The organism is Altererythrobacter xiamenensis, from assembly GCF_900177715.1.
GTDB classification, from domain to species: Bacteria; Pseudomonadota; Alphaproteobacteria; order Sphingomonadales; family Sphingomonadaceae; genus Erythrobacter; species Erythrobacter xiamenensis.
The window spans coordinates 616,450-730,414 of the sequence record NZ_FXWG01000001.1; the positions used below are offsets into that span (position 1 = coordinate 616,450).

Sequence of the window (113,965 nt, forward strand, 5' to 3'; positions counted from 1 at the left end):
TGGCGGCGCCTATGCGTGGCGCAGTATTGCGGCGGCCGGAGCAAGGCTCGCATTTGGTTCCGATGCTCCCGTAGAACCGCCAGATGCCTTCGCCGGGCTGGCTGCGGCAATCAGCAGGACCGATGCGAATGGCGAACCCTTTGGCGGCTGGCTCCCGCAGGAAAGCGTTTCTCGCGAAGCAGCAATCGCCGCTTACACCAGCGGCGCTGCTTATGCCGGATTTGCCGAAGGGCGGTTCGGTCGGCTCGTCGAAGGCGAACGCGCGGACTTCATTCTGGTCGACCGCGATCCGATGCTCGCCTCGCCGCAAGAATTGCGCATGACGAAGATTCTGGAAACCTGGGCGGGCGGAGAGAAGGTTTTCTCGGCTGCTGGGAACTGACCGGCCATTCGGACAGAAGTGTAACAGAATCTTAACCTTGCCTCTGCAATGCAGCATTCGAGGACTCAGGTCGTGGCAGATTAGGCACGGAGTAGCGCGACCTTTTTGTCACAGGTTAGGTTAAACCACGAAATTATTGGTGTTTTCACTGAAGTTCACGCCGGAATAGACGATTTGGGGGCTTGTATAGCTCGAGTGCCTCGTTTAGTTCTGACGCTGAATTGAAAGTTAAGATCTCAAACGAGGAGACGATTCAATGAAGTTCCGTACGCTTGCTGCTGCAACCGCAGTCGTATCCCTAGCCGCCTCTCCGGCCATCGCAGAAGCTGCTTTCAGCCGCACTGCTGCTCCGGTTGAGGGCGAGAGTGAACTCGAAGGCGGCAGCGGAATCATCATCGCTGTGCTGGCTGCTGCTGCAGTCATCGCCGGTATCGTGATCGCTGCTGACGGCGACGACGACGATCCGGTCAGCCCGTAATTCGGTTACCAATCGAATGAATGAGGGGTCCCTGCGTGGGGCCCCTTTTTTGTCTGCAGTAGATGCACGGTGCTGAAGATCTGCAATGACCAGCGGCGGGGCAGAGTGAGCTGTTCTCATCCCCTGGCGCACAAGTCCGCGCATTTCTTCAGATGACGGCTACCGCCCGGCGTTGCGTCAGCGCGCGTAGAGGCCCGTCGTTTGAGCGCGCAACCTATTCGGTCGAAGCATTGGTGGAGCCTTCGCCCTGCCTCTCGCTATTGTCGCTGTCCCGGTCATCGCGCCGCTCCTGAAAGCGCATCAGGACAAGCGAGCCCTCGAACAGAAGAAGCAGCGGGATGGCCAGAATCACCTGCGATCCCGGATCAGGGGGCGTAACGACCGCCGCAAGCGCGACCACGCCGACAATCACATAGCGCCGCGCCCCGGCTAGCTGAGCGCGCGTGACTATGCCTCCGCGATTGAGCAGCAGGAGAAGCACCGGCAGGAGAAAACTGATCCCGAAGGCCAGAATGAACTGCATGACCAGGCCGAGATAGTCGCCCGCACTCGGCAGGGCCTCGATTGACAGGCCGCCTGCTTCGCCCTCGAAGCCGAGGAACCATTTGAAGGCCGTCGGCATAACGACGAAATAGGCAAGCGCCGCGCCAGCGGTGAACAGCACCGGTGTCGCGATAAGAAACGGCAGGAACGCTTTCTTCTCGCGCGCATAGAGACCGGGCGCGACAAAGGCCCAGAGCTGGTTGGCGATGACCGGGAAGCTGACGAGGAAACCCGCGAACAGCGCCACCTTCAGTTCCACGAAAAAGACTTCGTAGAGCTTGGTGAAGATCAGCTGCCCCTCGCCCGCAGGAAATGCATTCTTCAGCGGCTGGACGAGGAAACCGAGAATTGGATCGGCGAAGTAAAAACAGACGCCGAATGCAATCGCGAGTGCCACGACGCTGCGCACCAGCCGCGTGCGCAATTCGACCAGATGATCGAGCAGCGGCGACTGCGTTTCGTCGATATCGCTGAGCTTGAGAGCCATGGCGCGTCAGTCCCCCGACTTCGATGAGCCGAGCGGCAATTCGGGTTCGCTGTCAGGATTGGACGTTGACGCCTCGCTCCTTGTCGGCGCTCGCGTGGACGATGCAGCAGGTGGCGGATCGTCCTGATCCGGGTCCGGCGCTTCCGGCTCTCGCAAACGCGATTCCGCACTCGCGCTGTCGGGTCGCTCGAGCGCGGGAGGGCCGGTCATCTCCGCTTCAACGCTCTCTCCGCCAGAAGCAGAACTCTTGGCCATGATCGCCTCGTTCTGCGCCTTCCACTTCTTCTCCATGTCCTCGAGCTCTGCCTCGCGGATCATGGCGTCGATCCCCGAGCGGAAATGGGAAGACACGCGGCGCACCTTGCCGATCCAGCGACCCGCCGTGCGCAGCGCCATCGGCATGTCCTTCGGGCCGATCACCAGGATCGCCACGATGACGATGACCAGCAATTCGCTGGCGCCGATGTCAAACATGGGAAGGGCCTCCTAGCCCCGGGTGTCGGGCGTATCCGACCGCGGAGCCGGCTGCGGGTCGGCAGCGGCCTGATCGGCCGGCTTCGCCTCGTGCTTGGGCGCTTCGATCTGGCCGGTCGGCTTGTCCGCCTCGCCGGTTTCTTCGCTCATGCCCTTCTTGAAGCTGCTGATACCCTTACCGAAATCGCCCATCATCTCCGAGATACGGCCACGCCCGAACAGGACGAGGACCACGAGGGCGATGATTGCAATTTGCCAGACGCTGAGACCCATTGGTTACTCTCTTGGTTGAAATGTCGGGACCAATATAGGGCTTCGACCGGCCCGACGCCAGTCAGGCAAGCGATTCAGCCGAAGCCGCCCCGCTATCGGGTTTGGGCTCGCCCTCATCCTCCGGCTCGAAACCGGCGTCCTCGACAAGCGTCTCGTCGTCGCTGTCGTCCACCGTTTGTTCGTCAGTCTCGTCGGGCGTATCGGGGTTCATGGCTTCTTCGAGCGCATCGTCGACCGGGTCGAGCAGGCCGGCAGCGCGCAATTCGTCGATCCCCGGCAGGTCGCGGCGACTCGACAGGCCGAAATGATCGAGGAACTCTGCGGTCGTCGCATAAATCACCGGGCGGCCCGGCACTTCGCGCCGTCCGGCGAGCTTGATCCAGCCCGCCTCCATCAGCACGTCGAGCGTTCCCTTGGCGGTCTGCACGCCGCGGATCGATTCGATTTCGGCGCGGCTGACCGGCTCGTGATAGGCAACGATCGCGAGCACTTCGGTGGCGGCGCGGCTCAGGCGGCGCACCTGCTCGCGTTCGCGCCGCAGGATATGCGCCAAGTCGGGCGCTGTCTCGAAATGCCAGCGCTTGCCGCGCTCGACCAGATTCACTCCGCGCTTGTCGTAGTGCTCCTGCAACTCGCGCAGGGCCTCGCGCACAACCGCATTCTCAAGCCTGCCAAGATGCCCAGCGAGCGCTTCCACCGTCATCGGTTCCTCGGATGCGAAAAGCGTCGCTTCGACAGCGCGCACGGTTTCGTCCGGTGCTTCGGCTGCGTCCGAGCTCACTGGACGATCCTCCGGATGCGAAGGTCGCCATAGGTCTCTTCCTGCTCGATCTCCGCCTTGCCCATCTTGGCAAGTTCGAGCGCGGCGACGAAGCTGGAGGCAAGCGCGGACTTGCGCAGACGCGGCTCTGCATGAGGCGGGAGGAAGTCGCGGATCTCCATCCACTCGAGCGTGACGCCGAGCATCGCCGACACCCGGTCGAGCGCGCTGTCGAGCGTCATCACCGGACGGTCCGACACGTGATAGATGCGCGGTGCCGTGCGCGCCTTGACCTGGCCATAGGCCTGGATCAGCGCATAGCTATCGCACTTCCATTGCGTCTTGCGGTCGATACGCAGACCCTCGGGCGCGCCGCGCAGGAAGATGTCGCGTCCGATCCGGTCGCGCCCCATCAGGCGTGCCGCCGCTTCCCGCATCGCGCCGAGCCTTTGCAGACGAAGCTGCAGGCGCAGGGCAAGCTCTTCGGGGCTCGGGTCCTCTTGCTCTTCCTTCGGCAGCAGCAGCGAGGATTTGAGGTACGCGAGCCATGCCGCCATCACGAGATAATCGGCGGCGAGCTCGAGCCGCAGCGCCTCGGCCCGCTCGATATAGGTCAGGTACTGGTCGACCAGAGCAAGGATCGAGATCTGCCTGAGGTCGACCTTCTGGCGGCGCGCGAGATCGAGCAGCAGGTCGAGCGGCCCCTCCCACCCGTCGAGTTCGAGGTAGAGAGCCTTGTCCTCGCCTGCATTGCTTGCGGGGCCTTCCCAGCTTTCTTCCGGATCGCTTACCGCATCGGCATCGAACATCAGGCCATCGTCGCTCATGCTCATGCGGGTTCACCCGTCAGCGCGAGCAGCGCGTCACGCTTGGCCAGAAGCGCGCTTTTCTCGTCGCTCTCTTCGCGGATCGCGGTTCCGGCAAGCGCGGCGTCGAGACGCGCGGCGGTCTTGGCGGACATTGCGGGAAGCACATCGGCGATCCCCTTCATGTCATCCATCTTCGCCCAGCAATTGAGGATGAGATCGCATCCTGCCGCATGAGCGCGCGCCGAGCGTTCGGGAATGGTGCCGTCGAGCGCTTCCATATCGATGTCATCGGTCAGCAGCAGCCCATCGAAGCCGATGCGCTCACGAATGATCGTTTCGATGATGAAGGGCGAAAGCGTCGCCGGATTCTCTTCGTCCCACGCCGTGAAAAGCAGGTGCCCGGTCATGCCGATCGGCGCATGGTTGAGCGTGCGGAACGGCGCGAGATCGGCCTCGAGTTCTTCTTCGCTGGCCGTGACGCGCGGCATTTCCTTGTGGCTGTCGCACTGGCTGCGGCCATGGCCGGGCATATGCTTGATGCAGCCGGTGACGCCGCCTTTGGCCAAGCCGTCGAGGATGGCGCGCCCGATCGCGGCGACCTGCATCGGATCGCTGCCCAGCGCGCGGTCGCCGATCACGTCATGCGCGCCCTCTCGCCGCACATCGAGCGGCGGGTGGTAATCGACGGTGATGCCCATTTCCGACAGCTCGAGCGCCATTGCATGGGCATTGACCCGCGCCGCTTCGATCGCGCTAGCCGGAGCAATCCGATAGAGATGGTCAAAGGCCTCGCCGCTCGGAAAATCGCTCCAGTGCGGTGGGCGCAGCCGGGCGACCCGCCCGCCCTCCTGGTCGATCGAGACAAGCAGTCGGTCGCGCCCGTGGAGAGCGCGCAATTCGTCGGTCAGGCGGCGCAGCTGCTCGCGATTGTCGCAATTGCGCGCGAACAGGATGTAGCCCGCAGGATCGGCATCGCTGAAGAAAGCGCGCTCCTCCGCGCTCAGCTCCAGTCCTGCAATCCCGAAAATGGCCGGTGTCATGGTTTGAAAAATCGCAGCAAAGACTCCTGGCGGCAAGCGGAGATCCCCCCCAAGTGGGGGAAAAGGCCGCGTTTTCGGGCCATTTTACCCTGTTTTCGCCTGATTTAGCCCGATTTGGGACTAGTTCTTCACCTGGCAGGCCACGCCGTCGTCCTTGAGGCGACTGCACAGCGAGCGCGCCCCCGCCAGATCGCCTGCCAGCGCCTGAAGGCGATAGACGGTGCCGATATCGGCCTGCCCCTTCACGATCCTGTGTCCCACGCCATTCAGGACATCGGTCTGACCGCGCAGGGTAGCCCAGCCGGTCTGCGCATCGGCGCGGCTGCTGTAGGCACCGACCTGGACCGCAACACCGGCGGTTTCGGTGATCTTCTCATTTGTCGTATCGCCGGAAGACTCGCCCGCACCCTCACTGGTCGAGCGCGTCGCGATCGAGGGCCTTGCGGTCTCGGTCATCTTCGAACCCGAGGCTTCCCCTGCCTTGAGCCGCCCTTCACGGGTCTTGCCCTCGCCCACACCGGGCGCGACATCGCCGGTCCCTGCGAACTCCTTGCCGCCAGGGTCGTCAGGGCGGGTCTTGTAGGGCGTTTCGGGCGCGGCAATCGTACTGCCGTCGGCCATGGGAGCATCGCCCGAGCCGCGGTTGTTCCACCACCACAGGCCGCCGACGACGACCAGCGCCGTGATCAGCAGGAGACCAAGCGCAAACGCCACGATCTGCGCCGTGTCGAAGCCGCCTTCCTCTTCCTGCTCGTCAGATTCGAGCCAGGGCAGGCTTTCGTCCTCGCTCAGCGCGAGTTCGCCATCGTCCTGCGTTGCTGCCATCGCTCAATCCTTCCAACCGCGCCGAATGGGCGCGCCTGCCATGCTACATGCTTTCCACGGCTTCCACGCCAAGAATGCGTAAGCCGTTGCGGATAACTTGCCCTAACTGCGCCGCGAGGAAAAGACGCGCAGCGCTCAAATCGCGGTTCTGTGCCACGATGAAGCGTTTTTCGGTCTCGCTCCGGCCCAGAGTGTAGAATGCGTGAAGTTCGCTCGCGAGATCATAGAGATAGAAGGCGATGCGGTGCGGTTCGCGCGCCTTTGCCGCTGCCTCGATCTCGCGCGGGAATTGCGCCGCGCGCCTGATCAGCGCCAGCTCTTCTTCCCCGAGCAGGTCGAGATGGTCGGCAGACGGCTGGATGCCCTCTTCCTCGGCCGCCTTTTTCAGCGTCGAGGCTATCCGCGCATGGGCATATTGCACGTAGAAGACGGGGTTGTCCTTCGACGCTTCGACCACCTTGGCGAAGTCGAATTCCATCTGCGCTTCGGGTTTGCGGGTCAGCATGGTGAAGCGCACCACGTCCTTGCCCACTTCGTTCACGACATCGGCGAGCGTGACGAAAGTGCCCGAACGCTTGGACATCTTTACCGGCTCGCCGCCGCGCATCAATTGTACCATCTGGACCAGCTTCACGTCGAAGGGGATGCCCTTGCCCTGCCCCTCGGATAGCGCCGCCACCGCAGCCTTGATCCGCTTGACCGTGCCGGCATGGTCGGCGCCCCAGATGTCGATCAGCTCGTCGGCATCGGCGGCCTTCTGCATGTGATAGGCGAGGTCGGCACCGAAATAGGTCCAGCTGCCGTTCGATTTCTTGATCGGGCGGTCCTGATCGTCACCGAACTTTGTGGAGCGGAACAGCGGCAGTTCGACCGGCTCCCAATCCTCGGGCGGCGCCTTGCCCTTCGGCGCCTCGAGCACGCCGTCATAGACGAGGTCATGCGCGCGCAGCCACGCCTCGGCCTCGTCAGGCTTGCCAGCAGCATGGAGCGCGGCTTCGGACGAAAAGAGATCGTGATGGATGCCGAGCAGGGCGAGATCGGCCTTGATCAGTTCCATCATCTGCTCGACCGCCTCGGCACGGAAAATCGGCAGCCATTCCTCTTCAGGCTCGTCCTTGAACCTGTCGCCCAGTCCCTTGGCCAGATATTCGCCGACCGGGATCAGGTAGTCGCCGGGATAAAGCCCCTCGGGGATTTCGCCGATGTCCTCGCCCAGCGCTTCGCGGTAGCGAAGGTGAGCCGAGCGCGCGAGCACGTCGACCTGACCGCCCGCATCGTTGATGTAATATTCGCGGGTGACTGAGTGGCCCGCCGCTTCAAGCAGGCTGGAAAGCGCATCGCCGACGACTGCACCGCGGCAGTGGCCCATGTGCATCGGACCGGTCGGATTGGCCGAGACATACTCGACATTGACCGTGCGCCCCGCCCCCATGTCCGAACGGCCATAGGCGTCCCCTGCCGAGGCAATTACCCCCAGCTCTTCCAGCCAGGCTGCAGGATCGAGCCGCAGGTTGATGAAGCCCGGCCCGGCGATTTCCGCACTGGCGATGCTCGGATCGGCTTCGAGTTTCTCGACGATCTTCCCGGCAAGCTCGCGCGGATTGGTCTTGGCCTGCTTCGCCAGCACCATCGCGGCATTGGTCGCCAGATCGCCGTGCGAGGCATCGCGCGGCGGCTCCACCGTTACGTTGGTGCGCGGCGCGTCGGGCGGCAACACGCCCTCCATTTCGAGAGCGGCCAGCGCAGCGTCGATCCGCTCCGCATAGATAGCGTAAAGCGTCTGTGTTTCGGACTTGGTTTCGGACATAGGCGCGCGCCTAGCCGAATCCGTCAAAATCGCAAGGTTTCACCGCCTGTATGGCGGTAATTCGCGCCAGCTCAGCGGGTGACGTTGTAGGCGAGCTGCTGCTCGGTCAGCTGGAAACCGACGAGAAGCTCGAAACTGGTGCGCTGGATGGCTGCACGAACCTGGGGATCGGATAGCGGATCGAGCGCCGCGTCAGGATCGCCCGGCTCACGCTTGCGCGTAATCCGTTCCTGGATATCCGCCGGAAGGGTCGCTTCCGAACGGGTAATGTAGGAGCTGGTTTGCGCGCTCGCCTGTGCCCGCTCGGCACCATCGGCAAAATTGATCGTGACCTGGCCGATACGCTTGGCCTGCACGGCCGTGCCTCCGCGCACGACGGTCGAGAAAAACGGCAGCGTGACCTGCCGTGCACCGCGGGTGTCGGTGCGGCGGGCGAGCACATCGAAACTCGCTGCGGTGTAGACCTTTTCTCCAGTCTCGTCACAGGTGTGACGCAGATTGGTCATCGAAGCGACAACGTCGATATTGTCCGCAGTCGGAGCGCCCGCGCTGCGGAACAGCGTCACATCGCCGGTGTAATCGGGAATGCCCACATCGGGGCAGGAAGAAAGGACTGCCGTAATGCCGACGCCCTGGTCGATGACCAATTCGCCTTCTCTCGAACACCCTGCGAGGGCTGCGGCGAGGGTGATCGCGGAAAAGATGCGGGTACGCGGGCTCATGCAGTGTCGATCCTTCGAATTCCTTGGCGCTCATCGAAAAGCGTGCGTCACGCCCTAGCGGCGCGCGCCGCAAAGCGCTAGAGGGCGGCGCATGAACGCACCCTTGCACACCGTCAAGACCAGCCCGGACGGCAGCGAAGCGACCGAACGTCCGGGCCTGACCCTGCTTATCGCCGCGCCGCGCGGTTTCTGCGCCGGCGTCGACCGCGCGATCGAGATCGTCGAGAGATCGCTCGAGCGATATGGCGCGCCGGTTTATGTGCGTCACGAGATCGTCCACAATAAATATGTCGTCGACGCATTGAAGGCGCAGGGTGCGATCTTCGTCGAGGAACTGGACGAGGTGCCCGACGACGCGCCGGTTGTCTTCAGCGCTCACGGCGTGCCGAAATCGGTTCCTGCCGAAGCAGAGCGGCGCAACATGATCTATGTCGATGCAACCTGCCCGCTGGTGAGCAAGGTCCACCGCCAGGCCGAACGCCAGATCGAGAAGGGTCAGCACATCATCTTCATCGGCCACGCCGGTCATCCGGAAGTGATCGGCACGATGGGGCAGGTAGACGAGGGTGACATAACCCTGGTCGAAACGGTCGAGGACGTCGCCACTCTTTCCTTTTCGCAGGAAGACGACCTGTCCTATCTCACCCAGACAACGCTCTCGGTCGACGATACCGCAGAGATCATTGCCGCGCTGGAAGAGCGCTATCCGCAGATCGTCGGCCCCAAGGCGGAAGACATCTGCTACGCGACTTCCAACCGCCAGGCCGCGGTCAAGATCATCGCGCCCGGCAGCGACCTGGTGCTGGTGATCGGTGCGCCCAATTCCTCCAATTCGCTGAGGCTTGTCGAAGTGGCCGAACGGCTCGGCACGAACGCCCGGCTGATTCAGCGCGCAGACGACATCGATCCGGCATGGCTCGAAGGTATCGGCACAATCGGGCTGACGGCTGGCGCCTCCGCACCGGAAAAGCTGGTTCGCGAAGTCGTCGAAAAGCTCGCCGAATGGCGCGAAGTGACCGAGCAGACGATCACCGCGGCCGAAGAGAAGATGGTTTTCAAGCTGCCTCGCCAGCTGACCGAATAAGCGAGGCGGCAGGCAGGCGTGGCGGTCTACACCCATCTCGGCGCAGAAGAGCTCACCGCGCTGATTGCGCAGTATGATGTCGGCGAGCTGGTCTCGGCCAAGGGGATTGCCGAGGGTGTTTCCAACTCCAACTGGCTGATCGAGACCACCGGCTCCGATAGCGCCAGTTCGGACGGCAGGGGCGCGCGCTTCATCCTGACCATGTACGAGCGGCGCATCGAGCTATCAGACCTGCCCTTCTTCCTCGGCCTGCTCGACCATCTTTCCGAACGCGATTGCCCCGTCCCGCGCACGATTCACGACCTGGAGGGCGCGGCCTATCGCCTGCTCGACGGCAAGGCGATCGCGCTGATCGAATATCTTCCCGGCGTATCGGTCGATCATCCGACTCCGGGGCAGGCCCGCGCGGTGGGCGAAGCGCTCGCGCAGATGCACGCCGCCTCGCAGGATTTCGGTCAGACTCGCGCAAATGGGCTCGACATAGAGGGATCGCGCCGGATGCTCGCAGAATGCGGCACCCCGGCTCTGGCTTCGATCGATCCCGCCCTGCCGAAATCTCTCGAGATCGCCGCGCGTCTGAGCGAGGACTGGCCGCAGGACCTGCCGCGCGCCATCTGCCACACCGACCTTTTCCCGGACAACGTCCTGATGCTCGGGGACCAGGTCACGGGCATGATCGATTTCTATTTCGCCTGCGAAGACGCCATGGCCTACGACCTCGCCGTCACCCACGCTGCCTGGTGTTTCGACCGGACCGGAGAGCAGTTCTCGCAAGACATCGGCGCGGCGCTGATCGAGGGCTATGAAAGCCTGCGCAAACTCGAACCGCGCGAACGCGAGTGCCTGCCGATCCTCGCGCAAGGTGCATGCATGCGCTTCATCGCGAGCCGCGCCGAAGACTGGATCGAAACGCCCGCCGACGCGCTCGTCACCCGCAAGGACCCGATGGATTTCGTCCGGCGGTTGTCCTTTTACGGGAAAGCGGGCTCATCCGCCTTTGCGCCAAGCCGATAGGCTGGCAAAGGCTGACGCGATGAAACAGGTCGAAATCTTCACCGACGGCGCCTGCAAGGGCAATCCCGGTCCCGGCGGCTGGGGCGCCATCCTGCGCATGGGCCGCCACGAGAAGGAACTGTCGGGCGGAGAGGCGGAGACGACCAACAACCGCATGGAAATGACCGCAGTGATCCGGGCGCTCGATGCCCTGATCGAACCGTGCCGGGTCGAGCTCTATTCGGACAGCAAATATGTGATCGACGGGATTACCAAGTGGGTCCACGGCTGGCGCAAGCGCGGCTGGGTCAATGCCAGCAAGAAGCCGGTCAAGAATGCCGATCTATGGCACGACCTGATCGAAGCGGTCGCGCGGCATGAAATCGACTGGCATTGGGTGAAGGGCCACAACGGGCACCCTGAAAACGAGCGGGTCGACCAGCTTGCGAGCGACGAGGCTGAGGCCTTCGCCCGCGGCGAAAGGGCCTGAACGCCAGCCCGCTTCCGCAAACGAAAAGGCCGGACCATCGCGGCCCGGCCTGTTATTCGTGTCCGATCGCAATCGATCAGTAGTTGTCGACGATCTCCGCGTTCGGGCCGTTTTTCAGCACCGAGTTGATCGCGTTCTTGGCGCTCGCCTTGGAACTGTAGCCCTCAGTCCACCAGATCGTTTCCGAATTGTAGATGAAGTACGAAACGAACTCGCCCTTCTTGTTCTTCCGGATTTCGAAGCGATGCGCCATAATTGATCCTCCATTTCGATTGCGTCCGTATCGCACCCTAAGCAGGCGAAACGAAAAATCTAGCTGAACCGTGTGGGAAAGTAGGATTCCGCGTCAATTTTACATGTCATCGTATCGCGCGGCAGGTCGAACAACAATTGCGAGGCAAGCCGAGCCGCGGCAGGCGCAGTCTGGATTCCGTAGCCCCCCTGGCCAGAGAACCAGAAGAATTCCTCTACCGCGGGATCATACCCGTACACCGGCAGACGATCGGGAGAAAAGCTCCTCAGTCCCGCCCATTTGCGTTCGACCGCCAGCACGTTCCAGTCGGTCACGTTCTGTAGCCGGTCAATCGCCAGCGCAACGTCGAGTTCTTCGGGCGCCGCATCGGTCGGCTCGCTCGGCGTCTCGTCATGCGGGCTGAGCCAGACCTTCCCGTTCTCCGGCTTGAAATAGAAGCCGCCTGAGATATCGAGACAGAGCGGCAAATCGTCGCTTGGTGCCGGATCGCAGCGTAATTGCACGACGGTCCGGCGGTAGGGCTGGATTCCGCACGGCTTCGCCCCCGCCATCGTGGCCAGACCGTCTGCCCATGCACCCGCCGCATTGACCAGCTTGCGAGCGCGAACCGTCCGGCCATCGGCAAGGTCGAGCCGCCATTCGGTTTCGCGTTCGATACTGACTACCTTTGCCCTGCACTGGATCTCCGTGCCGCTCGCCCGCGCGCGCGCCAGATAATGCGCATGAAGGCCAGCCACATCGATATCGGCGCAGCGCCCCTGCCAGATCGCGCGGTCCCACTCGGGTTTGAGGCCCGGAACCTTCACCAGCAACTCGGCCCGATCGATCCGCGAGAACCGAGCCCCGGTACCAGCAAATCGCGCAAAGAAGTCGTCGATCTTCGCTTCGTCTTCCTCGCGCGCGAGATAGAGCGAACCGCGCGGGGTCAGGAAACCATTTTCGCGCAGATAGTCGCCTGAAGCACTGGTCAGGGGCACGATCTCCGGCCCGCCATAACATTCTTCCCAGAACGCCGCCGAACGCCCGGTCGCATGATAGCCGGGCATGTCCTCCGCCTCGAGCACGATCACGCTTGCACGCTCGCCGATCTCGGCCGCGAGGCTGGCCCCGGCCATCCCGGCGCCGACAATGGCAACGTCGTATATATCGTTCACGCTGCAGCGCTCTCCGCTGGCGGCACGACGCGGTCTAGAAACTCGGCAATCGCATCCATCGCGCGGTCGCGCACGGGATCGACCTCGCGCAGGATCTCATGGCTGGCCTCGTTGCCGAAGGAAACCAGTTCTCCATTGGGGAGGCGGTTTGCAGCTTCTTCGATCGCCTCCATCGAAACCAGCTTGTCGTTCGACGTGCCGATCAGCAAAATCGGCGTCGTGATCGCCTCCAGCTTTCCAGGCGCGAAAAGGCTCCGCATCGAAGCATAGGCGCGTTCGATCCAGCCCCAGCTGCCCGGCCCCATGACGAGTTCGGGGCGGTGCTCCCGCCACCATAGTTCATCCTCGTAGCGGTCTTCGTCGTGGGTCAGCAGCGACTTGCGCGCCGCCGGAACTTCGCCCGGCTTTTCGCTCCACTTCCATGCCGGGCGGGCCGGATCGCCAAATCGCAGCATCAGGCGCGCTGCGGCATGGCCGATTGCGGCGGGGATACGTCCGACGAAGCCGAGCATGGGTGCCGATAGAAAGAGAGCGTCGGGATCGACGGCCCTTTCCATCAGCGCGCGCAACACCAGATGGCCACCCATCGAATGACCGGCAAGCACATGGGGACCGGGCGTATCTGCCTTCCAGGACTGCCAGAGATGCCCCAGATCGGAGACCCAATCGCCGAAATCCTCTATGTGGCCGGTAACCTTGTCCTTGCCGAGACGACCGGAACCGGCCTGCCCGCGCCAGTCGGCCGCAGTCACCCTCCAGCCGGCGCGATGCCACTGCTCGAGGCTTTCGAGATACTTCTCGTAATTGTCGCCCCGCCCGGGGAGAAACAGGATCGATCCGCGCGGGCGCGCACCCGTACCGGCAGCTCCCGGCCAGTCGATCCGCCTCAGCTCATGTCCGTCGCTCGCACGCCAGATCGTCTCGTTCGCATGCGGAGGAATTGCACGGCGGTCGATCGCTAGCGTCACGGTCTCGCTGGTATCACTAATGTCACGCCTCCGAGACTGGTTACTTTTTGGTAAGTGATAATCTGTAGCACCGGTTTTCAAGGGGATCCTTGGGGGCCAGATGCAAACCGAATATTTTCACTACGGACTGCTCGTCTGCTTGGCAATCGCGCTGCTTGTCGCAGCCTTTACCGACATTCGCCGCAGGCAGATCGACAACTGGCTCAATGCCGGAATCGCACTCGCTGCGCCGCTTTACTGGTGGGCCAGCGGGCTGTCGCTCTATCCCGGCGTCGCGCTGCAACTGGCCATCGCCGTGGGTGCTTTCGCGGTGCTGGCCGGGCTTTTCGCAATGAAGATGATGGGCGGCGGCGACGTCAAATTGCTCACTGCCCTTGCCCTGTGGGTTCCGCCCGTACCGTTTCTCCAGCTGCTCATCGTCATGGCGCTGGTCGGCGGGGTGCTGACGATCGTCATGGGTGCCTGGCACTTCATGAAGCGCCAGCGCGACCGGCTTGCCGTGCCTTACGGGGTCGCCATCGCCATCGGCGGTCTTTGGGTGCTCGGAACTCAATTGATGCCCGACGCTGCCAAGGCAGCCGGAGTGCAGTGAACCTGATTTTAACCAGTCCGGTCTTAAGGACTGAAACCATACTTGCCCGACTACCAACAGGGCCGACACGAGGGGGCTAGAATAGCCATGGATAGGAAGAAGCTGGTTTTGCTGCTGGGTGCGCTGGTCATCGCGATCGGCACCGCATTGGCAGCGCGTAGCATGTTTGCAGGCGCTTCGGCCCCGCAGGCTGAGGCGGCTCCGGTTCCGGAAGGACCCAAGGTACTGGTTGCAAACCGTGCCCTGCCTGCCGGTACCATCGTCACTGCGGATGCGATCGGCTTCCAGCAATGGCCCGAAGAGCTCGTCCAGGACGCCTACTTCATCGATGGCGAATCGGACATCACCCAGCTGATGGGTACCGTGGTGCGCCATCCGGTCACTGCCGGTGAGCCTGTCACGCAGGGCTCGCTCGTCGCACCTGGCGATCGCGGCTTCCTTGCAGCTGCTCTCGGCCCGGGCATGCGCGCCGTCACCGTTCCGGTTTCGGCCAAGACCGGCGTTGCCGGCTTCGTCTTCCCGGGTGACCGCGTCGACCTCGTGCTGACGCAGACCGTCAAGGGCGACGACGGCCAGTCGCTGAAGGCTGCAGAAACCGTACTTCGTAACCTTCGCGTGCTGGCGACCGACCAGTCGACCACGCAGAAGACCAACGAACAGGGCAAGACCGTCGTTCGCACCTTCCGCACCGTGACGCTCGAAGTCACACCGAAGATTGCGGAAAAGGTTGCCGTGGCGCAGACCATCGGCACGCTCAGCCTCGCGCTGCGCTCGATCGCCGACAACCAGGTCGAGCTCGAGAAGGCAATCGCTTCGGGTGACGTCGTAATCCCCGAAGGCGCATCGCCCGAGGAAGAGGAAGACCTCATCCGCACCGCCATGAGCCGTCCGATCGACAAGGGTACGACCTATTCGACCGGTGGTGACGTGTCCCGCTTCCAGCGCAGCTCGATGCCGCGCCAGGGCAGCGCACCGCGTCCGAGCGCTCCTGCCATGGGCGTTCCTGCCCAGCGTGGCGGCACGCCGGTCTATCGCGGTCCGTCGGTCCGTGTGACCCGCGGCAAGAGCACCACCGAAGTTCCGGTCGGCAGCGGAGCAGGCGCTTTCCTGAGCCTGCAGGCACAGGGCGTCTCCGAAGCCGGTCAGACGGTTCCGGCCGTCACCAGCGCGATCGTGCGCTGAGGGGAAGAGCGATGAGCATCACGAACAACCGATCGCACGCTTTTCCTGCAACAGGGATCAAAACGAGGGGCAAACCAATGAAACGCCGCCTGACTGCAAAACTGCTGCTTGCCAGCCTGGCCATCGCGCCGCTCGCAAGCGTGCCAATGGGCACCGCCACGGCGCAATCCGTGCGCAGCCCGGCCCAGGACATCGTCCTGTCGATCGGACGCGGCGAACTCGTCACCGTGCCTGGCTCGATGGCAGACGTTTTCATCGCCAATGACGCGATCGCCGATGTGCAGATCAAGTCGCAGCGCCAGCTCTATGTGTTCGGCAAGGCCGGTGGTCAGACCACCATCTATGCCAGCAACAGCCGCGGCGACGTGATCTGGTCGGCCAATATCCGCGTCGGCTCCAACATCGACAGCATCGACCAGATGCTCGCACTGGCCATGCCCGAAGCGAAGATCGGTGTTGCGACCATGGGTTCGAACACCATCCTGCTGACCGGCACGGTTGCCGCCCCTGAAGATGCAGCCGAGGCAGAGCGCCTTGTCGCAGCCTTCGTCGGTGACGGTGCCAATGTCATCAGCCGCCTGAAAATGGCGACGCCGCTGCAGGTCAACCTGCAGGTGAAGTTCGCCGAAGTCAGCCGCTCGCTGGTGCGCGATATCGGCGGCAGCCTGCAGTCGATCGACGCCGGCAGCGGCTTCCGCTTCGGTGTGGGCACCGGCCGCCAGACGGTTACGGGTGACTACACTGTCGGTGGCCCTCTGGGCGTTGGCAACAACATCCAGAACCCGACCACGCAGGTCTTCAACCCGCTGACCGGCCAGGTCGAAACCATTGCCGGACCGGGTGTTCGCACCACCGGCAACGGCACCACGCTGGGTGCTGCCGGCCGCTTCCTCGGCCTCGACCTGCTCGGCGCACTCGACCTCGCAGAACGCGATGGCCTGGTGACCACGCTGTCGCAGCCCAACCTGACCGCGCTTTCGGGCGAAACCGCCAACTTCCTTGCCGGCGGCGAATTCCCGATCCCGATCAGCCAGGGCCTCGGTGCAACCGCGGTCGAGTATCGCAAGTTCGGTGTGAGCCTCGCTTACACGCCGACGGTGCTCGCCAACGGTCGCATCTCGATCCGCGTGCTGCCGGAAGTCTCCGAACTTTCGAGCCAGGGCGCTGTCACGATCAACGGCTTCCAGATCCCTGCCCTTACGATCCGTCGCGCAGAAACGACGATCGAGCTGGGCTCGGGCCAGAGCTTCATGATCGCAGGCCTGATGAGCAACAACGCACAGAACACGATCGACAAGGCACCGGGTGCTGGCGACGTTCCGATCCTGGGCAATCTGTTCCGCTCGAAGAACTTCCGTCGCGGCGAAACCGAACTCGTCATCGTGGTTACGCCTTATCTGGTGAAGCCGGTCGATGCGAAGGACATCAAGCTGCCGACCGATGGCTACCAGTCGCAGACTCTCCTGCAGGGCTTCCTCGGCTATCAGAACCATGACGGCATTTCGGGTGCAGAACGCCCGGGCCCGACGGCAACCGACCAGGATGCCCCGGCTCCTGCGGTGAGCGGTATCGATCCGGCCGCAATCGCTCCGGCAGGCCAGTCGAAGCCCGACCGCCGTGCCAAGTCCAACACTCGCAAGAATGATCGGCAGGCCAAGGCGGCCAAGCCCGGCTTCAGCTTCTAATCGGAAAGGTGAGAATGATGACCTTTGCAAAACACAGCAAGCTGGCCAAGGCGCCCGCGATCGCCCTCGCCGTTTCCCTCGGTCTCGTGCTGAGTGGATGTGGCGGCATGCCGACCAACCGCAGCCTCTACAGCACGAAGCAGCCGGTGGTCGAACGGACCAACTACACCTTCGATGTGCAGACCGGCCAGGGCGGGCTCGATATCTCGGAACGCCAGCGCCTCGCGGCCTGGTTCGACACGGTCGAGCTCGGCTATGGCGACCGCGTCACGATCGAGGATCCGATGTCGAGCGAAGCCACGCGTGACGCGGTAGCGGAACTCGCAGGCCGCCATGGTGTGCTGGTCAGCGACGTGGCTCCGGTTACAGAAGGATATGTCAATCCGGGCTTCGCCCGCGTCGTCCTGACCCGTTCGAAAGCGCACGTTCCGGGCTGCCCCGACTGGTCGGCTTCGTCGGACATGAACTACAACAATGCGACCAGCCCGGGTTACGGATGCTCGGTCAACAGCAACATGGCCGCGATGGTCGCCAACCCGCAGGATCTTCTCGAAGGTCAGGAGGGCACGGGCGAGACCGTGATCATGAGCTCCACCAAAGCCATCGACAGCTATCGCGAGCAGGCACCCAGCGGTGCCGGCGGCCTCAAGAAATCGGGAGGGAACTAAGTCATGAACGCGCCCTGGAAATCCGGAATGCCCGGTAACCGAGATCCATTTGCCGCCTATATCTGCGACGATGCCGCGCTCGACGTACTGCGTCCGGTCGTCATCGAACTCGGCTGGCAGCCCGAAAAGTGCAACAAGGGCGGTCTGCGCAATGCGATCCAGTCGCTGAGCGTCAGCGCCAGCCCTTCGATCCTGGTAGTCGATCTGTCGGAAAGCGGCGACCCGCTCAACGACATCAACGCCCTTGCCGAGGTTTGCGAACCCGGCACGGTGGTGATCGCGATCGGCCAGGTCAACGATGTCCGCCTTTACCGGGATCTGCTCTCGAGCGGCATTCACGACTACCTGCTGAAGCCGCTTTCGGCCGGCCAGCTTCGCGATGCGCTGAACGCGGCCCAGACCGTGTTTACCGCACCCAAGAACGCTGACGGTGAGGCGACCAAGCGTCACATTTCGACCGCGGTCGTCGGTACGCGTGGCGGTGTCGGCGCCTCGACGCTGGCAACTTCGCTCTCGTGGCTGTTCAGTGAAGAGCACAAGGCACCGACGGCACTGCTCGACCTCGACGTCCACTTCGGGACCGGCGCCCTCGCGCTCGATCTCGAGCCGGGCCGCGGCCTGACCGACGCGATCGACAATCCGAGCCGCATCGACGGCCTGTTCATCGAACGCGCCATGATCCGTGCGAACGACAACCTGTCGATCCTTTCTGCAGAAGCGCCGATCAACGCGCCGCTGATGACCGATGGCGCGGCTTTCGTCCAGCTGGAGGAAGAGTTCCGCCAGGCGTTCGAAATGACCGTGGTCGATCTGCCGCGCAACATGCTGATCAATTTCCCGCATGTGCTGGCGGATGTTAATCTCATCCTCCTCACGACGGAAATGACACTTGCTTCTGCTCGTGACGCGATCCGCATCATCAGCTGGCTGAAGACCAATGCCGCGCATGCGCACATCATGGTCGTTGCCAACAAGGTGCAGGCTGGTGTCGCAGAGATCAGCAAGGCCGATTTCGAAGCCTCGATCGAACACAAGATCGATTTCTCGATTCCATACGACATCAAGGCTGCAGCCAATGCCGCCAAGATGGGCCAGGTGTTCGTCGAAGCGAACCGTTCGAGCAAGGCGACTTCGGTCATCAAGCAGATCGGCGAACGCGTGATGGGCGCGAGCGAGGAAAACCTCGCCAATAGCGAACCCGAGAAGAAATCGCTGCTCGGCGGCTTCGATCTGAAATCGCTCCTCGCGAAAAAAGAAAAGAGCGCACCGGTCAGGGAAACGGCCGAATAAGGGTCGTGAACCAAGGGCCATCCGGAGCAAAACGCGGTTTCGGATGGCCCCCACGATCAAATCCAACGAGTTGAAACGGAAAGGCGGGACAATCCAATGAGCACCATACAGCTCCTGCTAATCGTCGGCGTCATTTTCGGCGTACTGGTGGTCGGCTTTGTCCTGATGTCGGGTCCGTCGCCTGCCAAGGAAAGCCAGCGTCGCCTCCAGGCGGTTCGCTTCCGGCATTCCGAAAGCACCGACACCAAGGTTGAATCGCAGCTCAAGAAGGCGATCGCCGCGCGCAAGCCCAAGGCACACAAGGTCGCGGGCTCAAGTTCGCGTATCGAAGCGCTCGAGATGCGTCTCGACCGGACCGGCAAGGGCTGGACGCTGCAGCAATATGCCTATGCCTCGCTCGGCCTCGCGCTGTTCGTTGCGGTCATCCTGTTCCTGCGCACCGGCTCGCTCGGACTGTCGCTCGGCGTCGGCCTGTTCGTCGGCGCAGGTCTCCCGCACTTCGTGGTCGGCTACTTCATCAAGAAGCGGACTAACGCCTTCAACGTGAAATTCCCTGACGGGATCGAACTGCTCGTGCGTGGTCTGCGTTCGGGTCTGCCTGTTACCGAAACGCTCGCCGTGGTGGCCCAGGAAGTCCCCGGCCCTGTCGGCGAGGAATTCAAGGGCATCGTCGAGCGCATCAAGATCGGCCGCACCATGGAGGAATCGCTCCAGGAAACGGCCGACCGTCTCGGGATCCCCGAGTTCAACTTCTTCTGCATCACTCTGGCGATCCAGCGCGAAACCGGTGGTAACCTCGCCGAGACGCTGTCCAACCTTGCCGACGTGCTGCGCAAGCGCGCACAGATGAAGCTCAAGATCCGCGCGATGAGTTCGGAATCGAAAGCCTCGGCCTATATCGTCGGCGCGCTGCCGTTCATCGTCTTCTTCATGATCTGGTGGATCAACCCGTCCTACATCGGCGGCTTCTTCACCGACGATCGCCTGATCGTCGCCGGTCTGGGCGGCATGGTCTGGATGTCGATCGGCGGCTTCATCATGGCCAAGATGGTCAGCTTCGAAATCTGAGCGAGGGATAGGAAAGACACATGAATTCTCCCGGACCCACGCTACTCGGCTTCGACGTCATCCTCGTCGGCTCGCTTCTGGCTGGCCTGGCTGCGATGGCGATGATGTTCGCGATCTACACCGCGGTCACCATCAAGGACCCGATGGCGAAGCGCGTGAAATCGCTCAACGACCGCCGCGAGGAACTCAAGGCAGGTATCATCACCTCGACCGCGAAAAAGCGCGCCAGTCTGGTGCGCCGGACGGACAAGACCGACAAGGTGAAGCAACAGCTGGAAGGGATGAAGGTTCTCCAGGAGAGCCAGATTGCCGACGTCCAGCAAAAGCTTGCCCATGCCGGCTATCGCAACAAGGAACTCGCCGTTTTCGTGATCGGTGCGCGCCTCGTCCTTCCAATCGTGTTCGGCATCATCGGCGTGCTGATGATCTACGTCATCGATTATTTCCCGGACTGGGGCGGCGTGAAACGCGTCGGCGCGCTCGGTGCCCTGCTTTTCGCAGGCTACAAGGGCCCGGAAATCTTCCTGAAGAACAAGGCCAGCAAACGTACCGACGAAATCCGCAAGGGCCTGCCTGACGCGCTCGACCTGCTGGTCATCTGCGCCGAGGCCGGTCTGACCGTCGATGCCGCCTTCAACCGGGTCGCCAAGGAACTGGGGCGCGCCTATCCGGAACTGGGTGACGAGTTCGCCCTGACCGCGATCGAGCTGTCCTTCCTCAACGAACGCAAGAAGGCTTTCGATAATCTCGCCTATCGCGTCGATCTGGAAGCGGTGCGCGGCGTCGTCACCACCATGATCCAGACGGAACGTTACGGTACACCGCTAGCATCCGCACTGCGCGTGCTTTCGGCAGAGTTCCGTAACGAACGCATGATGCGCGCCGAGGAAAAGGCAGCGCGTCTCCCGGCGATCATGACCGTGCCGCTGATCATGTTCATTCTGCCGGTGCTGTTCATCGTCATTCTCGGTCCGGCGGCCTGTTCGATCTCGGACGCCTTCGCAGCCAAGCCGGGTCGCTGACAAGCGAGCCGAACAAGCTCGACGCAAAAAGAAAGGCCGGGCCGCCCACAAGCGGTCCGGCCTTCTGCTTTCAGGGCAACATTGACGCAGGTCAGCCGGAGGGTTCGGCCATCGATTCCACTTTCGTGAACACGCGCGCCATCAGTTCGCGGAACGTGCCACGCTCTTCTTCGTCGAGCACTTCGAAAATCGTTTCCTCGATATCGAGCGCCATCGGCATGATCTCGCTATGGACCGCCCGCCCCTCTTCGGTAAGCTCGAGCAGGTGCGAACGCCCGTCCTGAGCATTCGGCTGGCGATGAACGAGCCCCCTGTCCTCCAGCACCCTGCAGGCGCGGTTGACCGCGACCTTGTCCATCAGGGTCGAGCGGGCAAGCGCGCGCTGGGTAAGCGCTCCGGCATCGCCCAGCACCGCCATCACGCGCCATTCGGTAATCTTGAGCCCGAAGCGCACGCGATATCGCTGTGCGATCAGGCTGCTCACCGCATTGGACGTGATTGAAAGTTGGTAGGGCAAAAAGTTGGCCAGTTGCCCCGCACCCGGTACCGCCCCCGCGCTCCCGCCTGTCTTGCTTCTATCGTTCATGGGACGCGATCTTAAGCGGAGCCGCCCGCTTGGCAAGCCAAAGCCATGACCCAGGTCAGCCCAAGGTCATGGATTGGCTCGACAAAGCCGCGTCAGCGGTATTCGGGCTCGTCCCACCAGGGATAGAAATCGGGCATGTCTTTCGAAACCGTGTCCGGGTATTCGGGTGCGCGTTTCTCGAGAAAACTCGCGATCCCCTCCTTGGCATCGGCCGAGCGGGACAAGCGATAGATTGCCTTGCTGTCGACGCGGTGCGCGTCCATCGGATGATCGCCCGAGGGAAGCCGCCACATCATCGCACGGGTCATCGCGACAGACACGGCACTGGTGTTGTCGGCGATCTCGCGGGCAATGCCGCGCGCGACATCCATGAGTTCGCCCTGGGCATGGATCGAGCGGACGAGGCCGCCTTCCTTTGCTTCGGAAGCGTCGAAGATCCGCCCTGTGTAGCACCACTCGAGCGCCTGTTGCACGCCAACGAGCCGCGGCAAGAACCAGCTCGAACATGCTTCGGGCACGATACCGCGCCGCGCAAATACAAAACCGTAGCGCGCATTATCGGATGCAAGCCGAATATCCATCGCCAGCTGCATGGTTATGCCAACACCCACGGCTACGCCGTTGCAGGCGGCGATCAACGGCTTGGTGCTATCGAACAGCCGCAGGGTCAGTCGTCCTCCCCCGTCGCGCACACGTTCGTCGGACAGGTCGTCGACCGGGTTAGGATCTGAGAAGACATGCCCTCCGCCCTCGGGCGTCAGGTCCGCGCCGGCACAGAACGCGCGATCACCGGAACCGGTAAAGATCACCGCACGCACGCTGTCATCCGCATCGATATCGTCCATCGCCGCGATGATCTCGTCCATCATCGTGCGGGTAAAGGCGTTCATCTTGTCCGGCCGGTTGAGCGTGATGGTCGCAATGCCATCGGCCTTGTCGACGAGAATCTGGGTGTAATCGGCCAATTTATCTCTCCCGGTTGTGGAAATGAAAAGGGCGGCTCGCCGGCCGCCCTTCCCTGGTTGATCTGCTTAGCGCGGGGCCATCCGGATCCCGCCGTCGAGGCGCACGTCCTCGCCGTTGAAATAGCCGGTTTCGATCATGCACATGGCGAGCTTGGCGTATTCCTCCGGCACGCCGAGGCGCTTGGGGAACGGGACCGAAGCAGCCAGCGCGTCGCGCACGTTCTGCGGCGCAGCGGCGAGCAGCGGGGTGTCGAAGATACCGGGCAGGATCGTGTTGACGCGGATGCCTTCGTTCATGAGGTCGCGCGCGATCGGGAGCGTCATGCCGATGACACCGGCCTTCGATGCCGAATAGGCGGCCTGGCCGATCTGGCCGTCTTCGCCCGCCACCGAAGCGGTGTTGACGATAGCGCCACGATCACCGTCTTCGCTCAGCGGGTCGAGCGTGAGCATGCCGGCAGCCGACTTGGCGATGCAGCGGAAGGTGCCGATCAGGTTGACCTGGATGACGAAATCGAACGCGCTGATGGGGAAGTGCTTGATGCTGCCGTCTTCCTTGCTGCGGCTGGCGGTCTTGATCGCATTGCCGATGCCGGCGCAGTTGACGAGGATGCGTTCCTGGCCGTGAGCCTCGCGAGCCTTGGCAAAACCTGCATCGACATCATCGTCGCTGGTTACGTTGACCTTGCAGAAGACGCCGCCGATCTCGGCAGCCATCGCTTCGCCCTTTTCCTCGTTCATGTCGAAGATGGCGACCTTGGCGCCCTTGGCTGCGAGTGCGCGTGCGGTCGCGGCACCGAGGCCCGATGCGCCGCCGGTGACGACCGCGGGAGTGTTGGCTGATACTTCCATTGTGTTCACTTCCTCTTTGAATACAGATGCTTAAACGGATTCGACGATGGTGACGTTGGCGACGCCGCCGCCTTCGCACATCGTCTGAAGACCGAACTTCTTGTTGTGACGCTTGAGCGCATGAACCAGCGTCGCCATCAGCTTGGTGCCCGATGCGCCGAGCGGGTGGCCGAGCGCGATAGCGCCGCCGTGAACGTTGAGCTTGTCGGGATCGGCACCAGTGTGCTTGAGCCAAGCCAGCGGGACCGGCGCGAAAGCCTCGTTGACCTCGTAAAGGTCGATGTCGCCGATTTTCATGCCGGCGCGTTCGAGCGCCTTGTCGGTTGCGAACAGCGGTTCTTCCAGCATGATTACCGGATCGCCTGCGGTAACGGTCAGGTTGCGAATGCGCGCCATCGGCGTGAGGTTGTGGCGTTTCAGCGTCTCTTCGTTGACGACCAGAACGGCAGATGATCCGTCGCAGATCTGGCTCGCGGAAGCCGCGGTGATCTTGCCTTCGGGGCTGAGCAGCTTGACGCCAGCGATGCCTTCGAGCGTCGCGTCGAAGCGAATACCCTCGTCCACCGTGTGCATCTCGGTGCCTTCGGGCGTTTCGATCTCGATCGGGACGATTTCATTCTCGAATGCGCCGCTTTCGGTCGCCTTGATCGCTCGCATGTGGCTTTCGAGCGCGAAGCTGTCGAGCTGCGCCTTGGTGAAGCCGTGCTTCTCCGCGATCATCTCGGCACCCATGAACTGGCTGAACTGGATGCCGGGGAACTTCTCTTCGAGACCCGGTGACTTGTAGTGACCCAGGCCCTCTTTCATGTGGAGGGTGGCGTTGGAGCCCATCGGTACGCGGGTCATGCTTTCGACGCCGCTGGCGATGACCGCGTCCTGCGTGCCGCTCATTACGGCCTGCGCTGCGAACTGGATTGCCTGCTGCGAGGAACCGCACTGGCGATCGATCGTAACCGCCGGCGTCGACTGCGGCAGGTGCTTGGAGGCGAGCACGCCCATGCGCCCGACCTGCATCGCCTGCTCGCCCGCCTGGCTGACGCAGCCGGTGACCACATCGTCGATGGCATTGGGGTCGATGCCGCTGCGCTCGACGATCGCATCGAGCGATGCGGCCAGCAAATCAACCGGGTGAACTCCGGCAAGGCGACCGCCACGGCGCCCCCCTGCGGTACGGACTGCTTCGACGATATAGGCGTCTGCCATGGCGATTCTCCTTAGCCTGTATGGTTTGGGAGTGGCCTAAGCAGGGGCTTCGAGCGGGTCAACTCACTTATATACCTATGTGGCGCGGGGATCGTTATAGTGTGGTGCGCCCAGGGCGTGCCGCTTGCCTGAGATTGCCGCGCGGCATAAAGTCTGCACGAATATGACGAAGAAGCTTTTCGAGATTAATCCAGACCTGGACAGGGCCGCGCTGGCCCGGCGTTTTGCCGAACATACGCGCGTGCAGGTCCGCGATTTCCTGACCCGCGAGACGGCAGAGGAAATCCGCATGATCTTGTCGCAGGCAACGCCCTGGGGCCTTGCCATGCAGGCCGATGGTTCAGGTTTCGAAGGGCCGCAGCAAATCCTCCCACAGGATATGCGGTCGCCGGACGGTCAACAACGCGCACAGGCCATCGGTCAGGCGACGCAGGATGCAGCGGCCCGCGGTGACTACGCCTTTCGCTTCGCCCAATATCCTATTCTTCAGGCGGTGCAGGAAAACTGGTCCCCCGACAGTCCGCATGAATTACTGCTGGAATACATCAACGCACCCGAGTTTCTGCAGTTGGCGCGCGACATCACCGGTTTCGACGATCTGGTGAAGGCGGATGGGCAGGCCACCCTCTTTGCCAAACAACAATTCCTCGGCCGCCACATCGACAGCCACGTCGCAGAAGGCTGGAAGGTCGCCTATGTCATGAACTTCGCGGTCGATGACTGGCATCCCGACTGGGGCGGCTATCTCCAGTTCCTCGACGAGGAGGGCGACATCGTCGAGGGGTTCCGGCCACGCTTCAACGCGCTGAACCTGTTCGCGGTGCCGCAGGCGCACTCGGTGTCATTCGTCGCGCCGTTCGCACCTGTCGGACGCTATGCCATCACCGGCTGGCTGCGCGACCGGTGATCCCCAAGGACGTCTCGGACGCAATCAACAGTGCCCGCGCCATGGCCCAGAAGGGTGATCTTTCCAGCGCGCGGGAACTGCTTTCGCGCACGCTCGAGGTTCATCCGGCACAACCGCCCCTCGCCAACACGGCGGGGAACCTGGCAATGCGGGCGGGCGACCTCAATGCGGCGGAGCGGCTGTTTGCTCAGGCTGCGCAGCTTGAGCCGGGCAGCGCCGAATACGCGATAAACCACGCCATCGCGCTGCAACGCCTAGGCCGGTCTGCAGAGGCCATCTCGGCCCTCACTCCAATTGAAGAAGCTGGTCGCAAACTGCCGAAATATTGCAATGTCAGGGCTGCATGCGAACGCGAGCGGGACAATCTGGATCAGGCCCGCAAGTGGTACGAGCTGTCGCTTTCGGCAGATCGCCAGAATGCCAGGGCGCTGCATGGTCGAGCCAGAGTAGCCATCGAAAGCGCTGAGCCCGATGCACGCACACGTTTCGATCACGCCTTGGCAGTCAATCCTACCGAGCCGGACTTGTGGCTGGGGAAAGCGCAAGCGCTCGACGTCGAAGGAGAGGTGCAAGGCGCAAGATCGATCGCCGAGCAGTTGGTGCAACAGGCGCCCGGCTGGGCGGATGGATTGAAGTTTCTCGCGCAATTGAAGCTCGGCGCGGGAGAGGAAGACTTCACCGAGCACTACCGCAATGCGGTCGAGCGTGTGCCCGACGCACCTGCTATCTGGCTCGACTGGATAGGCCTTTTGGGCGGGCTCGACCACGATGCGCAAGCGACCGAGGTCGCCGCGGAGGCACGGCGCAAGTTCCCGTCCGAACCGCTTTTTGCGCTCCTCGAGGCCATTCATGCAGGTGCGGCAGGCGACGACGATAGAGCTGAGGCAATATTTGCAAACGTGTCGCTTGGCGACGTCAATCGCCGGGTTCACGAAGCGCGCCATCGTATCCGGCGCGGAGAATACGAGCGCGCAGAGGTCCTTTTGAACAACGCTATCGAAAGCGATCGATCGAACATCGCGGCGTGGGCGCTAACGGGGATCGTATGGAGACTGACGGGAAATCCGCGCGGCGACTGGCTTCATCTGCAGGATAATCTCTTTCGCCAGCTTCCGCTCGAGGCCGACGCAGGTGTTCTCGAGGCAGCCATCCCGCTTCTGCACAGGCTGCACGACAACAGCCCGCTGCCGCTCAGCCAATCGCTCCGTGGTGGCACACAGACCCGTGGGCGCCTCTTCGCGCGAACCGAGCCCGAACTGCGACGCCTTCACCGGGCTATCCTCGAAACGCTGAAACGATACCAAAGCGAACTACCGGAGAAGGAAGTCGAGCACCCGCTATTGAGGCATCGAGACGAGATTTGGCGCCTGGAGGGATCGTGGTCGGTGCGGCTGAGCGGCGGCGGAGACTACCACACCTCGCACATTCACCCACAGGGCGTTGTATCCTCTGCGCTCTATGTCGAGCGTTCAGGCGAAGAGGAAAGCGAGCCTCATGCTGGCTGGCTTGAGATCGGCCGTCCCCCGCCCGATTTGCGGTTGGATCTGGAACCGCTGGCGGTCCTCCCGCCAAAACCTGGCCACCTCACCCTTTTTCCAAGCACACTCTATCATGGCACGAGGTCATTTGCCGCAGGTCGGCGGATGACGGTTGCATTCGATGTCGTGCCGGAGGATTAGGGGCGCATGACCGGAGAGCACGCTAAATCCTGGAACGATTTCTGGGCGCAAAGCAAGTCTAGCGGACAGGGCTGCCTGCCTGCAGCGGGTTACGAACAAATCGACGCTGCACAGAAAGCCCGATGGGTCGACCTCGCGAAGCAATTGCCAAGAAACGCGCGAGTGCTTGATCTGGCGACCGGAAATGGTCTGGTCATGCGCTGGATGCTCGGCGAGCGTCGCGACCTCAAGTTGACCGGTGTGGATCTCGCCCCTGTTTTGCCACCGTCTCCCAAGGGTACAAAAACACGCGCTGGCGTGCCGATGGAGGAACTGCCCTTCCCGGACGACCGCTTTCACGCCGTGGTGAGCCAATTCGGCTTCGAATATGGCGATACAGCCAAGGTCGCCGAGGAAGCGGCACGGGTCCTCGGCAAGGGCGGTACACTGGCCATCCTGACCCACAGGCAGGATGGACCGATCCTGGCCCACAATCTCAAGCGTCGCGAACAGATCCGCTGGGCGATCGACGAGAAGAACTTACCGGACATCGCGCGGAAAAGTCTTCAGCTTCGCGGGCGCGGTATCTTCACGATCCCGACAGCAATACAGCAGGCACCCGAAGAAGGCGCCCGACTACATGGGCCGCAATCGGCCGCCTGGGAAATTGCCGAAGCTTTGCGCCAGACGCTGGCGATGAGCAGACACGATCATCCTGCGAATGTCGCCCGACTGATCGATACGATGGTTTTCCATGCCCGCAACGAGCTCGGCCGGATCGCCTCGCTTGAGGCAGCCTGCGCCACCACGGCTGATGAGGAACGGTTCACGGCAGCAATCGAGGCCGCGGGCTTCGAGCCCACCGGAATCGAGCCGGTTCTGGAAAAGGGCCGCGCAACACGTTTCGCGGACTTCCGGACCTATCGGCTGAGCTGACGAACCCCAGCGTGGCGGCACAAGCCGCTCTTCACGCTATGCCGCATCGAAGAAATTACGTTCGCAGAAGGCGCTCCTGCCCCGTGGCCAGCCGGATCAGGTAGGGCTTGAGGGACGGTTTCGCAAAACCGCGCGATCGACAGTCCCTCTGCGGTACAGAATAGGCTTCTGACAAAGCAAAAGGGCGGCGGACCGAAGTCCACCGCCCCCTTGTCTGCTGTTTCGCAGGACTGCGTTCTTAGAACTTGAACGAAGCCGAAGCGAAGTAGCGGCGACCAAGCACGTCGTAAGTGCTCGGATAGGTGTTGGCCTGTTCCTGGTTGTCACCAAGGAGCAGCGAGTTCGGACGGTTGGTCACATAAAGACCATCCGCGTCGAACGTCGGGGTCCCCGGCAGCTTGTCCAGGAGGTTGTTGACGCCGAGGCCGAGTTCGAAGTTTTCGGTCACTGCAAACGAGAACGACAGGTCGAACAGGTCATAGGAGTCGATCTTGCCGATACCGTTGAAGCTTTCCCATTCTTCGATGGTCAGAACCGACTCGTCATCCTTGATCGAGCTGAGGTGACGCCAGCGGAGCGACGTCGTCAGCGGACCGTCGATCCAGCTCAGACGGCTCGTCCACTTGTACTTCGCCTGCGGCTCGCCACAAGTCAGACCGAAGCGGCCAGCGCAATCATACGGAGTTGCAAGCGGATCTTCCTGAACTTCGAAGGAGTCCGTGTAGGTTCCCAGGAAGCTGAAGTTGATACGCGAGTCACCCTGATCCGTCAGCAGCGAGAACGGTACGTTCGAGCTGTAGTTGACTTCAAGGTCGACACCGGTCGTGCTGAACGTCGCAATGTTCTGCGAGCCAAGGAACGGCGGATTCGCTGTGGTGAACGAACCAGTGGTTTCGTCACGAGTACCGATGAACGGTGCACAGAAGCTCGAACCCAGATCCTGGACCTGATTGAAGCAGAGATCGAACTGACGCTGCAGCGAGACCGTGCTGATCGCATTGTCCACGGTGATATCGAAGTAGTCAGCCGTGATCGTCAGCCCCGGAATGAAGCTCGGCTGAAGAACGACACCAACAGTCCAACTGTCCGAAGTTTCTTCCGAAAGGTTCGGGTTACCACCGAACAATGCCGGGATCTGGGCATTGATCTGCAGGTCGGGATTGCCAATTGCGCCAGTCGGAACGCCGTTCGCTGCACAAAGGGCGTTCAATGTCGCATTCGTGCCTGCTGCTGCAGTCGAACACGGGTCGGTCGCACCGGGGAAGCCGATAGCGCTTCCCTGGAACAGTTCAGCGATGTTCGGTGCACGAACAGCGCGCTGATACTGGCCACGCAGGGTGATGTCCGGAACAGGCTGGAACTTGACGCCGCCGGCATAGGCCCAGACACCGCCGACCGTGTCGAGCGAGTAGTCGGAGTAGCGAGCCTTACCGTCCAGTTCGAGCGACATCCCACCGAAATCGATTGGAATGTTCAATTCGGCGAAGACGTCCTTCACATTGTAGGAGCCTTCGGTCGGATCACCAGCGTTGAAGCCGATCACGTCACCCGAAGACAAAGCAGTGTCAGGAATGAATTGCGCAGCGACACCGCGATATTCCGCACCGATAGCAAAACCGATGGGGCTGGAGGTTTCGGTAACGGCAAAGTCGCCAAACGTGCCGGAAATCGTGGCATTAGCGACTTCGAGAGTCGAAATGTCACCATTCTGGGCCTGGATCGTGATGGCATCCACCATCTCTGGCGTCAGCGTGCCCGGACCAAAGACATTGATCGGGGTGCCGGTACCGTCGAGTCCAGCCTGGAAGGCCGAACGCGACACGTTACCGGCCTGGATGTTGGCATTGCGGGTGCGCGCATAGAAGTAGTGCGCATCGTACTGCATGTAATCGTTGATCGGCCCCGTCACGCCGCCGAGCACGCGGAATGCGTTACGTTCGTCGAGCGAGTTACGACGGCCGGTTTCGATCACGCGGCGCTGAATGAACGTGCTGACCACGCCCAGTTCTGCGGCTGCGAGAGGCGCAAGACCGTTTGCAACGCGCAGAGCACTTGCAGCTGCTTCGTTCGCGTCGAGCTGCTGGAACTCGGCGAAGGTAGCGGCATCGACGAACGGCTGAATGGTAGCCAGATCGACGTTGAACGTGCCGGTTACCGGGGTAGCAGCAAGCTCCTGAGCCACGCGGTTATTCACATAGGCGACTTCGGTGTAGAAGCTGTGGCCATCGCTGAATTCGTAATCAGCATAACCACCCATCAGGTAACGTTCCTGCGGAAGCTGCAGGTAGTTGACCGGAGCATAGTTGTAGGTTTCGCCGTTGCGAGCCTGAGCAACGCTTGCCGTCGGGAAGATGGCATCGTCGATCGTAAGACCAGCAGCGAGCGGAGCGGTGTTGCCGTCTTCGTCGATCGCAACCGTGCCCGGGGTGTTCACACGACCATAGGGAACGGTCGAAGAACCGAACGCCTGAAGATCGTCGCCGAAGGTTTCTGCGCCGACTGCCACGTTCGAGAAGGCGCGATCACCCTGGAAAACAGACGAACGGTTGTAGTATTCGGCGAATACGGTCGCGCTACCGCGACCATCATCGAAAGACGTGCCGATAGCACCGTGGATCTGGTAGCTTTCGCCGTCACCGCGATCGGTGATTGCGTACTGGCCGCCCAGTTCGACGCCGTCGACTTGACGAAGACGGAAGTTGACGACACCGGCCATAGCGTCCGAACCGTAAACAGCCGAAGCACCACCCGTCACAACGTCGACAGTGTCGATCAGGAAGTTAGGGATGGTGTTGAGGTCGACCACCTGGCTGACATCATAGAACATCCAGCGGCGGCCGTTGACAAGAACAAGGTTACGGTTGGTGCCGAGACCGCGAAGGTTCAGCGTAGCAGTACCGTTACCCGGGTTGTTCGAGAACGAAGTCGTACCCGGAACGACCTGCGGCAGCGTGTTGACGACGTTTTCGACGTTGACCGCACCCGATAGGGTGAACTCTTCGTCGGTGACGACAGCGATCGGCGCTGCGGTTTCAACGTTGCGACGCGCGATACGCGAACCGGTTACGACGATGGTCTGACCAAGTTCAGCATCATCAGGTTCAGCCTGCAGCGCGGGCTCGTTATCTTCGTCTTGCGCGTAAACAGGCGTGGCGATCATGGCACCGGCCATTACCGTCCCCGCCAGCAGCGAAGCCTTGTTAAATCGAGTGGACATTCCAATCCCCTTAAAAGTGAGCGCCATCACAGCGCACATGCGAATTCATAAACTCCGGGCTTTGACCCGAATGATGCGCGTCTAGGCCAACGATGGTTACGACTGCAACGTATGGCGGGCTGCAAAACGCCGTATCTCGGCGAGTGTGGCATTCCTGTTACAGTTGGCCGGGCTGCCTGTTTATGCGAGCAGAACCTCAGCAAATCCCTCGTAAGGACTCGGAAATGAAACGCTTCACGACCTGCGCCGCCGCTTCGCTGGCATTCGCATTCCCGGCTAACGCAACCGCGCAGGATAGCGCCGCCGATCCCGATCATCTGGAAGAGTTGCAGCGATGCCAGATAATCTCGGACGACGGCGCACGTCTGGCCTGTTTCGACGCCGCAGTCGGCGGCATGGTTGCCGCCAGCGAGGCGGGTGAGGTTCAGGTCGTCAAGAAAGAAGAAGTGGAGCAAACCCGTCGCGGACTGTTCGGTTTCACCATGCCGAAGATTGGGTTCCTCGGCGGGGACGGGGAAGAGATGAAACTTCTTCAGTCCACTATCACCGGGGTGCGGAGCATCCGCCGCGGTTACATCTTGACCATCGAAGAAGGAAGCGTGTGGCAGTTAAGTGGTGTTCCTTCGCGATTGCGTCCGCCGAAAGTTGGCGATGATGTGGAGTTCAAGAAAGCGGCGCTAGGCTCCTATTTTGTCCGGATTAATGGGCAGATAGGTGTAAAAGGAACACGGATCCAATAAGGCCGGGCAGGTCCGTCGGGTGTTCGCTTGGCAGTGAGCAACAGCCGTCCATCAAGAGATGATGACGCGCGCACCCACCAACTCCAACTCTTCCGCAAGACCACGATCGCTCAGCGAATCGAGGCAACCGATCAGACCGAAAAACGTTTGCGACGAAATATCTGCAGCCCCGTTCGCCTGCAGATTGGTCGAAGATTACACATTTGTTGCATTTGGGTAACGCCCTGAAGTTCAATTCCTGCGAAGGGGCGTAAAACTGAGCGAGCGACTTGCTTGGCGGCTTCGAGATTGCTTTTAGAGCGAAAGGTGCCGGTAGTTTCCGGACCACAAAGGGGACTGAAATGACGAAAACTCACAACGCCACCAGGCTGGGTGGTCGCGCGGCGCTTTTTGCAAGCGCCGGAATTGCAGCCATGGCCCTCTCTACACCTGCACTCGCGCAGGATGAGGATGAGACGGTCGAGGTCGCCGCAGAAGAAGATGGCGTCGAATCGCCAACCGAACCCGCGATGATCATCGTGTCGGGCTCGCGCATCGCGCGTCCGAACCTCGATTCGCCGGTTCCGCTGACCGCGGTCACCGCTGAAGAGCTTACCGCACAGGGCGATATCTCGCTCGGTGATGCTCTTAACGACCTTCCTTCGCTGCGCAGCACTTTCAGCCAGGGTAACTCCACCCGCTTCATCGGTACGGCAGGCCTTAACCTGCTCGACCTTCGCGGCCTCGGCACCAGCCGTACGCTGGTCCTCGTGAACGGCAGGCGCCACGTAACCGCGCTGCCGGGCGACTACATCGTCGACGTCAACACCATTCCTGTTGACCTGCTCGAGCGCGTCGACGTCGTGACCGGCGGTAACTCCGCAATTTACGGTTCGGACGCTGTCGCCGGTGTCGTGAACTTCATCCTGCGTCGCGATTTCGACGGTCTTGCCGTTCGCGGTCAGGCCGGCATCTCCTCGCGCGGCGATCGTGCGACACGCTTCCTGTCGGCAACCTACGGCAAGAACTTCGGTGACGGTCGCGGCAACATTGCCGTTTCGGGTGAATACGCGAAGTCCGATCCGCTCTATTTCCGTGAGCGCGATGGTCTGACCGGCGCCTACAGCGGTCGCTGCCAGTACAACGTTGTCAGCGACAGCCAGGCAGACGAAGGGCCCTTCGGCACCGACGGCATCACCGACCTTGAGCCGGTCTGCGGTGTCCGCAACGGCTTCATTTCCGACGGCGGCACGGTCGGCGGCCTCGGTGGCGGCCAGTATCTGCGCTTCGCAAGCGACGGGACTCTGTTCGTCGATGTTCCCGACCAGGTTCTTCCGTTCTCGGGCAACGACATCGGTACGGAAGGTTCGACCCTTCGCAACACCGGTCAGCTCGCTGCAGGTCTTGAGCGCTATACCGCGAACCTGCTTGCCAGCTTCGAAGTCAGTGAAGCGTTCCGCCCGTTCGTCGAAGCGAAATACGTTCACGTCGAAGCCATCCAGGAAGGTCAGCCGAGCTTCTTCGTCGGTGGGCCAACCTTCGTGGGCGGCAATCCGCTGTTCTGCGACAACGCGTTCCTGAACAACAGCGCACTGGCGACGCTGCAGAGCTTCGGCCTGTGTTCGGCAGGACGTACCAACACCCAGACCATTCCGCTGACCCGCTTCAACGTCGACTTCGGCGGCCGTGGCGAGTTGCAGGATCGCGACACCTATCGCATTGTCGCTGGTATCGAAGGTACGTTCAACACGGACTGGAACTACGAGCTGTCGCTCAACTACGGCCGTCTCGAAACCGATCTGCGGTCGCTCAACAACCTCGTGTCGTTTGACCTTGATGGCAACCCGGCTGGCTTCAACCTCGCTGCAGATGCAGTGCTGGATGCAAGCGGAAACCCGGCCTGCCGCATCAATACCGATGCGGATCCGACGAACGATGATCCCGCCTGTGTTCCGATCAACCTGTTCGGGTTCGGTGCACCGAGCCAGGAAGCACTCGCCTACATCAACACGACCGGTCGTCGTATGGAAGAGGCAGAGCAGTTCGTCGCTCTGGCAACGGTCGCTGGTGACCTTTCGCAGCTCTTCGAACTGCCGGGTGGCCCCGTCGGCTTCGCTCTGGGCGCTGAGTATCGCGAAGAAACCGCTTACAGCGAATGGGACGAACTCGTCGCAAGCGGCGGTACCTTCCTCAATGCGATCCAGCCGTTCAATCCACCCAAGCTGACCGTCAAGGAAGCTTTCGGCGAAGTTCGGATTCCGATCCTTGCCGACCTGCCGTTCGCGCATGAGTTGACCGTCAGTGCCGCAGGCCGCGTCTCTGACTACAACACGGCAACGGGTACGGTTTACGCGTACAACATCAACGGTAGCTACGCTCCGATCCCGGACATTCGCTTCCGCGCCGGCTACGCGACTTCGGTCCGTGCACCGACGCAAAGCGACCTGTTCTCGCCCGGTTCGCAGAACTTCGCGTTCATTGCCGACCCGTGTGACCAGCAGACCGGTGCGATCAACAACAACCCGAACCGTGCAGCCAACTGTGCTGCTGCCGGAGTTCCGACTACTGCGGATGCCGCGCTTGTCGCTGCTTGCGCCGGCACGTCGTTCCCGGTTGCTCTGGGTGATCCTTACACCAACTGTACGGCTCGGACCTCGTCGACCTCTTTCCTCTCGGGTGGTAACCCCACTCTCACCGAGGAAAAGGGCAAGTCGCTGACCATCGGTGTCGTGATCGAGCCGAGCTTCATTCCGGGGCTCAGCCTGACCGCTGACTACTACAACATCGAGATCGAAGATCAGATCGCGGTTCTCGGTGCACAGACGATCATCAACAACTGCTATAGCTCGCCCTCGGGCCTGAACAATCAGTACTGTGCGACGGTCAATCGTACGGGAACTGGTCTGTTCGATCCCAACCAGGCGGTTATTTCGGGCGGCATCAACTTCGCTTCGCGCGAAACCGAAGGTGTCGATATCGATCTGCAGTACCGTCGTACGTTCGACAACGGCGATCGTCTGACGTTCCGTGCAATCGCAACGCACCTCATCAAGCTCGACTTCTTTGAGGATCCGACTGCTCCGAACAACCCGAACCGCGTCAAGAGCGAAAAGGGTGACCCGGATTGGGCGGCTTCGGTCAACCTGGCGTACGACTTCGGTAATTTCGAAGTCGGTTACTCGGCTCGTTACCTCTCTGCGATGTACAAGAGCGCATATGAGAACGCCAATTCGTATCGCGGCATCTGCCCGACCTCGGGCGTCGTGGGCTTCTCCGGCGGTACCTGTACCCCGGGCGAACTTACGATCCTCGATCCGGCCAACGCCGACCAGTACGAAGATCCGAAGTTCGGTTCCGAGATCTACCACAACCTGCGTCTGACCTTCACGGCAGCCGAAGACTTCGACTTCTATGTCGGCGTCGACAACTTCACCGACAACAAGCCGCCGTTCGGCGAGCTTGGTACCGGTGGCGGCGATCCGTGGGAAATCTTCGGACGTTACTTCTACGCTGGTTTCTCGATCGACATGTAAATGTCGGGTTCGGGGGGCTTCGCTCCTCTCGAAAGACCAAAAAGAAAGGGCCCCGGGAAACCGGGGCCCTTTTTCGTTGGGTGCTCGCTCTGATAACCGGCGCTCCGCGGGAACGCCCGACGGACTTTACGACTCAGGCGACGGTCATCTTGAGCTCGCCATCGCCCTCTTCGATTTGCACCGTGCTGCCGTCGGGTACCTCGCCCTCCAAAATCATCTCGGCGAGCGGATCCTGCACGTAGCGCTGGACAGCGCGCTTCAAGGGCCGTGCGCCATAGACCGGATCGTAACCCACCCGGCCAAGCCAGCGCAGCGCTGCATCGCTGAGGTCAAGCGTGATCTTTCGATCCTTGAGCAGCTTTTGCACGCGCCCGACCTGGATCTCGACGATCGGGGCCATGTGCTCTTGCCCAAGGCGGTGGAACAGGATGATTTCGTCCAGGCGGTTGAGGAACTCGGGGCGGAAATGTCCGCGCACCACGTCCATCACCTGCGGCTCGACATCTTCGACCTTCTGATCGTCGGTCATCTGGCTGAGATACTGGCTGCCGAGGTTCGAAGTCAGGATGATCAGCGTGTTCGAGAAGTCGACCACCCTCCCCTGCCCATCGGTCAGGCGCCCGTCGTCGAGCACCTGCAGCAGCACGTTGAATACGTCCCCATGCGCCTTCTCGACCTCGTCGAACAGCACGACCTGATAGGGCCTGCGCCGCACGGCTTCGGTCAGGACGCCGCCTTCCTCATAGCCGACATAGCCCGGAGGCGCGCCGATCAGGCGGGCGACCGCGTGCTTCTCCATGAACTCCGACATGTCGATGCGGACCATCGCCTGGTCGTCGTCGAACAGGAACGCGGCGAGCGCCTTGGTCAGCTCGGTCTTGCCGACGCCCGTCGGGCCGAGGAAGAGGAAGCTGCCGAGCGGACGGTTCGGGTCCTGCAGGCCGGCACGCGCACGGCGCACCGCCTTCGACACGGCTTCGATCGCCTGTGACTGGCCGATCACCCGCTTTCCGAGAATCTCCTCCATCTGCAGCAGCTTCTCACGCTCACCTTCGAGCATCTTGTCGATCGGGATACCGGTCCAGCGGCTGACGACAGAGGCGATATCCTCTTCGGTCACTTCCTCGCGCAGCAGCGCGTTTTCGGACTGCGCGCGAGCCGCCTCGAGTTGTTTTTCGAGCTCGGGAATCTTGCCGTAAGAAAGCTCTCCCGCCTTGGCGAGATCGCCTTCGCGTTGAGCCTGCTCCAGTTCGAGCCGTGCTGCGTCCAGATCTTCCTTGATGCGGCTTTCGGCGTGGATCTTGTCACGCTCGTTCTGCCAGCGCGTCGTCAGTTCGGAAGACTGCTGTTCGAGCTCGGCCAGTTCCTTGCGCAGGGCCTGAAGGCGATCCTTCGAGGCATCGTCCGATTCCTTGCTGAGCGCGGATTCCTCGATCTTGAGCTGGATGATCCGGCGATCGAGGCTCTCGATTTCCTCGGGCTTCGATTCGACTTCCATGCGGATCCTGCTGGCGGCCTCGTCCATGAGGTCGATCGCCTTGTCCGGCAGGAAGCGGTTCTGGATGTAGCGGTTCGAAAGCTGCGCGGCGGCGACGAGTGCGTTGTCGGTGATGTTCACACCGTGGTGCAGCTCGTATTTTTCCTTGATGCCGCGCAGGATGCTGATCGTGTCTTCCACACTCGGTTCTTCGATGAAGACCGGCTGGAAGCGCCGCTGCAATGCGGGGTCTTTCTCGACGTACTTCTGGTACTCGTCGAGCGTGGTTGCACCGATACAGTGCAGCTCGCCGCGGCTCAGCGCAGGTTTGAGCAGGTTGGAGGCATCCATGCTGCCTTCGGACGCACCGGCGCCGATCAGCGTGTGCATCTCGTCAATGAACAGGATGATCTGCCCGTCCGAGCCCTTTACCTCGTCGAGCACGGACTTGAGCCGCTCCTCGAACTCGCCGCGATACTTCGCGCCAGCGATCAGCGCCCCCATGTCGAGTGACATGAGGGTGCGGCCCTTGAGGCTGTCGGGCACGTCGCCATTGGCGATGCGCAGCGCAAGCCCTTCGGCGATCGCGGTCTTACCCGTGCCGGGTTCGCCGATCAGGGCCGGGTTGTTCTTGGTCCGCCGGGCGAGGATCTGGATCGTGCGACGGATTTCCTCGTCGCGGCCGATGACAGGGTCGAGCTTGCCCTCGCGCGCCGCCTCGGTCAGGTCGCGCGCGAACTTCTTCATCGCGTCATAGGCATTCTCGGCACTGGCAGTGTCCGCCGTGCGGCCGCCGCGCAGTTCGTTGATCGCGGCGTTCAGCGATTGCGGCGTGATGCTTGCAGCTTTGAGCGCCTCTCCTGCCTTGCCCGACGATGCGGCAAGCGCGGTGAGGATACGTTCGACCGGCACGTAGCTGTCGCCCGCCTTCTCCGCCATCTGTTCGGCCTGATCGAGTATGCGCACGGCATCATTGTCGAGACCCGGGGTCGCCTGCGCGCCGCCGCCGGAAACGGCGGGGATCTTGGCAAGCTCCTGATCGACCGCATCGACCGCGAGCATCGGCGTGCCGCCTGCGCGCTGGATCAGGCCCGCGGCCATGCCTTCCTCGTCTTCGAGCAGTGCCTTGAGCAGGTGGAGCGGCGTAATCCGCTGGTGGTTCATGCGGATGGCAACGGTTTGCGCGCTCTGCAGGAAACCCTTGGCGCGATCGGTGAATTTTTCGAGATTCATCGGAATTCCCTCATTGAATTACCCACTCGATATGGTGTTGCATTTTGGCAACACAAGCCCTGACCCCGAGAAATATTCGAGGTGTGTTACTCGGATATAGGGGTGGCTCGCAAACTTGCGAGGGTCTGGATCAAACTGGCCGAAATTTATTCGGCTGCGATACCCTCAAGGCCAGGGACCATAACCGTCCGTCCGCCGCCGAACTCCTCGCGCACGACGACCAACCCCTGCCGCTCGAGATGGCCGAGCAGACGGCGGATGCGACCGGGCGAGCTGGTGCCATAGGCGCGCGCCAATGCCTCCTCGTCGAGGGTCGTTTCGCCCGCATGGGCGGTCTTGGCGATCACGAAGAACGGCCCGAGCAGATCGTCCTCGACCTGCGCGGACAGCGCGATGATCCGCGCCCGCGTTTCCTCGTCCAGTTCGCCCAGTCCGTTGGCGGCTTCGGCGAAGCGGCGGCGGAAGGATCCAATGTCGGGCATCGGGCCGATGATCCGTTCGCGGCGGCAGCGGGTAAGGAAGGTCTGATACTGCGCGCTGGCGGACTGGAACGCCGCGCCCTCTTCTGCCGCGAGACCCACGATGATCGCGTCGATCCGCTCCGTGACCTCCGAATGATCGACGGGTTCGGCGGGCGCTTCCACCTGGCGTTCCTCCGCAGTGGCGATGCTCTGCTCCACCTCTTCCACGCGCGGCCTTGGCGGAGCGGGCGGCGGCGGCGCGGCTTGCGCGACTTCTTCGGCGAGACCGCCGGTCAGCAGCGCCTCCATGTCGGCGGGCGCGGTTTCGGGAAGTGCCATCAACCCTTCGGCGCGCGCCTTCAGCCCCGACTTTACCGGACCGATCTTCACCGCCACAGGCAGACGCGTGATCGCAGGGCCGAGCGCGAGGAAATTGCCGCGCTCCAGCTCACGGATACGCTCGGCCTGGCGGCGCTCCATGCCGAGCAGGTCGGCCGCGCGCACCATGTCGATATCGAGAAAGGTGCGCCCCATCAGGAAGTTCGAAGCTTCCGCTGCGACGTTCTTCGCCAGTTTCGCCAGCCGCTGCGTCGCGACGATCCCGGCCAGCCCGCGCTTGCGCCCGCGGCACATCAGGTTGGTCATCGCCGAGAGCGTCATCCGGCGCGTATCCTCGGCGATCTCGCCTGCGACGGACGGCGCGAACATCTGCGCCTCGTCGACCACGACGAGCGCGGGATACCAATGCTCGCGCGGGGCATCGAACAGCGCGTTGATGAACTGGGCAGCGCAGCGGATCTGTTGCTCGACCTCAAGCCCCTCCAGCGCCAGCACGACAGAGGCGCGGTGCTCGCGGATGCGGCGGGCGAGGCCCTCGATCTCGGGCGGCGAATAGGCGGCACCGTCGATCACCACATGGCCGAACGGTTCGGCAAGCGAGGTAAAGTCGCCCTCCGGATCGATTACCACCTGCTGGACCATCTTGGCGCTCTCTTCGAGCAAGCGGCGCAAGAGGTGTGACTTGCCGCTGCCCGAATTGCCCTGGACGAGCAGACGGGTCGCGAGAAGCTCCTCGATATCGAACTCGACCGGTTTGCCGGTCGAATCATGGCCGATGGTGATGCTGGCTGTCACAGTCACATGGCTAGCGAGCCGGATGCCGTTAACGAAAGAGGCAGGCGAAGGTTTTGCCCAATCCGCTTGCATCCATCCATTTGAAAAAGCCCGTTTGCATGCGGTCGAAACGCCAGCTAACTCCTGCGCCCAAGAGGAGAGTTTCGAATGACAAAGTGGTTGGGGCGCATCGGGTTTGCGCTGCTTGTTCTCGTGGTGGGCGCGTTCATCGCACTGGCGACCTGGGAGCCATTCTTCGCACGCGAGGGGCAGGCCCCGGACACGGCGCGCAGCTATACCGCAGAGATCATTCGCGACGATTACGGCGTCCCGCATATCTACGGCGAAAGTGATGCCGACGTCGCCTATGGCGTTGCGATCGCGCATTCGGAGGACGATTTCTCCACCTTGCAGGATGTCGCAGCTATGGCGCGCGGACGCTATGGCGCGATCGCGGGGCAGGACGGCGCGGCGATCGACTATGTCTATCACCTGCTTGACGCCCGCGGCACCGCCGAGCGTCACTATCCAAGCCTGCCCGCCGATACCCGCGCTTTGTTCGAAGCCTATGCCGCAGGTCTCAACCAATATGCCGAAGAGCATCCCGGAGAGATCAAGCTCGACCGCCTGTTCCCGCTCGACGGGACCGACATTGCCGCCGGTTTTGCGCTGCGCCAGCCGTTCTTCTTCGGCCTCAACAATGTCATCCAGCCGCTGGTCGAGGGCAAACCGCTCCGCCGCGAGTTCGGCCCCGACATTCCCGGCTTCCCGCGCAATGCGAACGGTGACGTGATCGCCGAAAGCTCCGATGAAACCGAGGAAGTGGCCTATTCGCCTTTGGGCAAGGATGCGGAGCTGGCCGGCTCGAACGCCTTTGCCGTCGCGCCCGAAAAATCGGGTGGCCCGACCGTCCTCGTCTCCAATTCGCATCAGCCCCTGCGCGGTCAGGTCGCGTGGTACGAGCTGGTGGTCGAGAGCGAAGAAGGCTGGCATTATGCCGGCGCAAACTTCCCCGGATCGCCCTTCCCCTTCCTCGGCCACAACCGCGACCTTGGCTGGACGAACACCGTCAACCGCCCCGACATGGTCGATGTCTACAAGCTCGAGATGGACGACACGGACGAGCGCTACATGCTCGATGGCGAGTGGCGCGATCTCGAGGTGAAGGAGGTCACCCTGCCGGTCAGGCTTGGCCCGATCACCCTGCCCATCCGGCGGACGGTCTATCGCAGTGTCCACGGCCCGGTGATCAAGAACGACCAGGGCTATTTCGCGATCCGTTACGGCGGAATCGACAATTTGGGCCAGCTCGACGCCTATTACCGGCTCAACAAGGCGAGCACGCTGGAGGAATGGCAGACGCAGCTGGCGCGCATGGATGTGCCGAGCACGAACTTCATCTATGCCGACAAGGCGGGCAACATCGCCTATGTCTACAACGCGGCTATCCCCGACCGCCCGGCCGAGGTTGATGGCGAACGTGTCAACTGGCGCGGAATCCTCCCGGGCAACCGCAGCGACCTGATCTGGAACGGCGCGGTCGAATATGCGGAGATTCCCAAGCTGGTGAATCCGTCCTCGGGCTGGCTCTACAATTCGAATAACGAGCCTTACACGGCTGCCGGTGCTGCCGATGATCTCGACCCCGAAGACTTCGCGCCGGAACTCGGGATCGAGCTCAAGCAGACCAACCGTTCGCGCCGCGCCTGGAAGCTGCTGAGCCAGACCGAGGTGATCGACCGCGAGAACCTGCGGCGGATCAAGTACGACACCGCCTATGCCCGCGAAGGCTATGTTGCAGACCTGTGGGACGGACTCGAAGCGCTCGACGTCTCGGATGACGAAGCGCTTTCAGAAGCGCGCGACCTGCTGCTGGGCTGGGATTTCACTGCCGACAACAAGGGGCCGGCCGATGCGCTGGCGCTGCTGATGATCAAGGAGTTCATGTCGGCCGAATACCAGAACAAGCTCGAGACGCCCGACATTCGCGCAAGCCTGGCCGAGCATACAGCCCACCTGAGGGAGCACTTCGGACGGATCGATCCGCCGATGTCGAACCTGCTGCGGCTGCGCCAGGGCGAGGTCGACCTGCCGCTGGATGGCGGCTCGGACACGCTGCGCGCCTCCACCACCTGGAACATCGACGAGGACGGACGCCTGAGCCTCGTCCATGGCGACAGCTTCATCCAGTGGGTCGAGTGGCTTCCCGGGGAGCGCGTGCGCTCGCAATCGATCCAGCCATTCGGTGCGGCCACCACCCGCCCCGACAGCCCGCATTACACCGACCAGATGAAGCTGTTCGTCGAGCACAAGCTGAAACCGGTCTATTTCTGGCGCGAAGATGTGCTCGCCAATGCCAAGAGCCGGAAAGTGGTGACGAACGCGCGCTGAACAGCCTACCCATCCGATCAGAGACAAACCCCGGAGTATCTGCATGAAGCTTCATCTCGTGGCGACCAGTGCCATCGCCCTCGTCGTATCGGCCTGCACCAGTATGGGCGATGCGCCGCTCGTCACCACCGCGCCGGCAACGGAGATAGCGACAGAAGAGGCGGCGGATGCGACAGGCCTCTCCGCGCTCGTCGACAAGGTCGATATTCCCTATGAGAGCTTCACGCTCGACAACGGCCTCACCGTCATCGTCCACACCGACCGCAAGGCACCGATCGTCGGGGTGACGACTTACTATCGCGTCGGTTCGAAGCACGAACCGCGCGGCCGCACCGGCTTTGCCCACCTGTTCGAGCACCTGATGTTCGGCGGCAGCGAGAACGTCGAGAATTTCGACATTCCGCTGGAGGCGGCAGGATCGACCTCCACCAATGGCTCGACCAATTTCGACCGCACCAATTATGTCGAGACTGTCCCGACCGGCGCGCTCGACCTCGCGCTCATGATGGAAAGCGACCGGATGGGCTATCTGCTGGGCGCAATCAGCCAGGAGAAGCTCGATAAGCAGCGCGGCGTCGTCCAGAACGAGAAGCGGCAGGGCGACAACCAGCCCTATGGCCTCACCTTCTATACACTGCTCGAAGGCCTGTTTCCGGTCGGCCACCCCTATCGCCACTCGACCATCGGTTCGATGGCCGATCTCGATGCGGCTAGCCTCACCGATGTGCGCAACTGGTTCATCAAGAACTACGCGCCCAACAACGTCGTCCTCTCATTGACGGGAGACATCGATGCGGCAACCGCGCGCCCGATGGTCGAACGCTGGTTCGGCGACATACCGGGCGGCCCCGAAGTGGAAGAGGTCAAGGCCGATCCGGTCACTCTCGCTTCCGACAAGACCCGCGAGCTGATCGACCAGGTCCCGCAGACGCGCGTCTACCGCGCCTGGACCGGGCCCGGACTCAACCATCCCGATGCCGTGCCGCTCGATATCGGCATGAGCGTGCTCGGTGGGCTGGCGAGTTCGCGGCTCGATAATGTGCTGGTGCGCGACGAACAGCTGGCCACTTCGGTCAGCGCTTATAACTGGCAGTCGGAAGACGTCGCGATCCTCATCGCGCAGATGGATATCAAGCCCGGCGTGGACCGCGCAGCGGCCGAAAAGCGACTCGATGAAGTCATCGCGCAGATGGTCGCCGAAGGCCCGACAGAGGCCGAAGTGGCACGGGCTTCGACCAGTCTCGTCTCAAGCCAGATCGACGGGCTCGAGCGGGTCGGCGGCTTCGGCGGCAAGGGTTCGACGCTTGCCGAAGGGCTGCTCTATTCGGACGATCCGGCATTCTACAAGCAAGCGCTGACGCAGGTCGCGGCGTTGTCGCCCGCACAGGTTTCCGCGGCGATGGAACGTTGGCTCTCGCGTCCGGTCTACAAGCTTGCGATCGTTCCGGGAGAGCGCGTCGAAAGCGGCGCCGACATGGGCGGCTGGGGCGATGAGGGCACGGTCCCCGCGCCACAGCCCGATGCAAAGGAGCCGATCGAAATCACCCGTACCGGCCCGCCGCGCGATCTGCCCGAGCCGGAAGACGTCGGCCCGCTGACCTTTCCCACAGTGGAGCGCGCGACGCTCTCTAACGGCATTTCCGTCACCCTCGCCCGCCGCACCGCCGTGCCCAAGCTCGTCGTCTCGATGCAGTTCGACGCTGGCTATTCGGCTGACGGGTCGGAGCGCGCGGGCACGCAGTCGCTGATGATGGACCTTCTCGAAGAAGGCACCACCAGCCGCAGCGCGGTCGAGATCGCCGAAGAGCAGGAGCGCCTCGGTGCCTCGATCGGAACGGGAACCTCGCTCGACACGAGCTCTGTCACGATGAACACGCTGACCTCCAATCTCGCGCCATCGCTGGCGCTGATGGCGGATATCGTCCGCAACCCGGCCTTTGCGGAAGGGGAAGTTCAGCGCGTGCGGGACCAGCGTCTTGCCGAGATCGCGCAGCAGCTTTCCTCGCCCGGTGGCCTCGCGGGCCGCACTCTTCGCCCGATCATCTTCGGTGAGGATCACCCCTATGGCACGGTCGGCAGCCTCGGCACCGTGCCAGTGGTCGAGGCGATCGGGCCAGCGGCGCTCCGCAGCGAGCATCAGCGCTGGATCCGCCCTGACAATGCCGAGATCTTCGCGGTCGGCGATATTACCATGCCCGCGCTCAGGCAGCAGCTGGAAGCGGCGTTCGGCAATTGGCAGGCGGGCGCAGGCGCGGCACCGGTCAAATCGCTCGACACAGCGCTGCCCGACGCAACCACTCGTGTCGTCGTGATCGACCGGCCCAATTCGCCGCAGTCGGTGATCTATGCCGGACGCGTGCTGCCGCTCAACGGTCCGACACCGGGGCTGGAAGCGCTCGAACTTGCCAATGAAGTGCTCGGCAATGGCTTCCTCAGCCGTCTCAACATGATCATCCGTGAGGAGAAGGGCTGGAGTTATGGCGCCCGCAGCAGCGTGGATGCGCCCGCTGGCCCGCGCCTGTTCACCATCAGCACCGCAGTCCAGTCCGACCGTACGGCGGATTCGATCCGGCTGATCCTCGATACCGCGCGCGAGTTTGCAGATGGCACGCGTTCTGTCGACGAGACGGAGTTCACCCGCGTCACCGACGGCAACATTCGCGGGCTTCCCAACCGCTTCGAAACCAACTCGCAGGTGCTGCGCGCCATCGTCGAAAACGACCAGCTCGGCCGGCCGGATGATTACTATACCAATCTGCCTGCAACCTACCGCGCGATCGACACAGCGGCGATCGATGCCGCCGCCGCGCGCTATCTCGGCCCCGACAATCTCACCATCGTGGTGGTCGGAGACCGCAGCGAAATCGATGCGCAGCTCGAAACGCTCGACCTGCCGATCGAAGTGCGGGAACTCTCGGAATGAGCGCCTGTTGACAATAATGTAAGCAGTGCCGACAAGCGGCGCATACCAACCAAGGAGAGTATTATGTCAGTAGCCGGAACCTACGATACCGTCGTCAAGAGCCCGATGGGCGATCAGAAGGGCACCTTCACCGTGGTCCCTGGCGATGACGGCAACACCTTCACCGGCTCGATGGCTGGCGGCATGGGTTCGATGGACGTCGAAGACGGCAAGATCGACGGCAACACGCTGACCTGGAAGATGAACATGACGGTGCCGATGCCGATGACGCTCGATTGCGAAGCGACGGTCGCCGGCGACCAGCTGACGGGTAATGTCAATGCAGGCGCGTTCGGCGCGATGCCGCTGACCGGCGAACGCCAGGGCTGATAAGCCGATCAACCGAACAGATGAAGGGCCGCCGGAGCGATCCGGCGGCCTTTTGCTTTGCGTCAGACGTGTTTGCGCACCGCCTGATAGGCCGCCGCCGCGACCGTGTTCGCTAGGTTCAATGAGCGCACTTTGTCAGAGCGCATCGGCAGGCTCACCATCTGGTCGCGGTGCGGCTCGACTATCTCGGGCGGAAGCCCCTTGGTCTCGCGTCCGAACACGAGGTAGGCGTCCGCCGGATAGTCAGGCTCGTAGAAAGTGCGCGGCGCATATTCCTCGAACAGGAACATCTGGTCTTGGCGGGGGCTGCGCTCGGCGATGAAGGCATCCCAGTTTGCGAACTCGACCAGCCGGATGTGCGGCCAGTAGTCGAGGCCGGAGCGTTTTACCCGCTTGTCGTCGATCGCGAAGCCGAGCGGGTGGATCAGCACCAGCTCCATGTCGAGCGCGACGCAGGTGCGCCCCACCGCTCCGGTGTTGCCGGGTATCTCGGGGTGGACGAGGACGATGGAGGTCATTGCGGGCGAATCAGCCCAGCTTGTCCTTCAGTATCTGGTTGACCACTGCCGGATTGGCCTTGCCCTGCATCGCCTTCATCGTCTGGCCGACGAAGAAGCCGAACAGCTTGTCCTTGCCGCCGCGATACTCGGCGACCTTGTCTTCGTTCGCAGCGATGATCGCGTCGATCGCTTCCTCGATCGCGCCAGTATCGCTGACCTGCTTCAGCCCCTCGGCATCGGCGATCTCTTCGGGATCGCGGCCCGTCTTGAGCACGATCTCGAAGATTTCCTTGGCCTGCCCGCCGCTGATCTCGCCTGCGGCCTGCATCTTGAGTATCTTCGCCTGGGCCTCGGCAGTGGCGTTGGAGACATCGCCTTCGTCACTGACTGCGTTCATCACGCCCGGCGCGACGGAGAGCGACCAGTTGGCGACCTGCGTCGCGATGTCCTTCTCCGGTTTGCCGATCGCGCTGGCCGTGGCGGCGAGCAACGTTTCGAAGCGGGCGAAGGTCTCGACCTCGGCGGTCAGTTCGCGCGCATTGTATTCCGACAGGCCCAGTTCCCCGACATAGCGCGTGCGCTTGGCATCGGGCAGTTCGGGAAGCGAGGCGCGGCATTCTTCGAGGAAGCTGTCGTCCAGCTCCAACGGCAGCAGGTCGGGATCGGGGAAGTAGCGATAGTCGTGCGCGTCTTCCTTCGACCGCATCGAGCGCGTCGTGCCGGCGTTCGGATCGAACAGGCGCGTTTCCTGCACGACCGTGCCGCCGCTTTCGATGAGGTCGACCTGGCGTTTCGCCTCATGCTCGATCACCTGCATGACGAAGCGCACGGAGTTGACGTTTTTGGTCTCGGTGCGCGTGCCGAACTCCTCGCCCGGGCGGCGCACACTGACGTTGACGTCGGCGCGCATCGAGCCTTCTTCCATATTGCCGTCACAGCTGCCGACATAGCGCAGGATGGTGCGCAGCTTGCGCACATAGGCACCGGCCTCGGCGGGCGAGCGCATGTCGGGGCGGCTGACGATTTCCATTAGCGCGACACCGCAGCGGTTGAGATCGACATAGGACATGGTCGGATGCTGATCGTGCATCAGCTTGCCCGCGTCCTGCTCGACATGGATGCGCTCGATCCCGATCACCTTGTCTTCGGGCAGGCCAGCCTTCTCATCGGCGTCGATGGTCAACGCGCCCTCACCCACGATCGGGTGATAGAGCTGCGAAATCTGGTAGCCCTGCGGGAGGTCGGCGTAGAAGTAGTTCTTGCGGTCGAAGCGCGAGTACTTGTTGATCTGCGCCTCGATTGCCATGCCCGTGCGCACGGCCTGGCGGATGCACTCGCGGTTCGGGACCGGCAGCATGCCCGGCATCGCCGCATCGACGAGGCTGACATTGCAATTGGGCTCCGCACCGAAAGCGGTGGAAGCGCCCGAAAACAGCTTGGCGTGCGAGGTGACCTGCGCATGGACCTCGAGGCCGATCACGACCTCCCATTCGCCCGTTGCGCCCTGGATGCGGTAAGTGCTCATGATTTCTGCCGTATCTCTCGTTCTCGTGAGGTCAAGCCGCAGCGCGGCCGCCCTCGCAAACATACATGTAATTCGAAAGGCCCGGATAGCGGGCAAACTCGTCGACGACCCGATAGCCCAATGGCTCGAGGATTGCATCAACCTCTTGCCGCTGCTCGTCCTGAACCTCGATGAAAATTGCGGGCCGGCAGCGCGCGAGCGTTTCGGCGAGCCCGCGCAGCACGCGGACCTCCGCGCCCTCGGTATCGATCTTGATGAAGGTAGGCTTTTCGTCCGCGAGCATGGCATCGCCGGTGGCGAGCGCGATGTCCCCGCTGCCGTCGCTGATGGGGTCGAGCCGCGTTGCGCCAATGTTGTGCGGCGCGATCGCCCGCATGGAGCCGGTGCCCTGCGCGTCGGAGAGGCCCATTTGGTGGAAAGCGGAGGACCCTGAGAAGTCGTTGATCCGTAGGTTCATCGCGGTGAAGTCGGCGATCAGCGGATTGGGCTCGAAGGCGATGACCCGGTCCGCGCACAAGACCACGCCAGCGAAGACCGCGTGATTGCCGATATTCGCGCCGACATCGACGAAGGTGCCGCCGGTGAAATGCCGCGCGATGATCGCAAGCTCTTCCGGCTCGTAAAACCGGCCCGCGATCAGTTCCTGCTGGATGATGTCATCCTCGTCCTGGATGAGGAAGCGGATGTCGCGCCCCTCATGCGTGAAGGTCGCGAGGCCGCAGCGGCGGAACTTCTCGGGCGAAGGCCCGCGCCATTCCGTGTTGAAACCGGTATAGCCACGCTCGCCCGGGTTTTTAAGCATGGTGACCTTGAGACCCAGCTTACCAAGGCCGAGTCGCGGCGGACGCAAAAGCCGCCGGATCATTGCGTTACCACCACTTCTCCGCCTGCGCGGTGAAGCCTGCGCGCTGCTGAATCGCAAGGCCGATCAAGACCTCCCATTGGCCCGTTGCGCCCTGGATGCGGTAAGTGCTCATTCCTTGTTTCCACTCAGTTCAGGCATGTGGACGACTTCGAACTTCATGCCGTCCGGCCCCGTGAAATAGACTGCGTAATAGCCGCCGATCGCAAACGGGAATTCGCCCGGTCCATCAAGGATGGTTCCGCCGTTCTTCCTTACGATATCAGCTATCGCGTCGACCTGCCGGTTGCTTTCGGCATTGAGCGCGAGATGATGTAGCCCCGGCGCATAGACATCAAAAGTCTGGTCGGCGAATTCACCTTTCGCCTGCCAGATGTTGATGCCGATCTGCGTCTTAGGGTTGAGATGCATGGCAAGGCGGGTACCAGCATATTCACCCCGCTCGCGGTAGGTGAAACCAAGCGCGTCGAGGAGTGGCTCGAAGAAGCACAACGCCTCGTCCAGATTGCTGACGGTGATCGCCACATGGTTGATCGTGCCGCTGGTCACTACCACCACTTCTCCGGCTGCGCGGTGAAACCGGCACGCTGCTCGATCGCGAGGCCCGCATTGAGCACGCCCTGCTCGTCGAACGGCTTTCCGACCAGCTGCAGGCCGAGCGGCAGCCCGTCCGAATTGGTCATCGCAGGCACGCTCATTGCCGGGAGGCCAGCCAGCGAGGCCGGCACGGCGAACACGTCGTTCAGATACATCGTCAACGGGTCTTCGGAGAGCGATCCCAGCGGGAACGAGGCGGTCGGCGTCGTCGGAGCGAGGATCACGTCGCATTCCGCCCAGGCATTTTCGAAGTCACGCGCGACCAGTGCCCGCACCTTCTGCGCCTGGTTGTAATAGGCATCGTAGAAGCCCGCCGAGAGCACATAGGTACCGATCAGCACGCGGCGCTTCACCTCGTCGCCAAAGCCCTCTTCGCGGGTAGCGGCATACATGTCCTGCAGGCCTGCGCCTTCGGGCAGATCGCGCAATCCGTAACGCACGCCGTCATAGCGCGCGAGGTTGGAGGACGCCTCGGCAGGCGCGATGATGTAATAGGCGGGCAGCGCGTATTTCGTATGCGGCAGCGAGATATCGACGATCTCCGCTCCAGCATCGCGCAGCCATTCCTTGCCCTGCTCCCAGCTCTTGAGGATTTCCTCGTCGGTGCCGTCCATGCGGTATTCGCGCGGAATGCCGACCTTCTTGCCCTTGAGATCGGCGGAAAGCCCTGCTTCCCAATCGGGCACGTCCATCTGGAGCGAAGTCGAATCCTTGGGGTCGAAACCGGCCATCGCCTCGAGCATGATCGCGCAATCTTCGACACTGCGCGCCATCGGGCCCGCCTGGTCGAGGCTGCTGGCGAAGGCGACGACGCCCCAGCGCGAACAGCGGCCATAGGTCGGCTTGATCCCGCAAATGCCGGTGAATGCGGCAGGCTGGCGGATCGATCCGCCGGTGTCGGTGCCGGTCGCGGCGGGTGCGATGCGCGCCGATACGGCCGAGGACGAACCGCCCGAGGAACCGCCCGGGCTCATCGCGGCGTTCGAGCCTTCCTTCCGCCACGGCGAATTGACGTTGCCGAAATAGGAGGTCTCGTTGGAGGAGCCCATCGCGAACTGGTCGAGATTGAGCTTGCCCAGCATGCCCGCGCCTGCATCCCACAGGTTCTGCGACACGGTGCTTTCGTACTGCGGCTTGAACCCTTCGAGGATGTGGCTGGCGGCAGTGGTCTGCACGCCATGCGTCGCGAACAGATCCTTCATGCCGATCGGCACACCGGCCATCTTGCCAAGCGTCTCGCCAGCGGCGCGCGCGGCGTCGGTCTTCTCGGCCGCGGCGATCGCGTGGTCGGGTGTGGTGACGATGAAGGCGTTGAGGTCGGCTGCGGCAGCAACGGCGGCGTTGAAGGCCTCGGCGACTTCCTTGGCGGTAAAGTCCCCGCCCGCGACACCGTCACGGATTTCCTTGACGCCGAGTTCGGTCAGATTGGTCATTATTCGATCACCTTCGGCACGCCGAAGAAGCCGTGTTCGGCCACCGGCGCATTGGCGAGAATGTCTTCACGGCGGTTGCCGCCGGTCTTGGGGTCGGCATCTACCTCGTCCGTGCGCAGGCGCAGCGTGTTGGGGATGACGGCGGTCATCGGTTCGACCTGGGAGGTATCGACCTCGCCCAGCTGTTCGACCCATTCGAGGATATTGTTGAGCTCGGGCGCCATGCGGTCGAGCTCTTCCTCGGTCATCTTGATGCGTGCCAACGCGGCGATTTTCGCCACGGCAGCCCTGTCGATTGACATCGTTGCTACCTTTGCTTTGCGATTACTGGCCCTGCGGCGGGGCGCCCTGCCCCATGGCCGCGCCGTTTTGCTGCATCATCTGCTGCAGCATGCCGAGACGGCGCTGGAAATCTTCCTCGCTCATGAAATCGACCACTTCCAGTTCGAAGGTGAGATCGGAACCCGGCGGGATCGGCGAACCGGCCTGGGGGGCATCGCCATATGCCTTCTCGGCGGGGATGAAGATTTCGTACTTCCCGCCCTTTCGAACACGCTGAAGCGCCTCGAAGAAGCCTTCGATGGTGGCACCTTCGGTGATCGGGAAGGGATTGCCTTCCGGGAAAATGCCCGGAATCGGCAGCGGCACATCCTGCGAACGGTCGAACTCGCTGCCATCGGGAAGCGTGCCGACATATTTGACGAAAACCACGTCACCGATTTCGGGGGTGGGGCCGCTGCCCTCCACCAGCGTATTCACTTCGATTCCCTTGGGCACCGCGGCCCAGGCGATCCCGCCTGCCAGCAGGATCGCGACGATTACGCCGATCCAGAGTTTGGTGAGCGAGCCCTTTTCGATGGGCTGGAGCGGAACACGGGTGACTTCGGCCATGGAGGAATTGTCCTGAAAGCTGTTCTGCGAAAATCCGGTATCGCCACAAGCAAAAGGGCGCGGAATCGATCCGCGCCCTGATGGCTTATCGTGAAGGTGCGTTCAAGCGGATTTCCGCCTGAATAGACGGCTTACTTGATGCCGTCGCGCTCCATACGCTTGCGCTCGAGCTTGCGAGCACGGCGAACGGCCGCAGCCTTTTCACGGGCGCGCTTTTCGCTCGGCTTTTCGTAATGCCGGCGCAGCTTCATTTCGCGATATACGCCTTCGCGCTGCAGCTTCTTCTTGAGCGCGCGGAGAGCCTGGTCGACGTTGTTATCGCGAACGATTATCTGCATAAAGTCCTACACCTCACTACAAAGGAACAGAGCCCGCCTCAAAACGCGGGTTGCGCCTCGAATAAATCAAAGAGAAAAGTGCCGAATCCGCAAGCGGTCGGCTCAATCAGGGGCGCACATAGCGAGAATGGGGGGGCTTGGCAACCCTTGGGACACGCCCCCGGCCCGGACAAATCGCGATGAGACGGTGCTAGGCAGCGCGGGCTTGCATCGCTAAGAGGCCGCCCATGTCCGCGATTTCCCCCATTGCCGCAAGTCTCCACGTCGCCGCCGGCGGCGCTGTGGGTGCCGTGCTGCGCTACCAGCTGGGGCGCGGGATGACCCATTGGCTCGGCCCGCAGGTCGTGACCGCCTTTCCCTGGGCGACGCTTGCCGTCAACGTCATCGGCAGTCTTGCCATGGGACTCGTTGCCGGATGGCTGGCCCGCCACGGCGGTGCGGATGGTGAAAACGTGCGGCTCTTCGCCGCAGTCGGCCTGCTGGGCGGCTTCACCACCTTCAGCGCCTTCAGCCTCGAACTGATGGTTCTGATCGAGCGCGGCCAGCCTGCGACCGCACTGGGCTATGCGCTCGTCTCGGTGCTGGCGGGGCTGACAGCGCTCTATATCGGGCTGATCGTCATGAGGCTTACCACCGCATGAGCAAGCAGCCATCCAACGAAGTGCGCCAGTTCACGGTCTCGGACGACGATGACGGCATCCGGCTCGACCGCTGGTTCAAGCGCAACCTGCCGCAGATCGGCTTCGGCACCGTCTCGAAATGGGCGCGCACCGGTCAGATTCGCGTCGATGGCGGGCGGGTGAAGCCCGACGATCGCCTTGCAGCCGGACAGGTGCTGCGCGTGCCGCCGGGCGGCGAGCAGTCCGGGAAGAAGACGAAGCCGCGCCGCGAGCTCTCTCCGCAAGAGATCGAGGAAGCACGGGCGATGGTCATCAAGGAGACCAGGAGCGCGATCGTGCTCAACAAGCCGCCGGGCCTCGCGACCCAGGGTGGCAGCAAGACTTTCAAACATGTCGACGGGTTGCTCGATGCCTTTGTCGAGGATGATGACGATCCGCGCCCGCGCCTCGTCCACCGGCTCGACAAGGATACCTCGGGCGTGCTGCTGGTGGCGCGCACCCCGGGTAGCGCGGCTAGCTATTCGAAGCGATTCTCGGGGCGCAGCGCGCGCAAGATCTACTGGGCGCTGGTGGTCGGAGTACCCGACATCCGCGAAGGCACGATCGACGCGCCGCTCGCCAAGCAGCCGGGCACCGGCGGCGAGAAGATGCATGTGGACGAGGAAGGCGGCCAGCGCGCCGTCACCCGTTACCGCGTGGTCGAAACTGCCGGAAAGCGCGCGGCGTGGGTCGAGCTCGAACCGCTCACCGGCCGCACGCACCAGCTGCGCGTGCATCTTGCCGCGATCGGCCACCCCATCGTGGGCGATGGAAAATACGGCGGGCAGGATGCTTTCCTGACCGGCAGCGTCAGCCGCAAGATGCACCTTCACGCCCGGCGCCTCGTGATCCCGCAGCCGGCGGAAGGCGGCAAACCGGGCGGCAAGCTGGACGTGACGGCAGATCTGCCCGAGCATTTTGCAGGCACCATGGAGCACCTCGGCTTCGACCTCAGCCTGAGCGATGCCGCTCCGCTCAAGGGCGATGAAGCGCCCGAGCGGACCAAGGCCGAGAAGAAGCAGGCGGCAAAGGCCCATGCCAAGCAATACCGCAAGTCGCGGCGCGGCGAGCGGCGGACCCGCACGATCTCGAAGTCCTCGACCAAGAGCGCGCCGAAGGGCAAGCTCGGCAAGAAATCGGGCGGCAAACTCGCGAAGAAACCGAAGAAGGGCGGCAAGTGACCCGGCTCGCGGTGTTCGATTGCGACGGAACGCTGGTCGACGGCCAGGCGAGCGTGTGCAACGCCATGCGCGATGCTTTCGAAGGGGCGGGAAAGCCCTGCCCCGATCTGAACGAAGTGCGCCGCATCGTCGGCCTCAGCCTGCCCGTCGCGATCCGCAGCCTGGCACCAGATCTCGAGCCTGACGAGAATGCGCGCATCGTCGCCGCCTACAAAGAATCGTTCTTCGCCCAGCGGCAGCAGGGCCTCGTTCACGAGCCGCTTTATGACGGTATGGCCGAGCTGCTCCATCGCCTGCACGATGGCGGATGGAAGCTGGCCGTAGCTACCGGCAAGTCCGACAGAGGGCTGCATGCCTGCCTCGACCAGCACGGGATAAAGGGCCTGTTCGTATCTCTCCAGACCGCCGACCGCCACCCGTCCAAGCCGCATCCCGCGATGCTGGAAGCGGCGCTGTTCGAAGCCGGCGCAACGCCCGAGCAATCGGTGATGATCGGCGATACGAGTTTCGACATGATCATGGCGACCGACGCCAATGTCCGCGCACTGGGCGTGGCCTGGGGTTATCATTCTCCGGATGAGCTGCACGAAACCGGCGCGGTCGGTGTCGCCAATACCATGGAAGAGCTGGAGGCGCTGCTATGACCGCGCCCGAAGACGAACGCGCGCGGCGCGGTTTCATCGCGCTCAATGCGGTGCGCATCGCCAGCATCATGGCGGTGCTCGCGGGCATCGTCATCAGCCAGAGGGCCGGCGGACTGATCCAGTATGCCGGAATGGCGCTCGCCTTCGGCGGTCTCGCCGCATTCTTCTTCGTGCCCAAGAGGCTCGCGCGGCGCTGGCGCAGTCCGGACGAGGGCAACTCGGGGGGCAGACCCGAGTGAAAAGATTCTACGACGAAGTCGCTGTCATCCAGGTCGACGACGGGTGGCAGGTGACGCTCGACGGGCGCGGCCTGCGCACGGTCAATCGCGGCCACCAGATCGTGCCGACGCGCGCGCTCGCCGATATGCTGGCTGAGGAATGGGCGCGGCAGGGCGAAGATATCGATCCGCGCAGCTTCCGCTTTCGCGACCAGACCGACTACGCGATCGACATGGTGGCCAAGGAACGCGCAGAGACGATCGACAAGTTGCTCGCCTATGCGGAAACCGACACGCTGTGCTTCCGCGCCGAGCCCGAGGACGCGCTCTATCGCAAGCAGCTGGAGGTGTGGGAGCCTTTGGTCGGCGACATCGAGACGCGCCACGGCATCACCCTCACCCGCACGAGCGGCGTGATCCATCGCCCGCATGCACCAGAAAGCGTGGATGCGCTCCGACAGACGCTCGATACGTTCGACGCCTTCACGCTGGCCGGCCTTCTGACGATGGCTTCGCTGTCGGCCTCGCTTTGCATTGCGCTTTCCGCGCTCGAGGACAATGCCGATCCCGATGCGCTATGGAACGCGGCAAGCCTCGAAGAAGAATGGCAGGCCGATCTGTGGGGCCGCGACAGTGAAGCAGAGCAATACCGCGCAAAGAAGCGCGAGGATTTCACGGCTGCATTCGAATGGACGCGCGCCGCGCGCGCCTAGCGTGAATTACTGGACTCGCCCTATTCGGCGAGCCAGTCCGCCACCTGGCGCGCCACCTCGTTCGCCGCGCGGTTGAGCGCATCGCCGACCGGCTCGGCCTCTACCGGAAAACCGGTTTCGGTCGCTTCGAAGCGCCGCGTTTCCACCGTACCGCCGGGGCCCTGCTTGATCGCGTCATAGCGCACCACGACCGATGCGCTTCCCACGTCATAACCGAAAGTGCGCAGCGTGCCGCGCAGGTGGTTCTCGGTGAAGAGGCTGGGATCATCGCCATCGATGACCAGCGTATCGCCGCGGGCCCTGATCGTTTCGGCCAGCAAACGGCGGAACAGCCGCGCCGGCTTCTCGACCCAGACCGCGTCTTCGACATAGGCGAGCTCGGTCCCGGTAACGCGCACAGGCACGCGCAGCACGTCGATCTCCGCCGGAACCTGCGGCTCGTGCACGGCAAGGGCGCTCTCGCGCGTGCCGCTCATCACCGCACCCGCTGGCGCGCTTGCTTCGGCGGTGAGGTTAAGCAGCCGGTCGGGCGGTTCGGACCCGAGACTGACGCATCCGGCCAGCGCGAAGGCCGGAGCCAGCACCGCAAGCTTCATCGCGTTTCCGGCATTCATGGCGAGCCCTCTCATGGCTTGTAGTCCGGCAGGCTCTGCCCCTTGAGCAGGCTTCCGGCTCCCTGGTTTTCAAGTTTCTCGGTGACGTTGCGCAGCGCCTTGCTGGTCGCGCGCAGGTCCTGCAGCGTGGCCTCGGCTGCCGGCAATGTGCTGTCGGTCAACTGGCGCGCGGCAGGCCGCGTATCCTCGAGCGTCGCCGAAAGCGATTTCGCCGCGTCATTGGCCGACTTCAGCGTGGCGCGCAGTTCGACCGCGAGCGACTGCCCTTCCTTGTTGAGGAGGTCGTCGGTCGATCCCATGACCTTCTCGAACTGGTCGAGCGCCTCGCCCGCTTCGCGCAGCGTGTTCTGCAATTCGGACAGCGTGCCTTCGATCTGCGGGGCTGCATCTGCAAGGCCGGCAGTCATTTCGTTGGTGTTCTGAAGGATGCCTTCGATCGCGGTCTGGTTATCCTCGTCCAGCAATTCGGTCAGCCGCTCGGTCAGAGTCGCGAGGCGTTCGAGCAGCAGCGGTGCATTGGCGAGGATCTCGCCGAAGCCGCCGGGCTTGGGCGGGATGACCGGCGCGCCTTCGGGGCAGGCGGTGGTGTCGCAGGTGATCGGCGGCGCATCCTTGCGCGCACCGTCGAGCAGGATGGTCGAAACGCCGGTGAAGCTTGCCTGGACGGTCGCCGTGGTCCCGACGAGCATCGGCACGCCTTCGCGCACCTTCACCCGCACGCGGACGAACTCGGGGTCTTTCTCCCAAAGCTGGATATCGCTCACCTGTCCGACAGGGACCCCGGCAAAAGACACCTCGGACCCGTTGGCGAGGCCCGAAACCGACTGCTTGAAAAAGATGTCGTATTCGTTCTGGTCGCCCTGACCCAGCCGCGCGAGCCAGACGATAAAGAGCGCCAGCAAGGCGAGCAGGACGAGGGTAACCGCCCCCACCCAGATATGATTGGCCCGTGTTTCCATTCCGTCTCTCTATGCCCGCCTGACTGCCTGCTTGTCCATCATGTTGATTTTGCTCGCTCGCGCTCGCGGCTGGCGAGCACGGCGCGACCGCGCGGACCGTTGAAATATTCATCGATCCACGGATGGTCGGTTTCGAGCAGCTCGGGAATTGTGCCGACCGCGATGACCTTCTTGTCGGCCAGCACCGCAACCCGGTCGCAGATCTCGTAGAGCGTGTCGAGGTCGTGGGTGATGAGAAAGACCGTCAGGCCCAGCGTTTCCTGCAATTCCTTGGTCAGCGAATCGAATTTCGCCGCACCGATCGGGTCGAGGCCGGCGGTCGGCTCGTCGAGGAACAGGAGCTCGGGATCGAGCGCCAGCGCGCGGGCAAGGCCGGCGCGTTTCTTCATCCCGCCGGACAGTTCCGACGGATATTTGCTCACCGCATCTTCGGGCAGGCCGGACAGCAGCACCTTGTAGCGCGCAATTTCCCGGCGCAATTCGTCATCGATATCGGGATAGAACTGCTTCAGCGGCACTTCGACATTCTCGCCCACGGTCAGGGTCGAGAACAACGCGCCGCCCTGGAACAGGACGCCCCATCGGTTACGCACACCGATATGCTCGTCGGGGTCGGCGCCGGTGATGGACTTGCCGAACACTTCGACGTCTCCCGCCGCCACCCCCTGGAGGCCGATGATCGCGCGCATCAGTACGGATTTGCCGGTGCCGGAACCGCCGACCACGCCGATGATTTCGCCGCGCCTGACCTCGAGGTCGAGATCGTCATGCACGACATGTTCGCCGAACTGCGTGCGCAGCCCGCTGACGACGATCGGATAATCGCCGCGAAACCGCTCGTGCCGGCCAGGCTGCTGCTGGTCCTGATGGTCGTGTTCGCTCATCGCCCCTCAGCCCCAGCCAATCTCGGTGAAGAACACCGCGAAGAAGGCGTCGAGCACGATCACGGCAAAGATGGCCGAGACCACCGCCAGTGTCGTGCGCAGGCCGACTTCTTCCGAATTACCTTGCACCTGCATGCCGTGATAGCAGCCTGCCAGCGCGACGATCAGGCCGAAAACCGGCGCTTTGACGAGGCCCACCCACAGGTCATAGGTCGGGACGACGTCCTTGATCCGTTCGAGGAACGTCCAGAATGGAATGCCGAGCATCAGGTCGCCCACGACCGCGCCGCCGATGATCGCGATAACCGAGGAATAGAAGCCAAGCAGGATCATCATGAAGGTGCAGGCGAGGATGCGCGGGATCACCAGCGCCTCGATCGGCGAGATCCCGATAGTCCGCATCGCGTCGACTTCCTCGGTCAGCTTCATCGTGCCGATCTGCGCGGCAAAGGCGCTGCCCGAGCGGCCGGCGACCATGATCGCGGTCATCAAGACACCGAGTTCGCGCAAGGTGATCCGGCCGACGAGATTGATCGTCAGCGTCTCGGCACCGAATTGCGCAAGCTGCACCGCGCCCTGTTGCGCGATGACGATGCCGATGAGAAAGCTCATCAGGCCGATGATCGGAAGCGCCGATACACCGACCAGTTCCAGCTGGTGCACCAGCGCTTTCACGCGAAACCGGCGCGGATGTCTGATCAGGCTGGCAAAGGCGACGAGGATACTGCCGAGAAAGCCGAGAACGCCGAGGATGCCTTGCCAGGCATTGCCGACCTTCACGCCCATCGCCTGTGGCACGCGGATCCAGAAAGGCTCTCGCGGTGCGGTCAGCTCGGCGTCTTCGCCCATGCCCTGAATGGCATCGAGCAGTCGGCGGGCGCGTTCGCTGGCGCCGACGATCTTGGCATCATGCTCGGATGCAAGCTTGCAGGCGACCCATGCACCGACCGTATCGATCTCCGAAACCTGCGAGAGATCGATTTCGTCGAAGCTCTCGTCGAGCCGGTCGAGATCCTGGTCGATCTCGCCCACGGTCGACACCAGATACGGCCCGACAAGGCTCAGACGCGCTGTGCCTTTATCATTGCTTTCGAGGGAAAATTGGGCCCCATCATCCATAGCGCCTCGCTATGCGGGCAAATGCGCGCCATCACAAGCTTGCAATCGCCATGTTGCGCTGCAACGCGCTCGCTGGCATGGGGTTGGCCCGATTTTCGGGCCCTGCCACCGCCCGGCATTCAAGCGTTAGCGAGCCAGTAAAAGCCCAATGAACAAAGAACTGCCCACCACTTTCGACCCCGCGCAGATCGAAGCGCGCTGGTATTCCCATTGGGAAGACAAGGGTCTGTTCCGGCCGGAGCGCCCCGACGCCGAGCCGTTCACGATCGTGAACCCTCCGCCCAATGTAACCGGCAGCCTCCACATCGGCCATGCGCTCGACAACACGCTGCAGGACATCGTGATCCGTTACGAGCGGCTGAAGGGCAAGGATGCGCTGTGGGTCGTGGGCACCGACCATGCGGGCATCGCGACGCAGATGGTGGTCGAGCGCCAGCTGGAAGAACGCCAGGACAAGCGCACGAATTATTCGCGCGAGGAGTTCATCGACAAGGTCTGGACCTGGAAGGCCGAAAGCGGCGGGCAGATCACCCGCCAGCTGCGCCGCCTCGGCTGTTCGATGGACTGGAGCCGCGAACAGTTCACGATGGACGAGCATTTCACCAAGGCGGTGCTCAAGGTCTTCGTCGATCTCTACAATGACGGGCTGATCTACCGCGACAAGCGGCTGGTGAACTGGGACCCCAAGCTCAAGACCGCGATTTCCGATCTCGAGGTCGAGCAGCAGACCATTCCAGGCCACTTCTGGCACTTCAAATATCCGCTCGCAGACGGCGTTACTCTCGACGACGGCCGCGACTATATCGAAGTCGCCACCACCCGTCCCGAGACCATGCTGGCCGACATGGCGGTGGCGGTGCATCCCGATGACGATCGCTACAAAAGCGTCGTCGGCAAGCATGTCGTCCTGCCGATCACCGGTCGCCGCATCCCGATCGTCGCCGACGAACACGCCGATCCCGAACTGGGCAGCGGCGCGGTGAAGATCACGCCGGGGCATGACTTCAACGACTTCGAAGTGGGCAAGCGCGCAGGAATTGCCCCTGCCGACATGCTCAACATGCTCGATGGCGAGGCTAACGTCTGCCAGACCGCCGACGGCCTGGTGCCGGATGAATACCTCGGCCTGCACCGTTTCCAGAGCGACGGTGTAGATGGCGCGCGCGAACTGGTCGTCCAGCGGCTCAAGGAACAGGGCTACCTTATCCCGCACGTGGCCAAGACCAAGAAGGGCGAGGAAGTCGAGCACGACGCCGAGCCGCGCCAGATCGCAACGCCCTTCGGCGACCGCGGCGGCGTGGTGATCGAACCGTGGCTGACCGACCAGTGGTATGTGAATGCCGAGGAACTGGCGAAACAGCCGATCGCGGCGGTCAAGTCCGGCGAAATCGAGATCGTCCCCAAGACATGGGAAAAGACCTTCTTCAACTGGATGGAGAACATCCAGCCGTGGTGTGTCAGTCGCCAGCTGTGGTGGGGCCACCGTATCCCGGCGTGGTATGCCGAAGACGGCAGCGTCTATGTCGCCATGACCGAGGAAGAAGCGCAGGCGCAGGCTGGCGACGGCGTTGCCCTCACCCGCGACAATGACGTGCTCGACACGTGGTTCTCCTCCGCGCTCTGGCCCTTCGCCACGCTCGGCTGGCCCGAGGACACCGCGCTGCTCGAAAAGCATTACCCCAACGATCTGCTGATCTCGGGTTTCGACATCCTTTTCTTCTGGGATGCCCGCATGATGATGGCGGGGTATTACAACACCGATAAGGCGCCGTGGCCGCGCCTCTATCTCCACGGCCTCGTCCGTGCGGCAGACGGCGCGAAAATGTCCAAGTCCAAGGGCAACGTCGTCGATCCGCTCGGCCTGATCGACCAGTATGGCGCCGACGCGCTGCGCTTCTTCATGGCGGCGATGGAAAGCCAGGGCCGCGACATCAAGATGGATGAAAAGCGGGTCGAAGGTTACCGCAACTTCGCCACCAAGCTCTGGAACGCGACCCGCTTCTGCCAGTCGAACGGCATCGGTGCCTCTGACACGATCAAGGCGCCCGAAGCGAGGCTCGCCGCGAACCAGTGGATCATCGGCGAGGTCCAGCAGACGGTCGAGGCGCTCGATACGGCCATGGCCGACCTGCGTTTCGATGCCGCCGCCAACACGATCTACCAGTTCACCTGGTCGCGCTTCTGCGACTGGTATCTCGAACTTATCAAGCCGGTTTTCGCCGGTGACGCGGACAGTCCGGCAGCGGTCGAAACCCGCGCAGTTGCCGGATGGGCGCTGGACCAGATCCTCGTCATGCTGCACCCCTTCATGCCCTTCATCACCGAAGAGCTGTGGCATGCCCAAGCGACAAACAATGGGGGTGACAGGCCTTACGAGCTGATCCTCGCCAAATGGCCCGATCCGCGCGCCGAGGTATCAAAGGAAGCGACCGACGCGATAGACTGGGTGATCGACCTCACCACCAATGTCCGCAGCGCCAAGAACGAGCTCGGCATCGCGCCGGGTGCGAAGCTGGCGGCATTCATCGCCAATCCCTCGGACGTCGCATCGCGCACGATCGAGCGCAGCAGCGCGGCGATCGAGCGCCTCGCCCGCCTGACGCCGGTCACCGTGGGCGAAGCGCCTGCCGGCCCCGCGATGCAGGTGACCGCTGGTTCGGATGTCTTCGTCGTACCGCTCGAAGGCGTGATCGACATCGATGCCGAGCGTGCCCGCCTCCAGAAGGCGCTCGAAGCATCGCAGAAGGAAGCCAAGTCACTCGAAGGCAGGCTCTCGAACGCCAACTTCGTCGAGCGGGCAAAGCCCGAAGCTGTCGAGAAGGCACGCGAAGACCACGCCCACCATTCGGGCGAGGTCGAGCGGCTGACTGCGGCACTGGCGCGGCTGGGGTAGAGCGATGAAGCTCGATCATATGGTCGTGCTGGTTCGCTCGCTCGAGATGAGCCTGCCTTGGTACGCAGCGCTGCTCGGCCTGATCGGCTTTCAGAAAACGCGCGACCATGTTTGGGTGAGTGAAAATGGCCTCGCGATCGATCTCAAGCAAGCCAAGGCGGAGACGTCCGATTACGAACGCTACGCGCCCGGCCTCAACCATCTTGGTTTCACCGCGCCCGATGAAGCCGCGCTCGACGCGGTGCGTGCCGGCATGGCCGAAGCCGGTTTCGAAGTTCCCGACAAGCAGCGTTTCGGGGGCGAAACCGCGACATTCTTCCGCGATCCGGACGGCATGCGCATCGAGGTCACGGTTTACAAATAGAACCGGGTCCGGATTTGCCGAGGTTGTCCCAGTTTCCTACGCCGCGCAAAAGTGGCAGACAGGCTGGATGAGCCAGTCTTTCGTCCCCGCCTTGCGTTGGATAAGTGTCAAGCCAGCCCAACAGGCATTTCCTTCGTCTTTTCAAAAGGATGACAGGATTTTCTCGCTTGACGGGGTGTCAAGAGTGTCAAGTTTGTTGGAATTGTCATGCCGCTAGTTCTCGCCACCGACGACGCCGGCGGGCCTGAAATCTTCGCTTCGTTGCAAGGCGAAGGACCGAGCGCAGGCACACCGGTCGCCTTTGTGCGGCTCTCGCGCTGCAACCTCGCCTGCGTATGGTGCGACACCGCCTACACCTGGCATTTCGAGGGCGACGATCGCCCTCACCGCGACGAAACAACGTTCGATCGCAAAGCCAATCAGGTCACGCTGGATGTCGCGGACGTGGCCGAACGCATCGCCGCGCTGGGGCAGAAACGCCTCGTCATCACCGGCGGGGAGCCGCTGTTGCAGGGCCCGGCGCTCGCCGAGCTGGTCGATGCGCTTCCCGACATGGCGATCGAGATCGAAACCAACGGGACGACGACCGCACCGGTGCGGCTCGATATCCGGGTCGATCAGTACAACGTCAGTCCCAAACTGGCGCACTCCGGCAATCCGGCGGAACTGGCGCTTATCGACGAACGGCTCGACGCCTATGCGACCGACCCGCGCGCTTTCTTCAAGTTCGTGGTGGCCTCACCCGAAGACGTCGAAGAGGTGCTCGCGCTACATAGCCGCTATCGCTTCAGGCCAGGTCACGTGTTCCTGATGCCCGAAGGCACAGACAGCGCGACCCTGCGCAGCCGCGAAGAATGGCTCAGCGAAATATGCGTGAAGAAAGGTTTCCGCATGAGCGACCGGCTGCATATCCACCTCTATGGGGATACGCGTGGTACTTAACCCTGACTCCGCCAGCGCTGGACGACGCGTTCGACCGTCTCTTCCTCGCCGCCACCCTGGTTCCACAGCTCGACGAAGCTCGGGTCTTCCGACGCCGGACGCTTGTTTTCCTCGAGATTGTCGAAGGCGACGCGGATCGGAATGGCAACACCCTCGCCGCAGATGATGCACTCGCGGTTGCGGAGTGCGGGGATGGAGTCGAGGAAACCGCGCGCACCTTCCGGCATGGCGGCCTTCACGAAGGCCTGGTCGCGGTCGTTGTTGAGGCGCATCGAGATGATCGTGCCGCACTGCGACAGCACGCCTTCTGCCAGGTCGGACGGACGCTGCGTAATGAGGCCGAGCGAGATACCGTATTTACGGCCTTCCTTGGCGATACGGCTGAGGATGCGGCCGACCGACGAGCCGTCCTCGTTGGCGGAATTGGGCACGTAACGGTGCGCCTCTTCACAGACGAGCAGGATCGGCCGGGTCTTTTCCTCGCGGCCCCAGATTGCGAAGTCGAAGACGAGGCGGCTGAGCACTGCGACCACGGTCGAGGTGATGTCCGACGGAACGCCCGAAACGTCGATGATCGAGATCGGCTTGCCTTGCCCCGGCATGCGGAACACGCGGCTGATGAACTCGGTCATGGTGTCGCCCACCAGCATGCCGGAGAACATGAACTGGTAGCGCGGGTCACCCTTCACTTCCTCGAGCTTGTTCTTGATCCGCATGTAGGGCGCGGACGAAGTCGCCTTGTCGAGCTTGCCCATTTCGTCCTGGATGTTGTTCGACAGCTCGGAGAGCAGATAGGGAATCGGCGAGTCCACCGTTATCTTGCCCATCCCTTCGGCAAGGCGGTTCTTCTGGCGCGATTTCAGGAGGCACTTGGCAAGGATGTCGGCATCGACCTGGCGTTCGTTGCCGTCGCTGGTGAGTAGCACTTCGCAGTGTTCTTCGAAGTTCATCAGCCAGTAGGGCATCTGCAGGTTCGACACGTCGAGGATCATGCCGGTCTGGCGAAAGGCAGCCGAATATTCGCCGTGCGGGTCGACCATGACGATGTGACCGTCGGGCGCGGCCTGGCAGATGCGGTGGAGGATCAGCGCAGCACTGGTCGACTTACCGGTACCGGTCGAGCCGAGGAGGGCAAAGTGCTTGCCGAGCATGGCATCGACATAGAGGCCTGCGCGAATATCCTTGGTCGGATAAACCGTGCCGATTTCGACATTGGCGCGGCCATCGCTGGCATAGACCTGTTTGAGGTCCGCGGTGGTCGCAGGATAGATCATTGCGCCCGGAATCGGATAGCGCGTCACACCGCGGCGGAAACCGTGGAGCTTGCCGGTGAGCTTTTCCTCGACCCCTTCACCGAGGAAGTCGATATTGGCGAGAATACCGCCATTGGGACGGCGGTCCTTGCGCTGGTTGCGCACACTGGCGAGCAGCCAGCTGTTGCCGACGCGGATCTTGATCTGGCTGCCGACCTGACCGGCGAGCGCAATCGATGGGTCGGCGTCTTCCATGCATTCGTTGAGGCGCTGCAGGTCAAGCGCGACCTGTGAGCCGGAACCCGCGATTTCGAGCACGACGCCGATCGGATGGGTGGCATTGTCGGAAGGTGCCTCGCCCTGCGGTTTCGCGGCTGGCGCCGGAGCCGGTTGCGGCCGTGCCTGCGGTGCGTGCTGAGCCGAGGGCTGCGCTGCTGCCGGTGCCTGTGCTGCCTGTGCGGGAGCAGGATTGCCCTGCGGCGTAGCAGGTTTGAACTGGTCGAAATTCTGGTTGCCCATATCGGTCATCGTTGGCCTCAAGCCCCTTCCAAGAGAAGGCCGGGGCATAGGGGCAGGACGGTTAAAATCGCGTCAACGAAGGGGGCAATTCGATCGCGATTTGCGCCAATTCAGCCAGGTCAAAGCCGTGCGAACAGCCGCCCGGCTAGAATGCCCATGCCCACTGAGAGGCAGACCGCGATGATGCCATAGATCAACGACCAACGCTGCGAGGCGACTTCGACAAACCGCTCGAAACCCACCTTGCGCACTTCAACTTCTGCAATCGCCGAAGCGATGACGCGGCCGTTTGCGATGGCGAAGGTCTCTGCGGTGTAGCTCCCGGTGACGACGTTCGATGGAAGTGAAATACGCGCCTGGTAGAGCACTTGTTCACTGATCCGCACACCGTTCATATCAACCTTGTAAAGACCGAGCCGTTGGCGCTGGTCGACGAGACCAGCGGCAAAGCGTCTCTGCTTCTCGGGTTCGATCTCACCAGAAGGAGAAAGCTGGATGAACTCGGTTCCCAGCTCATAGATCGCTGCGGTACGTTCATCGACGATCTCCTCGACCGGTCGGGACGAGGCCACCGCGAAGAAGGAAGGGGCCGATCGAAAGTCGGAGCTTTCGGCATTCATCCAGACGCCGAGGATCCGCTCCTTCTCGCGCATGCGGATGGGTTCGGTCGGTCCCTTGAGCACGACGACAATATCGTATTCGCGCCCGCCCGCCCGCCCTGCAGGATCCAGGATCGCGCCATACAGAAGCAATTCGGTTCCGGTGAAGCCCTGGCGCACCCGCACTTCGTCCTGCGACACTTCGGGCACGAGGATGGCTTCGCGCTGCCCCGACAACATGACCAGGGCGAGCAGGAGTAAAAGCCACCTCATAGCGGCGCCACGGTGTAAATCTCGTCCGGTTGCACGCCGAGCCCGAACAGCATGCGCGCCGCCACCACGAGCACGATCGCAGCAAGGATCAGACGCAGGATCTCGGGCCGCGCCTTGAGCGCGATCTGCGTCCCGAACTGCGCGCCCATGACCGAGCCCAGCAGCAGCAGCCCCGCCAGAACGATATCGACGGCCTTGGTGGTGAGCGCGTGCGTCATGGTGGTCACCATCGTCACGAACAGGATCTGGAACAGCGAAGTTCCAACCACAACATTGCCGCTCATCCCCAGGATATAAAGCATGGCCGGCACCAGGATGAAGCCACCGCCCACGCCCATCAGCATCGTCAATATGCCGACCAGCACGCCGAGGATCAGCGGCGCGAGAGGAGAAATATAGAGCCCTGAACGATAGAATCGCCAGCGCATCGGTAGCGCTGCGACAAGCGGGTGATGCCGCCGTTTGGGTGCGCTTCGCTTCTTTATCATGTCGGGCTTGATCGCTTCGAGCGCCTCGCGCAGCATCAGCGAGCCGATGGTTCCGAGCATGACGACGTAGAGAATGTTGATCACGACATCGATCTGTCCGATCGACTGGAAAAAGCGGAAGAGCAAGGCCCCGATCATGGCGCCGAAAACGCCTCCGCCGACCATAACGGCGCCCATGCGATAATCGACCCCGCCACGCCTGCTGTGCGCAAACACGCCCGAAACGCTAGCGCCCGTGACCTGCGTTGCTGCCGAGGCGGCTGCCACGGTCGGAGGGATGCCGTAGAAGATGAGCAGCGGTGTCGTCAGGAAACCGCCGCCAACGCCGAACAACCCGCTGAGAATACCGGTCAACCCGCCCAGCGCGACTATCAGCAGCCCGTTCACTGACAGGTTTGCGATTGGCAAATAGACGGGCAGCCAGTCTTCCATGCACGAGGGCCTAGCCCAGCGCGTGACGGGATAAAAGCGCCTCTTCCCCGCCGACGCTTAAAAGCGTGTCGACAAGGTCACAGCGACACCGGAATCGGGCTGCGCGTCACCTGCAACCCGCTCGCGCCAATCGACCGAAAGCCGCGCAGGCGTCTCGCCGATGCTGAGATCGAGCCGCATGCTTGGCCCAAGATCGACCCGGCTGCTGCCCTTCTGAGCCCCCGCCCACGCGCCGCCGCCAAGGCTGACCTTGCCCTGATCGAAAACGCCCAGATCGAAACCGCCGAGGCCGCGCAGGACATGAAGCTGTCCGTCAGCGAAAGCGGTTTCGCCTTCGCCGCCGACATAGCCCCCTTGGCCATAGACTTCGGCGCGTAGTCCTGCCGGAAGGGCGATTGGATCGAGCTCGGTGGTAACGAAAGCCGCCGGGCGGACCTCGGTGTCGCTCGAGTAGTGCGTCGCCCGGAGTTCCGCATGCGCACGCAGCGGGAGCCTTGCCAGTGGTCGGGCGGACAGGCCCGCGGCCACTTCGCTTTCACCGTTCGCCACCAGAGCCCTGTAGGCCCGCACGTAAGCCCGTGGATCGCGCGGGTTCGAAGGAGCCAGCCTATAGCGCAGGACGGCAGCAGCCTGGCTCGCGCCGTAAACGGGTGCGCGACCCACAGTAGAGGAGACATTCTCCGAACCCTCGCGCCCGAAGGCCCAGGCGTCGAGCGACCAGCGATCGCGTTTGCGTGACTGCTCGGCCACTCGCGACGGCAATCGGGTCGGCGTGACCGCTTCCCCGTTCAGGCGATGTGGTGGCGGCAAATGCGCCATCGCTGCGGCCCACAGCAATTGATGGCCGACAGCGACTGACGGTTCGACAGAGGGTCTCGCCGGTTCGAGCGGCATTTCGTTTGAAAGAGCAGCGGGTAGCTTTTGCCAATCCGCGTCGATGGAGACAGACGGCCTACCCAGCGGGCGATCCGTGAGCGCGGGCGCCTGGCGAGCTTCTACCTGCCTTTCAGAAAGTCGATCTTCCCGGATGGGGAAAGGCGATGGGTCCCGACCCTCAGCCAGCAAGGCCTCCGGCAAACTGGAGGCATGCTCGATTGGCACCAGCAATGGCTCCCACGTAGCGAGGCGCAGCAGAAGCCAGGCGCCGATAAAGACTGCGAAGGCTGCCAGCGGTCGACCGCGCTCGCTTCTCTGCTTGCCGCTCACGCAAAGAGTTCCTCGGCATCGAACTTGGTTGGGTGAGCCTGATGCGGGGTCTTGTCCCAGACGACCGCCCGACCCGCGAGGACGCGGACATAAGCCATCAGTGCGCGGCGAACAGCCATGATCGCGATCATGTTGGCGATCGGTATCCGCAGCACGGCCATAATGCCCTCCGCAATGCCGTACTCGCGAGCGGTGAAGCCGAAGCGGAACAGCGCGCGCCAGACAAATGCGAAGAAGTTGCCAGCAAGCAGCAACTTCATCAGCGGATCAAGCTCCATAGGCTTGCCAAACCCGATAATCGAAGCTGTCCAACCGAAAGTAGCGAGCGCTATCAGCACGTAACCACACAGCAGGACCAGCGCTGCAAAGGGTCCGCGGCGGTCGCGCAGACGCATCCAGAACTCGGCGGGATTGGACGCCCAGCCCAGCCGGTCCCAACCCTGGAAGGCAATGCCGTGCACCCAGCGTGTCTTCTGCCTGACCACATCTTCAAGACGCGAAGGAAAATAGGCGGATGTCGCCACCAGGCTTCCGTCGCGGTGACGCGCTCGAAGGAACCGGCAGCGTCCGCCTCTTGCAGCCACGGACAGTCCCAGTTCGTAATCCTCGGTCAGCGAATCCTGTGCGAAAGGCAAGCGGTCGGGAGCCTCTTGCGCCAAGCCGTCGAGTTGCTCGCGCCTCAGAGCAAATCCCACGCCCGCTGCCGGGATCGCGGCTCCGAGGGCATCGCGTACGACCAGCGCCTTGCCATGCGATTCCGCAAATTCCTCGCAATAATGGCCGCCGAGGAAGCGGCTTCCCGATTGTGGCAGGGGCAGCACTGGAAGCTGCACGAAATCAGCGTTTTCAAGAGCGTCGTCGAGGATCGCAAGCGCGGCGTGATCCACCATGTCTTCGGCGTCATGGAATACGACCATCCGCGCGGCCTCACCGGTCCGCGCCTCATCGTCGCGCAACGCCTGATAAAGGCGGTTGAGGCAATCGGCCTTGGTACTCGGCCCATCCCGGTCATGGATGACGAGCCTCAGGCGCGGATCGCCAGGCGCAGCTCGAAGCACAGCCTCGATCGTGGCGGGATCGTTGCGATAACATCCGACATAAATTCGCATGTCCGAATGACGCCAGACCCGGAAGGCATGCGCGATCGTATCGCCGAGCACGCCTGATTCGTTCCAGGCCGGGATGAACACCGCTGCCTGGCCGCGCAGCTTTTTCTCTGCAAACCTGCGCGTATCGAGGCGCAGAGCGCCGCCTCTGCCGGTGAAGCGAAGCCACATCCAATACAGGTCGAGCGCAAAGTCATCGAGCGCGCCGATCAAGAAAAAGACGCCCGCAAAGAGTAATAGCTCGCGCTGAAACAGCGCAAGCAGATGCCACACGTCGTTTTCCAGAAAAGCCAATGCGACCCGACCGCCTTGAGCTTTTGTCCCTACCGTCAACAATCGGCACTTGCAACAGAGGCAAACTTACGAAAAAGGAGGGCGCAATCATGATCAATCCGATTAAACGCACCCGCTCTATCTTTGCCCCGGTTCGTGCACTCTTCGTGGGTGACGCCTCGGCAGGGATCCTGCTCATTCTGGTCGCTGCGGCAGCGATGCTTGCCGCCAATTCGCCGCTTTCGGCCGAATATCGCGAATTGTTCTATGGCGACCTTCGCTGGACCCCCATCGCCAAGCTCGACGATCTGCATTTGTGGATCAACGACGGGCTCATGGCGATCTTCTTCTTCGTCGTGGGGCTGGAGGTCAAACGAGAGCTTATCGCTGGGCAACTCGCCGATCCGATGAAGCGCCGCCTCCCGATCGTGGCGGCCGCTGCCGGCATGGCCGTGCCGGCCCTCGTCTATATGCTGGTTTCGGGCGGCGGTGAGTATGCGAGCGGCTGGGCGATCCCGGCTGCGACCGACATTGCCTTTGCGATGGGCGTGCTCGGCTTGCTGGGCAACCGTGTCCCGGCCTCGCTTCGCCTGTTCCTGCTGACCGTTGCGATCGTCGACGATATCGGAGCGGTGCTGGTCATCGCCATCTTCTACACGCCGACGATCAAGATGGTCTGGCTCGTCGCATCGATCGTGGTGTTCGGGATCATGGTCGGCCTCAACCGCATGCGGGTAAGCACATTCACGCCATACATCCTGATGGCACTCGTGCTGTGGTACTGCGTGCTCAACACCGGGGTACACGCGACCATCGCCGGTGTGGTGGCCGCGCTCACCATTCCCATGCATCGTGCAGACGGCAATTCGATGCTCGAGCGGCTCGAACATGGCTTGGCGCCTTGGAGCGCCTATTTCGTCGTTCCCGTTTTCGGTTTCGCCAATGCAGGCGTTGCGCTGCAAGGCCTCGGCGTCGAGGCGCTGCTCGATCCGCTGCCCTACGCGATTGCCGCCGGCCTGGTGGTCGGCAAGCAAGTCGGGATTTTCTCGGCCGTGTGGATTGCGATCAAGACCGGCTTCGCCCAGCCGCCGGACAACGCGAGCTGGATGGAGATCTACGGCGTCGCTATCCTGTGCGGGATCGGCTTCACCATGTCGCTCTTCATCGGCGGTCTCGCCTTCCCGGGCAATGAGCTGCTGATCGACGAATCCAAGATCGGTATCCTGATGGGCTCGGCAATTTCTGCGGTGCTCGGCTATGTGGTCCTGCGTCTTACCACGACGCACCCGGAGGAAGACTGCGACGACCAGGGCGACCAGACGGCCAACGCCTGATCGCCATCTGATCGCTCGGCAGCTTTACCAGCTGCCGCTGTTTTCCATGCTCGCCCAGGGTTCCTGCGGCGGCAGGTTGCCTTCCTGCAGCAGTTCGACCGAAATGCCATCCGGCGATTTGACGAAAGCCATGTGCCCGTCACGCGGCGGACGGTGAATCGTGTGCCCCGCGTCCATCAGGCGCTGGCATGTCTCGTAGACGTTATCGACCCGGTAGGCGAGGTGACCGAAATTGCGGCCACCGTCATATTCCTCAGGAGCACTGCCATCTTCCGGCGGCCAGTTATAGGTCAACTCGACCTCGGCGATGCCTTCCTGTCCGGGCGCAGCCAGGAAAATGAGCGTGAACCGGCCGGCTTCGACGTCGAAGCGCCTCACCTCTTCCAATCCGATCAGATTGAAGAAAGCGACCGTCTCATCGGGATCGGTCACGCGGATCATGCTGTGAAGATATTTCACCATCGGGTTCGACCTCATTCAAAAACAGTTCATCGATGAAATTGCACAGTTCATCGTATCAGCGGTTGAATGAGGAGGATGCGATGAACGAGCAAGCAGTGCAAGCAACGGATGGGAGCGAAAGCCGTTTCCCGGCGGATCGAACGAGTATCAGGTGGTTCGGCACTGCGACGATTGGTTCGATCGGACTCATCCTCGGCGGGTATCTGCTGGGAGACGGGTTGCTCAGGGCAAAGGAAGCGGAGCGATCGGTTACCGTCCGCGGCCTTGCCGAGCGCGACGTCACGGCCGACCTCGCGACCTGGACGATCTCGTACTCCTCCACCTCCACCGATATGGGGGCGGCACAGGCCAAGGTCCGGCGGGACACCGAGGCAATTGAGGAGTTCTTCGCCGGCCTCGGCTTTCCCGAGGATGCGTTGCAACCAACCGGGGCGAATGTCTCGAGCTACACCAGTGACGGCGCGACGCGATACACCGTCAGGCAGCGGCTCTCGCTGCGGACGAATGATATCGAGCGCGCACGCCGGGCCGTCGCCCAGCAGTTCGATCTCGTCAATCGCGGCGTTTTCCTGGAAGAAGGGTCAGGCATGGCCTTCACCTTCACTAAGCTCAACGACATCAAGCCGGAGATGGTCGCCGAAGCGACCCGCGATGCGCGCGCTTCCGCCGAACAGTTCGCACAGGACAGCGGTGCCAAGGTCGGCGCGATCAAGGATGCGACGCAAGGCTATTTCTCGATCGAAGCACGCGATGGCGACAGCGGCGGATGGGGCGTGAGCGACAGTCCGTATAAGAAGGTCCGTGTGGTCACTACGGTGCATTTCTCGCTCGACTGATCGCTGCCGAGCCCGGCCCAGTTCACAAACGAAAAGGCGCGGCCCGAACGGACCGCGCCTCCTGCGTGACGAATTGTCGAACTGTTAGAAGCTGGCGCTCAGCGTGAACACCACCGCATCGTCGGTGAAGTCGTAAGCACCGGCGGGAATGTCACCTTCTGCACCGACATAGGCAACGCTCAGGCTAACCGGACCGTAAAGGGCAGCCTCTGCCCCGATCGACCAGTCGAACGCCTTGCCATCGTTGGTGAAAGTCAGGAACCCATCGGTGTAGCCGAGGTGGCCTGACAGAGTGATAGGCGTGCCGGGAAGGCCCGCACCGACATCGGTGTAGATGTAGAAGTTATCGGTTCCGCCGAGCGAATCCTGATCGGGTGCATAGGCAACACCGACGGTCGCCTCAGCCGGACCGAAAGCGAAACCGACAGAGCCATAGACTTCGAGATAGTCGAAATCGCCTGCGCCGGCGTCCGGATACATATAGGCGATACCGCCGATATCGAACGACACCGCGTCGGAAATCTGGCCCGAGAAACCGCCGTAGACATCGACTTCAGTCGAACCGTATCCGACTGTGTCCTCGTCGAGCGAGGAAGCCCAGGTGCCGATATAGAAACCGGAGTCGGTGGCGAAGTCGACGCCGCCCTGAATGGCGATTTCACCACCCGAAAGATCGACGCCGCGGAAGCGATATTCCGACGTAAGTGCAACATTGGCGGACACCGAGAAGCCCGGGCTGTCCTCCTGATAATTAGCCGTGTCAGCGGCTACAGGTTCGCTCGCGCGCTCTGCTTCGCTGTCGATAACGGTAACGACGTCGGATTTGGCTTCTTCAGAAAGAGATTCTTGGGTTTCCGCAAAGGCCGGAGTGGCGGAGAGGGCCAGACCTGCGGCAAAAGATGCGGCCGCAAGGCCGCGGATGGACGTGAGCATGACAACTTCCTTATTATGGCGTTTCTGCTTCGTCCCACCTGCGAATCCAGCGGTCGCCTCTCTTTTAGCGGGCGATCTCTACCGAATACGAAACAATCGTGCACGGAATCGCTGCAGCGCACAAGAGAAATTGCGCATTACTCCACGATGCGCAGGAGTTGTTGATTTTATGCATCACGCCACGAACGGCGAAGCCACAGGTTCGGTTGCCGTTCACCGGCATCTCGCATAAAGCGCGCCCAACACTTCAGACACGACCATCATGATATTCGATCCGCTCAGTAAACTGTTTGCTTCCGGCACCTCCAAGGCTCCACGCCCGGCGGTGCCCGATGGCGAGCGCTATTATGTTATCGGAGACATTCACGGCCGGCTCGATCTCCTTGTAGCGCTGGCCGGTGCGATCGAGCATCATGACGAGAACGCCGATCCGGCCGATTCCACCGTGGTATTCCTGGGAGACCTCGTCGATCGCGGCCCTGACAGCGCCGGTGTGATCGAGTTCGCTCGCGAGTGGCAATCACGGCGCAAGGTTCGCCTGCTGGCCGGCAATCATGAGGAAATGTTCCTCGAATCCTTCGAGGACAAGGAAGTGCTGCGTCATTTTCTCAAGCACGGCGGGCGCGAGACTATCCTGAGCTACGGCATCTCTCGTAAGGAGTTCAACGATCTCTCGGTGAAGCAGTTGTTCAAGCGGTTGCCCGAGATCGTCCCACAGGAGGATCGCGACTACCTCGCTTCGTTCGAAGAGATGATCATCGCCGGTGACTATGTCTTCGTTCACGCGGGTATCGATCCGGCCACTCCGCTCGCCGAGCAGCGTCGGCGCGATATGCTGTGGATTCGCGACCGCTTCCTGCGCGATGCCGGCCCCTTCGAAAAGGTGGTCGTGCACGGACACACGATTTTTGAAGAAGTTTCAGACACTGGGCATCGCATCGGGATCGACACCGGGGCCTTTCGAACAGGCGTGCTGACAGCACTCATGCTCGACGGTACCCGGCGCCAGCAGATCAAGGCAGTCGCCACTCCTGATGGGATCAAGCTTATCCAAGAGGAAGAATACGCATGAAAATCGCAATGGTCGGATCGGGCTACGTCGGCCTCGTTTCCGGCGCCTGCTTCGCCGATTTCGGTCACGATGTCGTGTGCATCGACAAGGATCCGGCAAAGATCGAAAAGCTGCGCGAAGGCGTCATGCCGATTTACGAGCCGGGCCTGGAAGGCCTGGTCGAAAGCAATGTGAACGCGGGCCGCCTGTCGTTCACGACCGATCTCGCCGAGGGAATCAAGGGCGCGAGCGCGATCTTCATTGCAGTTGGCACCCCCAGCCGCCGCGGTGACGGACATGCCGACCTTTCTTTCGTCCATGCAGTAGCGCGCGAAGTGGGTGAAAACCTCGCGAACGACGCTGTGGTCGTCACCAAGTCCACCGTGCCTGTCGGCACCGGCGACGAGGTCGAGCGCATTCTTCAGGACAGCGGCACGAGCCACAGGTTCTCGGTCGTCTCCAACCCCGAGTTCCTCCGCGAAGGTGCGGCAATTGGCGATTTCAAGCGCCCTGACCGGATCGTCATCGGATCAGAGGACGATTTCGGCCGCGAAGTCATGCGCGAAGTCTATCGCCCGCTGTTCCTCAATGAATCGCCGATCCTCTTTGTCAGCCGGCGTTCGAGCGAGCTGATCAAATATGCCGCCAACGCCTTCCTTGCGACCAAGATCACCTTCATCAACGAGATGGCCGATCTGTGCGAGAAGGTGGGCGCGGACGTTCAGGACGTCAGCCGCGGCATCGGCATGGATAACCGCATCGGCCCCAAGTTCCTCCACGCCGGCCCGGGCTACGGCGGTTCGTGCTTCCCCAAGGACACGCTCGCCCTGCTCAAGACGGCAGAGGATTACGAAAGCCCGGTGCGGATCGTCGAGGCGGTGGTCAACGTCAACGACAGCCGCAAGCGTGCGATGGGCCGCAAGGTCATCGAAGCGCTCGGCGGGCAGGATGCCGCTCGCGGCAAGAAGGTCGCTCTCCTGGGCCTGACGTTCAAGCCGAACACCGACGATATGCGCGACTCGCCCGCAATCGCGGTGGCGCAAACGCTTGCCGATGCCGGAGTGAAGATCGCGGCATATGATCCGGAAGGCATGGAGCAGGCGCGCCCGCTCTTGCCCGAGGTGGAAATGTGCGAAGATCCCTACACGGCGATCAAGGGCGCCGACGCCATAGCCATCGTCACCGAATGGAATGTGTTCCGCGCGCTCGACCTTCAGCGGATCAAGGAGCTCGCCAATGCGCCGGTCCTGGTTGACCTGCGGAATATCTACAAACCCGAGGATGTGCGGGCTGCGGGCTTCACCTACGCCAGCATCGGCCGCGGCTGAGCCCGCCTGTAAGCGTTTATCCGAACCAGTGGTGGCGGTTGGCGGGCTGCAAGGGTGCCGCCGCCGCCGCCGCGGTGAGCACGCCTGACACGATACAGGCGATTGCGATTGCCTGGCTTTCCTGCCCGCCACGGAAATAGATCGCGAGCAGCGCCCAGCAAAATACGAGGGCATACCACGGGTTGCCCTTGCTGCGCGCAACCGCAATCGAGGCGATGATCCCTCCGACAAGTACGATACCTGCGGTGATATACGGAAAGGCGAAGTCCCCTCCGATACCGTAATAGGCCAGCGTCGCGGAGATATTGACGATCGTCGCTGCGGTCAGCCACGCAGCGAGAGCGCTGAAGACCAGGGTGACGATCCAGCGCTCGGACGCGGTGAAGGGGATCTCGCGATAGACAAGCGTCCGCAGGATCGCGAGCAGGCAGATCAGCGAAAACGCAATGATAATGGCCGAGATAATCGTGAGATTAGCGAACTGGGTATAGATGGCCCAGAACCCTTGGGCAGACAGCGCTCCGACCGACCACCATCCGATCTGGTTCAGCAGGCTGTTGTGGCGTTGTCCGGGTAGTGCCTGCCAGATGGCATAGACTGCCGAACCCAAGAAAAGCGGACCCCATATCGAAAACGCCCAGCCCGAAGGCGTGATGAGCGTCCGCACGCTATCGGACCTGTCGCCGATCGGTTCGCCGAAACCCAATTGCGGAAGAAAAGTCGCACCGATCTGAACAATGACTGCGAGGACGATCGCGATGCGCTGAATCGCGGAGCGGCGGATATCTACATGGACCATGCGCCATCAATCCACGCGGCCCCGCCTCGTTCCATGCAGCGCTCGCTTTCCTCTGTCAGGCGAACGCTCGCGATGCGCGCCGCTGTCACGAATAAGAAAGTGAAAAACGGCGACGAAGCAAGTGCTTGCCCCTGTCTCCATCGACTCTGTCAGATGATTGTTGTAAAGCGATAGGCGGTCGCATCATGGAGAATCCGTGGCCGACATATTTCTATCCTACAATCGTGAAGACCAGGCGACTGCCCGGCTGTATGCCGACGCGTTCGAAGCCGCCGGGCTGAGCGTCTGGTGGGATGTCACGCTGCGGGCCGGCGAAACCTACGATGTCGTGACCGAGACCGCTCTGCGCGAAGCGCGCGCCGTGGTCGTGTTGTGGTCGCCGCGCTCGGTTCTTTCGCGCTGGGTCCGGGCCGAGGCCACTATCGCAGATCGCAACAGGACGCTGGTGCCCGCAATGATCGAACAATGCGAACGCCCCATCATGTTCGAGCTCACCCAGACCGCCGATCTCACCCACTGGACCGGCGACAGCGCCGACCCGGTATGGCAGGCTTTCCTGACAGAGGTGCGACGGCTTGCCAGCTCTTCCACCGACGAGCTTCCCCCCGGTCCGACAAGCGGCTCACCTGTCAGCCCGCCCTCTGAACAGACCCACGAACTTCAATCGATGGCGCAAGCCGCCCCTGCGGCGCCTGCGGACAAGCCGACGCTCGGCAAGCGATCCACGGTGGGCATCCTGCCTTTTTCCAACCGTTCGACCAGCGCGGAAGATGACGAACTCGTCGATGCACTGGTGGAAGATCTGACGGCAGCCATATCGGGCAACTGGGGCTTCCGCGTCCTGAGCTATCGCACGATGGCGCAGTACAAGGGCGAACGGATCGATATCCGACAGATCGCCAGGGATCACGACGTCGATTACATCATGGAGGGCAATCTTCGGCGTTTAGGGGCCAAAGTGCGGATCACCGCGCAACTGGTCGATGCGCAAAATGGCGCGATCCTGTGGACGCAGAAGTTTGATCGCCCGGGCACCGAGTTGTTCGAACTGCTCGACGATATGGTCGAGGACTTCACCGCGCATATCGGAGTGCAGCTCGAGCGGATCGAGCTCGACCGGGCGGTCAAGGCGGAAAAGCCCGATAGCGCCTGGGATGCGCTCAAACGGGCCTGGTACAGCCTGACCCAGACCAATACCGAGAGCATCCACTACGCGATTGCAAATGCGAAAAAGGCGGTGGAGCTCGCGCCCGACTATCCGGTCGCGGTCTCGACGCTCGGACTGTGCCTCGGCATTCTCTACCAGCGCGAGGGGAGCAGCGACGAGGAATTGCTCAAGCAAGCGCTCGAGCACACCACGCGCGCGCTGCAGATGAACGGCCAGCACCACATCGTCCAGTCGCAGGCATCTTTGGTCAAATATTACGCGCAGCAATGGGAAGATTCGTTGAGGCTTGCCGAAGGCGCTTACGAAACCAGCCCCAATTCGATGCAGACGATCCTGGCGCTAGCCGGAGCCTATACCCGCGAAGAGCGCTATGACGAAGCGATGGCCATGATCGAGCGGTTCGAGGCCATGGTCCCGCGCGGCCTTTCCCTGATCTTCGCCCTCATCACCAAGTGCTGGGCGCTTTACGGCATGGGCCGGATCGATGAAGCGATCGAGGCGGCCTCACAGATGCTCAAGCTCGTCCCGTCGGATCACACCGGCCTTATGATGCGCCCCGTCCTCTACGCCGAACGCGGGGATTGGGATCTTGCCTTGCGCGATATTGCAGAGCTCAAGCGCTGCTATCCCGATGAAACTCTCGAGCTGTTTCTCAACACCATCATGACTTCGCGCCTCGCTGACAGCGTGCGCGAGCGCAATGCCGCAATGTTCACCGAACTCTGGAAAAGAGCCGAGGGCCAGAAAGAGGATCAAGCCGCCATGAGCGGCGCCAACATAACAGAATAGAACGGTCGCCCCCCGACAAGAGAATGACTGCGATCCAGCGAGGAGCGAACCCGATGCCAACGCCACCCTTTCCTGCGGCCGAGGACGGCTTTTACCACCCCACCAGCGAAGAGCAGATCATCGAGCTGGTCAAATACGCTGCCGCAAACGGCCTCCAGGTGCGCGCACGCGGCGCCTGCCACTCGGTCGGCTGGAGCATCTTCACCGATCCGAAAAACGGAATACCGGCCAACCAGACACTCGAAGTCAATCCGCCGCCCGATGACAATATCAACATCGCGCTCGACAATATGGTCGGTCTGGTCTGGAGTGAAAAAGAGCCCGGCGTTGTCGAGGTAGAGGCCGGATGTCATCTGGGCCACGACACCAATGATCCTTTCGGCAAATCGACGCTGGAAACCAGCTTCCTGTATCAGGCCTTCCAGGAAGGCTGGGGTGTCAGCACTCTGGGCGGAATCACGCACCAGACCGTGAGCGGCTTTTGCGCCACCGGTTCTGCCGGCGGGTCAACCAGGCACGCCTTCACCGACATGATCGCTTTCCGCGTGGTCGACGGCATGGGCAATGCCGAGTGGATCGAGGAAACGGACGATAGATTTCAGGCGATGATGACTTCGGTCGGCCTGCTCGGCATCGTTACCAAGATCCGGTTCAAGCTAATCCCGATGTATAATATCCGCGGGACAGAAATAACCACCCCGGTCGAAGGTGAGATGACGCCGTTCGACATGTTCGGCCCCGGGGATGCCGACAAGAAGTCGCTCGAAGCCTATTTCAAGGAGCAGGATTACGTTCGTGTCTCGTGGTGGACGCAGCCCGGCATCGAACGGATCCAGACCTGGAGCGCAGCAAAGGTCGATCGCCACGACGAGGATCTCTCGATCTATCGCGAGTTCGAGGACAATTTCTCTGGCTGGAGTGAACAGCTGGCCGGGTCGATCATGTTCGTTCTACTCGGCAACACGACAGATCTCGGCACTATCTTCACACTGCTGCGGAGCAAAGTGTCGCGTTACCTCCTGCTTCTCAGCCGGATGAACCACCGCAAGAATAACGGTATCCTGAAAAGCGCACTCGTGATCCTCGGCGGTCTGGCGGTCGGCGCACTCGCCTTGCTCGTTGGAACGGTGCTCGCACTAATCGAGGGGTCGGCACGCAAGCTCTTTCCCAAGGTGCTTCCCGCCATGCAGCCCGAGCAGAAGGGCAACGCCATGACGCCGATGTTTTTCGACTACTACTGGCGCAGCCTCTGCATGGACAACACCGCCGACGACGTGCTGATGGCGACCGAGTTCACCGAAATCTGGATACCTATCCAGTACACGCAGAAGGTCATGAACTTGCTGCAGGACGGGTTCCGCCCGTCGAACCAGACCACTTCGCATCAGTCGCTCCGGAGTGGATGGTTCGAAATCGAAATTTATCCCGGTCCGCCGAGCAAAGCCTGGATCAATCCGGGATACACCGACGGAAATGACGAATATGCCGAAGGGACGGTTCGCCTCGACATCTACTGGTTCCGCGGCAACCCGGATATGCCGAACACGCGCCACGAGTTCTTCGCGCAATTTTGGGAAAAGTTGAAATCCGAGAAGATTCCGTTCCGCCTGCATTGGGGGAAGTATATCCCAGCCTATGATCTCGAAGAGTGGGCTGCCTACTACAAGGCGAACCTGCCGCGATTTCAGGATTTCCTCGACCTGCGAGCGCAGCGCGATCCGCACAATGTCTTCTTCACGCAGTACTGGCAGTCGCGCCTGCTCGGCAAACCGCTCGATCCGGCGAGTTAGGAGAGCGGTGTCAGGGGGCCTGTAAGCCGGGTTCTGTCCTGCGGCCGATATGCTCGCACATCAGCGCCGCAGGGGCAGCCATTCATCTAGGCGAGGGATTGCTCCCTGCGCTCAAGCAGCCAACCCGGGCCTCTCGGGACGAAACGCCCCTGCCAGCGAACTGGCGCGAGGCCCCTATTTGGCCTTGCTCCGGGTGGGGTTTGCCATGCGGTTTCCGTTGCCGGTCACCCGGTGCGCTCTTGCCGCACCCTTTCACCCTTGCCTGTGAGGTCTCCCTCCATCGGCGGTATACTCTCTGTGGCACTGTCCCTCGGCTTCGTACCCGCGGGCACTCGCCGGGCGGGCGTTACCCGCCACCCTCGTTTCGTGGAGCCCGGACTTTCCTCGGTAGAGCAAGCTCTAACGCGGCTGCCCGGCCCCCTGACAGGTGCGATATAGGCGCGGCACTCGAGAATGGGAAGCGAATGCCGGGTATCAGCGCGCCACGCCGCGATCGCGGTCGAGCAGCAATTGATAGAGGATCGCGCGGACCTGTCCGTCGATCTCTCCGTCGATCTTTTCCGGCCGCCAGCGGCGCTGGAAGGCTTCGACCGCCTTGTGCCCTTGGGTGATGTCGTAGCCGAAGCGTTCGAGCGCGAGATAAAAGGCCGCGTCATTGTCGAACGGATCGCCCAGTTCGAGCTTTTCGGGCCGCGCAAGGCACAGCCCGTATTCGGCCAGCCGCTCCCACGGGAAGAGCTCGCCCGGATCGATCTTGCGCGCCGGCGCGACGTCCGAATGCGCCACCACGTTTGCGCGGGGAATGTCGTATTGCTTCACGATCCGCGCCAGCAGCGGAACCAGCGCTTCGAACTGCGCTTCGGCAAACTCGCGATAGCCCAGCTCGTGCCCCGGATGGTCTAGCTCGATCCCGATGCTTGCCGAGTTCACGTCCTTGTGCCCGCGCCAATAGGATGCGCCCGCATGCCAGGCGCGATATTCCTCTGGGACGAGGCGCGTCACCACCCCTTCTTCGCTGATCAGGTAATGGGCTGAAACCCCCGCATCGGGATCGCAAAGCTTGTCGAGCGCGGTCTCGACCGGTTTCATTTCGGTATAGTGCAGCACCACCATGCTGATCGGCAGCGTGCGCTCATTGTAGTTGGGCGAGAGCCGCTCGTGATGGACCAGCTCGTCCGCCATCGGATCAACCAATCATTCCGGCGGGCTGCGGGAGTACTGCACCAAGGACCAGTGCATCGTCTGTGCGTTTGTATTGGAGGCCACCGCCCGATTCCTCGGCCAGCATCGCGATCATGTGAGCCGCAGCCGTGCGGCTGGAAAGCTCGCCCGGGCTCAGTTCGCCCTGCAGCGCTCGCCCGATATTCTCGTCGAATGCGATCCGCTCGCCAGCGGCACGCACGACGATTTCCGCCGTGCCGTCGCGCATCTCCGCCCCGATATCGAGCGTCCCACCACGGATCAGCGCATCGAGCGCGATATGCGCGAAGTTGAGCATGACCTTCACTGCCGGCTTGGGCAAGTTCGGTGCATCGATCGCCCAGTTGAGCGTGATCGGCTTGCCGTCGGCGGCGAGCGCGTCGATCACCGCCTTGGCCTCGTCCACCGGCACAGCCTCTCCGAACCCGCCGGCAGCACCGAAGGCGAGACGGAAGAACTTGAGCTTGTCGGTCGAGATCTTGGCGCTTTGTTCAAGCAGCTCGAGGCAGCGCTGGCGCATTTCGGGATCGGTTTCTTCCGCCATCAGCTCGAGACCGTTCGACAGCGCACCAACGGGGGACAGCATATCGTGGCACAGGCGCGAGCAAAGGAGGGCAGCAAGGTCGGTCGAAGAAGTCATGAAATCGCGTCAATTCCTACTGGATGGAACACTTGGAACACCGTCCTAATGGTAAACAACGCAGCTCGCCAGTCGTGCGACACCGGATTGCCACACAAAAGGCACGGGTTGGGCGAGAGGAACGGCGCATCGCTGCGGCCTAGTCTTCTGCAAACTGGCAGGAAAGCACCTCGAACCCGTCTGGCATGTCACGCCAGAACTTCACATCTTCGCCCGCGATGATCGCCCAGATGCGCCCGTCTCCCGATGCCATGGCGCGATCTGTAGAGGATGGCACGGCCTCGCCCACCGGATGCGAATGGTAATAGCCGATTACCTCCGGCCCGCCTTTGCGTGCCGCGCGATGCGCATCGATCAGCGCCTGTGGGTCTATCTCGAAGTGCCTATCGGGCGCGGGATGGACGTTGGCCGCAGGGGCAAGAGCGTCGACACGCTCCGCTGTGCCCAGCATGATTCCGCAGCATTCACGCGGATGGGCTGCGCGCGCCTCCGCCCGAAGCGCCTCGATCACATCCCTTGTCACCTCGATATGCATCGCGCATGGGCCTAGCATGAGCGAGCGCGAAGTCATCAATGGCGTTGTCGGCAGCTCGGCGCGCCTCGACAAGGCATTAGCCGACGCGACCGAGCTGTCACGCGCGCGCATCCAGGCACTTATCGCCGAGGGGATGGTCGCGGTCGATGGCGAGCCCGCCACCTCTGCCAAGGCCAAAGTGACCGAAGGCGCGCAATTCGCGATTACCCTCCACCCAGCGACCGAGCCTGAAGCGCAGCCGCAGGACATCCCGCTCGACGTGGTGTTCGAAGACGAGCACCTGATTGTCGTCAACAAGCCGGCGGGCATGGTGGTGCACCCTGCCGCGGGCAATCCCGACGGGACGCTGGTCAACGCGCTGCTCCACCATTGTCGCGGGCAGCTATCGGGTATCGGCGGCGTCGCGCGCCCGGGCATCGTTCACAGGATCGACAAGGACACTTCGGGACTATTGGTGGTCGCCAAGAGCGACAAGGCGCATGAGGGACTCGCGAAACAGTTCAAGGATCACTCGATCGAGCGGCGCTATCTCGCCATCTGCGGCGGCCATCCAAGCCCGCGCGAAGGCACGATTGCGACGCGAATCGGCCGCAGCGATGCGAACCGCAAGAAGATGGCGGTGCTGCCCGATAATTCGACCCGGGGGAAGCATGCTGTGACGCACTACAAGACCCTGAAAACACTCGACTCCTGCGCTCTGATCGAATGCCAGCTCGAAACCGGTAGAACCCATCAGGTCCGCGTTCACTGCGCGTCAATCGGAAATGCGCTATTAGGAGATCCAATCTACGGAAGGACGCCCGCGAAATTACGGCCCGTTTTGAAGAGTTTGGGCTTCGAACGACAAGCCCTTCACGCTGCCTCTCTCGGCTTCGTGCATCCATTGAGCGGCGAATGGCGTATCTTCGAGGCGGAAATGCCCGGCGACATGCAGGAACTGATCGACCAAACCACTCGTTGAAATCGATGAAAGTCACTGCAAAAGGGAGCAGTTGCGTTTATATGTAACCATGTGGCCCGCAACCACGGATGCCCATCAGGGGTCCGATCCGCGAGGTCGACACTAGAAAGGTTTGGGAAGAAGTGAGCAATATCAAATCTGTATCGGTTCCGACGCTTGGCGGTGAGCAGAGTCTCAACCGCTATCTCGCCGAAATCAAGAAGTTCCCCGTGCTGACGGCTGAGCAGGAATACATGCTCGCCAAGCGTTACGAGGAACACGAAGACCCCGAAGCAGCAGCGCAGCTGGTCCAGAGCCACCTCCGGCTCGTGGCGAAGATCGCCATGGGCTATCGCGGCTATGGCCTGCCCGTTTCCGATCTCATTTCGGAAGGGAATGTGGGCCTGATGCAGGGCGTCAAGAAGTTCGAACCCGATCGCGGTTTCCGCCTCGCGACCTACGCGATGTGGTGGATCAAGGCCTCGATCCAGGAGTTCATCCTGCGCAGCTGGTCGCTCGTGAAAATGGGCACCACCGCCGCGCAGAAGAAGCTGTTCTTCAACCTCCGCCGGATGAAGAAGCAGCTCGAAGCCTATGAGGACACCGACCTCAGCCCCGAAGACGTGACCAAGATCGCGACCGACCTCGGCGTGCCCGAACAGGAAGTCGTGAACATGAACCGCCGCATGATGATGGGCGGCGACGGGTCATTGAACGTGCCGATGCGCAATGGCGAAGAAGGCTCGGGCGAGTGGATGGACTGGTTGACGGACGATCGTCCGCTGCAGGACGAGACCGTCGCCGATGCCGAGGAATCGAGTGTCCGTCACGAAATGCTGGTCGAGGCGATGGAAAGCCTCAACGACCGTGAGAAGCATATCCTGACCGAACGCCGCCTGACCGAAGACCCGCAGACGCTCGAAGAGCTGAGCCAGGTTTACGACGTCAGCCGCGAACGCATCCGCCAGATCGAGGTGCGCGCCTTCGAAAAGCTGCAGAAGGCAATGCAGCGCATCGCTGGCGAGCGCCTGCTTCCGGGCATCGCCTGACGCAGACTTCGCGTGAAGATTCGATCCTCCCGGACCAAGCGTTCGGGAGGATTTTCTTTTGCGCGCTGTCCAGCTAATCCGCGCTGATGATCCGCACCGTAGCCTTCTTCGTCGCCAAGCTGATCCTGTGGTTCGTGGGCCTCAGTCTCGCCCTCGTACTGCTGTTCAAGTGGGTGCCCGTCCCGGTCACGGCGACCATGCTGATGGACGAAAACGGCATCACGAAGGATTGGGAATCTCTCGGCAGCATTGACCGCAACATGGTGCGCGCAGTGATCGCGGCAGAAGACAGCAAGTTCTGTTCGCACAACGGCTTCGATGCAGAGGCAATCGCCAAGGCCGCGGCGCAGAACGCACAGGGCGGGCGCATTCGTGGTGGCTCTACGATCACCCAGCAGACCGCCAAGAACGTCTTCCTGTGGCAGGGCGGTGGCTATTTCCGCAAAGGGCTGGAAGCCTGGTTCGCCTTCCTGATCGAGAACATCTGGGGCAAGCGCCGCATCATGGAGGTCTATCTCAACGTCGCGGAAACCGGCATCGGGACATACGGGGCGGAGGCGGGCGCACAGCGCTATTTCCAGCACACTGCCGCGCGGCTCACCACGACAGAGGCGGCGCGCATGGCGGCCGCCCTCCCCCTGCCCAAGAAGCGCGCCGTCACCAACCCGAGTGGCTGGCTCGCACGCCACGGGAACACTATCCGTCAACGCATGAACGTGGTTGCAGGTGACGGATTGGATTCCTGCGTCTACGAGTGAGAACAATGGGTTCGACGCACTCTCACGCGCATGATTCCGGTCATGGCCAAGGGCACTCTGATCGCCACGGTCATACGCACGGCCATGGACACAGCCACGCACCCAAGGATTTCGGCACCGCCTTTGCCGTAGGGGTCTTGCTCAACACCGCCTTTGTCATAGTCGAGGCGACGTACGGCATATTGTCCGGGTCGATGGCGCTGGTGGCGGATGCGGGCCATAACCTGTCGGACGTACTCGCACTGATCCTCGCCTGGGCAGCCAGCGTGGCTGCGAAGAAGCCCGCCTCGGCTCGCTTCACCTATGGCTTCAAGAGTTCGACGATCCTCGCAGCGCTTGCCAATGCGCTGCTGCTGGCTATCGCGATCGGCGCGATCCTGTTCGAGACGGTTCACCGCATGCTCAATCCCGCGCCGGTCGAGGGCATGACCATGATCGTCGTCGCTGGAATCGGCATCCTTATCAACACCGGCACAGCGCTGATGTTCATGCGCGGGCGGCATGATGACCTCAACGTGCGAGGCGCCTTCCTCCACATGGCGGCAGACGCGCTGGTCTCGGTCGGCGTGGTCGTTGCCGGCGTGGCGATCCTGCTTACCGGGCAGGTGTGGATCGATCCGCTCACCAGCCTCGTGATCGTCGCGGTAATCGCCTGGGGCACCTGGGGCCTCGCCAAGGACAGCATCAAGATGGGTCTGCTCGGCGTGCCGGAGGGGATCGATGAAGCCGCCGTACGCGCCCATTTCGAACAGCTCGAAGGCGTTGCGGCGGTGCATGACCTCCATATCTGGCCGATGTCGACGACGGAGACTGCCTTGACTGCACATCTCGTAATGCCCGCGGGCCATCCGGGCGACGCGGCAATCCGCGCGCTGTCAGATCAGCTGGAGCACGACTTTGCCATCCATCACACGACGATCCAGGTCGAAACGACCACCGGCCGGGAGATGTGCTGCTGATGGCTGATAGCGCAACCGACGCCCGCGAACGGCTCAAATCGGCGATGGCGCGACTCGCCACAGGCGACAAGGCCGCGCTCGAACAGGTCTACGAAGCGACGCGGTTGAAACTTTTCGGCATCTGCTACCGTATCTTGGGCGATCGAAAGGAGGCCGAAGACGCCTTGCAGGACGTCTATCTCAATCTGTGGCAACGCGCCGACCGTTATGACCCGGACCGGGCCAGTCCCATCAGCTGGCTCGCTACGTTCGCGCGCAATCGCGCAGTCGACCGGTTGCGGACGGGCAAGGTGCGCGCAGGCAGCGTCGATATCGACGAGGCTGCGCCAGTGCCCGACGCTACGCCGCTCGCCGATGCGCAAATGATTGATGCCGAGCGCAGCGCGCGTATCCATCACTGCATAGAAACGCTGGACGCAAAACAGCGCGACAGCATTCGCACCGCTTTCTTCGAAGGGCGGACCTATGCCGAGATCGCCGCGAAAACCGATGTGCCGCTCGGTACCATGAAGAGCTGGATCCGGCGCGGGCTCCAGAAACTGAAGGATTGTCTGGAGGCGGGCGAATGAACGACGAGACCATGCCTCCCGATATGCCGGCGGACGATTTGATGGCGGCGGAATATGCCCTGGGCTTGCTCGAAGGCGAGGAGCTGCTGACCGCGCGCGGCCGGCTTGCGCGGGAACCCGATTTTGCGGACGCCGTCGCACGCTGGGAAGATCGCCTCGCACCGATGCTTGACGAGATCGCGGGCATGGAGCCCGGACCCGAGCTGTGGCAGCGCATCAAGAGCGCGATCGACAGGTCCGGTGGCGAAGCGCCGAGCGCCGAGATCATCGCGCTGCGCGGAAAGGTGAAGCGCTACCAGTGGGCGACAGGCATCGCCACTGCCGCAGCCGCCGTAGCTTTAGCGTTCGTCGCTCTGCCGCAAGGGCCGCAGCCGGGCCCCGGTGAACTTACACCGGCTCCACAAAACCAAGCTCCGATGATGGCGGCGAACTTCCCCATCGAGGGGACGCCGCTACGCCTGGACCTCACCTATATGCCCGACAAGGAGAGTGTGCTCGTGACCGCCATCGGGCTGACGCCGGACGGTGTGCATGACCACGAGATCTGGCTCGTGCCCGATGAAGGCGACCTCATTTCCTTGGGCGTCGTGACCCCGGGTGAAGTGCGCGCACATTCGGTCCCGACCGAAGTCGCCGAGAAGATCCACTCCGGTTCTCGGCTGTTGCTGACCCGCGAGCCGCTGGGCGGCAAGCCCGAGGGAGAAGCCGCCGGGCCGGTCGTTTCCGAAGGCGCTTTCGACGTCATCTAGAAAAATCTCGCCCGCGCTGCATCCGCATCACGGTCGCTTTCGTAACTCCTATCGCAAGCAGGACGGGGCTTGATCGAGAAGGAGAATACGATGCGTAATTCAAACAAGTTCAAAGCCGCCGCTCTCGCCGCGGTCATAGCAACGACCGGCTTTGCGGTCGCGACGACCGCTCCGGCATCGGCGCATAACCACATGGAAAAGAAGGCCGAGAAAGCCCAACCCAACATAGTCGAAGCGGCGATGTCCACCGGCGTGCATGACACTCTGGTCGCTGCCGTAAAGGCCGCCGACCTGGTCGATACGCTTTCCGGTCCGGGCCCGTTTACGGTTTTTGCCCCGACCGACGATGCTTTCGCGGCGCTGCCCGACGGGACGGTTGCCGGCCTGCTCGAACCTGAAGCGAAGGATCAGCTTACGACAGTGCTGACCTATCATGTCGTGTCAGGCCGCGTGCCTGCCGCCGCATTGAGCCAGGCCATTCGTAGCAATGACGGTAGCTACAGCTTTGAGACGCTGGCCGGAGCTGAACTGACCGCCAGCATCGACAGCCACGGTGCAATCATCATCACCGATGCGGCCGGCCGGACCAGCAAGGTCGCTCAAGCCGATGTCAAAACGACCAATGGCGTCATCCACGTGACCGACGGGGTCTTCCTCCCCGGCTGATCCGCCCATTCCCTCCCGCGTGGCCCTCTTGTTTCCCCCTTCCGGGGTCGCGCAAAAAAGAACCCCGCCTGGCTCCATCCTCCTGCCGGGCGGGGTTTCTATTTCTGGCGTCTGGCCCAGTGATCGGTGAGCCAGAGGACGAAGAATTGCGCCGCGACCAGCGTGATCCCGCCTATCAGCGCGCCTGTAACCGGGCTGCCATTGCGGTGCTCCGGCGGAACTCCCTGCGGCACGAGCGCGAGAACCACCAACACCGCCGAAAACAGCACCGGCAGCATCCACACCATCGTGCGACGCGGCGCCATGCGCGTCACGCGTCCGCGAAAATCGAAGTGTCCCGGAAGCTCTTTGAAGCGCGCGAAACGGCGGCTTGCCCACACACCCGAGGCGAGCAGGATAGCTACGAATGGCAGGGAAACGAAAAGCGGCGTGAAATCCATTCTACGCCGCTCTCCGGTTAATCAGGCCGCTTCTTCCTTGGCCGAGTCGTCGTCATTGGCGAGGACCCGGATCGGCTCCTTCTTCCCTTCGACAACATCCTTGTCGATCACGATCTCGGTTACCCCGTCCATGTCGGGCAGGTCGAACATCGTATCGAGCAGGAGGCCTTCGACGATCGAGCGAAGACCGCGAGCGCCCGTCTTGCGCTTGATCGCACGTTCGGCAATCGCCTGAAGCGCGTCTTCCTTGAAGGTCAGTTCCACGTCTTCGAGCTCGAAGAGCTTGTGGTACTGCTTGACCAGCGCGTTCTTCGGCTCCTGCAGGATGGTCACCAGCGCATCGACGTCGAGGTCGTGCAGCGTTGCGATCACCGGCAGGCGGCCGACGAATTCGGGGATCAGGCCGAACTTGAGCAGATCTTCCGGCTCGCTCTTTTCGAGCAGTTCGCCGATGCGGCGCTTGTCCGGATCGGCGACATGCGCGCCGAAACCGATCGAACGCTTCTGCAGGCGGTCGGCGATCAGCTTGTCGAGACCCGCAAAGGCGCCGCCACAGATAAACAGGATGTTGGTCGTGTCGACCTGCAGGAACTCCTGCTGCGGATGCTTGCGCCCGCCCTGCGGCGGAACCGAGGCGGTCGTACCTTCCATTAGCTTGAGCAGTGCCTGCTGCACGCCCTCCCCCGAAACGTCGCGGGTGATGGAGGGATTCTCCGCCTTGCGAGTGATCTTGTCGATCTCGTCGATATAGACGATGCCGTGCTGCGCCTTCTCGACATTGTAGTCGGAAGCCTGCAGCAGCTTGAGAATGATGTTCTCGACGTCTTCACCGACATAGCCCGCTTCGGTCAGCGTGGTCGCATCGGCCATGGTGAAGGGCACGTCGAAAGTGCGCGCCAGCGTCTGCGCGAGCAGCGTCTTGCCCGACCCGGTCGGGCCGACCAGCAGGATGTTCGACTTGGCCAGTTCGACATCGCCGGACTTGCCGCTGTGCGCGAGCCGCTTGTAGTGGTTGTGCACTGCGACCGAGAGCACGCGCTTGGCGCGGTCCTGGCCGATCACGTAATCGTTGAGAGTCGCGAAGATTTCCGAAGGCGCGGGAACTTCGCCTTCCTTGCGGCCGCCAATACCGGCCTTGGTCTCTTCGCGAATGATGTCATTGCAGAGCTCTACGCACTCATCGCAGATGAATACGGTCGGGCCCGCAATGAGTTTGCGCACCTCGTGCTGCGACTTCCCACAGAAGCTGCAGTATAGGGTGCTCTTGCTGTCAGTACCGCTCAATTTGGTCATTCCTGCGTGTCCCGATCCCTGCCAGCGCGTAATTGGCCGACTCTATCTAGGGATCATTATGAATCAATATATAGGTGTAGCTTTTCCGCCTTACGGCTAGCTGAAGCGCTAAATTTGGTGCTTCAGAAGGGGTTAACGTCCCAAATGGGGGCGCAAAAACCCGCTTTTGCTACTCCGGCGCGCCGCCCGAACCCTCTGCATCGTCATCCGATTCGCCTTCGGGACGGGTTTCGAAAACCTTGTCCACGATGCCGAACTTGAGGGCTTCGTCCGCTTCGAGGAAGGTGTCGCGGTCCATCGCGTTCTCGATATCGGTGAGGCTCTGGCCGGTATACTTGACGTAGAGATCGTTCATCCGGGTACGGATGCGAAGGATCTCGCGCGCCTGGATCTCGATATCAGAAGCCATGCCGCGCGCACCGCCCGAAGGCTGGTGAACCATGACGCGGGCGTTAGGAAGCGCGATGCGCATGCCCGGCTCGCCAGCTGCGAGCAGGAAGCTGCCCATCGATGCCGCCTGTCCGACACAAACCGTCGAAACGCGCGGCTTGATATACTGCATGGTATCATGGATCGCCATGCCGGCGGTAACGACGCCGCCCGGCGAGTTGATGTACATGCTGATCGGCTTCGAGGGGTTTTCGCTTTCGAGGAACAGCAACTGGGCAACGATCAGCGAAGCCATGTTGTCTTCGACCTGCCCCGTCACGAACACGATGCGCTCGCGCAGCAAGCGCGAGAAGATGTCGAAGCTGCGCTCGCCCCGGCTGGTCTGCTCGACGACCACCGGCACCAGCGCGCCGGTCAGCGGGTCGCGCGTGAATTGGCCCTGTGTGCCATAGGTTTCGCCGGAGTTGCCGAGCAGGTCGATCATGTAGGAATCCTCGAGAGTAAATTGGGTTGGTCGCCTATTTCGGACGCACCGAACCATTCTTCAAGGGCTTTAACCTTCTCTTGGGTGGCTTTCCTCAGGTGAGCATGGATTAAATGAGCGTTGGCACGGATTTCGGGGACAGCACGTCACAGCCCTGCGCCGAGGTTCCGGAGCGAGGCAAGTCATCCTCAATCGGCTTGCATCACACGAGAGCCGTGTCAGGATAGACCGCATGAAAAGATCACTCGCTAGCCTGGGCTTGCTTGCCGCCCTCTCCGTCCCCGCCTCTGCCAACCCCGCAGAAGATGCATCCACCGCAGCGCAGCAATATTCGGAGCGGATCGAAGCGCTTGACGATCAGGGGCCAGAAATTGGCGCGGTCATCGTACATGCCGCTGACGCAGCCGAGCAGGCAATGGCGGTGCAGGACTCGACCTTGCTGGCAGGCCGGACGGTGCTGATGAAGGACAATATCGAAACCCGCGAATGGCCGACGACAGCGGGCTCGCTCGCGCTCAAGGACAATGCCACCGGCCGCGACGCGCCGCTGATCACGCGTATTCGCGAGAACGGCGGAGTGATCCTCGGCAAGACTAATCTTTCCGAGTGGGCCAATATCCGCGACAACAATTCGTCCAGCGGCTGGAGCGCGGTGGGCGGGCTGACGAGAAACCCGCATGCAACCGATCGCAATACCTGCGGCTCGTCCTCCGGCAGCGGCGCAGCGGTGGCGGCGCGCTTTGCCTGGGCCGCGATCGGCACTGAGACCAATGGCTCGATCACCTGCCCCGCCAGCGTCAACGGGATTGTCGGGTTCAAGCCGACGGTCGGCATGGTCAGCCGCACGCATGTGGTGCCGATCAGCGCGACGCAGGACACCGCCGGACCGATGGCGCAGTCGGTTCATGATGCGGCGCTTTTGATGAGCGCGATGGCGGGCACGGACCCCGCCGATCCGGCGACGGTGGAGGCCGATCGGAACGCGCGCGATTTTACCCAGGGACTCGCGGAGTATTCGCTCAAGGGCGTTCGCATCGGCGTGATGGTAAATCAGGTCGGCTCGCGTTCCGGCGTCACCGCGCTGTTCAATCAAGCGCGCGCCGACCTTGAGGCGGCAGGCGCCGAACTGGTCGAAATCGAATACGACTGGCCGGATGGCTTCTGGCCCAACTCGCTCACCGTGCTATTGTTCGAGCTTCAGCGCGACATGAACGCCTATCTCGCAACGCTCGACGATCCCGCGATGCCCGACACGCTTGCCGATCTCGTCGCGTTCAATCGCGCAAATGCAGACGAGGAAATGCGCTGGTTCGGACAGGACCTGTTCGAGCAGGCGCTGGAGACGACCGACGAGGCCGCCTACCTCGAGGCTCTTGAGATGGTGCGCAAGGCCACACAGGAAGACGGGGTCGACAGGCTTCTGGCGGAGAACAATGTCGCCTTTCTGATCGCACCTACCACGGGCCCCGCCTGGGCGACTGACCTCGTCAATGGCGACAATTTTGGCGGCGGGATCGGCGCGGGCTCGCTCCCGGCCATCGCGGGCTATCCGCACATCACTGTGCCGATGGGCGCAGTCGAGGGCCTCCCGGTGGGACTGAGCATCTTCTCGGGGCGCTGGAAGGATCACGATGTGCTGAAAGCGGGCGCCGCATATGAAAGGGTCCGGACAGCCGTGCTGTCCGAGCCCTCTTTCAAACCGTGGAAACCGGTTGAGCTACCGGCGGGCGACTGACCCGCCGATCTGCTGATTACTTCTTGGTCGCTGCTTTCTTGGCAGGAGCCTTCTTCGCTGCAGGCTTCTTGGCGGCAGGCTTCTTCTCGTCAGCCTTTTTCGCCGGAGCCTTTTTCTTCGCAGCAGGCTTCTTCTCGTCAGCCTTCTTGTCGTCCGCCTTCTTGGCCGGTGCCTTCTTGGCAGCAGGCTTTTTCTCATCAGCCTTCTTGTCGTCGGCCTTCTTGGCGGGAGCCTTCTTCTTGGCAGGCGCCTTCTTCTTTGCCGCCGGCTTCTTTGCGGCCTGCGCTTCGGCTTCCTCGTCAGCCTCGATCGCCGCTTCGAGCTCTTCCTGCGTCACTTCACGCTCGGTGACATCAGCCTGGTCGAAGAGGAAATCGACGACCTTGTCTTCATAAAGCGGGGCGCGCAGCTGGGCGGCGGCCATCGGCTCTGACTGGACGTACTGGACGAAGCGTTCGCGGTCTTCTGGGCGATACTGCTGCGCCGCCTGCTGGATCAGCATCGACATTTCCTGCTGGGTCACTTCGACGCCATTGGCCTGGCCGATTTCCGAGAGCAGCAGGCCGAGGCGCACGCGGCGCTCGGCTATGTTGCGGTAATCGTCCTTCTCGGATTCGATTTCCTTGAGCGCCTCTTCCGGGTTTTCCTCGCGTGCCGCTTCCTGCTGAAGCTGTGCCCAGATCTGCTCGAACTCGGCGTTCACCATGCCTTCGGGCACTTCGAAATCGTGACCGGCTGCAAGCTGGTCGAGCAGCGCGCGCTTCATCTGCGTGCGGGTCAGGCCCTCGGTCTGCTGCTGCAGCTGACCGCGCAGCAATTCCTTGAGCTTGTCGAGGCTGTCGAGGCCGAGCGACTTGGCGAACTCGTCATCGACCTTGGTCTCGGTCTCGACCTTCACCTGCTTCACGACGACGTCGAACTGCGCTTCCTTACCGGCGAGATGCTCGGCCTGGTAATCGTCGGGGAAGGTGACCGTGATGGTTTTCTCATCGCCGGTCTTCACACCCATCAGCTGGTCTTCGAACCCGGGAATGAACTGGCCCGAACCCAGCACCAGGGCTGCGTCTTCGGCCTTGCCGCCTTCGAATTCCTCGTCGCCAAGGCGCCCGGTGAAATCGATGATCAGCTGGTCGCCTTCGGCAGCCTTCTTGCTCTTGGCGGCATCCTTGTACGCCTTGTTCTGGCCGGCGATGTCACCCACCGCCTCGTCGACCTTCTCGTCGGAAACCGGCACCACCAGCTTTTCGAGCTTCAGACCATCGGTCGCAGGCACTTCCACCTTGGGCAGAATTTCGAGTTCGACGGTGAGTTCGGCGTCCTTGCCTTCCTCGTAGCCTTCGGCCAGCTCGACCTTGGGCTGCATCGCGGGGCGCAACTCCTTGTCCTTCATCAGCTGGTCGACCGAATCGCGGATCACGTCGTTGACGGTCTGCGCGTGCAGCTGCTCGCCATGCATCTTCTTGATGAGATTCGCCGGCACCTTGCCGGGGCGGAAGCCGGGCATTTTCACCTGCGGGGCGATCTTCTTCACTTCGGCATCAATCTTCGCCGAAATGTCGCTGGCAGGGATGGTCAAAGCGTAAGCGCGCTTCAGACCCTTGTTCTCGGTTTCCTTGATCTGCATGAGAAAACTAAAGCCTTTTCAATATCTTAAGTGCTTGGCCACGTCCGGGGGAATGGTGCGGGCGAAGGGACTCGAACCCCCACATCTTGCGATACTGGTACCTAAAACCAGCGCGTCTACCAATTCCGCCACGCCCGCATGCCCGAACGAAGCCGCGCGGGAAACCCATGGGCCCCCGCGCGCGTTGCGTAGCGCCTCTATATGGGTGCGCGCGAAAGGGCAAGCGTGTCGAAACATTGCCGGATGATCCGGGCCGGATGATCCGGGCCGGGTGATCGGGGCCGAGTGATCCGGAACGGAACGAGGCGGGCCCCGCATTCGTTGGGTTGGTGAAAGGAAAATACAGTGCCCGACTATGACACACCACTCACGCCGCCCGATACGCCGCCGGTGATCGACCCTGACGTAGATCCCAAGACTGCGGCCGAAATGGAAAAGGGCGGCGAGGCCGAAGGCGAAGTACAGGGCGAGCGCAGTTCGCCGGACCAGATCGACACCGAATTGTCCGACAAGCTTGTGCGCCGCGACAAGCGCGATGGCGCGGGCGAAGCTGCTCTCGACCAGATGCCGCCCGACTGAGCGCGCACCAACAGCCAATACTGAAAGGAGCCAGACGATGGCCACCCAACCAGACCCGAAACCCGATACGATCGAACCCGGCGCTCCGCCAGAAAGCCCGCCAACTGCTCCGCCCGATGAGGCACCGATGACCGAGCCGCCGGAGATCAGCCCGCCGGAGCCCGACATCAACGAGCCCGATCGCTCGATCCCGGAAACCCCGCCTCCACCCGATTGAGCGCCCGTCTGGGCACCCGACCGAGCGCCAATATATATTGCGCAGTCTCGGCTAGCGCCTTATTGGCGCGCGCATGAGCGAAGAAAGCACCCAGGACACCCCGCCCGACCACCTCTCGGTCAATCCGCGCAGCCCGCATTTCGATGGCGAAAAGTTGCAGCGCGGCGTCGGCATCAGGTTCAAGGACAGGGTGCGCACCGATATCGAGGAATATTGCGTTTCCGAAGGCTGGGTGCGGGTCCAGGCCGGCAAGACCGTCGACCGCAAGGGCAACCCCCTGACGATCAAGCTCAACGGTCCGGTCGAAGCGTGGTACGAAGACCTCGGCGATAATCCGCCGGTCATCAAAGCAGACTGATCTGCGGCGCGCGCTTGCCAAGTGCGGCATGAGCGCCCACTTGGCAAACGCAATGGATAGTCCCACCGCCCCTCCCCAGAAGCCCGAAGTGATCATCATCGGGCGCCCGAACGTGGGCAAGTCGACGCTGTTCAACCGGCTCGTCGGCAAGAAGCTCGCGCTGGTCGATGACCAGCCGGGCGTCACGCGCGATCGCCGCATGGGCGATGCCGAGATTGCGGGGATGAGTTTCACCGTCGTCGATACGGCCGGCTGGGAAGACGAGGACGCGGAAACGCTGCCCGGGCGAATGCGCGCCCAGACCGAGGTCAGCATCGAAGGCGCCGACGCGGCGATGTTCGTGATCGATGCCCGCGCGGGGCTTACCCCGCTAGACGAGGAAATCGCGCGCTGGCTGCGTAGCGAAGAGATTCCCGTCGTGCTCGTCGCCAACAAGGCGGAAGGCAAGGCGGGCGAAAGCGGCGTTCTTGAAAGCTATTCGCTCGGCCTCGGCGATCCGGTGGCGCTCTCGGCTGAGCACGGCGAAGGCGTCGCAGACCTGTTCGGTGCGCTGTGGCCGATTATCGGCGCCAAGTCGGAAGCGGCTGAAGCTGCCGCCGAGTTCGCCGCGAGCGAGGACGAGGAGAAGCCGCTCGGCCCCCTGAAGCTCGCGATTGTCGGACGTCCGAATGCAGGCAAGTCCACCCTCATCAACCGCTTGCTGGGTGAAGATCGCCTGCTCACCGGGCCTGAAGCCGGAATCACGCGCGATTCGATCGCGGTCGACTGGAAATGGACCGATCCCCGGACCGGCGATGTGCGCGATATCCACCTCGTCGACACCGCCGGGATGCGCAAGAAGCGCAACGTTACCGAAAAGCTGGAAAAGCTCTCCGTCGCCGACGCCCGCCGCGCAATCGATTTCGCCGAAGTCGTCGTGCTGCTGCTCGACGCGACGCAGGGCCTCGAGCACCAGGACCTGAAGATTGCCGACATGGTGCTGCAGGAAGGCCGCGCCCTCATGGTCGCGATCAACAAGTGGGATGTGGCAGAGGACGCGAGCAAGCTCTTCAACGGCGTGCGTGCCGCGCTCGACGATGGACTGGCGCAGGTGCGCGGCCTCCCGCTGTTCGCCGTGTCGGCCAAGACCGGCAAGGGGCTCGATGCGATGCTCGGCGCCGCATTCGAAATCCGCGAAAGCTGGTCGAAGCGCGTGCCCACCGCCGCGCTCAACCGCTGGTTCGACGATGCACTCGAAGCCAATCCACCGCCAGCCCCCGGCGGCAGGCGGGTCAAGCTGCGCTACATCACGCAGGCGGGAACCCGGCCGCCGCGCTTCGTCATTTTCGGCACGAGGCTCGAATCGCTTCCCAAGAGTTACGAGCGCTATCTGGTGAACGGGATCCGATCCAAGCTGGGTTTCGAAGCCGTGCCCGTGCGCGTCGTGCTCAAGAGCCCGAAGAACCCCTACAACGCCAACAAAGGCGGCGGCGGGAACTACAGTGGCGGTTCGGAGCGCGGATGATGGTGATCGATCTGCTTGCGGATGGTGGGAGTATCGCCAGCGAACTGGTGGAGCGCACATCGTCGACGGTGCGCGTGCAGGAAATCGTGCGCCTCAGTCTTGCGCCCGCATTTCTCCTTGCCGGTATCGGCGCGATCATGAATGTCATGGTCAGCAGGCTCATCTGGGTCGCAGAGCGGATCGAGCGGCTTCAGGCGCGCATGGAAGAAGATCTTTCGCCGCACGATCGGGGCAGCCTGATCCGGCTGGGTCGTCGGCGCACGCTGGTCCAGCGCGCGGTCATGTTCAGCACGGCAGCTGCACTCACCATCTGCGTGGTCATCGCGCTGCTGTTCGTGAGCGCATTCATCACGCCCCAGATCGGCACGGTGACAGCGATTGCCTGGATCCTCACCATGGTGTTCCTGATCACCGGCCTCGTCCATTTCGCGGCGGAGACCGTGATGGCGGCCCGCGGTCAGCCGAAGAACGGGCTAGAAGCGAGAAGCTGACGAGCGGCAAGCTTCAACGGAAAAGGGCGGAGTATCGCTGCCCCGCCCCTTCTCAAGTCTTCGCTTTCGCTCAATCGTTCATCACGAGCCCGCGCAGGAGATAGGTCCCCTTGATCTTGCGGATGTTGTTATAGACCTCGATCACGGTCTTGTTGCTGCTCTCCATGTTCTCGCGACCCCAGGCTTCCATGAAGGCGTCGAAGCGCTCCTTGTCGGCATTGAGCACCGTCATGTTCGGATAGGTGATCCTCAGAACGAGGTTCACCTCGTTCGGGCCATAGGGCACGGTGTAGATGCCGTATGATTTGATCTGCCCCAGGCTCTTGCCCACCTCGTTCGATTTGACCCAGGTTTCCTTGAGTCCCTCCAGGTAGGTGTCGAGTTGGCCTTCATCGACCTTCACATAGGTCAATTCGACCACTTCTTCCTGCGGCGTGTAATCTTCCCAAACGCGCAATTGCGCTGCAGCAGGCGTTGCCATGGCCAGCGCCGAACCGGCGACAAGCGTCATTCCAATCGTTTTGATCATGTTCATGGCCTTCGTTTCCCCTTGTTAACGTGAGTACGCGACCCGCGAACAGGAGCCAGAACGACCTCTTTATGCAGTTCTCCCGAGGGGGAAGCTGCGCCAATGTCACATAAGAGTCAAATGCTTGTGTTCAAGCTTGTACAAACGCGACAGCGCTGTTGGGAACGATCTCAACCTTCACCCTCTTCCGCGGGCTTGCTGTTGAGCTGGACGTAGTTCTCCAGGCCCATCCGCTCGATCATGTCGAATTGCGTTTCGAGGAAATCGACATGCTCTTCCTCGCTTTCGAGGATCCGCGCGAAGATTTCGCGACTGACGTAGTCGCGCACGCTCTCGCAATGTTCGATCGCATCGCGCAGCAGCGGGATAGCCTCTTCTTCCATCGCCAGATCGGCCCTGAGGATTTCCTTCACCGTCTCGCCGACCTTGAGCTTGTGGATCGCCTGGAAATTGGGAAGGCCGTTCAGGAACAGGATGCGTTCGGCCAAGATATCGGCATGCTTCATCTCGTCGATCGATTCATGCCGCTCGTACTCGGCGAGCTTGTGAACGCCCCAGTCCGCAAGGACGCGGTAATGGAGCCAGTACTGGTTGATCGCGGTCAGCTCGTTGGTGAGCGCCTTGTTGAGATATTCGATAACCTTCTGGTCGCCCTTCATGGCCCGGCTCCTGTGGTGACGATTGAAGCTCTGGCATAGTCTCCCGAGGGGCTATGCGGCAAGGGGCCAGCACACAAAAACGGCGGAATTCCGCCAGTTGCGAGCGATTTTCAGTAGCGGGAAGTCAGTTCAAACGGCGAGCGGCAGGCGGCCCAGCTCGCGTTCCTCGAACAGGATCTGGTCGGCTTCGACCAGGCATTGGCCGCAGTTGGGGCGCTTGCCCAGGGTCGCGTAAGCCGCCTCTGCATCGCCCGAGGTGTGGCGGGCGGCGCGGCGCAGCTCGCTTTCCTTGATGGCATTGCAGATGCAGACATACATGTCGCGGGTCTCCTGCGAGTGATTCGCAGAAGCCAATTTATGCGAACAATTCTCAATAGCAAGTATTATTGTGTCGGAGTCTTTGACCTATCCACGCCTCAGAGCGAATACCCGCCCATAAGTCATGCAGCGCCACAGCCATTCGAGCGGGCCATAGCGGAACCGGTCCAGCCATGGCTTCGACCAGGCAAGCATCAATGCGCAGGTCGCGAATGCGACGAGGTAAAGCTGCGTGCGTGTCAGCTCGCCGAACAGTCCGAGCGCCCAGCCGTGCATTACCAGCAACATGACCAGCGACGTGCCGAGGTAGTTGGTGAAAGCGGCACGGCCTGCTGCCGATATGCGCTGCCCGAGCCAGCCGGTCGCGCTCGGCGCGATCGTGACAAGCAGTGCGGCCAGCCCGAGGATCATGGCGAGGCGCGGCAGATAGCTGAAGCCGACCTGCGCGGCCTGCGTGCCGTAATAAGTGAAGCCGCCGTCCCTCACCCACAGCCCGATCAGGAAAGTGATCAGCCCGCCGGCTACCATGCCGAGCGCACCCCATAGTCGCATCTTTCGAGTGCTGAACGCTCCGCTGAAAAATCCCCAGCGATAGAGCGCCATGCCGATCAGCATCAGCGGCAGCGTCTCGAACAGCCAAAGGAAAATGAAGAAGCCGAGGTCGCTCGCATGCTGGGAGACCATGTGCCCGACATAGTCGCCATAATGCCCTCCGCTGATCAGCTCTGTTTGTGTGGCTCCGTCCTGCAGCATCTGATCCTGCTGCGACTGAAGGTCGCTTCGCACATCCGAAAGCGGCATTCCCGGGTCGCCCTGCGGCGTGTCGGCGGCCATCACCATCATCGCCATCAGCCCGCCCCACAGGAGAGCGCCAGAAGCGTAGCCGAGCAGCCCGATGACGAACTGCACGCGTGCGCTCATGGTAATGAAGCCGAGCACGAGGAAGCCGCAGATCGCGTAGGAGAACAGGATGTCTCCGCGCCAGATCAGGAAATAGTGCGCGAGGCCGAACAGCATCAGCCAGAACAGCCTTCGCACCTGAAGCCAGCGTGTCGCCCCCTTCGCCCAGGCTTTCTCCATGAAGAGATAGAGCCCGGCCCCGAAAAGCAGGGTAAAGAGCCCGCGCATCTTGCTGTCGATCAGCACGAATTGCCCGATCCACATCCAGTCCTCCGCCGCGGAATGGCCCGTGGTGAAGGCTTCGGGATACATATAAGCGGCGAAAGGCTGACCGAAGGCGACGATATTCGCCACCAGAATCCCCATCACTGCAAGCCCGCGGATGAAATCGAGGCTGCCGATGCGATCTGTGCCTGCCACCGGGATAGAAGTTTCGCTATCCGGCGTCGCCAGATCGATTGGCGTTTCGCGCTGCTCGTCCAAAGCCATTCCCCCTCATGAAGCGCGCAACACTAGCAGCGCGCACGCGCGGGGGAAGAGCGAGTAACGGTTTACTTGGTGACGATGCAGGCCTGGCCGGAAGACTTGAGCGCTGCACAGGCACGCGCCGCATCGCCCTGGGTCGCGAAGCCGCCTGCCTGCAGCTTGGTCAGCTTGCCCGCCGGAACGTAGAACGGCTTCTTGCTGCCGAGCACGGCGCTGCTCGAAAGCTTGCCCCACAATCGCTCGGCATTGCCCTTCACCCCGAAGGCACCGAGCTGGACCCGCCAGGGGCCGTCGCTCGATGCTGGGGGTTTCGCAACTGGAGCGGGCGCTGGTTCGGGCTGCGAAGCTGGCTCGATCGTCCCAGCCACCAGCACGGCTTCCTGCGCAGGCCGCGCATAGTCGGCACCTGCCGTTGCAGCCGTCGTATCGGCTGCGCGCGGAGTCGAGGCAGGCACCGGCAGGCTCGCAATCGCGCTCGGGACGCGCGAAGAAGGTTCGACCAGCGCATCGCCCGATACACCCAGATCGACTGCAGCAAGCTGCGCCGCACGGTTCTCGTCAGCGCGGCGCTTGAGATCGCTGGCGACAAGCTGCGCGCTCTGGCGATCTTCAATCGGGATGTATTCGTCCATCTGCTTGAGCGCGTCGGCAGCCTGAGGGAGGCTCGCCGCATTCGCCAGCGTCATGAGCGCGTAAGCCTTGACCCAGTCCTTCTCGGCAAGGTCGCCGTTGAAATAGGCAAGTCCCAAGACGTATTGGGCGCGCGGGTCGCCGCGCATGGCCGCTGCATTGATATAGGGCATGGCGCGCGGACGCTCGCCCTGCTGGAAAAGCAACAATCCGTAGTTGTCCGCGGCCTTCACATGGCCTGATGCGGCAGCGCGTTCGTACAACTCGCGGGCTTTCGCAATGTCGGGTTCCACGCCGCGTCCGAGGCGATAGGCCTGCGCGAGATTGAACTGTGCATCGGCATCCCCGCGTGCCGCTGGCCCCTGCCACTCGGCGACGGCAGTAGCAAAGTCGCCGCGCGACCAGGCATCGACGCCATCCTTCACATCGGCCTGCGCCACGCTTGCGCCTGCGAGTGCAAGGCAGAGCGAACCTGCCAGCCATTTTCCCCTGGATGCAAACTGGAACATGCTTTTCCCCTTGCCTGGCGCGCAGCCAGTCTAACCGTTTTGCCGGTTATAGTGAATCACCCGTTAGGAAAGTCTTGCCTGCCCGAAAGATCACCCGATGCTCCGGTATTAACCTAAAATTAGGGGTAGTCTGCGATCCCCTTTCCCATGGCCGCTGCAAAGCGGATGATTATGGGCTAACCAGGGGGACCCAGTCGTTGCGAGTACTAGCTTTGGCATCGCAAAAAGGCGGATCGGGCAAGACTACATTGTCCGGGCATCTCGCCGTCCAGGCACAGCGCGCAGGCGCTGGCCCGGTTGTACTGATCGACATCGATCCGCAGGGTTCGCTCGCGGACTGGTGGAACGAGCGTGAGGCGGAATATCCCGCTTTCGCCCAGACCACCGTCGCACGGCTCGCGAACGACTTGCAGGTTCTGCGCCAGCAGGGCTTCAAGCTTGCGGTGATCGATACGCCGCCGGCAATCACCATGGCTATTCAGTCGGTGATTTCGGTTGCCGAACTGATCGTGGTTCCGACCCGTCCCAGCCCGCACGATCTTCGTGCAGTCGGCGCTACGGTCGATCTGTGTGAACGCGCCGGCAAGCCGCTGGTCTTCGTGGTCAACGCCGCGACGCCCAAGGCCAAGATCACTTCGGAAGCCGCCGTCGCGCTGTCGCAGCACGGCACCGTCGCTCCGATCACCCTTCACCACCGCACCGATTTTGCAGCCTCGATGATCGATGGCCGTACGGTGATGGAAGTCGATCCCGAAGGTCGCAGCGCCGCCGAAATGACCGCGCTGTGGAAATACATTTCGGATCGTCTCGAGAAGAACTTCCGCCGCACCGTGTTCGCGGCTCCCAATACGCAGTCGCAGGTTACCACTGCGCGCCCCGGTGGCGGCTTCGGCCGCCGCGTGGCTCAGTAAGGAGCGCCGCTAGCCATGACCGAAGCCAGCTTTGCCTCTCTGAGCCCTACCCTGCTGGCACGCAAGGGTGGCGCGAAACCGGCCATGCGCCCGCAACTGGCGCCGATTCCCGATGCCTCGCAGGCCAATCTGGAAGACCTCGGCTGGAACGACATGGGGCAGGACGAACCGGCGGCGAAGTCCGCCGACGTCGTGCATCTGACGCCGCCTGACGCCAAGGCTGCGACCGCACCTGCCGTGCTCAAGCAGCAGCGTGCGCTCGCCGATCGGGTTACGCAGGACAACGCTCCGGAAGAGAAGCCGGCCAAGCGTCGCCGCGCGGTCGACCAGGGCAAGCGCGCAGCCTTCACGCTGCGCCTCAATGCGGAACGCCATCTGAAGCTGCGCCTGGCCGCAACCATGAACAATTGCAGTGCGCAGCAGCTCGTCACCGACGCGCTCGATGCGCTGCTCGAAGAAATAGACGATCTCGACGCGCTCGCCGCAAAACTCACGCGGCAGTGATCGGGACACTCGCTGAAAGAACAGGCTGAAGAGGGGGAAAGACAATGAGTCGCACCGCCAATATCAACGCACTGAACGGGCCGAAGATCGCCCTCGCCGTCACGACCGCTCTTGCCAGCGTCGTGCTTGCCGGGTGCACCACCAGTGCCGCGCCGCGTGCGGAAACCTCCTTCGGCAAGGCGCAGACCGCGCTGGCCAAGGGTCAGGCCGAACAGGCCGTCGACCATGCAGAAGCTGCCGTTCTGGCCGAACCGCGCAATGCCGGTTTTCGCGCAATGCTTGGTGCAGCCTATCTCGAAGCTGGTCGTTTCCAGTCGGCCGCCACCAGCTTCGGCGACGCGATCGAACTGGGTGACAATGATCCGCGAACCGTGCTCAGCTATGCGCTGTCGCAGACTGCGATCGGCAACAGTGCCGCAGCTCTCGAAGTGCTTGATGAATGGAAGGGCTCGCTCGATCCGGCCGACCTCGGTCTGGCGCTCGCTCTGGCCGGTCAGCCCGACCAGGGTGTCCATGTGCTCGCCAATGCCCTTCGCGGCGGACAGAACACCGCCAAGGTTCGCCAGAATCTCGCTTACGCTTATGCCCTGCAGGGCAACTGGCGCGCTGCCCGCGTGATGGCGGCAGAAGACGTTCCGGCCGACCAGGTCGACGATCGTATCGGTGAATGGGCCCAGACCGCCCGCCCCGAACAGACCACACAGCGCGTGGCTGCGCTTCTGCAGGTCGCACCGTCACAGGATCTCGGCCAGCCGGCGCAACTCGCGCTCGCCAACCATCCTTCGCATGCCGCCATGGTAGCGGAAGCCGCGACCGAAGTTCCGGTCGAGACTCCGGTTGCCGAAGCGCCGCAGTTCGCGATTGCTGGCGAGGATGCTTCTTCGCAGCTCAGCTTCGATGAAGAGTTCGCTGCTGTCGAACCAACCGTCGTCCCGGCCAGCGATATCGTCGGCGAGCGGATCGTTTCGAACGAAGTCGTGCAGAGCCTCCCGGCCAGCTACACGCCTGCCAAGGCTGCGCCTGCAAAGAGCTCGGGTCCGCGTATCGCCGCCCGTACCTCTCAGCGCCGCATGGCCTCTGCCGATGGGGTGGCTGCCGGCACGCATCTCGTTCAGCTCGGCAGCTTTTCGAGCCGCGCCAATGCGGAGCGTGCCTGGAACATCTACCAGAAGCGCTATTCGCAGCTTTCGAACCGCAACCTCGTGATCACAGAGGCCAAGGTCCGCGGCAAGACATTCTATCGCGTGTCTGCGGCCGGTTTCGGCGCGACCGAAGCCCGCAGCATGTGCGGCACCGTCAAGTCGCAAGGCCGCGGTTGCTTCGCCTATGCCGAAGGTCGCCCGCTGCCGGGTGCCGTTCGCGGGCCGGCACGGATGGCCGCGCGCTAACAAACTCAGCTATTTCAGCGAGACTGCCCCCGGCGCCCGCAAGGGTTCCGGGGGTTTTCTTTGCAGAGCAGCACCCGGTCGCGATGCGACCGCAAGGGCTACCGCCGGCCCGCAGCGATGCGAGCTTTAGATCGCATGAGCGAGGATATCGCACCCCGGATGGGGTGCGCAATTCAAACGCCCACCCTCACCCCGCCCTTGAACAGGGCTGTCGCACGGCCCTGCGCAGGCTGGCCGTCGAAGGGCGTGTTGCTTGCCGCCGATACCATCGAAGCGCGCGCAATCACCCATGGCTTGTCCGGATCGACCAGCGCGATGTCGGCCTCCAGGCCTGTTTCCAGCCGCCCGGCTTCCACTCCGAGCAAATCTGCCGGATTGCTCGCCAGAAGCGTGAAGGCCCGCGCCATCTCGATCACACCGTCACGCACGAGGTTCATCGTCATGGCGAGCAGAGTTTCGGCACCGGCCATGCCTTCCGCCGCATCGGCAAAGGGGAGGCGCTTGGCTTCGGCCCCGCGCGGATCGTGTCCGCTCGCAATGACGTCGATCGTGCCGTCGCCGATCGCTTCGATCACCGCCTTGCGGTCGGCTTCGCTGCGCAGCGGCGGCGATATCCGCGCGAAGGAGCGGAACTCTGCCGTCGCGAGGTCCGACAGCATGAAGTGCGCGGGCGTGACGCCAGCAGTCACGTTGACGCCGCGCGCCTTGGCCTGACGCACGAGATCGAGCGCAGCGCGCGTTGTGACCTGGCGGAAATGCACTCGCGCGCCCGATAGTTCGGCGAGCGCGATATCGCGCGCCACGGCCAGCGCCTCGGCCTCGGCAGGCGCGCTTGGCAGGCCCAATCGGGTCGCCATCTCGCCCGAAGTCGCAACGGCTTCGCCGACGAGATCGCCGTCCTCGGCATGGGTCACCACGACGAGATCGAGCATGGAGGCATATTGCAGCAGCCGCAGCATCACGCCCGAGTTGGCGATCCACCCGCGCCCGGTGGCGACACCTCTCGCCCCTGCCTCTTTCATCATGCCGATCTCGGCAAGCTGCGTGCCCCCAAGCCCGCTGGTCGCCGCGGCGAGCGGATGGACCCAGAGATCGGGCTTGCCGATCTTGGCGATGTAATTGACCCGGCTCGGGTAATCGAGCGGCGGAGACTGATCCGGCATCAGCGCCGCGCGGGTTATCCCGCCGGCATGGCAAGCGGGCTTGTCGATCGCGAAGACGCCCAGATCGACGATGCCCGGGGCGATGAGCTGACCCTTCGCGTCGAGCACATCGTCGCCAGCCTGCGCCGCAATGTCGCCCAGCGCTTCTATGCAGCCGTCGACAAGGCGGATTGCGCCGTCCGTGACGCCGCCAGTGGTGACGAGCTTGCCGCCGGTAATCGTGAGAGGCCGTTGCTGCTTCATGCCGCGCCTCCCCAACCAGCGATCCCGCGCGACTTGCGCGTCAGAATGTCGAGGCAGGCCATGCGGATTGCCACGCCCATCTCCACCTGCCGTGTGATGATCGAGCGATCGAGCATGTCCGCAACTTCGCTGTCGATTTCGACCCCGCGGTTCATTGGGCCGGGATGCATCACCAATGCCTCAGGCGCGGCGCGTTGCAAGCGTTCCCTGGTCAGGCCATAGAGGTGATGATACTCGCGCTCGGAGGGGATGAACTGCCCCTGCATCCGCTCGCTCTGGAGGCGCAGCATCATCACCACGTCGCTGCCGTCGAGCGCGGCATCGAAATCATGGAACGGTGTCGCTCCCATCGCTTCGACCTGCGCTGGCATCAGCGCGGGCGGCGCACAGAGGCGGACGCTGGCCCCCAGCGCCTGCAGGCACAGGATGTTCGACCGCGCGACCCGGCTGTGCAGGATGTCCCCGCAAATCGTGACGGTGAGGCCGGTAAAATCCTCGGCCGTGCTCCCCCGCCCCCGCAGCGCATGGCGCAAGGCGAGCGCATCGAGCAGCGCCTGTGTCGGATGTTCGTGCTGCCCGTCGCCCGCGTTGAGCACTGGACAGTCGACCTTGCTCGCGATCAGCTGGGTCGCGCCGCTCGATCCATGCCGGATCACGATCGCATCGGCGCGCATGGCATTGAGCGTGATCGCAGTGTCGATCAGCGTTTCGCCCTTTTTCACGCTCGATTGTGCGGCGTGCATGTTCACCACGTCCGCGCCCAGCCGCTTGCCCGCGATTTCGAAGCTCAAGAGCGTCCGCGTCGAGTTCTCGAAGAACGCGTTGATGATGGTGAGCCCTGCGAGCAGGTCGGAGTGCTTGTTCGCCCCGCGGTTGAGTTCGACCCAGGTTTCCGCCTCTTCCAGCAGGTACAGGATCTCGTGCCGTTCGAGCTGCGCGATGCCGAGCAGGTCGCGGTGCGGGAATGCCAGCGAACCCGCCGGATAGCGGCCGCTTTGCGAAGGTGTTGCCGTCGATGTCATTAAAGCGATGCCGTTAGACGAGCCATGTCAGTCGCTCAACCCTTTCCTCGCACCCTTTTCGCTGGAACTTTACCATGAACCACCTAACTTGAGGGCAAGTTTGGACAGGATTTTCATAGCATGAGTTTCGCAGGCAAGGTTTGGCGGCTTCTGGTCGGGATCAAGGACGCGCTCGCGCTGCTGTTCCTGCTGCTGTTCTTCGCGGCCATTTTCGCCATCCTTTCGGCGCGGCCCAGCCCCGGCCAGGTGCGCGAAGGCGCGCTCCTGCTCGAACTCGATGGCGTCATTGTCGAAGAGCGCAGCGAAATCGACCCGATCGAGGCGCTTTTGAGCCAGGAAGCGCCGATCGGCGAATATCCCGTGCGCGAACTCGTTCAGGTACTCGACGCAGCGCAATCCGATGACCGGATCGAGGCTGTCGTGCTGGACCTCTCTCGCTTCGTCGGCGGTGGCCATGTCCACATGCAGGAAGTCGCCGAGGCAGTGCGCCGGGTGCGCGACAGCGGAAAGCCTGTCTTTACCTATGCAGTGGGCTATGCCGACGATGCGATGATGCTCGCTTCCCATGCCAGCGAAGTCTGGCTCGATCCCCTGGGCGGCGCGATCATCGCGGGTCCGGGCGGGACCAATCTCTATTATGCCGACCTGCTCGAAAAGCTGGGCGTTAATGCCCGCATCTACCGCGTCGGCAGCTTCAAATCGGCCGTCGAGCCCTTCTCACGCAACTCCATGTCCGATGAAGCGCGCGAAAACTATCGCCAGCTTTACGGCGCGCTGTGGCAGGAATGGCAGGCCAATGTGAAGGCGGCGCGGCCGAAACTTCAGCTCGACCGCGTCACGCAATCGCCAGCCGAATGGGTGGAAGCATCGAGCGGCGACCTTGCCGAGGCTGCGCTCGATGCGGGCCTCGTCGACCGGCTCGGCAGCTATGAAGAGTTCGGCGCGCGCGTCGCAGAAGTGGCAGGCGAGCATCCCTGGGACAATGCGCCGGGCACTTTCGCGACAACCGACTACGCACCCTTCGTCGCGGACACTGCGCCCGACAAACCGGGCAAGGCAATCGGTGTCGTGACGGTCTCGGGCGAAATCGTCGACGGCGATGCGGGTCCGGCCGTCGCAGGCGGTGACCGCATCGCGGAACTGCTCGACGAAGCGCTCGACGACGATCTGGCTGGGCTCGTCGTGCGCGTCAATTCGCCGGGCGGTTCGGTCATGGCGTCCGAAGTCATCCGCCGCGCCATCCTGCGTCACAAGGCGAACGAGATTCCGATCGCGATCTCGATGGGCAACCTCGCGGCGAGTGGTGGCTACTGGGTTTCGACTGCCGGTGACCGTATCTTCGCCCAGCCCGAAACCATCACCGGATCGATCGGGGTCTTCGCCGTTATCCCCACCTTCGAAGGCACTGCCGCCGAATTAGGCGTGAATGCCGATGGCTATCGCACCACGCCGCTATCGGGCCAGCCCGACCTGGTCGCGGGCTTCACGCCGGAGGTGGACTCGATCCTCCAGAGCTCGGTCGGCAACACCTATGCCGATTTCATCCAGCTCGTCAGCGAGGCGCGCAACCTCTCGCCCGAGCGGGTCGACGCAATCGCGCAGGGCCGTGTGTGGGATGGCGGCGCAGCCAAGCAGCTTGGCCTGGTCGACAATTTCGGCGGCATCAACGAAGCGCTTGCCTGGGTGGCGAAAGAGGCCGAACTCGAAGACGGTGACTGGCACGCGCGTTATCTCGGTACCCAGGTCAACCAGTACGACACGCTGCTGCGCCGTTTGATGCGTGACAACAGCCAACAGCAGGCCTCCAACGATCTCTTCGCGATGATCGCTGGCCAGCAGACTGCTCTGAAGATCCGCATTGCAGGCGATACCGAAAGGCTGCTCGGCACGCGCGGGGTACAGGCCTATTGCCTCGCATGCCCCAGTCTTCCGGGTGCTGGCTCGAATTCGATGAGCCCGTCATGGCTGCAGCAATTGCTGGTACTGCTCAAACCTTGAGCTTCGCTTCCGGGCCGGTCAATCCGGCTCGGCAGCAATGCCGCGCGCGATTAGCGCGTTGACCCGGGAGGCGATTTCGTCCGGGTCTCCATCGCTCCACACCGCATAGCGCAAGCCGACGAAGACGTTCATTCCCATCATCGCCCAGGCCTCGGTCTCGCCCAGCCCCTCTCTCAACTCTCCGGCATCAGCGCCTTCCTTGAGTCTTTTCGCGATGCGCGCCGCGATCGTCTCATAGTGATCGCGGTAGCTCGCCGGATCGACGAACTCCGCCTCGTCGATGATGCGGTAGATCTCGCGGTGTTCGCGGGCGAAGGAAAGGAAGGCGGCCAGTGCGGCGCGTTCGATCTCGAGTGCGCCCATGTCATCGCTCAGGGCATCGCGGGCGCTGACTTTCACCGCCTCGCTCATATCGCCAACGAGCGCACGAAACAGCGCATCCTTGCTATCGAAATACGTGTAGAAGGTGCCAAGGGCGACCTCCGCGCGGCGCGTGATGGAGCTGATCGACGCCTCGTGAAACCCCTTTTCCCCGAACTCGACTGCCGCCGCGTCCAGCAATTTGCGCAAGGTGCGGCGCCCGCGCGCAGTGCGCGGCGTCTTGTCCGGTAGCGCTTCGGCGTCGTCCATCAGACCTCCCCTCTCGCTTTCCTGCCTAAAGCGCAGAAAAGCCAGCGGCAAGTCTAAACTTGAAAGTTGGTTCAACTTTCAATATTGGAGGTCTCATAAGTTTACCAGGGAGAGGTTTTCATGAGTTTCAAGACCCAATCCATTTCGCGTACCCTTCTGGCTGGTTGCGGCACGATCGCGCTTGCCGCCACTTTCGCTGCAACGCCTGCCGCCGCCCAGACCGAGCCCGATACGGCCGGTGTGGACGAGCTGGCCGAAACCGGCATCATCGTCACCGCCCGTCGCCGTGAAGAGCGTGCGATCGACGTGCCGATCGCCGTCACCGCAATTTCGGGCGAGCAGCTCGCCAACCAGGGCGCGCTCGACATCACCGATGTCGGCAACCTCGCCCCCAACGTCACGCTCGAAGCATCGCGCGCGACCAACTCCACCCTGTCCGCCTTCATTCGCGGCATCGGCCAGCAGGACCCGGTCTCCGGCTTCGAGCAGGGCGTCGGCATCTATCTCGACGATGTCTATCTCAACCGTCCGCAGGCCGCCGTGCTCGACATTTACGACGTTGAGCGAATCGAAGTGCTGCGCGGACCGCAGGGCACGCTCTATGGCCGCAACACGATCGGCGGCGCGGTCAAATATGTGACCAAGCGTTTGCCGCAGGACTTCTACCTCAAGGCGCGCGCAACCTACGGCACCTATGACCAGGCCGAAGGGGTCGTGACGGTCGGCGCTCCGGTGAGCGATCTCGTCCGCGTGGGTGGCTCGGTCGCGCGGCTTTCGCGCGGCGGCTTCGGCGACAATCTGACGCTGGGGATCGAGAACTACAACAAGGACATCTGGGCCGGTCGCGCCAGCCTCGAAATGGGCGGCTATGGCGAGCCGGTCTTCATCCGCGTGCAGGGTGACTATACCAAGGACACCAGCAATCCGCGCGGCGGCCACCGCCTGATCCCGGGTCTCGCTTCGGGCGCCCCGGTGCTCGACAATGTCTTCGACACGCGCGGCGCACTCAACGATCCCGAGCAGGAGGTCGAATCCTATGGCGTGATGATGAATGCTGAGATCAACCTGTCGGACGCGCTCACGCTCCGCTCGATCTCGGCATGGCGCAAGGATGACAGCTATACGCCGATCGATTTCGACGCGCTTCCCGCAGTCGATCTCGACGTGCCGGGTGCCTATCTCAACGAACAGCTCAGCCAGGAAGTGCAGCTGCTGTGGGATGATGGCGGACCGCTGGCCGGTCTGCTGGGCTTCTATTACCTCGACGCCACAGCCGACACGCTGTTCGATGTGCGCATCTTCACTACTTTTCCCGGCCTGACCGCCTATACCCAGGCCGAAGTCGATACCGAGACCTACGCGGTCTTCGGCGATTTCACTTACGACCTTACAGAACAGCTCTCGCTATCGGTGGGCGGTCGCTATACCTGGGACGAGCGGACAGCCTCGATCCTGCGCCAGAACTACCTCGGCGGAGGCTCACCGGTCTTCGGCGGCGCGGGCATTCCGTTCGGCGCACCCGGCACCGACTTTACTGGCAGCAGCAAGTTCAAGAAGTTCACGCCGCGCGCCTCGGTCAGCTTCATGCCGACGCCCGATCATAATATCTATGCAAGCTATTCGAAGGGCTTCAAAGGTGGCGGTTTCGATCCGCGCGGGGTCGGTGCCAACGCGCCTGCCGCCATTCCCGGCGCGCCGACCGATGACGAGGTCGCGAGCTTCCTCAGCTTCGCTCCGGAAGAGGTGGACAGCTACGAAGTGGGCTACAAGGGTTCGCTCGCGGGCGGCATGTTCAACGTCGCGCTGGCGGCCTTCTATGCCGACTACACCGACGTCCAGATCCCTGGTTCGGTCGCCTGCGAAGTCGCGGGTTTGCCGTCCTTCTGCGGTATCGTGTCCAACGCCGGCAAGGCGACCTTCAAGGGCATCGAGTTCGAAGGCAACGCGCGTCTGGGGGCAGGTTTCAATCTGGCCCTGACCGCGGGCTGGATCGACGCGCAGTATGACGAATACATCACCAATATCGCCGGTGTCCCGACCGATGTCGCCGAGTTCCGCGAAGTGCAGAACACGCCGGAGTTCACCGGCTCGGCCACACTCAGCTACACGCTGCCGGTGGGCGACGGCGACCTCTACCTTGGCACGACCGCGAGCTATCGCAGCAAGACCTACCAGTTCGAGATCCCCAACCCCTATCTCGATCAGAGCGGCTATGCGCTGGTCGACGCCAGCGTGGTCTACAAGGCTCCGGGCAACCGCTGGTCCATCGGGCTCTACGGCAAGAACCTGTTCGACAAGGAGTACAAGACCAGCGGCTATACCTTCGTCGCGACCGATCCGACGACCGGTGAAATCATTCCGGGTGCCAACGGTTTCCCGATCCCGACGCTTGGGCCGGAAGGAACCCTGACGGCATTCTACGGCAATCCGCGGCAGGTCTTCGTCACCGCGACTGTCGAGTTCTGATCGAAGGTTAAACCTAATCCTGTCTGGCTTCTCCCTGGGACAGGTAGCGGTCGGGGTGCTTTTCCAGGCGCTCCGGCCGTTTCATTTCGGCAGTCACGATTTCACGAAGATGTGAGCATGTGCGCGCTTGCCAAGGCGGCGGACTCATGGCAATGGCGCGCCCCTGTCCGGCTGGACCAAGGCTCCAGCGACATCGGGCGGGCGCGTAGCTCAGTGGTAGAGCACACCCTTCACACGGGTGGGGTCGCAAGTTCAATCCTTGCCGCGCCCACCACACCATTTCCAGCAGCCGTAGCGATCCTGCTCACTCGTTGAGTGCATGCGGCTGCGCAGCAGCGCTTTACACAAGTCATCACCGCCTGCTCGGGCACTAAGCAATTTTCCGCATTCGACGAATGGGCGCCTCTTAAAGCGGCTCGGTTACCTCTGGTCTGCACAATAGGCGGCCGCTGGCCGTTCCTCCGGGTGGTAACTCTTCAAGGCGTAGGGCGGAAAATGACGGAAAGTTCTGGAACCATTTCCGGTTTTGGCGGGTGGTTGAGTCGCAAGTCGATAAACCAGCGGCTTGGAATTCAGGCGACTGCATCAATCATTCTCAGCCTGATCCTCGTCAGCGTGCTCATCGGCAGCTCATACATGAGTCAGAGCATGCTCGAGCGCGACGATTTCCTGTCAGAGCAGGCGCTCTCCTCCGCCCTGCTGGAGAAGGACTTTGCCTCTCTGGAGCGGGACGTATTCCGCTATGCCCTGCTCCGCAATGACGCGACCCGCGAGGACTTCGAAGGCAACGTGGCCGACATGCGTCAGGCGATTGCCGACACAAGGTCGCGGGTCGAAGAATCCGAGGTCGCTCTCCTTACCGACGTTTCGTCACTGACTGAAACTTATGTCGCGACTGTCACTGACGTCGTGTCCGAAGGGGCGACCGGAGCCGCAGGAGCGGGCCGGATCATGGAGGCGGGAGACAAGGTCGATGCTGCCATCGAAGCCATTCGCGATCCGGTAATTGCAAAGGCAGAGGAGCATGCTGCACTTCAGGTGAGTTCCTCCAAGCAGGTGATATGGATTACCATCGTAATCGCGCTTCTCCTGGGATTGATCTCCTTCATCCTTGCGCGATCGATCCGTGACGCCATAGCCAGCGAACTCGGCTCCATATCGGGCGCAATCGGTCAAATCCTCAATGGCAACTACGATGTGGTCATCGACCACGCCGATCGCGGCGATGACGTGGGCGAACTGGCCCGCGGGGCAGTGCAGCTGCGCAATACAAGCGCCGAAAAGCGGCAGGCAGATATCGATATGGCCGATATGGCTGCGCAGCTTGGCGAATGCCTGAAGAAAATGGCCCGTGGGGATCTGACAGTCGAACTTGGCGAACTGAGCGAGAGCTATGTCGGCCTTCGCAACGATTTCAACACGGCCACGCAGCAGTTGCTTCAAACAATGATCGGCGTTGCCGAGACGGCGCACACGATTCGTACCGGATCGAGCGAAATCAGCCAGGCTTCCGACGATCTCGCCAGCCGCACCGAAAGCCATGCCTCTGGTCTCGCGCGAACGACGGAGGCAGTAGACCAGATCACGGCCATGGTATCCGAGACCGCCAGTGGCGCGGCACAGGCCCGCAAGGACGTTTCCGACGCGATGACGGAAGCGAAACTGGGAAGCGAGGTCATTACAACGGCGGTCGCCGCGATGAGCGAGATCGAGCAGTCGACCGCTCAGATCGAAGAGATCATCTCCGTCATCGACAACATTGCATTCCAGACCAACCTGCTGGCGCTCAACGCGGGTGTGGAAGCGGCCCGCGCAGGTGCTGCGGGAAGCGGCTTCGCAGTTGTCGCAACCGAGGTTCGCGCCCTGGCGCAGCGGTCCGCCGATGCGGCAAAGGACATCAAGACCCTGATCGAGCGCAGCTCCGGCCAGGTCTCCGCAGGAGCCGACATGGTGCGCAAGACCGGCGATGCCTTCGACCGGATCGTCAACAAGATCGAAGTCGCAACCTCGCTGGTGGAAACCATCAGTGCCAAGACAGAAGAGCAATCCGCAAGTTTGCAGGAAGCGAACAAGGCCATGAGCGGCATGGATCTTGTCACACAGCAAAACGCGGCAATGGTCGAGGAAAGCAACGCGGCGGCGCGCAACCTCGCCACCGAAGCGGACAACCTCGCCGCCATCGTTTCCGGCTTTGTGCTCGGGAAAGGCGAAGGCGGTGACAGCAAATGGCGCCCCCAGCGCCCAGCCAGCCGGCCCGCCCTTCCGCCAGCCGCTCGCAGCGCGCAGCCGCAGTCGGTCGGCAACCTCGCGCTCGCTGCCGATGACTGGAGCGAATTCTAGGCAAACCGGATCCATCCCGCGCGATGTAGCGCTGGCGGTTCCCTGCTCACCAAGGAAAGAACCATGAAAAAGCACGCGTTCACAGCGGTGTTGTCGAGCACTGCCGCGATCACTCTCGCCATGCCGGTGGCCGCGAAAGAAGGCGGCATACCTACCCTGCAGGAAACGCTCGGCTCGGACGACTTCACCATCAGCGCTAGCGTTCGCACCCGCTACGAAACCTATGACAACACATTCCGAAGCGGCGGGGCCGAAGAAGCCGACCTGCTGAGCATACGCACCATAATCAAGGCAGAATACGATGCCGGCCCGGTTCGCATCGGAGGCCAATTGCAGGATGCACGTGCCTACGCGGCAAATGATCGCACACCGCTTTCCACGGCCGACGTCAACGCGCTTGAACTGGTCGAAGCCTATCTCACTGCGGAACTTGGTGACGCGTTGGGTGCCGGATCGAACACCGAGCTCACCGCCGGGCGTTTCCTGCTCAAGCTTGGTTCCAAGCGGCTCGCGGCGAGCCCC

The 113,965-nt window shown here is 62.4% G+C and carries 108 protein-coding genes, 2 tRNA genes and 1 other RNA gene (2 of these 111 running past the window's edge); 55 read left to right on the forward strand and 56 right to left on the reverse strand.

What is annotated here, in order from left to right:
- Both CCE89_RS03110 and CCE89_RS03115 read left to right on the forward strand, forming a co-directional pair.
- Positions 1–382, forward strand: the end of a protein-coding gene (locus CCE89_RS03110; RefSeq protein WP_086436548.1) for an amidohydrolase. 1,310 nt of this gene lie to the left of the window's left edge; the window shows 382 of its 1,692 coding nt (coding positions 1,311–1,692); the start codon falls outside the window, past its left edge; its stop codon occupies positions 380–382.
- A 256-nt stretch (positions 383–638) separates the two neighbouring features.
- Positions 639–860: a hypothetical protein gene (locus CCE89_RS03115; protein WP_086436549.1), complete on the forward strand. Its 222-nt coding sequence runs from the start codon at positions 639–641 to the stop codon at positions 858–860.
- 214 nt (positions 861–1,074) lie between these two features.
- Here the strand turns inward: CCE89_RS03115 and tatC are convergent, their stop codons facing one another.
- From tatC to CCE89_RS03160, 9 genes are all read right to left on the reverse strand, one after another.
- On the reverse strand, positions 1,075–1,890 hold the full coding sequence (gene tatC, locus CCE89_RS03120) for a twin-arginine translocase subunit TatC (protein WP_086436550.1): 816 nt from the start codon (positions 1,888–1,890) through the stop codon (positions 1,075–1,077).
- Positions 1,891–1,896: 6 nt separating this feature from the next.
- A complete protein-coding gene (gene tatB / locus CCE89_RS03125; protein ID WP_086436551.1) occupies positions 1,897–2,364 on the reverse strand; it encodes a Sec-independent protein translocase protein TatB in 468 nt (155 codons plus the stop codon).
- A gap of 12 nt (positions 2,365–2,376) precedes the next feature.
- Positions 2,377–2,637 carry a twin-arginine translocase TatA/TatE family subunit gene (tatA, locus tag CCE89_RS03130; RefSeq protein WP_086436552.1) on the reverse strand — a complete coding sequence of 87 codons (261 nt, stop codon included), beginning with the start codon at positions 2,635–2,637 and terminating at the stop codon, positions 2,377–2,379.
- 61 nt (positions 2,638–2,698) lie between these two features.
- Positions 2,699–3,340, reverse strand: coding sequence for an SMC-Scp complex subunit ScpB (gene scpB, locus CCE89_RS03135; protein WP_234989953.1), 642 nt, complete (start codon positions 3,338–3,340; stop codon positions 2,699–2,701).
- A 74-nt stretch (positions 3,341–3,414) separates the two neighbouring features.
- A complete protein-coding gene (locus CCE89_RS03140) occupies positions 3,415–4,224 on the reverse strand; it encodes a segregation and condensation protein A (RefSeq protein WP_407640389.1) in 810 nt (269 codons plus the stop codon).
- Between the two features lie 2 nt (positions 4,225–4,226).
- On the reverse strand, positions 4,227–5,246 hold the full coding sequence (nagZ, locus tag CCE89_RS03145; protein WP_086436555.1) for a beta-N-acetylhexosaminidase: 1,020 nt from the start codon (positions 5,244–5,246) through the stop codon (positions 4,227–4,229).
- Positions 5,247–5,366: 120 nt separating this feature from the next.
- Positions 5,367–6,071: an SPOR domain-containing protein gene (locus tag CCE89_RS03150; protein WP_086436556.1), complete on the reverse strand. Its 705-nt coding sequence runs from the start codon at positions 6,069–6,071 to the stop codon at positions 5,367–5,369.
- A gap of 43 nt (positions 6,072–6,114) precedes the next feature.
- Positions 6,115–7,878, reverse strand: a complete 1,764-nt coding sequence (gene argS, locus CCE89_RS03155) for an arginine--tRNA ligase (protein WP_086436557.1) — start codon at positions 7,876–7,878, stop codon at positions 6,115–6,117.
- Positions 7,879–7,949: 71 nt separating this feature from the next.
- A complete protein-coding gene (locus tag CCE89_RS03160; RefSeq protein ID WP_086436558.1) occupies positions 7,950–8,600 on the reverse strand; it encodes a hypothetical protein in 651 nt (216 codons plus the stop codon).
- Positions 8,601–8,691: 91 nt separating this feature from the next.
- Between CCE89_RS03160 and ispH the strand changes: the two genes are divergently transcribed.
- From ispH to rnhA, 3 genes are read left to right on the forward strand one after another with little or no spacing between them, the layout of a single operon-like run.
- A complete protein-coding gene (gene ispH / locus CCE89_RS03165) occupies positions 8,692–9,684 on the forward strand; it encodes a 4-hydroxy-3-methylbut-2-enyl diphosphate reductase (protein WP_086436559.1) in 993 nt (330 codons plus the stop codon).
- Positions 9,685–9,702: 18 nt separating this feature from the next.
- Entirely contained in the window at positions 9,703–10,698 is a 996-nt protein-coding gene (locus CCE89_RS03170; protein WP_086436560.1) for a homoserine kinase, read from the forward strand.
- A gap of 19 nt (positions 10,699–10,717) precedes the next feature.
- Positions 10,718–11,167, forward strand: a complete 450-nt coding sequence (rnhA, locus tag CCE89_RS03175) for a ribonuclease HI (RefSeq protein WP_086436561.1) — start codon at positions 10,718–10,720, stop codon at positions 11,165–11,167.
- A 76-nt stretch (positions 11,168–11,243) separates the two neighbouring features.
- On the opposite strand, the gene CCE89_RS03180 is transcribed toward rnhA, so the two are convergent.
- From CCE89_RS03180 to CCE89_RS03190, 3 genes are read right to left on the reverse strand one after another with little or no spacing between them, the layout of a single operon-like run.
- Positions 11,244–11,420 (reverse strand): YegP family protein, encoded by a 177-nt coding sequence (locus CCE89_RS03180; RefSeq protein WP_086436562.1) that lies wholly within the window; start codon positions 11,418–11,420, stop codon positions 11,244–11,246.
- 59 nt (positions 11,421–11,479) lie between these two features.
- Positions 11,480–12,574, reverse strand: coding sequence for an NAD(P)/FAD-dependent oxidoreductase (locus tag CCE89_RS03185; protein WP_086436563.1), 1,095 nt, complete (start codon positions 12,572–12,574; stop codon positions 11,480–11,482).
- Complete coding sequence (locus CCE89_RS03190; protein WP_234989914.1) at positions 12,571–13,542, reverse strand: alpha/beta fold hydrolase; 972 nt, start codon at positions 13,540–13,542, stop codon at positions 12,571–12,573. Before CCE89_RS03190 ends, CCE89_RS03185 begins: the two co-directional genes overlap by 4 nt.
- 100 nt (positions 13,543–13,642) lie before the next feature.
- Here CCE89_RS03190 and CCE89_RS03195 point away from each other — a divergent pair, with 100 nt between their 5' ends.
- From CCE89_RS03195 to CCE89_RS03225, 7 genes are all read left to right on the forward strand, one after another.
- Positions 13,643–14,134, forward strand: a complete 492-nt coding sequence (locus tag CCE89_RS03195; RefSeq protein WP_086436564.1) for an A24 family peptidase — start codon at positions 13,643–13,645, stop codon at positions 14,132–14,134.
- Between the two features lie 87 nt (positions 14,135–14,221).
- A complete protein-coding gene (gene cpaB / locus CCE89_RS03200; RefSeq protein ID WP_086436565.1) occupies positions 14,222–15,316 on the forward strand; it encodes a Flp pilus assembly protein CpaB in 1,095 nt (364 codons plus the stop codon).
- Between the two features lie 77 nt (positions 15,317–15,393).
- Positions 15,394–17,001, forward strand: coding sequence for a type II and III secretion system protein family protein (locus CCE89_RS03205; RefSeq protein ID WP_086436566.1), 1,608 nt, complete (start codon positions 15,394–15,396; stop codon positions 16,999–17,001).
- Between the two features lie 14 nt (positions 17,002–17,015).
- A complete protein-coding gene (locus tag CCE89_RS03210; protein ID WP_327078635.1) occupies positions 17,016–17,669 on the forward strand; it encodes a CpaD family pilus assembly protein in 654 nt (217 codons plus the stop codon).
- A gap of 3 nt (positions 17,670–17,672) precedes the next feature.
- Positions 17,673–18,959 carry a pilus assembly protein CpaE gene (locus CCE89_RS03215; protein ID WP_086436567.1) on the forward strand — a complete coding sequence of 429 codons (1,287 nt, stop codon included), beginning with the start codon at positions 17,673–17,675 and terminating at the stop codon, positions 18,957–18,959.
- Positions 18,960–19,055: 96 nt separating this feature from the next.
- Positions 19,056–20,027 (forward strand): type II secretion system F family protein, encoded by a 972-nt coding sequence (locus CCE89_RS03220; protein ID WP_086436568.1) that lies wholly within the window; start codon positions 19,056–19,058, stop codon positions 20,025–20,027.
- A 20-nt stretch (positions 20,028–20,047) separates the two neighbouring features.
- Complete coding sequence (locus CCE89_RS03225) at positions 20,048–21,049, forward strand: type II secretion system F family protein (RefSeq protein WP_086436569.1); 1,002 nt, start codon at positions 20,048–20,050, stop codon at positions 21,047–21,049.
- Positions 21,050–21,140: 91 nt separating this feature from the next.
- Here the strand turns inward: CCE89_RS03225 and CCE89_RS03230 are convergent, their stop codons facing one another.
- The 4 genes from CCE89_RS03230 to CCE89_RS03245 form a co-directional block, all read right to left on the reverse strand.
- The gene (locus tag CCE89_RS03230) at positions 21,141–21,635 is read right to left on the reverse strand and encodes a MarR family winged helix-turn-helix transcriptional regulator (protein ID WP_086436570.1); all 495 of its coding nucleotides are present in this window, start codon (positions 21,633–21,635) and stop codon (positions 21,141–21,143) included.
- 92 nt (positions 21,636–21,727) lie between these two features.
- Entirely contained in the window at positions 21,728–22,600 is an 873-nt protein-coding gene (locus tag CCE89_RS03235; RefSeq protein WP_086436571.1) for a crotonase/enoyl-CoA hydratase family protein, read from the reverse strand.
- 66 nt (positions 22,601–22,666) lie between these two features.
- Complete coding sequence (locus CCE89_RS03240) at positions 22,667–23,452, reverse strand: SDR family NAD(P)-dependent oxidoreductase (protein WP_086436572.1); 786 nt, start codon at positions 23,450–23,452, stop codon at positions 22,667–22,669.
- 30 nt (positions 23,453–23,482) lie between these two features.
- A complete protein-coding gene (locus CCE89_RS03245; RefSeq protein WP_086436573.1) occupies positions 23,483–24,655 on the reverse strand; it encodes an acetyl-CoA C-acetyltransferase in 1,173 nt (390 codons plus the stop codon).
- A gap of 163 nt (positions 24,656–24,818) precedes the next feature.
- On the opposite strand from CCE89_RS03245, the gene CCE89_RS03250 reads away from it, so the two are divergent.
- Genes CCE89_RS03250 through CCE89_RS03260 form a run of 3 tightly spaced genes read left to right on the forward strand, consistent with a single transcriptional unit; the run spans position 24,819 to position 28,156 of the window.
- Positions 24,819–25,562, forward strand: coding sequence for a 2OG-Fe(II) oxygenase (locus CCE89_RS03250; RefSeq protein WP_086436574.1), 744 nt, complete (start codon positions 24,819–24,821; stop codon positions 25,560–25,562).
- Positions 25,559–27,241: a tetratricopeptide repeat protein gene (locus CCE89_RS03255; RefSeq protein WP_234989915.1), complete on the forward strand. Its 1,683-nt coding sequence runs from the start codon at positions 25,559–25,561 to the stop codon at positions 27,239–27,241. Before CCE89_RS03250 ends, CCE89_RS03255 begins: the two co-directional genes overlap by 4 nt.
- Positions 27,242–27,247: 6 nt before the next feature.
- Complete coding sequence (locus CCE89_RS03260; RefSeq protein WP_086436575.1) at positions 27,248–28,156, forward strand: class I SAM-dependent methyltransferase; 909 nt, start codon at positions 27,248–27,250, stop codon at positions 28,154–28,156.
- Between the two features lie 238 nt (positions 28,157–28,394).
- On the opposite strand, the gene CCE89_RS03265 is transcribed toward CCE89_RS03260, so the two are convergent.
- Positions 28,395–31,373 (reverse strand): TonB-dependent receptor domain-containing protein, encoded by a 2,979-nt coding sequence (locus tag CCE89_RS03265; RefSeq protein WP_086436978.1) that lies wholly within the window; start codon positions 31,371–31,373, stop codon positions 28,395–28,397.
- A gap of 224 nt (positions 31,374–31,597) precedes the next feature.
- Between CCE89_RS03265 and CCE89_RS03270 the strand changes: the two genes are divergently transcribed.
- Positions 31,598–32,113 carry a hypothetical protein gene (locus CCE89_RS03270; protein WP_086436576.1) on the forward strand — a complete coding sequence of 172 codons (516 nt, stop codon included), beginning with the start codon at positions 31,598–31,600 and terminating at the stop codon, positions 32,111–32,113.
- Between the two features lie 341 nt (positions 32,114–32,454).
- Complete coding sequence (locus CCE89_RS03275; protein WP_086436577.1) at positions 32,455–35,625, forward strand: TonB-dependent receptor domain-containing protein; 3,171 nt, start codon at positions 32,455–32,457, stop codon at positions 35,623–35,625.
- Between the two features lie 133 nt (positions 35,626–35,758).
- On the opposite strand, the gene clpB is transcribed toward CCE89_RS03275, so the two are convergent.
- Positions 35,759–38,335, reverse strand: a complete 2,577-nt coding sequence (clpB, locus tag CCE89_RS03280; RefSeq protein WP_086436578.1) for an ATP-dependent chaperone ClpB — start codon at positions 38,333–38,335, stop codon at positions 35,759–35,761.
- Positions 38,336–38,481: 146 nt separating this feature from the next.
- Complete coding sequence (locus CCE89_RS03285) at positions 38,482–39,930, reverse strand: ATP-binding protein (protein WP_086436979.1); 1,449 nt, start codon at positions 39,928–39,930, stop codon at positions 38,482–38,484.
- Positions 39,931–40,077: 147 nt separating this feature from the next.
- Between CCE89_RS03285 and CCE89_RS03290 the strand changes: the two genes are divergently transcribed.
- The 3 genes from CCE89_RS03290 to CCE89_RS03300 all read left to right on the forward strand — a co-directional run bounded on the left by CCE89_RS03290 (position 40,078) and on the right by CCE89_RS03300 (position 45,592).
- Positions 40,078–42,300 (forward strand): acylase, encoded by a 2,223-nt coding sequence (locus CCE89_RS03290; RefSeq protein WP_086436579.1) that lies wholly within the window; start codon positions 40,078–40,080, stop codon positions 42,298–42,300.
- A 43-nt stretch (positions 42,301–42,343) separates the two neighbouring features.
- Positions 42,344–45,223 (forward strand): M16 family metallopeptidase, encoded by a 2,880-nt coding sequence (locus tag CCE89_RS03295; RefSeq protein WP_086436580.1) that lies wholly within the window; start codon positions 42,344–42,346, stop codon positions 45,221–45,223.
- A 63-nt stretch (positions 45,224–45,286) separates the two neighbouring features.
- The gene (locus CCE89_RS03300; RefSeq protein ID WP_086436581.1) at positions 45,287–45,592 is read left to right on the forward strand and encodes a hypothetical protein; all 306 of its coding nucleotides are present in this window, start codon (positions 45,287–45,289) and stop codon (positions 45,590–45,592) included.
- 62 nt (positions 45,593–45,654) lie between these two features.
- Here CCE89_RS03300 and CCE89_RS03305 read toward each other — a convergent pair whose 3' ends face one another.
- The 8 genes from CCE89_RS03305 to rpsU all read right to left on the reverse strand — a co-directional run bounded on the left by CCE89_RS03305 (position 45,655) and on the right by rpsU (position 51,738).
- Positions 45,655–46,110: a tRNA (cytidine(34)-2'-O)-methyltransferase gene (locus CCE89_RS03305; RefSeq protein ID WP_086436582.1), complete on the reverse strand. Its 456-nt coding sequence runs from the start codon at positions 46,108–46,110 to the stop codon at positions 45,655–45,657.
- A gap of 10 nt (positions 46,111–46,120) precedes the next feature.
- Positions 46,121–47,617, reverse strand: a complete 1,497-nt coding sequence (gene gatB, locus CCE89_RS03310) for an Asp-tRNA(Asn)/Glu-tRNA(Gln) amidotransferase subunit GatB (protein WP_086436980.1) — start codon at positions 47,615–47,617, stop codon at positions 46,121–46,123.
- Between the two features lie 31 nt (positions 47,618–47,648).
- Entirely contained in the window at positions 47,649–48,482 is an 834-nt protein-coding gene (locus CCE89_RS03315) for an FkbM family methyltransferase (RefSeq protein WP_086436583.1), read from the reverse strand.
- A gap of 108 nt (positions 48,483–48,590) precedes the next feature.
- Positions 48,591–49,028 (reverse strand): VOC family protein, encoded by a 438-nt coding sequence (locus CCE89_RS03320; protein ID WP_159456572.1) that lies wholly within the window; start codon positions 49,026–49,028, stop codon positions 48,591–48,593.
- The gene (gene gatA / locus CCE89_RS03325) at positions 49,028–50,509 is read right to left on the reverse strand and encodes an Asp-tRNA(Asn)/Glu-tRNA(Gln) amidotransferase subunit GatA (protein ID WP_086436585.1); all 1,482 of its coding nucleotides are present in this window, start codon (positions 50,507–50,509) and stop codon (positions 49,028–49,030) included. Before gatA ends, CCE89_RS03320 begins: the two co-directional genes overlap by 1 nt.
- Positions 50,509–50,811: an Asp-tRNA(Asn)/Glu-tRNA(Gln) amidotransferase subunit GatC gene (gatC, locus tag CCE89_RS03330; protein WP_086436586.1), complete on the reverse strand. Its 303-nt coding sequence runs from the start codon at positions 50,809–50,811 to the stop codon at positions 50,509–50,511. Before gatC ends, gatA begins: the two co-directional genes overlap by 1 nt.
- A 22-nt stretch (positions 50,812–50,833) precedes the next feature.
- A complete protein-coding gene (locus CCE89_RS03335; RefSeq protein WP_086436587.1) occupies positions 50,834–51,400 on the reverse strand; it encodes an FKBP-type peptidyl-prolyl cis-trans isomerase in 567 nt (188 codons plus the stop codon).
- 131 nt (positions 51,401–51,531) lie between these two features.
- Entirely contained in the window at positions 51,532–51,738 is a 207-nt protein-coding gene (gene rpsU, locus CCE89_RS03340) for a 30S ribosomal protein S21 (RefSeq protein ID WP_034952298.1), read from the reverse strand.
- A gap of 227 nt (positions 51,739–51,965) precedes the next feature.
- On the opposite strand from rpsU, the gene crcB reads away from it, so the two are divergent.
- The 5 genes from crcB to CCE89_RS03365 are packed head-to-tail and all read left to right on the forward strand — an operon-like array spanning position 51,966 to position 55,153.
- Positions 51,966–52,379, forward strand: a complete 414-nt coding sequence (gene crcB, locus CCE89_RS03345) for a fluoride efflux transporter CrcB (protein WP_086436588.1) — start codon at positions 51,966–51,968, stop codon at positions 52,377–52,379.
- Complete coding sequence (locus tag CCE89_RS03350) at positions 52,376–53,578, forward strand: RluA family pseudouridine synthase (protein ID WP_086436589.1); 1,203 nt, start codon at positions 52,376–52,378, stop codon at positions 53,576–53,578. The genes crcB and CCE89_RS03350 overlap by 4 nt, the downstream gene beginning before the upstream one ends.
- Positions 53,575–54,222, forward strand: a complete 648-nt coding sequence (locus CCE89_RS03355) for an HAD-IA family hydrolase (RefSeq protein WP_086436590.1) — start codon at positions 53,575–53,577, stop codon at positions 54,220–54,222. The genes CCE89_RS03350 and CCE89_RS03355 overlap by 4 nt, the downstream gene beginning before the upstream one ends.
- Positions 54,219–54,461 carry a hypothetical protein gene (locus CCE89_RS03360; RefSeq protein ID WP_086436591.1) on the forward strand — a complete coding sequence of 81 codons (243 nt, stop codon included), beginning with the start codon at positions 54,219–54,221 and terminating at the stop codon, positions 54,459–54,461. The genes CCE89_RS03355 and CCE89_RS03360 overlap by 4 nt, the downstream gene beginning before the upstream one ends.
- Positions 54,458–55,153 (forward strand): ATP12 family chaperone protein, encoded by a 696-nt coding sequence (locus CCE89_RS03365; protein ID WP_086436592.1) that lies wholly within the window; start codon positions 54,458–54,460, stop codon positions 55,151–55,153. Before CCE89_RS03360 ends, CCE89_RS03365 begins: the two co-directional genes overlap by 4 nt.
- A gap of 20 nt (positions 55,154–55,173) precedes the next feature.
- Here the strand turns inward: CCE89_RS03365 and CCE89_RS03370 are convergent, their stop codons facing one another.
- From CCE89_RS03370 to CCE89_RS03385, 4 genes are read right to left on the reverse strand one after another with little or no spacing between them, the layout of a single operon-like run.
- Complete coding sequence (locus CCE89_RS03370) at positions 55,174–55,782, reverse strand: ABC-type transport auxiliary lipoprotein family protein (RefSeq protein WP_234989916.1); 609 nt, start codon at positions 55,780–55,782, stop codon at positions 55,174–55,176.
- On the reverse strand, positions 55,779–56,726 hold the full coding sequence (locus CCE89_RS03375) for an MlaD family protein (RefSeq protein ID WP_086436594.1): 948 nt from the start codon (positions 56,724–56,726) through the stop codon (positions 55,779–55,781). The genes CCE89_RS03370 and CCE89_RS03375 overlap by 4 nt, the downstream gene beginning before the upstream one ends.
- Positions 56,727–56,764: 38 nt before the next feature.
- Positions 56,765–57,610 (reverse strand): ABC transporter ATP-binding protein, encoded by an 846-nt coding sequence (locus CCE89_RS03380; protein WP_086436595.1) that lies wholly within the window; start codon positions 57,608–57,610, stop codon positions 56,765–56,767.
- Positions 57,611–57,616: 6 nt separating this feature from the next.
- Positions 57,617–58,729: an ABC transporter permease gene (locus tag CCE89_RS03385; RefSeq protein ID WP_086436596.1), complete on the reverse strand. Its 1,113-nt coding sequence runs from the start codon at positions 58,727–58,729 to the stop codon at positions 57,617–57,619.
- 148 nt (positions 58,730–58,877) lie between these two features.
- On the opposite strand from CCE89_RS03385, the gene CCE89_RS03390 reads away from it, so the two are divergent.
- The 3 genes from CCE89_RS03390 (at position 58,878) to CCE89_RS03400 (ending at position 62,928) form a co-directional block, all read left to right on the forward strand.
- Positions 58,878–61,622 (forward strand): valine--tRNA ligase, encoded by a 2,745-nt coding sequence (locus CCE89_RS03390; protein WP_086436597.1) that lies wholly within the window; start codon positions 58,878–58,880, stop codon positions 61,620–61,622.
- Between the two features lie 4 nt (positions 61,623–61,626).
- Positions 61,627–61,986 carry a VOC family protein gene (locus tag CCE89_RS03395; RefSeq protein WP_086436598.1) on the forward strand — a complete coding sequence of 120 codons (360 nt, stop codon included), beginning with the start codon at positions 61,627–61,629 and terminating at the stop codon, positions 61,984–61,986.
- A 207-nt stretch (positions 61,987–62,193) separates the two neighbouring features.
- Positions 62,194–62,928 carry a 7-carboxy-7-deazaguanine synthase QueE gene (locus CCE89_RS03400; protein ID WP_086436599.1) on the forward strand — a complete coding sequence of 245 codons (735 nt, stop codon included), beginning with the start codon at positions 62,194–62,196 and terminating at the stop codon, positions 62,926–62,928.
- Here CCE89_RS03400 and CCE89_RS03405 read toward each other — a convergent pair.
- The 5 genes from CCE89_RS03405 to CCE89_RS03425 all read right to left on the reverse strand — a co-directional run bounded on the left by CCE89_RS03405 (position 62,925) and on the right by CCE89_RS03425 (position 69,098).
- On the reverse strand, positions 62,925–64,709 hold the full coding sequence (locus tag CCE89_RS03405) for an ATP-binding protein (RefSeq protein ID WP_234989917.1): 1,785 nt from the start codon (positions 64,707–64,709) through the stop codon (positions 62,925–62,927). The two genes, CCE89_RS03400 and CCE89_RS03405, sit on opposite strands and share 4 nt — an antisense overlap.
- Before the next feature lie 110 nt (positions 64,710–64,819).
- On the reverse strand, positions 64,820–65,572 hold the full coding sequence (locus CCE89_RS03410) for a TIGR02186 family protein (RefSeq protein WP_086436600.1): 753 nt from the start codon (positions 65,570–65,572) through the stop codon (positions 64,820–64,822).
- A complete protein-coding gene (locus CCE89_RS03415; protein WP_086436982.1) occupies positions 65,569–66,480 on the reverse strand; it encodes a sulfite exporter TauE/SafE family protein in 912 nt (303 codons plus the stop codon). Before CCE89_RS03415 ends, CCE89_RS03410 begins: the two co-directional genes overlap by 4 nt.
- Positions 66,481–66,549: 69 nt before the next feature.
- On the reverse strand, positions 66,550–67,386 hold the full coding sequence (locus tag CCE89_RS03420) for a hypothetical protein (protein WP_143255948.1): 837 nt from the start codon (positions 67,384–67,386) through the stop codon (positions 66,550–66,552).
- Between the two features lie 308 nt (positions 67,387–67,694).
- Positions 67,695–69,098 (reverse strand): glycosyl transferase family protein, encoded by a 1,404-nt coding sequence (locus CCE89_RS03425; protein ID WP_200810277.1) that lies wholly within the window; start codon positions 69,096–69,098, stop codon positions 67,695–67,697.
- Between the two features lie 89 nt (positions 69,099–69,187).
- Here CCE89_RS03425 and nhaA point away from each other — a divergent pair, with 89 nt between their 5' ends.
- Positions 69,188–70,411, forward strand: coding sequence for a Na+/H+ antiporter NhaA (gene nhaA / locus CCE89_RS03430; protein ID WP_086436602.1), 1,224 nt, complete (start codon positions 69,188–69,190; stop codon positions 70,409–70,411).
- Between the two features lie 24 nt (positions 70,412–70,435).
- Here the strand turns inward: nhaA and CCE89_RS03435 are convergent, their stop codons facing one another.
- Positions 70,436–70,873, reverse strand: a complete 438-nt coding sequence (locus tag CCE89_RS03435; protein ID WP_086436603.1) for a VOC family protein — start codon at positions 70,871–70,873, stop codon at positions 70,436–70,438.
- Positions 70,874–70,953: 80 nt separating this feature from the next.
- On the opposite strand from CCE89_RS03435, the gene CCE89_RS03440 reads away from it, so the two are divergent.
- Entirely contained in the window at positions 70,954–71,709 is a 756-nt protein-coding gene (locus tag CCE89_RS03440) for an SIMPL domain-containing protein (RefSeq protein WP_086436984.1), read from the forward strand.
- 84 nt (positions 71,710–71,793) lie between these two features.
- Here CCE89_RS03440 and CCE89_RS03445 read toward each other — a convergent pair whose 3' ends face one another.
- On the reverse strand, positions 71,794–72,642 hold the full coding sequence (locus CCE89_RS03445) for a TorF family putative porin (RefSeq protein ID WP_086436604.1): 849 nt from the start codon (positions 72,640–72,642) through the stop codon (positions 71,794–71,796).
- A gap of 265 nt (positions 72,643–72,907) precedes the next feature.
- On the opposite strand from CCE89_RS03445, the gene CCE89_RS03450 reads away from it, so the two are divergent.
- Together CCE89_RS03450 and CCE89_RS03455 are read left to right on the forward strand one after the other, a co-directional pair.
- On the forward strand, positions 72,908–73,714 hold the full coding sequence (locus tag CCE89_RS03450) for a metallophosphoesterase family protein (protein ID WP_407640390.1): 807 nt from the start codon (positions 72,908–72,910) through the stop codon (positions 73,712–73,714).
- Complete coding sequence (locus CCE89_RS03455; RefSeq protein ID WP_086436606.1) at positions 73,711–75,021, forward strand: UDP-glucose dehydrogenase family protein; 1,311 nt, start codon at positions 73,711–73,713, stop codon at positions 75,019–75,021. Before CCE89_RS03450 ends, CCE89_RS03455 begins: the two co-directional genes overlap by 4 nt.
- A 16-nt stretch (positions 75,022–75,037) precedes the next feature.
- On the opposite strand, the gene CCE89_RS03460 is transcribed toward CCE89_RS03455, so the two are convergent.
- Positions 75,038–75,820 (reverse strand): hypothetical protein, encoded by a 783-nt coding sequence (locus tag CCE89_RS03460; protein ID WP_086436607.1) that lies wholly within the window; start codon positions 75,818–75,820, stop codon positions 75,038–75,040.
- A gap of 196 nt (positions 75,821–76,016) precedes the next feature.
- Here CCE89_RS03460 and CCE89_RS03465 point away from each other — a divergent pair, with 196 nt between their 5' ends.
- The gene (locus tag CCE89_RS03465; protein WP_086436608.1) at positions 76,017–77,777 is read left to right on the forward strand and encodes a TIR domain-containing protein; all 1,761 of its coding nucleotides are present in this window, start codon (positions 76,017–76,019) and stop codon (positions 77,775–77,777) included.
- Positions 77,778–77,830: 53 nt separating this feature from the next.
- Positions 77,831–79,567, forward strand: coding sequence for an FAD-binding protein (locus CCE89_RS03470; protein WP_086436609.1), 1,737 nt, complete (start codon positions 77,831–77,833; stop codon positions 79,565–79,567).
- A 6-nt stretch (positions 79,568–79,573) separates the two neighbouring features.
- Here CCE89_RS03470 and rnpB read toward each other — a convergent pair.
- From rnpB to CCE89_RS03490, 4 genes are all read right to left on the reverse strand, one after another.
- An RNA gene (rnpB, locus tag CCE89_RS03475) (RNase P RNA component class A) lies at positions 79,574–79,991 on the reverse strand.
- 50 nt (positions 79,992–80,041) lie between these two features.
- On the reverse strand, positions 80,042–80,749 hold the full coding sequence (locus CCE89_RS03480) for an N-acetylmuramoyl-L-alanine amidase (protein WP_086436610.1): 708 nt from the start codon (positions 80,747–80,749) through the stop codon (positions 80,042–80,044).
- A 4-nt stretch (positions 80,750–80,753) separates the two neighbouring features.
- Positions 80,754–81,407: a histidine phosphotransferase family protein gene (locus CCE89_RS03485; RefSeq protein WP_086436611.1), complete on the reverse strand. Its 654-nt coding sequence runs from the start codon at positions 81,405–81,407 to the stop codon at positions 80,754–80,756.
- A gap of 139 nt (positions 81,408–81,546) precedes the next feature.
- Positions 81,547–81,942, reverse strand: a complete 396-nt coding sequence (locus CCE89_RS03490) for a M67 family metallopeptidase (protein ID WP_086436985.1) — start codon at positions 81,940–81,942, stop codon at positions 81,547–81,549.
- A gap of 16 nt (positions 81,943–81,958) precedes the next feature.
- Between CCE89_RS03490 and CCE89_RS03495 the strand changes: the two genes are divergently transcribed.
- The 7 genes from CCE89_RS03495 (at position 81,959) to CCE89_RS03525 (ending at position 87,632) form a co-directional block, all read left to right on the forward strand.
- On the forward strand, positions 81,959–82,903 hold the full coding sequence (locus CCE89_RS03495) for an RluA family pseudouridine synthase (RefSeq protein ID WP_086436612.1): 945 nt from the start codon (positions 81,959–81,961) through the stop codon (positions 82,901–82,903).
- Between the two features lie 68 nt (positions 82,904–82,971).
- Positions 82,972–83,931, forward strand: a complete 960-nt coding sequence (gene rpoH / locus CCE89_RS03500) for an RNA polymerase sigma factor RpoH (RefSeq protein WP_407640386.1) — start codon at positions 82,972–82,974, stop codon at positions 83,929–83,931.
- 86 nt (positions 83,932–84,017) lie between these two features.
- Positions 84,018–84,689, forward strand: coding sequence for a monofunctional biosynthetic peptidoglycan transglycosylase (gene mtgA, locus CCE89_RS03505; protein WP_086436613.1), 672 nt, complete (start codon positions 84,018–84,020; stop codon positions 84,687–84,689).
- Between the two features lie 5 nt (positions 84,690–84,694).
- Complete coding sequence (locus tag CCE89_RS03510) at positions 84,695–85,648, forward strand: cation diffusion facilitator family transporter (RefSeq protein ID WP_086436614.1); 954 nt, start codon at positions 84,695–84,697, stop codon at positions 85,646–85,648.
- On the forward strand, positions 85,648–86,217 hold the full coding sequence (locus CCE89_RS03515) for a sigma-70 family RNA polymerase sigma factor (protein ID WP_086436987.1): 570 nt from the start codon (positions 85,648–85,650) through the stop codon (positions 86,215–86,217). The genes CCE89_RS03510 and CCE89_RS03515 overlap by 1 nt, the downstream gene beginning before the upstream one ends.
- The gene (locus CCE89_RS03520; protein WP_234989918.1) at positions 86,214–86,966 is read left to right on the forward strand and encodes an anti-sigma factor; all 753 of its coding nucleotides are present in this window, start codon (positions 86,214–86,216) and stop codon (positions 86,964–86,966) included. Before CCE89_RS03515 ends, CCE89_RS03520 begins: the two co-directional genes overlap by 4 nt.
- 90 nt (positions 86,967–87,056) lie before the next feature.
- A complete protein-coding gene (locus CCE89_RS03525; protein ID WP_086436989.1) occupies positions 87,057–87,632 on the forward strand; it encodes a fasciclin domain-containing protein in 576 nt (191 codons plus the stop codon).
- A 98-nt stretch (positions 87,633–87,730) separates the two neighbouring features.
- Here CCE89_RS03525 and CCE89_RS03530 read toward each other — a convergent pair whose 3' ends face one another.
- The 3 genes from CCE89_RS03530 to CCE89_RS03540 form a co-directional block, all read right to left on the reverse strand.
- Complete coding sequence (locus CCE89_RS03530) at positions 87,731–88,072, reverse strand: hypothetical protein (protein WP_086436615.1); 342 nt, start codon at positions 88,070–88,072, stop codon at positions 87,731–87,733.
- 21 nt (positions 88,073–88,093) lie between these two features.
- The gene (clpX, locus tag CCE89_RS03535) at positions 88,094–89,365 is read right to left on the reverse strand and encodes an ATP-dependent Clp protease ATP-binding subunit ClpX (protein ID WP_086436616.1); all 1,272 of its coding nucleotides are present in this window, start codon (positions 89,363–89,365) and stop codon (positions 88,094–88,096) included.
- A gap of 169 nt (positions 89,366–89,534) precedes the next feature.
- Entirely contained in the window at positions 89,535–90,239 is a 705-nt protein-coding gene (locus CCE89_RS03540) for an ATP-dependent Clp protease proteolytic subunit (protein ID WP_086436617.1), read from the reverse strand.
- Between the two features lie 232 nt (positions 90,240–90,471).
- Here CCE89_RS03540 and CCE89_RS03545 point away from each other — a divergent pair, with 232 nt between their 5' ends.
- Positions 90,472–91,974, forward strand: a complete 1,503-nt coding sequence (locus tag CCE89_RS03545; protein WP_086436618.1) for an amidase — start codon at positions 90,472–90,474, stop codon at positions 91,972–91,974.
- Between the two features lie 16 nt (positions 91,975–91,990).
- On the opposite strand, the gene tig is transcribed toward CCE89_RS03545, so the two are convergent.
- Both tig and CCE89_RS03555 read right to left on the reverse strand, forming a co-directional pair.
- Positions 91,991–93,598 carry a trigger factor gene (gene tig, locus CCE89_RS03550; RefSeq protein WP_086436619.1) on the reverse strand — a complete coding sequence of 536 codons (1,608 nt, stop codon included), beginning with the start codon at positions 93,596–93,598 and terminating at the stop codon, positions 91,991–91,993.
- 53 nt (positions 93,599–93,651) lie between these two features.
- Positions 93,652–93,736, reverse strand: a tRNA-Leu gene (locus CCE89_RS03555).
- A 207-nt stretch (positions 93,737–93,943) separates the two neighbouring features.
- On the opposite strand from CCE89_RS03555, the gene CCE89_RS03560 reads away from it, so the two are divergent.
- The 5 genes from CCE89_RS03560 to CCE89_RS03580 all read left to right on the forward strand — a co-directional run bounded on the left by CCE89_RS03560 (position 93,944) and on the right by CCE89_RS03580 (position 96,747).
- Complete coding sequence (locus tag CCE89_RS03560) at positions 93,944–94,177, forward strand: hypothetical protein (protein ID WP_086436620.1); 234 nt, start codon at positions 93,944–93,946, stop codon at positions 94,175–94,177.
- 37 nt (positions 94,178–94,214) lie between these two features.
- On the forward strand, positions 94,215–94,394 hold the full coding sequence (locus CCE89_RS03565; RefSeq protein ID WP_086436621.1) for a hypothetical protein: 180 nt from the start codon (positions 94,215–94,217) through the stop codon (positions 94,392–94,394).
- A gap of 73 nt (positions 94,395–94,467) precedes the next feature.
- Complete coding sequence (locus CCE89_RS03570; RefSeq protein WP_086436622.1) at positions 94,468–94,752, forward strand: DUF3297 family protein; 285 nt, start codon at positions 94,468–94,470, stop codon at positions 94,750–94,752.
- 52 nt (positions 94,753–94,804) lie between these two features.
- Complete coding sequence (gene der / locus CCE89_RS03575) at positions 94,805–96,256, forward strand: ribosome biogenesis GTPase Der (protein ID WP_086436623.1); 1,452 nt, start codon at positions 94,805–94,807, stop codon at positions 96,254–96,256.
- Entirely contained in the window at positions 96,253–96,747 is a 495-nt protein-coding gene (locus tag CCE89_RS03580; RefSeq protein WP_234989919.1) for a DUF2721 domain-containing protein, read from the forward strand. Before der ends, CCE89_RS03580 begins: the two co-directional genes overlap by 4 nt.
- Before the next feature lie 70 nt (positions 96,748–96,817).
- Here the strand turns inward: CCE89_RS03580 and CCE89_RS03585 are convergent, their stop codons facing one another.
- The 5 genes from CCE89_RS03585 to CCE89_RS03605 all read right to left on the reverse strand — a co-directional run bounded on the left by CCE89_RS03585 (position 96,818) and on the right by CCE89_RS03605 (position 100,778).
- On the reverse strand, positions 96,818–97,282 hold the full coding sequence (locus tag CCE89_RS03585) for a hypothetical protein (protein ID WP_086436624.1): 465 nt from the start codon (positions 97,280–97,282) through the stop codon (positions 96,818–96,820).
- A 164-nt stretch (positions 97,283–97,446) separates the two neighbouring features.
- Entirely contained in the window at positions 97,447–97,935 is a 489-nt protein-coding gene (bfr, locus tag CCE89_RS03590) for a bacterioferritin (protein WP_086436625.1), read from the reverse strand.
- Between the two features lie 129 nt (positions 97,936–98,064).
- On the reverse strand, positions 98,065–98,253 hold the full coding sequence (locus CCE89_RS03595; RefSeq protein ID WP_086436991.1) for a (2Fe-2S)-binding protein: 189 nt from the start codon (positions 98,251–98,253) through the stop codon (positions 98,065–98,067).
- A gap of 87 nt (positions 98,254–98,340) precedes the next feature.
- Positions 98,341–99,642, reverse strand: coding sequence for a DUF418 domain-containing protein (locus tag CCE89_RS03600; protein WP_234989920.1), 1,302 nt, complete (start codon positions 99,640–99,642; stop codon positions 98,341–98,343).
- 62 nt (positions 99,643–99,704) lie between these two features.
- Positions 99,705–100,778 carry an SPOR domain-containing protein gene (locus tag CCE89_RS03605; protein ID WP_086436626.1) on the reverse strand — a complete coding sequence of 358 codons (1,074 nt, stop codon included), beginning with the start codon at positions 100,776–100,778 and terminating at the stop codon, positions 99,705–99,707.
- Between the two features lie 197 nt (positions 100,779–100,975).
- On the opposite strand from CCE89_RS03605, the gene CCE89_RS03610 reads away from it, so the two are divergent.
- Genes CCE89_RS03610 through CCE89_RS03620 form a run of 3 tightly spaced genes read left to right on the forward strand, consistent with a single transcriptional unit; the run spans position 100,976 to position 103,581 of the window.
- Positions 100,976–101,689, forward strand: coding sequence for a ParA family protein (locus CCE89_RS03610; RefSeq protein WP_086436627.1), 714 nt, complete (start codon positions 100,976–100,978; stop codon positions 101,687–101,689).
- Between the two features lie 15 nt (positions 101,690–101,704).
- Positions 101,705–102,193 (forward strand): hypothetical protein, encoded by a 489-nt coding sequence (locus tag CCE89_RS03615; protein ID WP_086436628.1) that lies wholly within the window; start codon positions 101,705–101,707, stop codon positions 102,191–102,193.
- Positions 102,194–102,237: 44 nt separating this feature from the next.
- Positions 102,238–103,581 carry an SPOR domain-containing protein gene (locus CCE89_RS03620; RefSeq protein WP_086436629.1) on the forward strand — a complete coding sequence of 448 codons (1,344 nt, stop codon included), beginning with the start codon at positions 102,238–102,240 and terminating at the stop codon, positions 103,579–103,581.
- Positions 103,582–103,754: 173 nt separating this feature from the next.
- Here the strand turns inward: CCE89_RS03620 and CCE89_RS03625 are convergent, their stop codons facing one another.
- Both CCE89_RS03625 and CCE89_RS03630 read right to left on the reverse strand, forming a co-directional pair.
- Positions 103,755–104,987, reverse strand: coding sequence for a dihydroorotase (locus tag CCE89_RS03625; RefSeq protein WP_086436630.1), 1,233 nt, complete (start codon positions 104,985–104,987; stop codon positions 103,755–103,757).
- On the reverse strand, positions 104,984–106,009 hold the full coding sequence (locus CCE89_RS03630) for an aspartate carbamoyltransferase catalytic subunit (protein WP_086436631.1): 1,026 nt from the start codon (positions 106,007–106,009) through the stop codon (positions 104,984–104,986). Before CCE89_RS03630 ends, CCE89_RS03625 begins: the two co-directional genes overlap by 4 nt.
- Before the next feature lie 120 nt (positions 106,010–106,129).
- Between CCE89_RS03630 and sppA the strand changes: the two genes are divergently transcribed.
- On the forward strand, positions 106,130–108,007 hold the full coding sequence (gene sppA, locus CCE89_RS03635; protein ID WP_086436632.1) for a signal peptide peptidase SppA: 1,878 nt from the start codon (positions 106,130–106,132) through the stop codon (positions 108,005–108,007).
- Between the two features lie 18 nt (positions 108,008–108,025).
- On the opposite strand, the gene CCE89_RS03640 is transcribed toward sppA, so the two are convergent.
- Positions 108,026–108,637, reverse strand: coding sequence for a TetR/AcrR family transcriptional regulator (locus CCE89_RS03640; protein ID WP_086436633.1), 612 nt, complete (start codon positions 108,635–108,637; stop codon positions 108,026–108,028).
- Positions 108,638–108,757: 120 nt separating this feature from the next.
- Between CCE89_RS03640 and CCE89_RS03645 the strand changes: the two genes are divergently transcribed.
- The 4 genes from CCE89_RS03645 to CCE89_RS03660 all read left to right on the forward strand — a co-directional run.
- Positions 108,758–111,103, forward strand: a complete 2,346-nt coding sequence (locus CCE89_RS03645; protein ID WP_086436634.1) for a TonB-dependent receptor — start codon at positions 108,758–108,760, stop codon at positions 111,101–111,103.
- Positions 111,104–111,302: 199 nt separating this feature from the next.
- A tRNA-Val gene (locus CCE89_RS03650) sits at positions 111,303–111,377 on the forward strand.
- Between the two features lie 221 nt (positions 111,378–111,598).
- Positions 111,599–113,443: a methyl-accepting chemotaxis protein gene (locus tag CCE89_RS03655; protein WP_086436635.1), complete on the forward strand. Its 1,845-nt coding sequence runs from the start codon at positions 111,599–111,601 to the stop codon at positions 113,441–113,443.
- 63 nt (positions 113,444–113,506) lie between these two features.
- A protein-coding gene (locus CCE89_RS03660) for an alginate export family protein (RefSeq protein WP_086436636.1) crosses the window boundary here: on the forward strand, positions 113,507–113,965 show its 5' portion. The gene runs 933 nt beyond the window's last position; 459 of the gene's 1,392 nt are visible here — the first part of the coding sequence; its start codon is at positions 113,507–113,509; its stop codon lies beyond the right edge, outside the window.

Coding starts and splice junctions, on each gene's coding strand:
- CCE89_RS03115 (WP_086436549.1), top strand. CDS start 639: ATGAAGTTCCGTACGCTTGCTGCTGCAACCGCAGTCGTATCCCTAGCC.
- tatC (WP_086436550.1), bottom strand. CDS start 1,890: ATGGCTCTCAAGCTCAGCGATATCGACGAAACGCAGTCGCCGCTGCTC.
- tatB (WP_086436551.1), bottom strand. CDS start 2,364: ATGTTTGACATCGGCGCCAGCGAATTGCTGGTCATCGTCATCGTGGCG.
- tatA (WP_086436552.1), bottom strand. CDS start 2,637: ATGGGTCTCAGCGTCTGGCAAATTGCAATCATCGCCCTCGTGGTCCTC.
- scpB (WP_234989953.1), bottom strand. CDS start 3,340: ATGACGGTGGAAGCGCTCGCTGGGCATCTTGGCAGGCTTGAGAATGCG.
- CCE89_RS03140 (WP_407640389.1), bottom strand. CDS start 4,224: ATGAGCGACGATGGCCTGATGTTCGATGCCGATGCGGTAAGCGATCCG.
- nagZ (WP_086436555.1), bottom strand. CDS start 5,246: ATGACACCGGCCATTTTCGGGATTGCAGGACTGGAGCTGAGCGCGGAG.
- CCE89_RS03150 (WP_086436556.1), bottom strand. CDS start 6,071: ATGGCAGCAACGCAGGACGATGGCGAACTCGCGCTGAGCGAGGACGAA.
- argS (WP_086436557.1), bottom strand. CDS start 7,878: ATGTCCGAAACCAAGTCCGAAACACAGACGCTTTACGCTATCTATGCG.
- CCE89_RS03160 (WP_086436558.1), bottom strand. CDS start 8,600: ATGAGCCCGCGTACCCGCATCTTTTCCGCGATCACCCTCGCCGCAGCC.
- ispH (WP_086436559.1), top strand. CDS start 8,692: ATGAACGCACCCTTGCACACCGTCAAGACCAGCCCGGACGGCAGCGAA.
- rnhA (WP_086436561.1), top strand. CDS start 10,718: ATGAAACAGGTCGAAATCTTCACCGACGGCGCCTGCAAGGGCAATCCC.
- CCE89_RS03180 (WP_086436562.1), bottom strand. CDS start 11,420: ATGGCGCATCGCTTCGAAATCCGGAAGAACAAGAAGGGCGAGTTCGTT.
- CCE89_RS03195 (WP_086436564.1), top strand. CDS start 13,643: ATGCAAACCGAATATTTTCACTACGGACTGCTCGTCTGCTTGGCAATC.
- cpaB (WP_086436565.1), top strand. CDS start 14,222: ATGGATAGGAAGAAGCTGGTTTTGCTGCTGGGTGCGCTGGTCATCGCG.
- CCE89_RS03205 (WP_086436566.1), top strand. CDS start 15,394: ATGAAACGCCGCCTGACTGCAAAACTGCTGCTTGCCAGCCTGGCCATC.
- CCE89_RS03210 (WP_327078635.1), top strand. CDS start 17,016: ATGATGACCTTTGCAAAACACAGCAAGCTGGCCAAGGCGCCCGCGATC.
- CCE89_RS03215 (WP_086436567.1), top strand. CDS start 17,673: ATGAACGCGCCCTGGAAATCCGGAATGCCCGGTAACCGAGATCCATTT.
- CCE89_RS03220 (WP_086436568.1), top strand. CDS start 19,056: ATGAGCACCATACAGCTCCTGCTAATCGTCGGCGTCATTTTCGGCGTA.
- CCE89_RS03225 (WP_086436569.1), top strand. CDS start 20,048: ATGAATTCTCCCGGACCCACGCTACTCGGCTTCGACGTCATCCTCGTC.
- CCE89_RS03230 (WP_086436570.1), bottom strand. CDS start 21,635: ATGAACGATAGAAGCAAGACAGGCGGGAGCGCGGGGGCGGTACCGGGT.
- CCE89_RS03240 (WP_086436572.1), bottom strand. CDS start 23,452: ATGGAAGTATCAGCCAACACTCCCGCGGTCGTCACCGGCGGCGCATCG.
- CCE89_RS03245 (WP_086436573.1), bottom strand. CDS start 24,655: ATGGCAGACGCCTATATCGTCGAAGCAGTCCGTACCGCAGGGGGGCGC.
- CCE89_RS03250 (WP_086436574.1), top strand. CDS start 24,819: ATGACGAAGAAGCTTTTCGAGATTAATCCAGACCTGGACAGGGCCGCG.
- CCE89_RS03260 (WP_086436575.1), top strand. CDS start 27,248: ATGACCGGAGAGCACGCTAAATCCTGGAACGATTTCTGGGCGCAAAGC.
- CCE89_RS03265 (WP_086436978.1), bottom strand. CDS start 31,373: ATGTCCACTCGATTTAACAAGGCTTCGCTGCTGGCGGGGACGGTAATG.
- CCE89_RS03270 (WP_086436576.1), top strand. CDS start 31,598: ATGAAACGCTTCACGACCTGCGCCGCCGCTTCGCTGGCATTCGCATTC.
- CCE89_RS03275 (WP_086436577.1), top strand. CDS start 32,455: ATGACGAAAACTCACAACGCCACCAGGCTGGGTGGTCGCGCGGCGCTT.
- clpB (WP_086436578.1), bottom strand. CDS start 38,335: ATGAATCTCGAAAAATTCACCGATCGCGCCAAGGGTTTCCTGCAGAGC.
- CCE89_RS03290 (WP_086436579.1), top strand. CDS start 40,078: ATGACAAAGTGGTTGGGGCGCATCGGGTTTGCGCTGCTTGTTCTCGTG.
- CCE89_RS03295 (WP_086436580.1), top strand. CDS start 42,344: ATGAAGCTTCATCTCGTGGCGACCAGTGCCATCGCCCTCGTCGTATCG.
- CCE89_RS03300 (WP_086436581.1), top strand. CDS start 45,287: ATGTCAGTAGCCGGAACCTACGATACCGTCGTCAAGAGCCCGATGGGC.
- CCE89_RS03305 (WP_086436582.1), bottom strand. CDS start 46,110: ATGACCTCCATCGTCCTCGTCCACCCCGAGATACCCGGCAACACCGGA.
- gatB (WP_086436980.1), bottom strand. CDS start 47,617: ATGAGCACTTACCGCATCCAGGGCGCAACGGGCGAATGGGAGGTCGTG.
- CCE89_RS03315 (WP_086436583.1), bottom strand. CDS start 48,482: ATGATCCGGCGGCTTTTGCGTCCGCCGCGACTCGGCCTTGGTAAGCTG.
- gatA (WP_086436585.1), bottom strand. CDS start 50,509: ATGACCAATCTGACCGAACTCGGCGTCAAGGAAATCCGTGACGGTGTC.
- gatC (WP_086436586.1), bottom strand. CDS start 50,811: ATGTCAATCGACAGGGCTGCCGTGGCGAAAATCGCCGCGTTGGCACGC.
- CCE89_RS03335 (WP_086436587.1), bottom strand. CDS start 51,400: ATGGCCGAAGTCACCCGTGTTCCGCTCCAGCCCATCGAAAAGGGCTCG.
- rpsU (WP_034952298.1), bottom strand. CDS start 51,738: ATGCAGATAATCGTTCGCGATAACAACGTCGACCAGGCTCTCCGCGCG.
- crcB (WP_086436588.1), top strand. CDS start 51,966: ATGTCCGCGATTTCCCCCATTGCCGCAAGTCTCCACGTCGCCGCCGGC.
- CCE89_RS03350 (WP_086436589.1), top strand. CDS start 52,376: ATGAGCAAGCAGCCATCCAACGAAGTGCGCCAGTTCACGGTCTCGGAC.
- CCE89_RS03360 (WP_086436591.1), top strand. CDS start 54,219: ATGACCGCGCCCGAAGACGAACGCGCGCGGCGCGGTTTCATCGCGCTC.
- CCE89_RS03370 (WP_234989916.1), bottom strand. CDS start 55,782: ATGAGAGGGCTCGCCATGAATGCCGGAAACGCGATGAAGCTTGCGGTG.
- CCE89_RS03375 (WP_086436594.1), bottom strand. CDS start 56,726: ATGGAAACACGGGCCAATCATATCTGGGTGGGGGCGGTTACCCTCGTC.
- CCE89_RS03380 (WP_086436595.1), bottom strand. CDS start 57,610: ATGAGCGAACACGACCATCAGGACCAGCAGCAGCCTGGCCGGCACGAG.
- CCE89_RS03385 (WP_086436596.1), bottom strand. CDS start 58,729: ATGGATGATGGGGCCCAATTTTCCCTCGAAAGCAATGATAAAGGCACA.
- CCE89_RS03390 (WP_086436597.1), top strand. CDS start 58,878: ATGAACAAAGAACTGCCCACCACTTTCGACCCCGCGCAGATCGAAGCG.
- CCE89_RS03395 (WP_086436598.1), top strand. CDS start 61,627: ATGAAGCTCGATCATATGGTCGTGCTGGTTCGCTCGCTCGAGATGAGC.
- CCE89_RS03400 (WP_086436599.1), top strand. CDS start 62,194: ATGCCGCTAGTTCTCGCCACCGACGACGCCGGCGGGCCTGAAATCTTC.
- CCE89_RS03405 (WP_234989917.1), bottom strand. CDS start 64,709: ATGACCGATATGGGCAACCAGAATTTCGACCAGTTCAAACCTGCTACG.
- CCE89_RS03410 (WP_086436600.1), bottom strand. CDS start 65,572: ATGAGGTGGCTTTTACTCCTGCTCGCCCTGGTCATGTTGTCGGGGCAG.
- CCE89_RS03420 (WP_143255948.1), bottom strand. CDS start 67,386: ATGCCGCTCGAACCGGCGAGACCCTCTGTCGAACCGTCAGTCGCTGTC.
- nhaA (WP_086436602.1), top strand. CDS start 69,188: ATGATCAATCCGATTAAACGCACCCGCTCTATCTTTGCCCCGGTTCGT.
- CCE89_RS03435 (WP_086436603.1), bottom strand. CDS start 70,873: ATGGTGAAATATCTTCACAGCATGATCCGCGTGACCGATCCCGATGAG.
- CCE89_RS03440 (WP_086436984.1), top strand. CDS start 70,954: ATGAACGAGCAAGCAGTGCAAGCAACGGATGGGAGCGAAAGCCGTTTC.
- CCE89_RS03445 (WP_086436604.1), bottom strand. CDS start 72,642: ATGCTCACGTCCATCCGCGGCCTTGCGGCCGCATCTTTTGCCGCAGGT.
- CCE89_RS03455 (WP_086436606.1), top strand. CDS start 73,711: ATGAAAATCGCAATGGTCGGATCGGGCTACGTCGGCCTCGTTTCCGGC.
- CCE89_RS03460 (WP_086436607.1), bottom strand. CDS start 75,820: ATGGTCCATGTAGATATCCGCCGCTCCGCGATTCAGCGCATCGCGATC.
- CCE89_RS03470 (WP_086436609.1), top strand. CDS start 77,831: ATGCCAACGCCACCCTTTCCTGCGGCCGAGGACGGCTTTTACCACCCC.
- CCE89_RS03480 (WP_086436610.1), bottom strand. CDS start 80,749: ATGGCGGACGAGCTGGTCCATCACGAGCGGCTCTCGCCCAACTACAAT.
- CCE89_RS03485 (WP_086436611.1), bottom strand. CDS start 81,407: ATGACTTCTTCGACCGACCTTGCTGCCCTCCTTTGCTCGCGCCTGTGC.
- CCE89_RS03490 (WP_086436985.1), bottom strand. CDS start 81,942: ATGCATATCGAGGTGACAAGGGATGTGATCGAGGCGCTTCGGGCGGAG.
- CCE89_RS03495 (WP_086436612.1), top strand. CDS start 81,959: ATGAGCGAGCGCGAAGTCATCAATGGCGTTGTCGGCAGCTCGGCGCGC.
- rpoH (WP_407640386.1), top strand. CDS start 82,972: ATGCCCATCAGGGGTCCGATCCGCGAGGTCGACACTAGAAAGGTTTGG.
- mtgA (WP_086436613.1), top strand. CDS start 84,018: ATGATCCGCACCGTAGCCTTCTTCGTCGCCAAGCTGATCCTGTGGTTC.
- CCE89_RS03510 (WP_086436614.1), top strand. CDS start 84,695: ATGGGTTCGACGCACTCTCACGCGCATGATTCCGGTCATGGCCAAGGG.
- CCE89_RS03515 (WP_086436987.1), top strand. CDS start 85,648: ATGGCTGATAGCGCAACCGACGCCCGCGAACGGCTCAAATCGGCGATG.
- CCE89_RS03520 (WP_234989918.1), top strand. CDS start 86,214: ATGAACGACGAGACCATGCCTCCCGATATGCCGGCGGACGATTTGATG.
- CCE89_RS03525 (WP_086436989.1), top strand. CDS start 87,057: ATGCGTAATTCAAACAAGTTCAAAGCCGCCGCTCTCGCCGCGGTCATA.
- CCE89_RS03530 (WP_086436615.1), bottom strand. CDS start 88,072: ATGGATTTCACGCCGCTTTTCGTTTCCCTGCCATTCGTAGCTATCCTG.
- clpX (WP_086436616.1), bottom strand. CDS start 89,365: ATGACCAAATTGAGCGGTACTGACAGCAAGAGCACCCTATACTGCAGC.
- CCE89_RS03540 (WP_086436617.1), bottom strand. CDS start 90,239: ATGATCGACCTGCTCGGCAACTCCGGCGAAACCTATGGCACACAGGGC.
- CCE89_RS03545 (WP_086436618.1), top strand. CDS start 90,472: ATGAAAAGATCACTCGCTAGCCTGGGCTTGCTTGCCGCCCTCTCCGTC.
- tig (WP_086436619.1), bottom strand. CDS start 93,598: ATGCAGATCAAGGAAACCGAGAACAAGGGTCTGAAGCGCGCTTACGCT.
- CCE89_RS03565 (WP_086436621.1), top strand. CDS start 94,215: ATGGCCACCCAACCAGACCCGAAACCCGATACGATCGAACCCGGCGCT.
- CCE89_RS03570 (WP_086436622.1), top strand. CDS start 94,468: ATGAGCGAAGAAAGCACCCAGGACACCCCGCCCGACCACCTCTCGGTC.
- der (WP_086436623.1), top strand. CDS start 94,805: ATGGATAGTCCCACCGCCCCTCCCCAGAAGCCCGAAGTGATCATCATC.
- CCE89_RS03580 (WP_234989919.1), top strand. CDS start 96,253: ATGATGGTGATCGATCTGCTTGCGGATGGTGGGAGTATCGCCAGCGAA.
- CCE89_RS03585 (WP_086436624.1), bottom strand. CDS start 97,282: ATGAACATGATCAAAACGATTGGAATGACGCTTGTCGCCGGTTCGGCG.
- bfr (WP_086436625.1), bottom strand. CDS start 97,935: ATGAAGGGCGACCAGAAGGTTATCGAATATCTCAACAAGGCGCTCACC.
- CCE89_RS03595 (WP_086436991.1), bottom strand. CDS start 98,253: ATGTATGTCTGCATCTGCAATGCCATCAAGGAAAGCGAGCTGCGCCGC.
- CCE89_RS03600 (WP_234989920.1), bottom strand. CDS start 99,642: ATGGCTTTGGACGAGCAGCGCGAAACGCCAATCGATCTGGCGACGCCG.
- CCE89_RS03605 (WP_086436626.1), bottom strand. CDS start 100,778: ATGTTCCAGTTTGCATCCAGGGGAAAATGGCTGGCAGGTTCGCTCTGC.
- CCE89_RS03615 (WP_086436628.1), top strand. CDS start 101,705: ATGACCGAAGCCAGCTTTGCCTCTCTGAGCCCTACCCTGCTGGCACGC.
- CCE89_RS03620 (WP_086436629.1), top strand. CDS start 102,238: ATGAGTCGCACCGCCAATATCAACGCACTGAACGGGCCGAAGATCGCC.
- CCE89_RS03625 (WP_086436630.1), bottom strand. CDS start 104,987: ATGAAGCAGCAACGGCCTCTCACGATTACCGGCGGCAAGCTCGTCACC.
- CCE89_RS03630 (WP_086436631.1), bottom strand. CDS start 106,009: ATGACATCGACGGCAACACCTTCGCAAAGCGGCCGCTATCCGGCGGGT.
- sppA (WP_086436632.1), top strand. CDS start 106,130: ATGAGTTTCGCAGGCAAGGTTTGGCGGCTTCTGGTCGGGATCAAGGAC.
- CCE89_RS03640 (WP_086436633.1), bottom strand. CDS start 108,637: ATGGACGACGCCGAAGCGCTACCGGACAAGACGCCGCGCACTGCGCGC.
- CCE89_RS03645 (WP_086436634.1), top strand. CDS start 108,758: ATGAGTTTCAAGACCCAATCCATTTCGCGTACCCTTCTGGCTGGTTGC.
- CCE89_RS03655 (WP_086436635.1), top strand. CDS start 111,599: ATGACGGAAAGTTCTGGAACCATTTCCGGTTTTGGCGGGTGGTTGAGT.